The sequence below is a fragment of the Lysobacter alkalisoli genome, from assembly GCF_006547045.1.
Classification (GTDB): Bacteria; Pseudomonadota; Gammaproteobacteria; order Xanthomonadales; family Xanthomonadaceae; genus Marilutibacter; species Marilutibacter alkalisoli.
Genome location: NZ_CP041242.1, coordinates 2,629,634 through 2,741,274, shown reverse-complemented (window position 1 = coordinate 2,741,274; position 111,641 = coordinate 2,629,634). Strand labels below are relative to the sequence as shown.

Sequence of the window (111,641 nt, the reverse complement as noted above, 5' to 3'; positions counted from 1 at the left end):
TCCGAGACCATCAGTCATGTCGGAACGCCGGGGCGAAGGCCCTTGGATGCGAAATCAAGGCGGAGGCGCCGGCCCTGGCCGGTGCCGGGGACATTCGCATCCAAGGGCCTTCGCCTCCGGCGCCCGGTCATCCAACAGACCTGATGCTTTCCCCTTGATTGGGCGAAGAACCTTTTTTTGTTCTGTATCGCTTGTAGGTGTCGGCCGACACCCCGAGCGCTACGTGACGGTTGTCGCACATCTGAAAATTGCCCTATGCGTGGGTAGGGGGTGGTGCTTTGCTGACGTTGGCTTTTTTGATGGACCGCCTGCCTGCGGTCCGGCTCCGGGCGGTACCGGCTGTCTGGAGCCAGCAGTAGCGGCATCCGTTTCGTCATGCTGGCCGAGGGGCGCTGGCCGGGGTCGGGAGAGAACCCTGTGGATGCTGGCCTGTCGCGCAATGCGCGCGGTCCGGTGGCTGTACCCATCCGCCGCCCGGGTAGTCCGGCGGCGCGCACAACAACGCTACGTTTTGGGGGTTACACCAGCATGTCACGTAAAGAACGATCCATCCGCCTGAATGCACTCGCTGCGGCCACGGTGATCGCAATCTCCTCGACCTTCGCTACCGCCGCTGCTGCGGAGCGGGTCAACATCGCCACCGTGCAGTCGGATGGCCCGAACGACCGTTTCATCGTCAAGTACCGCGACGGCGCCACCCAGGCATCCGCCGTGCAGAACTCACTCAATCGCGCCGCCGCCTCCGCCGGCCTGCGTGGCAACGGAAAGGGCCTGGGCCTGCAGCGGTTGCGCCAGATCGCTGGCGGCGCCGACGTGGTCCGCGCCGACCGTCGGCTCGACGTGGCCGAGGCCGAGACCTTGATGCGCCAGATCGCCGCCGACCCGAACGTCGAGTACGTCGAGGTCGACCAGATCATGCGGGCGGCGATGACGCCCAATGACACCCATTACGCCACCTACCTGTGGGGTCTGCAGGACGGAGTCGGCGGCATCAAGGCCAACCAGGCCTGGGACATCACCGACGGCGCCGGTGTGGTGGTCGCGGTCATCGACACCGGCATCTCCGCCCACAGCGACCTCGATGCCAACATCCTGCCCGGTTACGACTTCATCAGCGACTCGGCGATGGCGCGCGACGGCAACGGCCGCGACAGCAATCCGAAGGACGAAGGTGACTGGTACGGCGCCAACGAATGCGGCGGCAGCCATCCGGCGGCCAACTCCAGCTGGCACGGCACCCATGTTGCGGGCACCGTCGCCGCGGTGGGCAACAACAACAAGGGCGTGATCGGCGCCGCTTACAACGCCAAGGTCGTGCCGGTGCGCGTGCTCGGCAAGTGCGGCGGCTATACCTCCGACATCGTCGACGGCCTGACCTGGGCCTCGGGCGGCAGCGTCTCCGGCGTGCCGGCGAACGCCAATCCGGCCGAGGTGATCAACATGAGCCTGGGCGGCAGCGGCTCCTGTTCGACCACCTACCAGAACGCGATCAATGCCGCGGTCGGCCGCGGCTCCACCGTGGTGGTGGCGGCCGGCAACAGCAACGCCAACGTGGCCAACTTCAGCCCGGCCAGCTGCGCCAACGTGATCTCCGTAGCCGCGACCAACAAGACCGGCGGCCGTGCCAGCTACTCCAACTACGGCAGCCTGATCGACGTGGCCGCACCGGGCGGCGACAGCCCCGACTGCACCACCCTGATCGTGTCCACCGGCAACGCCGGCACCACCACGCCGACCGACGAGAACTACAAGTGCAATGCAGGCACCTCGATGGCGGCCCCGCACGTCGCCGGCGTGGTCGCGCTGATGCAGTCGGTGGCACCGACGCCGCTGACGCCGGCCGAGGTCGAGTCGATCCTGAAGAGCACCCTGCGTCCGTTCCCGTCCACCACCGACCAGAACATTGGCAACGGCATCGTCGATGCCAAGGCCGCGGTCGATGCGGCCGCTGGCGGCAGCACCGAACCGCCCCCGGGCGACAACGTGCTGCAGAAGGGCGTGGCGGTGACCGGCCTGGCGGCCAGTTCCGGCAACTGGCTGCACTACACGATGCAGGTACCGGCTGGAGCGACCAACCTGAGCTTCACCAGCTCCGGTGGCACTGGCGACGCCGATATGTACGTCAAGTACGGTAGCGAGCCGACCACCTCGAGCTACGACTGCCGTCCGTACAAGAACGGCAACAACGAGACCTGCAGCTTCGCCAGCCCGCAGGCCGGCACCTGGCATGTGTCGCTGCGTGCGTACAGCACCTTCAGTGGCGTCAGCCTGGTCGGCGACTACACCGGCGGGGGAGACGGCGGCAACAGTCCGCAGGCGTATACCAACGGCACCGACTACGCCATCAACGACAACTCGACGGTGGAAAGCCCGATCAGCGTGTCCGGCCGCAGCGGCAACGCCCCGAGCGATACCAAGGTCGACGTCGACATCCGCCACACCTACATCGGCGACCTGAAGGTGGACCTGGTAGCGCCGGACGGCAGCGTCTACAACCTGCACAACCGCAGTGGCGGCAGTGCCGACAACATCATCAAGAGCTACACGGTGAACCTGTCGAGCGAAGCCCTGAACGGTACCTGGAAGCTGCGGGTGAACGACAACGCTACCCAGGACACCGGCTACATCAACAGCTGGACCGTCACGTTCTGAAGCGACAGCCCGGGCGAGGAGGATCTCGCCCGGGCATTTTCATGTTCCGGGTCCGCATGGCCCGGGACATGCCCACAACGGATTTCCGTGGCGTGCGCGACGTGCACGCCACGTCGTGGATGGAGACCGGAGCGCCTTGAAAACGGGAGCGACGTTGGCGGTATTCCTGCTGGCTTCGTCGATGCTGCCTGCAGCCGGCATGGCCGGAGCGGGTGGTGCGCCGCTTTGTCCTGCCGATTCCGTCACCTGCCTGGACCGCATCCAGGTCACCGCCACCAAACGCCCTGAATCGACGCTCGATGTACCCGCCGGCACCACCGTGATCGGTGCGAGGGAACTGCGCGAGTCTGCACCGCAAACCGTGATGGATGCGTTGCATGGCGCTGTCGGTACTTTCGTCCAGCAGACCACGCCCGGGCAGGGCGTGGTGATCGTGCGCGGCCTCAAGGGTTCGGAAGTGCTGCACGTGGTCGATGGCTTCCGCCTCAACAATGCGATATTCCGCAATTCGCCCAACCAGTACATCGCCCTGGTCGACTCGCAACTGGTGGAGCGGATCGAAGTGGTGCGCGGCCCGATGAGCACGCTGTACGGCAGCGATGCGATGGGTGGCGTGGTACACATGCTGACGCGGCAGCCGCGCTTCGAGGGTGATATCTGGCAGGCCAACGGTCGCCTGCGCACGATCCTCGGCAGCGCCGACCGCTCATCGTTGAGCCGGGTCGAAGCCGCGGTGGGCCGCGAGGGATTCGCGCTGTCCGGCGGCGCCACCTGGCAGGACGTGGGAGACCGGCGCATTGGTGGCGGCGAGCGTCTGCGTCCGACCGGCTTCACCGCACATGCCTACGACCTGAAACTGCGCACCGCTGTCGCCGAAGGCCACACGCTGTCGGCAAGCGTGCAGTACCTCTCGCAGCCGCGCACGCCGCGCTACGACGCTCTGGTGCCCGGCTTCGGCCAGGAGGCGCCGGAGAACACGCTGTTCCTGTTCGAACCGCAGCAGCGCCGCTTCGCCCAGCTGGTGTGGCAGATCGAACGCGACCATGGCTGGTTCGACAGCGCCGAGCTGCATCTGGGCCGGCAGGACATCATCGACGACCGCCGCCTGCGCGCCTTCGGCACCCCCGGCAATGAGGACCGCGAGCGCAATCGCGACACGCTGACCGGGCTGTTCGGCCAGTTCGGCAAGTCGCTGGGGGCGGCGCATTACCTCAGCTACGGTTTCGAGTGGTATCGCGACGAGGTGGCATCGAGCCGGACCCGCACCGACCTGGCCAATGACGCGACCGTTGCCCGCGCTCCCCGCTTCCCGAACGGCGCGCGCATGGACACGCAGATGCTGTATCTGGCCGACGACTGGCTGATCGGCGACCGCGTGGACCTGAATTTCGGCGTTCAGTACAGCCGTGCCGAAGTCCGGATACCGGCGACCGATGCCATGCCGGCGGTGACGCTGGCCCCGGATGCGCTCAGCGGCAGTGTCGGGATCAGCTTCAAGCTGCGCGACGACTGGCGCCTGATCGGCAATATCGGCCGTGGTTTTCGCGCCCCCAACATCTTCGACCTGGGCATGTTCGGCGAACGTCCGGGACAGCGTTTCAACATCGCCAATCCGCGATTGGAGCCGGAGACGGTGACGACCGTCGACGCCGGCTTCAAGTTCGGCGGCTCACGCGCCAGCGGCGAACTGATCGCGTTCCACTCACGCTATCGCGACAAGATCACCACGGTCGAGACCGGTGCGGTACGCACCGTCGACGGAACCGATTGTGTCGCCGATACCCGGGGGTGCCTGCAGGTGGTGCAGAACCGCAATGTCACCGCACTGGACCTGTGGGGTGTGGAGGCCGGCATGCGCTATCACCTCGATGCTCCGGCGCTGGAGCTCCATGCCAGCGCCACCTGGACCCATGGCGAGGAAACGTTCGAGGGACGCAGCTATTCCGCCGACCGGGTGCCGCCACTGTTCGGCAAGGCCGGCGCACTGTGGCGTCCGCGGGCCGACCTGGGCCTGGAGCTGTATGCCTACTACGCCGCACGCCAGGACCGCTTGAGCGAGCGTGACATGGGCGATCCGCGCATCAACCCAGACGGCACCGCCGGATGGGTCACCGGCAATGCGCGCATCGCGTGGCATGCCAGCGATCGCTTCGATCTCGCGCTCCGCATGGAGAACCTGGCCGACAAGCGTTATCGCGAGCACGGCACGGGGCTCGATGCCGCCGGGCGCAACTTCATTCTCAGTGCCGACTACCGCTTCTGATGGGAGACGCAGCCGTCCCCGCCGAATGTCCACCGATCCTGCCATGAGAGGTCCGCAGCCGATGCCAATACCGACCCCGTTCTCCCATGTCCCACGGGCGCCCACGTCCCGACAGAGAAGTCGCCACCGGGGCGCCGGGCCTCGCCTGCTGACCGCGCTGGTGGGCGTGTTGCTGGCGATGGGCGCATACGCCGGCGATGCCAAGCCGGTACAGACGGCAAGTACAGCGAACGAGCCGGCGACCTTGCCGGAACCGCTGCGCCAGGATCTCAGCGCCAAGCTTCCGGCTGGCCTGCCGATCGAGATCGACAACCCCTACGGCAGCGTGTTCCTGCGCTTCGGTGGCTACGAGCACGAGGTCGGCATCCATTCGACGCTTCAGCAGCCGCCGGGTGCGCCGACGATCGAGTTCCTGCCCGAGCAAGGCGATGGCCGTTACCGGATCGCCCCCGGCTGCCCGATGGCGCGACCCTGGCCGCGGCACAGCGTCTTGACCTGGTGGTCTACGTGCCGGAGAAGCACCCGGTCCGCGTCCGCACCCACCTCGGGGAGATCGAGTGCCGGGGTGTCATGAGCGACATGGACCTCGTCAGCACGGCCGGCAACATCGCCGCGCGCGGCACCGTGGGAACGATCCAGGCCGAGACCGGCGAAGGTTCGATCGAGATTTCCTTCGCCGACACCGCGCCGGCCGGTTCGCGCCAGCGCCTGGCCACCCGGACCGGTTCGATCGTGGTCGGTGTCACCGACCAGCTCGACGCACGCGTGCGCATGGCCACGTCGGCGATGTTCTCCAGCGACTACTCGATCCAGGTCGAGCGCCACGACGGCGAGGAGCCGAACAAGACCGCGCATGCCGTCATCGGCACGCCAAACGCCGACGTCTTGCTGGAAAGCCGGCGCGGGGAAATCCGTCTGCAGCGACGGGTGGTGTACCGCCCGACCCCGGAAGAGCCATCGCCGCAGACATCCGAATCGGAGAGTACGCCATGAGGGCACCGCCCCGGACGCGGACTCGCCATACCTGCTGGTTCGCCAGTGCACCTGCTGTATCCACTTCAACCTGTTCTTGGGAGTAAGAGTGATGAAGTTCAGCAAGGCCTTGACCCGGGTCGTGGCAGCATCGCTGCTGTTACCCTGCGTGGCATTCGCCGCGCCGCCGGTCGACAAACCCGGCAATCCCAACCCCGGCCGCCCGCAACTGGGCGAGCCGGTCACGCCACATGGCGTCAACGTCGATCTGCGCAACATGCCGGCCGCGCCGGCATGGGTGCCCGGCCAGGCGATCCGGGAAGCGCACAAGCGCCAGTACCACCCGCTCGACAAGATCATGCCGCACGCGCCGGCCAGCATGCCCGTGCTTGAGGACCAGTTGCCCGAGCTGCAGCAGATCTGGGACGAGTCGGCACCCGTCCGTGCCCGCAACCGCGCCAGTGGCGGCCGGGTCAACATCAACAACGGCAACACCGGCGTCAGCCCCGGCGATCCGGTGGTCGCGGTCGGCAGCAATCACGTGCTGTATGGCATCAACGGCAGTTCCAGCAACGGCGGCACGACCTTTACCGTCTACGACAAGAGCGGCAGCAAGCTGGCCGGACCGATCTCGATGTCGTCGCTGGCGCCGGCCGGGCATGCCTGCCGGACCTCGTGGAGCGATCCGATCATCATGTTCGACCGGATCGCCAATCGCTGGTTCATGCTGGAAATGGGCGGCGGCAGCTCCAACCCGCACCTGTGTACCTATGTCTCCAAGAGCGATGACCCGGTCTCGGGCGGCTGGTGGTTCTACGGTTTCTCCACGCCGAGCACCCCTGACTACCCGCACTGCGGCGTCTGGAACAACGCCTACGTCTGCGGCACCAACGAGGGCGGCAGCGGTGCCAAGGTCTATGCCTTCGATCGTGAGCGCATGTTGACCGGTGGGACTGCGCGTGCGGCCCAGCGTTTCACCAGCATTCCCAAGCTCGGCGGCTACGGCTTCCAGATCGTCACCCCGGTGACCTTCTTCGGCAGCACGGCTCCGCCAGCCGGCGCGCCGATGATCCTGGCCCGTCACAACGACGACGAGGCCCACGCCGGCAGCAATGCCGACGGCAGCAAGGACTTCATCGACCTGTTCGCGCTGAGCGTGGACTGGGACACGCCGTCCAACAGTTCGATCGCGACCCTGCCGAAGATCGATGTCACCGAGTTCAACAGCTGGTTCCGCGACTACTCGACCTTCGCCACGGTGCCGCAGCCGAACTCCAGCTCGCGCCTGGACCCGATCCGCGAGGTCATCCTCAACCAGCTCGTGTACCGCAACTTCGGTACCCACGAGGCGATCGTCGGCAACTACGCGACCAACCGGGATCCGGCCCGCAGCGGAACGGTTGTCCACGCCGGTATCCGCTGGTTCGAGCTGCGCAAGTCCGGCACGAGTGACTGGTCGCTGCACCAGGAAGGCACCTACGGTCCGGGCGACAGCAACACCCATCACCTGATGGGCGGTGTCGCCATGGACAAGAACGGCAACATCGGCCTGGGCTACAACGTCACCAAGACCAGCTCGCCGGTGATCTATCCCAGCCTGCGCTACACCGGCCGCAAGGCCAGCGACCCGCTGGGCGTGATGACGCTTGCCGAAACCGATATCGCCATCGGCAGTGCGGCGGAAACTTCGGGCCGCTGGGGCGACTACCACCAGATGACGGTCGATCCGGTCGATGACTGCACGTTCTGGTATGTCGGCATGTATCGCCCGAGTGGCGGCTGGCAGACCCGCATCACCGACTTCAAGTTCGACGATTGCGGCGGTGGCGGCACGCCGACCACGTTCTCGGTCAGCGGCACCGTGACCAACAGCAGCGGCGTCGGCATCGGCGGCGTCAGTGTCGGTGCCGGCTCGGTCAGCGCCGTTACCGGCAGCAACGGCAGCTACGCCTTGACCAATCTGGCCAATGGCAACTACACCATCACGCCCACGCTGAGCGGCTACAGCTTCTCGCCGACCAGCCGCAGCGTCGCCGTGGACGGCGCCAACGTCAGCGGTCAGAACTTCACCGGCACCGCCGACAGCGGCGGCGGCAACGAACTGCAGAAAGGCGTGGCGGTGACCGGCCTGGCGGCGAGCCAGGGCAATTGGCTGCACTACACCATGAACGTGCCGGCCGGAGCTTCGAACCTGAGCTTCACCATCTCCGGCGGTACCGGCGACGCCGACCTGTACGTGAAACATGGTAGCCAGCCGACCACGTCGAGCTACGACTGCCGCCCGTACAAGAACGGCAACGAGGAAACCTGCAGCTTCGCCAGCCCGCAGGCCGGCACCTGGCACGTGTCGCTGCGCGCGTACAGCACCTTCTCCGGCGTCAGCCTGATCGGCGACTACAGCGAAGGCGGCGGCAGCGATCCGCAGACCTACACCAACAACACCCGCTACGACATTCCGGACAACAACAACACCGGTGTGAGCAGCCCGATCACCGTGTCAGGCCGCAGCGGCAACGCACCGAGCAATACGCCGGTCGCGGTGGACATCGTGCACACCTACAAGGGCGACCTGATCGTCGACCTGATCGCGCCGGACGGCTCGGTGTACAACCTGCACAACCGCTCGGGCGGCAGTGCGGACAACATCAACACCACCTACACGGTGAACCTGTCCAGCGAGCCGTTGAACGGCACCTGGTTGCTGCGTGCCAGGGACCGCGCCAGCCAGGACATCGGCTACATCAACAGCTGGAGCATCACCTTCTGAAGTCTCTCTCCACCGTCATTGGTGGACCCGGACCCCGGCTTCGGCCGGGGTCATTTTTTGTGGTTCATCTCCCAAGTGAGGGGGAGTGCGTCTTCAGCGAAGGTGTGGATGCTGCCACTTGCGTTCGATCGCCGGTTCTCGCCGCTACTTCTCGCCGCTACCTGGCTGTCCCGACGCGACCTGCCGGCCTTGACGGCGAATGTCCCCCGGCCGCCGCCCGTGGCGGCGGCCTCCTCCTTGATTTCGCCGTCAAGGCCGGCAGGCCACGTCGGATCGCGCGGTCACGCTGGAACGCGAAGCCGGCCTTTCCTGGAAGTGTGCTTCCAGGACCACCAGTCATGTCCGAACGCCGGGGGCGAAGGCCCTTGGGTGCGAAATCAAGGAGGAGGCGCCGGCTTTGGCCGGTGCCGGGGGACATTCGCATCCAAGGGCCTTCGCCCCCGGCGCCACGGTCATCCAACAGACCCGGCGCTTCTCCTCGATTGGGCGAAGAAGCTTTTTTATGCGCGACCGTTGGTTCGCATCTGCCATCCCGGCCGTTCGGAAAAACGATCCGGTCTCAGACCGCCTCGAAGCGATTGGCCTCGACGTTCTTGCGGACCTTGGTGGGGTCCCATATCCGGCCGTTCATGGCGATGTAGACACCCGGCGGCAGCGACTGCACCGCGCCGACCGCACAGCCAACATTGAATTCGGCATCGGAACCACGGAAGCGGGCGGGGCTCAAGGCGCCGGTCAGCACGATGGTCTTGTCGGTCAACGAGGAAAGCACCTGCGCGGTGGCGACCATGGTGTCGGTACCGTGGGTGACCAGTACGTGTCGGGCGGGTTGCGCGGCGATGGTGGCGCGGATCAGCTCGCGGTCGTCGTCGCTGATGTGCAGCGAGTCCTTGCGCAGGATCGGGATCACATTGAAGCGGAAGGCGACACCCAGCTCATGCAGGATGCCGCCGATCTGCGGTTCGCCGATCTGGTAGTCCGACTTGTCGTCGAAGTAGATCTTGTCGATCGTGCCGCCGGTGGTGACGATGCAGAGCTGGTCCATCGGAATGCGTGTGTTGGGAGCGTGCGCGGATTATACGGGCTCAGCTCTTGCGGCCGCGGCCGAAGCGGGTGCGCAGGCCGGGCAGGTTGCCGGCAACGATGATCGCCACCGCCAGCACGATCACCATCCACGCCCACAGGGCCTGCTCGCGGTGCGCCCAGGCCATCATCACCCCATGGCAGAACCAGCCCAGACCGAACACACCGGACCAGAACACGGCATGGCGGTTGCCGCGCCAGGCGCCGATCGCGAGCAGCAGCGGCGGGAGTGGGAAGAACAGCATCGCAGCCACCAGGTGGGCATCGCCGCGGAACCAGGCGGCGTAGACCAGAGCCAGCGCCAGCAACAGGGCGAAGAGGCCGTGGCGGGGCGCGCGCGCGCTCATGACGCCAGCTTCCGCGCGACCTGCGCCAGCCGGCCGCCGAGCGCGCGGGCCAGTGTGGCTTCGTCCTCGGTCGGCTGCGGGTCGTCATTGCCGCCGGCAACATGGCTGGCGCCGTAGGGTGTGCCGCCGCCGCGGGTGCTGCTCAGCGCGGGCTCGGTGTAGGGGATGCCGACGATCACGCAGCCGTGGTGCAGCAGCGGTACGTGCATGCTGAGCAGGGTCGATTCCTGGCCGCCGTGCAGGGTCGCGGTGGAGGTGAACACTGCCGCCGGCTTGCCGACCAGGGTGCCGCTGGCCCACTGAGCGCCAAGACCATCGAACCAGTGCTTCATCGGCGCTGCCATGTTGCCGAAGCGGGTGGGGCTGCCGACCGCCAGGCCGATGCATTCCTCCAGATCCTGCGCTTCCACGTAGGGGGCGCCGTCCTCGGGCACCGGCGGCGCCGAGGTTCGGGTGACCGGAGCGACCGGTGGCACCGTGCGCAGTCGCGCCGACATGCCATCGACCTCGCCGATGCCACGGGCGATCTGGCGCGCGAGCCGGGCCACGGAGCCGCCGCGGCTGTAGTACAGGACCAGGATCTCGGGCATCGGGCTTCCTCGACGGGGTGGCGGCCAAGGATAGTGCATGAGGGTGGGGGCCCGCCGCGGCGCTGCAGTGCGTCGGGAGAATGACAGCAAGCTGCCCCTGCATCGGTTACGCTCGCGGCTCATGGCTGCCCTGGATTCCCTGAACCTGCTGCACGAACGCCTGCGCGACAAGGCACGCAACATCGCCTTCGCCCGCTTCGTCGGCCGCCGCATGCTCGAGGACAACCTGTTCCAGTCCGCCGGCGCACTGGCATACACCACCGTGTTCGCACTGGTGCCGTTGTCGATGGTGGTGTTCGGGGTGCTGTCGGCGTTCCCGGTGTTCTCGACCTGGAGCGAGCAGCTCACCGGGTACATCTTCACCAACTTCGTCCCCCACGCGGCCAGTTCGGTCGCCGACTACCTGCGCGACCTGTCGACCAATGTCGGCCATCTCACCGCTGCCGGCGTGATCGGCCTGGTGGTGTCGCTGCTGATCACCCTCAATGGGGTGGAGGCGACCTTCAACCGGATCTGGCGGGTCAAGTCGGCACGGCCGCAGCTGACCCGGTTCATGGTCTATTGGACCGTACTGACCCTCGGCGCGATCGTGGCCGCGGCCAGTTTCGCGTTGTCGGCGCGGTTGTTCGCGTTGTCGATCTTCAGCACAGGGACCGGCCACGCGCTGCAGGGACTGGCGTTGTGGCTGTCGCCGATGCTGCTCGAACTGCTCGCATTCACCGCGATCTACCGCGTCGTCCCTCATCGCACCGTGCACTGGCGGCACGCGCTGGCCGGCGCCTTCATCGCGATGGTGTTGTTCGAACTGATCAAGTGGGGCTTCAGCCTGTACCTGGGCAGTTTCAATGCCTATTCGAGGATCTATGGCGCGCTGGCCTTCCTGCCGATCTTCCTGGTCTGGATCTACCTGGCCTGGGTGTCGGTGCTGCTGGGCGCGTCGGTGGCCTCGGCGATCTCGGCCTTCCGCTACCAGCCGGTTCGCCTGCGCCTGCCGGAGGGGTACGAGGTCTACGGTCTGCTGCGCCTGCTCGGCCGTTTCGAGGATGCGCGCAGGGACGGTCGTGGCCTGCACAGTGACCAGATCCTGGCACTGGAACCGATCCTGACCGACGACCTGGTGCAGCAGATGCTCGGTCAACTGGATGCCATGGGCGTGGTGCGCAGGGCCGAGACTGGCGAGTGGCTGCTCTCGCGCGATCTCGACCGCCTGAGCCTGGCCGACCTGTATGAAGGCTGTCAGCTGCGCATTCCGGTGGCCGAGGCCCACCTGCCTTCATGCGACGATGCACTCGGCCGCGAGGTCATGGCCGCGATCGACGAATTGCGACTGCCCTTGCGTGAACTGCTGAAGCGCCGTGTGGGTTCGATCCATGGCGAGAAGGAGGACTGATCCGATGTTCGATCGCCCGTTACGAGGACCGCTCGGGACGGCCCTGCTGACAGCCCTGTTGCTGTGCGCACTGGCGGCCTGCAAGCGCGAACAGGTTGCGCCGGCCGATGTGGATGAGCCGACGGCGGCGGCGACCGTCGACGAGACCGCGGAGCGGACGGAGCCTGCCGGTGATCCGGAGCGACCCAGGCTCAGGGTCACCACGGTCGAAGGCCAGCCCTACGACCTGGCCGATCATCGCGGTCGTTGGGTAGTGGTGAATTTTTGGGCGACCTGGTGCAAGCCCTGCCTGAAGGAGATGCCGGAACTGTCCGCGCTCGACGCGATGCGCGAGCACATCGAGGTCATCGGCCTGGCCTACGAGGAGATCGAGGTCGGCGAGATGCGCAGCTTCCTCGAGAAGCACCCGGTCGTGTATCCGATCGCGATCATCGACACCTACGATCCTCCGGCGGATTTCGAGACTCCTCGGGGGCTGCCGATGACCTACCTGATCGCCCCGGACGGTCGTGTCGCCGAGCGTTTCCTTGGGCCCGTCACCGCACGCGACATCGAAGCGGCGATTGCCCGTGCCGGCGAGACCGCCGGGGTCGGGCCGCAGGGATAGACGTCATGGCAGCGGCGCGTTTCCGGGTCGAGGGCAAGGTACAGGGCGTCTGGTTCCGTGCCTCCACCCGCGAGCAGGCCGGGGCACTGGGCCTGAGCGGCCATGCACGCAATCTCGACGATGGCCGGGTCGAGGTGCTGGCGGTCGGTGAGGCCGATGCGATCGACGCCCTGGAGACGTGGCTGCGGCACGGCCCGCCGTTGGCCCGGGTGACGTCGGTCCAACGCGAGCCTGCCGATGAGCAGGGTGCAGGCCCGGGTTTCACCATCGGTTGAGCCTGGACCGTCTTCAGCGAGGCTCCAGCGCAGGCCTCCCGGCCTGAGTGCTAGGAGGTCTTCACCGCGATGCGTATCCGATCCATGCGAACAGCCGCCGCCCAAGCAGCAGGCTGAGCCCGCACAGCACCGCCACCATGCCGAAGTGGAACAGCAGCACCATCAGCATGGTCTCGCCTTCGTGGATCAGCCCGACCCCGGCCGAGGCCAGCGCGGCGGTGCTGAGCGTGGCCAGCAGCGCGGTCGTGACCGGTCGCACCGCGCCCGCATGGCGTACCAGCAGCAACATCACCAGCACCAGCGGAATGCTGACCATCGCAATCGCCCGTGCGCACTCGGCGCTGGTGGCGTGCATGACCAGGGCGGCGGGGCCCAGTTGCGCCGCTTCCTGCAGACAGCCCCAGCCGATCCCGGCCAGCCACAGTGCCAGCGCAGGCAGCGGCAGCCAGGCCCAGCGCGGTGAGCGGCCAGGCACGCTCACCTGGAAGGTCGCGTAGGCCGCGAGCACGCCGACCAGCAGGCTGGCCAGCCATTCCAGCCGCGCGAATGGAGCCTGCAGCGCGCTCGGATTCAGGCCGCTGATGGCGACGACGATGGCCAGCACCAGTCCGGCCAGCAGCAGCCACAACAGTGTCCGTCGCAGGGGCGGGGCCAGTGGGCGTACGCGGTTGCCACGCGAGGCAAGATGATCGATGAGACGGTGGGTGTCAGTCATGGCGGCTATCCGGTTGGCCCATCGCCCGTCGCAGCGATTTCAGCGCGCGGTGGTACGCGACCTTGAGCGCGCCGCGGCTCTGATGGCTGTCGGCGGCGGCCTCGGCAAGCGAAAGTTCCTTCAGCCGCAGCAGCCGCACCGCTTCACGCTGGCGCTCGGGCAGTGCGTCGACAGCCTCGCGTATGGTCTGGGCCGATTGTTCCCGCGCGGCTTCGTCGAGCGGATCGTCGATACCGATGTCGGCAGGTTCCGGCAGTGCGTCGGAAGCGTTGAATTCGTGCCGGGTACGGTACGAACGCTTGCGCAGCAGGTCGATGCAGCGACGGCTGGCGATGGTGCCCAGCCATGGCTTGAACGGCCGCCCGCGCTCATAGGTGTGGCGGATGCCGTGCACGACCAGCAGGATCTCCTGCACCGCATCCTCGGTATCCTCGCCGGGGCCGAGATGGCGCCGGGCGATCGCCCGCACGTATGGCGTGATCGATTGCAGCAACGAGTGGTACGCGACCCGGTCGCCATCCTGCGCGCGTGCCATCAGCCGCTCCCACGGCTCGGCGTCGGCATGGCTGCTGTCGCCGTCCCGCGCAGGCGGGTCGGCCGGAGGCGATTCAGGGGACATCGCGGGTGAAGATGTCCGGAAGGGAACGATGTTGCCCATGATGACGCCATTTCGGGCGGAGGGCTGGAAAAGTTACGCCGGGGCCCGCAACAGGCCATCCGGGTGTCCGCCACCCCCCCCGTGCGCGATGATGGCGGGGCATCATTCCGTGCCGTAATCCTCCAGCGGCTTCAATACACCGTACCGCTCCTTCAGCGGTTCACGCTCCAGTGGCGGGTACTCGATTTCCGACATGGGTACCTCGCGGTCGGGCAGGCGGTCGAGCAGGTCGCGGATCAGGGTCAGCCGACCGCGCTTCTGGTCGTTGAAGTCGACCAGGGCCCACGGCGCGTGTTTTGTGTGGGTGGCCTCGAGCATCGCCTCGCGTGCCTGCGTGTAGGCGTCGTAGCGCTCGCGTGCCTTGAGATCGATCGGCGACAGCTTCCAGCGCTTGAGCGGGTCGTCGAGCCGTTCACCGAAGCGTTCTTCCTGCTTCTCCTGATCGCAGCACAGCCAGTACTTGAACAGCAGAATGCCGTCATCGACCAGCATTTTCTCGAACACGGGTGCCTGCTTCAGGAACAGCCTGACCTGTTCATCGGTGGCGAAGCCCATCACCTTCTCCACCCCGGCACGGTTGTACCAGCTGCGGTCGAACAGCACGATCTCGCCTGCGGCCGGCAGGTGCGGTACGTAGCGCTGGAAGTACCACTGCGTGCTTTCGCGTTCGCTGGGTTTCGGCAAGGCGACGGTGTGGCACTGGCGCGGGTTGAGATGGTCGCTGATCGCGCCGATCACGCCCCCCTTGCCGGCGGTATCGCGGCCCTCCAGGATTACCAGCAGGCGCTTGCCGGTGTGCTGAAGCCAGCGCACGACCGAGGCCAGCTCCAGCTGCAGCGACTCGACCGCCTTCTCGTATTCCTTCTTCTTCAGCTTGCTTCTCCCGGGCTGGCCCATGCTGTCATTCCTTCAGTCGCGGACGCAGGTTGGCGAGATTGCACGGCCTGGTGCGCGCATCGAGCTGGGCGCGGATGATCTTTTCCCAGCCGGTGAGGCAAGCCGAGGTCGAGCCGGGCAGCGCGAACACGAAGGTGCCGTTGGCCAGCCCCGCGAACGCCCGCGACTGCAGGGTCGAGGTGCCGATTTCATCGAAGCTGATCGCGCGGAACAGTTCGCCGAAGCCGTCCATCTGCTTGTCCAGCAACGGCAGCAGCGCTTCCGGGGTCGAGTCGCGGCCGGTGAAGCCGGTACCGCCGGTGACCAGGATGCCGTCGACGCCATCGTCGGCGATCCACTGCGAGACCTGTGCGCGCAGTCGGTACTTGTCGTCCGGCAGCAGGGCGCGGCCGGCGAGGTGGTGGCCGGCTTCGGCCAATGCTCCGGCAAGGTAGTCGCCGGAAGTGTCGTTGTCGGGCGTGCGGCTGTCGGAAACCGTCAACACGCACAGGTTCAGAGGTTTGAAGTCGGTGGCGGCGGTCATGGTGGCGAGCCTAACCGATCCGGCGTGGCAGGGGGCTCACTGCTCCGCATCACCTTCGACCGCGATGGGCCGCACTGTCTCCAGCAGGCTGACCAGGGTCTTGCCCGGTTCTTCCCACGGCATCATGTGCGCCGAGCGCTCGAACCATATGCCGCGCTTGTACGGCGCCTTTACCCGGTCCAGCCAGTCAGCGGTCGGTTGCGACGGGGAGGTGTAGTCGTGGCGGCCCATCAACATCACCACCGGGATCGGGAACTCGGTCACGCCGGTGTAATCGACCTTCAGGAAGGCGTCGAGGATGCGGCCGAGGGTGAACATGTTGCCGCGGTTGATCGCGCAGACGTCGGCGGCCTCGTAGTCCGGCGACAGCCGGCCGGCGCGGTAGAAATAGAGGTTGGTCTCGTCGCGGAACGCACTCATGCCGCCGTAGTGCTGCGCCCATATCCGTGCGGTGACGATGCGGTCGCGGGTCAGCGGGGTGTCGCCGGGGTAGGGCGCAATCGCTTCCAGTGCCTCGATTGCCTTGGTGTTGCCGTGCTCGCGCGCCTGCTCCAGCGCGTAGTCGAAGCTGATCCGCTCATTCTCCTGCACGTTGATGACCTGGCCGATGCCGACGTAGGCATGGAACAGGTCCGGCCGCTTCAGTGCCGCGCCCATGCCGACGATGGTGCCCCAGCTGTGCCCCATCAGGATCAGCTTGCGCTGGCCGTACCGCTCGCGGATGTGCTCGGCGACCTCGATCGCGTCGTCGATGTAGCGCGGGATCTCGATCGTGTCGGCGATGCGGTCCGGCTCGATCAGGTTGAAGGTTTTTCCGGCGCCGCGCTGGTCCCAATTGACGATGGTGAAGTACTCCTCCAGTGGGCGCTGGAACTGCCACAGGCTCGGCGTGACCGGCGATGCCGGTCCGCCGTGCACGAACAGGATCACCGGGTTGTCGCGGTCCTGTCCGCGCACGTTGATGTATTGCGGGATGCCGCCGATGTCGGTTGTATAGGCCTCCTGCACCCCGTTCGGCGCGACGATGTGGTTGAGGTCCTCGATGATCTCGCGCGCTGGTGCGTACGGCGCGACATCCGGACAGTCCTGCGCACGGATGTTGGTGGTGAAAGCGAGGGTGGCAAGGATGAGGCTGAACACGGCGGTTTTCATGTGGCCATCCTACGTGTCGCGCGGCCGGCGAAACCCTGCGGAAGGTCACGGTGACCCGGGACGATGCGGGGGCAGCGCGTTGCGTGTCGGTGCCGGGCCGCAATGCCACCCGGCACGAATCGTCGCGCAGGCGTACGATCGCCCACACACGTCAACCACGGAGTGCCGCCATGCATTGGGCCAAAGCCTTCCTGCTCGTCGCCTGCCAGTCGCTGGCCTTCGGTGCCTTCGCGCAGGAACCCGCGGATGAAGTCGCGCCGCCCGGCTACGACGCCGAACTGGCCGAATCCCTCGGCGCCGACGACTACGGCATGCGCGGTTACGTGCTGGTGATCCTGAAGTCCGGCCCGACCCCGGTGCCGAAAGGCGAGGCGCGCGATGCGATGTTCAAGGGCCACTTCGCCAACATGGCACGGCTCGCCGCCGAGGGCAGGCTGGCCGTCGCCGGTCCGCTGGACGGCGTCGACGGCTGGCGCGGCCTGTTCGTCCTCGCCGTCGACGACATCGAGACCGCGAAAGAGCTGGTCGCCACCGATCCGGTCATCCAGAACGGCGAGATGATCGCCGAGTACCACAAGTACTATGGTTCGGCCGCCTTGATGCAGGTCAACGAGGTGCACGGGAAGATCGCGAGGAAAGGCATGTAGCTCCGCTTCACACCGGCTTCCCGGACGTGTGGCTCGAGAAGAAGGTGATGAGGTGTCCCGCCGGCTCGCGGACGGTGAAGACTTCGTGGTCGATGGCGGGGCGGGCTTCGATGGGCGACGGCTTCAGCCCCTCGGACGTGAACCGCGCATGGGTCGTGTGGAGGTCGTCGACCATCAGGTCGAAAGCGGCGTCGCCTGGCGCGACCGTGTCTTTCCGCATCAGGATCAGGTGGGTGCCACCGCGCAGTTCGTAAACCGACACCTCGGGCCCGTCGAAGATCGGGCGCATGCCGATGATGCGCATGAGCCGGGCCGTGGCTTCCATCCGGTCCGTCTCCATCACTACATGGGCCACGCCGACGGCGGGGCGCGATGCCGCGCACAGTGGCTTTTCGTACCGCCAGACCTCGAGCGGGAATGGCCCGTCCGGCGTCGGCAATTGGCTGGTCATTGTGCCCATCCGATGCCAGCCCTGCTTTTCGTAGAACCGGGCGGCCCGTGCGTTTCCGATCGCGCAGGCGAGCCAGGCCGTCGTCACACCACGCGCACCCAGGCGTTCCTCGGCATCGGCCAGCAGCGCCGCCGCGATGCCGGAGCCGCGCGCGTCCGCCGACACGTACAGCTGGTACAGCTCATCGCCCCGGGTGATGCAGAACCCGAGCGGTTGCCCGGGCGCACCCGCCACGCGCACCTCGTCCAGCGCCGCCTGCAAACGCTGCCGGAAGCTCTCGAGCGTCCGGTGGCGGGCCAGTTCCGCGGGCAGGATCCGTGCGTGGGCATCCTGCCAGCCGTCGTGCCAGAGCGCTGCCAGATGGTCGAGCTCGGCCTCCCGCGCGTTCCTGATTTCCATCGTATATCCCTGCATGCGTGGCGGCTGGCCGGATCGTGCCACGGACGGCATCGGAGAGCGTTAACTGCCTGCGCGGATCGGTTGAACACTATTGGCAGGCCGTGCCGATGTCAGGTGATAATCCGTCGCCATAACCCGCCACCGATTCCGCATGCCCCGTCGACGGAGAGGGCGGCATCGATACGAATGGACTCCGCATGACGAAACGATGGTCGGACCTGTTTTCCCACGTGACCGGCGTCGTCCGTTACCACGACCTGGCCTATATCGCCTCCGTATCCGACGAAATGCAGGCGCGGCGCCAGTCGCACACCTACGTCACCGAGTGGGATGCCGGTACCTGGCGGGTCGATGATGACGATGAGGATATCCAGCCATGGGCCGTCGTCGCCGCCACCCTGGTCCATGAGCCGCTCGAGCAAGCGCTGTTCGTCGGTGCCGGTGGTCAGGTCATCTGCATCGGTTCGGGCGACACCCACGAAGAGCAGTTACCCAATGGTGCGAAGGCGATCGGCGGCCGCGGCCCGATCCGCGGTGTCTGCGCGGTCGACGGCGTCGCCTATGCCTGTGGTGCCGACCGTCAGGTCTACCGCCGCCACGATGTCGACGACTGGCGGGCGATGGACACTGGCGCCAGGCCGGCGGTGGGCGATACGCATGTCGTCGGCTTCGAGGCCATCGCCGGTTTCGACCGCAAGGATCTCCATGCGGTCGGCCTGGACGGCGAGATCTGGCACTACGGCGGCAAACGCTGGGTCCAGGCCGACAGCCCCACCGACAAGGTGCTGACCGCGTTGTGTTGCGCGGGCGATGGCCATGTCTATGCCTGCGGGCAGGCCGGAACCCTGTTGCGCGGCCGGGGGACGCAGTGGGAGGCCATCGCGCATGACGGATCCGACGACGATTTCTGGAGCCTGGCCTGGTTCCAGGACGTCCTGTACGTCGCCAGCGCCGATGGCCTCCATACCCTGCGGCAGGGTCGGCTGCAGCCGGTCGACTTTGGCAAGGATCGCCCGGGGCGTTGTTTCCACCTCAGTGCCGCCGACGGCGTGCTGTGGAGCATCGCCGCCAAGGACGTGTTCGCCTGTGACGGCCGTCGCTGGCGGCGCATCGACTAGCCGTCAGGCCTGCCAGGGCGCAGCTTGCGTGTATCGAATATTTGACCTGAATCGATTGGAGAGCGTTGCCGATGGAAGGATTTCTCGAGGGCCACAGCATCATTGGCGGCGTGGTCCGCTACCACGATCTGGCCTACCTGCTGGCGACTGACGACGCGCTGATCGAGGAGGGGGTCGCGCATACCCGCGTGATCACGATCGACCAAGGCGACTGGGGCGGAGACGACCTCGACTGGCTGGCCGGCTCGGCGGCGGTCTGCCAGTTGCCGGAGGAGAAGTTCGTGCTGATGGAACGCAAGGGAAGCGGCAGCTGGATGTGCGGCGGCGGAGAGGTTTCGGAGGAGATGTTCGACCCGGCGTTGCCGCCGCCGTCGACGCGCGGTTACATCCGTGAGCTGAGGGCGATCGCCGACGACGCATCGGGCGGCATGCTGTACGCCGCCGGCACCTGTCGCCAGCTGTACCGCCGCGATGCTCCCTGCCGCTGGACGCGCCTGGACATCTGGGGCGACGACGATTCCGACGAGCTGCTCGAACGCAGCTTCGAGTCGGTCGACGGTTATTCGACCTGCGAGATCTACACCGTCGGCTGGGAAGGCGAGATCTGGACGTTCGACGGCACGCAGTGGCAACAGGCCGACAGCCCGACCGGGCTGGCGCTGTACAAGGTCGTGTGCGCGCCGGACGGAACCGTCTACGCCGCCGGCAGCGAGGGCGTCCTGGTCGCCGGGCGCGGAAACCAGTGGCGCCTGATCGACCATGGCGCGACCGAAGAGGATATCTGGGGGCTGGCCTGGTTCGACGGCAGCCTGTACCTGTCGACCATGGAGATGCTGTACCGGCTGGTCGACGGACGGCTGGTCCCGGTCGACTTCGGCGATTGCGACATCCCTTCGACCTGTCATCACCTCAGTGCCGCCGACGGCGTGCTGTGGTCGATAGGTGCCCAGGACGTGGTGCAGTTCGATGGCACCGAATGGACCCGCATCTACTGACGATCAGGCAGGCGGCCAGTTGCGGCTCGTCGGGCGCGAGCGCTGGCGCAGGACGGGGCGCGGGTCGCTCATGCTGTGGCGGTCGTCGCCAGCGGCAGGTGGTAGCGCAAGGTGCCGTCGTACTGCTGCCAGCCCTGGTCCTCGTAAAGCGTCTGTGCGGCGAGGTTGTCCGGCGTGGTTTCCAGCTCCAGCCGGATCGCACCGTCGGCACGGGCGAAATCCGCCGCGGCCCGCAACAGGGCACGGGCCACGCCATGCTGGCGCGCGGCGCTGTCGACGAACAGGTCGTTGAGCACCCACACCCGGGCCGCGCGTACCGAGGAGAACATCGGATAGAGCTGGGTGAAGCCGGCAGGTGCTCCATCGAGGCCGGCGAGGAACACCACCGACTCGCCGCGTTGCAGCCGCGCCTGCAGGAATCCGCGCGCCAGCGCCAGGTCCGGCGCCTGGCTGTAGAAGCAGCGGTAGGCGGCGAACAGTGGGGCCAGGGCATCCAGATCGTTGAGCGTGGCGCGGCGGATCGTGAGCGTCATATGCGGTGCGTGCTAAGTGCGGCGAGGCTCGATTCTGGCACTGTGGCGCCGATGTGGCCACGCCGTGCTTGCCGGCAGCCGCATCCCGGTTTTCGCCGGGACGACGGCGGAACACGCATGCTCACTCTCCCGCAGTCAGGCGGGCCAGCTCGTCGGCCTGGTGCTCGGCCTGCAGGCGCTCGACCAGCGCATCGAGGTCGCCTTCGACGATGTTGGGCAGGTCGTACAGGGTGAGGCCTTCGACGCGGTGGTCGGTGATCCGGCCCTGCGGGAAGTTGTAGGTGCGGATGCGCTGGCTGCGGTCGCCGCTGCCGACCTGCAGCTTGCGGGTCTCGGCCTGGGCGGCGGCGGCCTGCGCGGCTTGCGCCTCGGCCAGCATCGCCTGCAGGCGCTTCATCGCCTTGTCGCGGTTGGCATGCTGGCTGCGCTCGGTCTGGCTCTCGACCACGATGCCGCTGGGCAGATGGGTGATGCGGATCGCCGAGTCGGTCTTGTTGACGTGCTGGCCGCCCGCACCACTGGAGCGGAACGTGTCGACCCTGAGGTCGGCCGGGCTGATCACGATCGGCTCACCCTCGGGCTCGACCGGGATGATCGCCACGGTCGCAGCCGAAGTATGGATGCGGCCCTGCGACTCGGTTTCCGGCACGCGCTGCACACGATGGGTGCCGGATTCGAACTTCAGTTTCGAATACGCACCCTGGCCCTCGATGCGTGCGATGACCTCCTTGAAGCCACCGTGCTCCCCGGGGTTGGCCGATTCGACCTCGATCCGCCAGCCCTGCCGCTCGGCGTAGCGCGAGTACATGCGGAACAGGTCGCCGGCGAAGATCGCCGCCTCGTCGCCGCCGGTGCCGGCACGGACTTCGAGATAGAGGTCGCCGTCGTCGCGCGGGTCCTTCGGCACCAGGTGGGCGAGCAGTTCGCGGTCGAGTCGCTCCAGTCGCGCGGTCGCGGCCGCGATCTCCTCCTCGGCGAGGTCGCGCAGTTCGGCATCGCCACGCATCGCCTCGGCGGTGACGAGGTCGGCCCTGGCCTGCGTCTCGTCGGCGAGCGCGGTGGCGACCGGCTCGAGCTGGGCGAACTCGCGCGAGAGGTTGCGGAAGCGTTTCGCGTCGCCGATCACGTCGGGGTCGGAGAGCAGGCGCTCGAGCTCCTCGCGGCGTTCGACCAGGGCTTCGAGTTTGTAGCGCAGGGAAGGGAGCATGAGAGCAAGTAGAGAGTGGAGAGGAGTGAGGAAAGAGTGGAAGCGAAGACCGTGCTACTTCTCTCGTTTCTCACTCCTCTCCACTCTCCACTCGTCTTGCGGGAACAGCTTGTCGACCGCGCGGCCCAGTTCGGCATCGCCGCTGAGCGCGGCCTCGCGCAGCGCGACCGTCGGCGCGTGCAGCAACTTGTTGGTCAGGCCGTGGGCGAGGCGGTCGAGCACCTCCGCCGGGTCGTCGCCGCTGGCGAGCTGCTGACGGGCGCGGGCCAAGGCGTCTTCTTTCACCGCCTCGCCATGCGCTCGCAGGCGCTTGAGCGGTTCGGTGCGGGTGCTGGCGGTGATCGTCTCGACGAAACGCGCGACCTGCAGGTCGATGATCGCCTCGGCTTCGTCGGCGGCCTCGCGCCGGCTGCGGCGGTTGTCCTCGATGGTGCGCTCCAGGTCGTCGACCGTGTAGAGGTAGATGTCCTGCAGTTCGGCGACATCGGCGGCGATGTCGCGTGGCACCGCCAGGTCGAGCAGCAGCATCGGCCGATGCTTGCGGTGGGCCAGTGCGGCGATGGCCTGTGGTTTGTACAGGATCGGCTGCTGTGCCGCGGTGGCCGAGAACACGATGTCGGCCTCATGCAGGTGCTTGTCGAGTTCGGCCAGTGGCAGGGCGACGCCACCGTGGCGGCTGGCCAGGTCCTGCGCATGGGCGAGAGTGCGATTGGCGACCAGCAGACGACGGGCCCTGGCCTGGGTCAGGTGGCGCGCGGCCAGTTCGATCGTCTCGCCGGCACCGATCAGCAGCACCGTGGAATCTTCCAGCCGGGCGAAGGATTCCTGCGCCAGTCGAACCGCGGCCGAGGCCACCGAAACCGGGTTGGCGCCGATGCGGGTGTGGGTGCGGGCGCGCTTGGCGGTCGAGAATGTCTGCTGGAACAGCCGATCGAGCTGGTTGCCGAGGCTGCCGGCCGTGCGTGCGATGGACCAGGCCTCCTTCACCTGGCCGAGGATCTGCGGCTCGCCGAGGACCAGCGAATCGAGCCCGGTCGCGACCCGGAACAGGTGGCGCACGGCTTCGGCATCGGTGTGGCGGTACAGATAGCCATGCAGATCGGTGCCGTCGTCGGAATGAGTGGCCAGCCAGTCGGCCAGTATGTTGCCGTCTCCCTCGATGACCGCATACAGCTCGGTGCGATTGCAGGTCGAGAGGAGGGCCGCCTCGTGTACGCCCGGCAGTCTGCGCAGGGTGGTGAGCGCCTTCGGCACCGCATCACCGGCAAACGCCACCCGTTCGCGCAGCGACACGGGCGCGGTCTGGTGATTGATGCCGAGGACGTACAAACTCACGTGAGGTCTCACAGAGGGGGGCGAGCGGCACGATGGCGCCGTGCCGGCTTTCCCGTTCAGGTGCTTGCGATAAGCTGGCTGCCGGCCGACATTCTACCGGCCTCGCAGCGGCGAAGCGTCCTGCAGCCGATATCGGCCGTCACAGGGCGTTGAGCTTGCAGCCATGTCGCCTCTCACGTCGCAATCCATGGGACTCGCCACTTGACCCACCCGATCCGTTCCAGTCTGCTCATTCTTGCCCTGTCGGGGGTGTTCGTGCCTGCCGTGGCCGCGCCGCCCGAACCTTTGGTTGAGCGTGTCGCCCTGACTCCACCCGGCCGTAGCGACGACCCGGTGGTACAGGCGCTCGAGCCGCTGATGGCTGCCGAATTCGCTATCCAGAGCGGACGCCTGGAGGAGGCGGCCGGCTGGTACCTGCAGGCCGCCCGCGATACCCGCGATCCTGCGCTGGCCGAGCGCGCCACCCGCGTCGCGCTGTTGGCCAAGGACGACGAAAGTACCGCCGCGGCGCTGGACCTGTGGCGCCGGCTGGGAGGTGAGGGGAGCGGCGTGCTCTCCGCCCAGGCCGCGCTGTCGCTGCGCAAGGGCAACGAGCGTGCCGCCCGCCGCGAGCTGTCCGAGCTGCTGGCCCAGCCCGGCTCAGACGGCTGGCGTCAGGCCTTCGGCGTGCTCGCCACCGGCAGCCACGACCCGCGCCTGAGTGCGCGCGTGCTCGACTACCTGGTCCGCCGCAATCGCCTTCCGCAGGTGCTCGATGCCTGGATGGCTTTCGGCGGGCTGGCATTGCGGTTGGATTCGCCGGAACTGGTCGAGAACATCGTGGTCAGGCTGATCGATCGCTTCCCGGGCGAACCGCGGGTGGCGCTGCTGCGCGCCGGCCAACTGCGCGAGGCGGGCAAGGATGAAGAGGCCCGCATGATGCTTGATGGCATCGACCCCACCGCCCAGGGGCCATTGCTGCGGCAGAGTCTGGCCAATGAGTACGAACGCCTCGGTGACCTGTTACGGGCCGAACAGACCCTGGCGCAGGGCCCGCAGGATGAGCAGACCTATGCCATCCGCGCCTCGTTGCTGGCCCGGGCCGAAGACAAACAGGCGCTGGCCGGGCTTTACGATGAACTGAGTGAGGGTGCGGCCCGCCCCGATCCGCGCCGGCGCCTGCTGCTCGGCCAGATCGCCGAGTTCCTCGAACGCCACGACGAAGCTCTGGACTGGTATGCCGGCGTGCCCGGCGGGCCGCAACGCTGGCAGGCCCGTCTGCGCAGCGCCAACGTGCTGCATGAGCTGGAGCGTGGCGACGAAGCCTACGCGACCCTGCGCGACATGCAGGCCGATGCCGCGGTTCCCGACGATGCCCGCCGCGATGCCTACCTGTTCGAGGCCGTATTGCGCCAGCGCGACAAGGACGATGCCGGCGAGCTCGATACTTTCGCTCGCGGTCTTGCGGCATTCCCGGACGACCCGGAAATCCTCTACGCCCGCGCCCTGGCCTGGGAGCGCCGCGACGACATTCCCCGTGCCGAGGCCGACTTCCGCAAGATCCTGGTGATAGACCCCGAAAGCACCGCCGCACTCAATGCGCTCGGTTACACCCTGGCCGACCGCACCGACCGCTACCAGGAGGCGCTGGAGCTGATCAACCGCGCCCGCGCCGCCGAGCCGGACAACGCCGCCATCATCGACAGCTATGGCTGGGTGCTGTACCGGCTGGGCCGCAACAAGGAGGCAGTGATCGAGTTGCGCCGCGCACTGTCGATGATGGAGGACGCCGAGATCGCCGCCCATCTGGCCGAGGTGCTGTGGGTGATGGGCGAGCGTGATGAAGCGCGGCGGATCTTCGACAAGGCACGCACGATCGATCCTGAGAACCGCTCGCTGCGGCGCGCGCTGGAGGCCGTCGGGTTGCCGGCGGACGTGCCGGAGACCGGCGAGCCCGACGATGAGGCGCTGCCATGAGCCTGCGTTTTCTGGCGGTCGCGGCCTGCGCCGTGTTGCTGGTGGCGTGTACCTCCCGGCCGGTGCGCTCGCCGTTGCCGCCGGAGTTGCTGGCCGCCGCCGAAGCTCGCCAGCTGGCGCGCGAACAGGCGCTGCGCGCGCAGCCGGACTGGGGCCTGCAGGGCCGGATCGCGATGTCGGTCGACCGTAATGGCGGCAGTGGCCGGGTCGACTGGCGTCAGGACGGCCATGCTTTCACCGTCGAGCTCAGCGCCCCGGTCACCCGTCAGGGTTGGCGCCTGAGCGGCGGTCCGGGCTGGGCACAGCTGGATGGACTGGACGATGGTCCGCGTTCGGGCGCGGACGCCAGCGAACTGTTGTACGACGCGACCGGCTGGCTGATCCCGGTCGAGGCGCTCGGCGACTGGGTGCGCGGACTGCGCGCGCAGGCAGCTGGACCGGCCGAAGTCGAATACGGCGCCGATGGTCGCCTGCAGCGGCTCAGCCAGGGGGGCTGGCAGATCGACTATAGCTGGCCGCCAGTGGAGGCGGGTGGCGGGATGGAGGCCGATCGCGGGGCATCCGTGTTGCCGCGGCGGATCGACGCTCGTCGCGAGGCCGTATCCGGGCCGCAGGCACGGGTCAGGCTGGTGGTCGACCACTGGAACTTGTCGATGGAAGCATCCGCCGGAGCGGCGAGCCGGTGACCGCAGTCGCATCCTGCTTGACCGGAGGTTCAGTTTCACCGTCCTGGCCGGCCTCCGGCTGGGGCGTGCCGGAGGCCGATGGCTGGAGCGCCTGGCCGGCGCCGGCCAAGCTCAACCTGTTCCTGCACATCACCGGCCGTCGGGCCGATGGATACCACCTGCTGCAAACCGTGTTCCGTCTGCTCGACTGGGGCGACACCATCTATCTGCGTCCACGCGCCGACGGCCGCATCGTCCGCCATGGCGATTCCGTGCCGGGCGTGCCCGAAGCCGATGACCTGACGGTACGGGCGGCAAAATTGCTGCAAAAATCTGCTAAATGCAAGCAAGGTGCAGACATCCGCATCGAAAAGCGTATTCCTGCAGGCGGCGGGTTCGGCGGGGGCTCGACCGATGCCGCGACCGTGCTGATGGCCCTCGATGCGCTGTGGGGGACGGGCCTGGGTGGCGACATGCTGGAGCCGCTGGGCCTGCAACTGGGCGCCGATGTGCCGGTTTTCGTGCGTGGCCGCAATGCCTGGGCGGAGGGAGTGGGGGAGCAACTGACCCCTCTTGATCTGCCGGCAGCGGCCTACCTGCTTGTCGCTCCCGGTGTGCATGCGCCGACCGCCGAGCTTTACCGGTCCCCGGAATTGACGCGCGATGCGGCTCCCGCGACAATATCGGACTTCGTTTCGGGTGCTCCGCTCGGTAATGTGTTCGAGCCGGTGCTGCGCGCGCGCGAGGCGGCCGTGGAGGCCGTGTTCGGGGCGCTGTCGCAGGTCGGTCCGCCGCACTTGACCGGGTCGGGCAGCGGCTGCTTCGTCGAGTTCGACTCTCTCGGGTCGGCCGAGGCGGCAGCCGGGCGGGTCAGGTCGCTGCTGCCTGCGGGCATGCAGGTCTGGACCGCTGCTGGCGCGGCACGTTCGCCGTTGCTGGGCGCACTCGAGCGATGGGAGAGTGGAGAGGAGTGAGAAAGAGTGAAGCCTGCATTTCTCTCTTTTCTCACTCCTCTCCACTCTCCACTTGATCCCCAGGGGCGTCGCCAAGTGGCCTAAGGCACCGGGTTTTGATCCCGGCATTCGCAGGTTCGAATCCTGCCGCCCCTGCCAGTTCCACCCGCTACGGGCCGGTCTTGCCCGCATGCCTGGCCTTGTGGTCAAGCGTCCTGCAGTTCAACGCCCAACTGTTCAACGAACACCCAATCGCCGGAGTCCGATCGTGCAACCCGACCGCAACTTGCTGGTGTTCAGCGGCAACGCCAACCGCCCGCTTGCCGAGACCGTGTGCAAGGAGCTTGGCATTCGCCTCGGCAAGGCCCTGGTGGGTCGCTTCTCCGATGGCGAGGTGCAGGTCGAGATCGAGGAGAACGTTCGCCGCCAGGAAGTGTTCGTGATCCAACCGACCTGCGCGCCGAGCGCGGAGAATCTGGTCGAGTTGCTGGTGCTGATCGACGCGCTCAAGCGCGCGTCGGCGTCCACTGTCACCGCGGTGGTGCCGTACTTCGGCTATGCCCGCCAGGACCGCCGCCCGCGCTCCTCGCGCGTGCCGATCACGGCCAAGGTCGCGGCCAGCATGTTCAGCGCGGTAGGCACGGACCGGGTGCTGACCGTGGACCTGCACGCCGACCAGATCCAGGGCTTCTTCGACCTGCCGGTCGACAACGTATATGCCTCGCCGCTGCTGCTGGCCGACATCTGGCGCGCGCATGGTACCGACAACCTGATCGTGGTCAGTCCGGACGTCGGCGGTGTGGTCCGCGCCCGTGCGATCGCCAAGCGCCTCGACGACGCCGACCTGGCGATCATCGACAAGCGCCGTCCGCGCGCCAACGTCGCCACGGTGATGAACATCATCGGCGACGTCGAGGGCAAGACCTGCGTGCTGGTCGATGACATCGTCGACACCGCCGGCACCCTGTGCGCCGCGGCCAATGCGCTGAAGGCGCAGGGTGCGACCAAGGTGGTCGCCTATTGCACCCACCCGGTACTGTCGGGTGCGGCGATCGACAACGTGACCCGGTCGCAGCTCGACGAACTGGTGGTGACCGACACCATTCCGCTCACCGAGGCGGCGCGTGCTACCGGCCGGATCCGCCAGCTCAGCGTCGCCGAGCTGTTGGCCGAGACGATCCGTCGCATCGCGTTCGGCGAATCGGTCAGTTCGCTTTACGTGGATTGACGAACAGCAAGCGGCGAAGGGTGGAGTCAGCGACTTCACCCTTCGCCACAACGACTCTCCTGGTCGCGGGGGAGTTGCCAAACCGCCGCGAGGCGGTATCAACGTTGTAAATGTGAGTGAAGAAAATGTCCGAACACAGCCTCCAGGCCAGCAGCCGCAACGATGAAGGGAAGGGTGCGAGCCGCCGCCTTCGTCATGCGTCCGTGATCCCTGCCATCGTCTACGGCGGCAAGTCCGCGCCGAAGTCCATCCAGCTCGACCACGAGAAGATCTGGCTCGCCAGCCAGCACGAGTGGTTCTACTCCTCGATCATCGACCTCGAGATCGACGGCAAGTCCGAGCAGGTCCTGCTGCGTGACATGCAGCGCCACCCGTACAAGCAGTTGATCATGCACCTGGACTTCCAGCGCGTGACCGCTGGTCAGGCGCTGCGCACCCGCGTGCCGCTGCACTTCATCCACGAGGACAAGTCGCCGGCCGGCAAGGCAGCCGACGTGGTCGTCACCCACGAGATGAACGAGGTCGAGATCAGCTGCCTGCCGAAGAACCTGCCGGAGTTCATCGAGGTCGACCTGTCCGAGCTGGCCCTGGGCCAGACCATCCACCTGTCCGAGATCAAGCTGCCCAAGGGCGTCGAGATCCCCGAGCTGAAGCTCGGCAAGGAGCACGACGTCGCCGTGGTCGTGGCCCGCGCCGGTCGTGTCGAGGTCGAGGAAGCTTCGGACGAGGAGGCTTCGGCCGAGGTGCCGGCAGCCAAGGTCGAGAAGGACCAGGAGTAATCGCGTTCCGTCCGCGAGCCCGTGCATGCGGGCCCGCGGCTGGCGCGGACTGCTTCGATCCGAACCGATGGCCGGCGTACGCCTCATCGTCGGGCTGGGCAACCCCGGTCCCGAACACATCCGGACCCGGCACAACGCCGGGTTCTGGTTTGTTGACGCCTTGGCAGAGAGGTTTGGCGGGCGTTTCAATGTCGATTCCAAGCTGTTCGGCTCGACCTGCAGGGTCGAGATCGCCGGGCAGCCGGTCTGGCTGCTCAAGCCGGCCACGTTCATGAACCTGTCCGGCAAGTCGGTGGTTGCGGCGCTGAGGTTCTGGAAGCTGGAGCCGGAGCAGGCCCTGCTCGCGCACGACGAGCTCGACCTGCCGCCGGGTACCGTGCGGCTCAAGTTCGATGGTGGGCATGGTGGGCAGAACGGCCTGCGCGACACCATGCGCCTGATCGGGCACGGCGGTTTTCACCGGCTTCGCGTCGGCATCGGCCATCCCGGGCACAGGGACCGGGTGACCCCGTGGGTGCTCGGCCGCGCGAGTGGCGATGACGAAACCCTGATCCTGCGTGCGATCGACGATGCCATCGACGTGATGCCGCTGGCCGTGCAGGGCAACTTCATGGATGCGATGACGCGTCTGCACACTCCGAAGGGGGCTGGGGCTAGGGACTGGGGGCTGGCGACGTGTCAGCCCCCAGTCCCCAGATCCTAGACCCGAGGTTTCTCCATGGGCATCAAATGCGGCATCGTCGGGCTGCCGAACGTCGGCAAGTCGACCCTTTTCAATGCCTTGACCAAGGCCGGTATCGCGGCGGCCAACTTCCCGTTCTGCACCATCGAGCCGAACGTCGGCGTGGTGCCCGTGCCCGATTCGCGCCTGAACGCGCTGTCGGAGATCGTCAAGCCACAGAAGTGCATCCCGACCGCGATGGAGTTCGTCGACATCGCCGGCCTGGTGGCCGGTGCGGCCAAGGGTGAGGGGTTGGGCAACAAGTTCCTCGCCCACATCCGCGAGGTCGATGCGATCGCGCATGTGGTTCGCTGCTTCGAGCATGGCGACGTCGTCCACGTCGCCGGCAAGGTCGACCCGATCTCGGACATCGACACCATCGATACCGAGCTGGCCCTGGCCGACCTGGAGTCGGTCGAAAAGGCCTTGCAGCGCGCCGAGCGCAATGCCAAGTCCGGCGACAAGGATGCCAAGGCTCGCGTCGAGGTGCTGGGGCGGATCCGTGAAGGTCTGGACGCCGGCCGACCGGCCCGCGCGCTGGACCTGTCCGAGGACGATCTGGTCGCAGTGCGCGATCTGTTCCTGCTCACCCTCAAGCCGGTCATGTACGTGGCCAACGTGCTCGAGGACGGTTTCGAGAACAACCCGTATCTGGATGCCGTGCGCGCGCGCGCGACCGGTGAGGGTGCCGAGGTGGTGCCGGTTTCCGCGGCGATCGAGGAGGAGCTGAGCCAGCTCGACGACGAAGATCGCGATGCGTTTCTGACCGATCTGGGCCTCGACGAGCCCGGCCTGAACCGGGTGATCCGTGCTGCCTATACCCTGCTGGGCCTGCAGACCTATTTCACCGCCGGCGTCAAGGAAGTGCGTGCATGGACCGTGAAGAAGGGCGCTACCGCACCGCAGGCCGCTGCAGTGATCCATACCGATTTCGAGAAGGGCTTCATCCGTGCCGAGACCATCGCCTATGACGACTTCATCCGCTGCAGGGCGAGGCCGGTGCACGCGAGGCCGGCCGGATGCGGCTGGAAGGCAAGGAGTACAGGGTCCAGGAAGGCGATGTCCTGCACTTCCGTTTCAACGTCTGAGCGCCGTCTTTCGCCCTGGTGCGGGTCGCGTGGCGGCGGCGATCAAAAAAATCTCGTCCGGTCTGCAATTGTGCATTGACAACCGCAGCTGCCAGCGCCAGAATTGCGGGCTCTTTTGGAGGGATACCCAAGCGGCCAACGGGGGCAGACTGTAAATCTGCTGGCTTACGCCTTCGGTGGTTCGAATCCACCTCCCTCCACCAGATTCCATCCCCGTCCAGGCGATGGAAGGAGAAAGCAAGACCCCGTGGCCTTACCAGCCCCGGGTGCGGTACCCAAGCAGGGTCGTCCGGCGCGGGAGTAGTTCAATGGTAGAACCTCAGCCTTCCAAGCTGATGGTGCGGGTTCGATTCCCGTCTCCCGCTCCATTGCTGCAACGCGCCACCTGCTGGAACAACCTGCTCACGTAGCTCAGTCGGTAGAGCACCTCCTTGGTAAGGAGGAGGTCGCTGGTTCGATTCCAGTCGTGAGCACCATCATTCGTCGCGGGTCCATTCGCGAAGAACCCGGCCCTCCGTGGCCGGACTTTCCACGAAAAGCGGTAATCCACTGCACAACGTCAGCGAGATACACAGTCATGGCTAAAGAAAAGTTCGAGCGCACCAAGCCGCACGTGAACGTCGGCACGATCGGCCACGTGGACCACGGCAAGACCACGCTGACGGCGGCCCTGACGAAGGTGGGCGCGGAGCGTTTCGGCGGTGAGTTCAAGGCATACGACGCGATCGACGCGGCGCCGGAAGAGAAGGCGCGCGGGATCACGATCTCGACCGCGCACGTGGAGTACGAGTCCCCGACGCGCCACTACGCGCACGTGGACTGCCCGGGCCACGCCGACTACGTGAAGAACATGATCACGGGTGCGGCGCAGATGGACGGCGCGATCCTGGTGTGCTCGGCCGCGGACGGCCCGATGCCGCAGACCCGCGAGCACATCCTTCTGGCGCGTCAGGTCGGTGTGCCGTACATCGTGGTGTTCCTGAACAAGGCCGACATGGTGGACGACGCCGAGCTGCTGGAGCTGGTGGAGATGGAAGTCCGCGAGCTGCTGAGCAAGTACGACTTCCCGGGCGACGACACCCCGATCATCCACGGTTCGGCGCTCAAGGCGCTTGAAGGCGATCAGTCGGAGATTGGCGTGCCGGCGATCCTGAAGCTGGTGGAGGCGCTCGACAGCTACATTCCGGAGCCGGAGCGCGACATCGACAAGGCGTTCCTGATGCCGGTCGAGGACGTGTTCTCGATTTCGGGTCGCGGCACGGTGGTGACCGGTCGTATCGAGCGCGGCATCATCAAGGTGGGCGACGAGATCGAGATCGTCGGCATCCGTCCGACCACCAAGACCACGGTGACCGGCGTTGAGATGTTCCGCAAGCTGCTGGACCAGGGCCAGGCGGGCGACAACGCGGGCCTGCTGCTGCGCGGCACCAAGCGTGACGAGGTCGAGCGTGGCCAGGTGCTGTGCAAGCCCGGTTCGATCGCGCCGCACACCGACTTCGAGGCCGAGGTGTACGTGCTGTCGAAGGACGAGGGTGGCCGTCACACGCCGTTCTTCAAGGGTTACCGTCCGCAGTTCTACTTCCGCACCACGGACATCACCGGCGCGGTGACGCTGCCGGAGGGTGTGGAGATGGTGATGCCGGGCGACAACGTGAAGATGGCGGTGCAGCTGATCAACCCGGTGGCGATGGACGAGGGCCTGCGCTTCGCGATCCGCGAAGGCGGCCGTACCGTCGGCGCCGGCGTCGTTGCCAAGATCCTGAAGTAATCGGCAAGAAGGGTGAGGTCGCGCCTGGTGGGCGCTGCGAAGGAAAGGGGTAGACTCCTTGCAGGCGGCATGCCTGCCAATTCGCAGCCGCACAGCGGCGATTTCACCGCAGCGAGGCGGGCCGAAACTTCGGTCCGCCTTCGCCGTCTAAGAAAGTTCGATGGCCGCAAGGTCGAAAATCTACGCCAGTAGCTCAATTGGCAGAGCAGCGGTCTCCAAAACCGCAGGTTGGGGGTTCGAGTCCCTCCTGGCGTGCCACACAATGATGGGTCCGTGTACGGACCTGCGAAGAGCCGGATGAACAGCAAGCTCGAACAACACAACACCGCCAGTGCCGGTGACATCATGAAGTACGTGCTGGCCGTGGCGCTGGTGGCGGCAGGTGTGTTCGGTTACATCTGGTTCGAGCACTGGGCTGGCGCCCTGCGCGCTTTGCTGGTGGTGGCGGGCCTGGTGGCCGCGGTAGGCGTATTCTTCACCAGCGGCAAGGGTCACCAGACCCGTGAGTTCCTGGCGGAGTCGCGCTTCGAGTTGCGCAAGGTCGTCTGGCCGACCCGTCAGGAGGCATTGCGCACGACCTGGATCGTGATCATTGCGGTGATCGTGCTGAGCCTGATCCTGGCCGGCTTCGACGTCGTGATCCAGTTTGTGGTCAAGTCAATTTTGGGACGCTGAGCAGATGACGGAGAACAACAAGCGCTGGTATGTGGTCCACGCCTACTCGGGATTCGAGAAGTCGGTGGCCCAGGCGCTGCGTGACCGTATCGCGCGCGCCGAGATGGGCGACCGCTTCGGCGACGTGCTGGTGCCTACCGAGGAAGTGATCGAGATGCGCTCCGGCCAGAAACGCCGTTCCGAGCGCAAGTTCTTCCCGGGTTACGTGCTGGTGCAGATCGCCACCCACGACGAGAGCGGGATTCCGCGGATCGACAGCGAATGCTGGCATCTGATCAAGGAAACCCCAAAGGTCATGGGCTTCATTGGTGGTACCGCCGATCGTCCTTTGCCGATCGCCGATCACGAAGCCGACGCGATCCTGAATCGCGTTCAGGAAGGCGTGGCGAAACCGAAGCCGAAGGTGTTGTTCGAAGCTGGCGAGATGGTCCGCGTCATCGATGGGCCGTTCAACGACTTCAACGGTGTGGTCGAGGAGATCAACTACGAGAAGAGCCGCCTGCGCGTCTCGGTTCTGATCTTCGGCCGCTCGACCCCGGTCGAACTGGAATTCGGACAGGTCGAGAAGGCCTGATTCCAGCGAACTCCCCCAGCAGGGCGGGAATCTGTTACCATAGCCGGCTCGCTGCCCCTCAGGCGCGAGCCAAATTGAAAGTCCGGCCGCCCCATGGCGGCCGTCGGCGTGTCGGCGGAGCTTCGTTGCCCGCCTTCGTGGCCGGGGTGTGAAGGCCTGCCAGGGCCTTGGATTTTACGTGAAGCCGGGACACGCGACCCTCCCGGCCCGATGGGGAGCCTGAGACCCAGGCGCTGGTACCCGGAGAGCAAAGCAATGGCAAAGAAAGTAATCGGCTACATCAAGCTGCAGGTCAAGGCCGGCCAGGCCAATCCGTCGCCACCGGTGGGCCCGGCCCTCGGCCAGCGCGGCCTCAACATCATGGAGTTCTGCAAGGCCTTCAATGCCGCCACGCAGAAGCTGGAGCCGGGCCTCCCGATTCCGACCGTGATCACCGCCTATTCAGACCGCACCTTCACCTTCATCACCAAGACGCCGCCGGCGTCGATCCTGCTGAAGAAGGCCGTCGGCATCCAGTCCGGCTCCAAGCGCCCGAACACCGAGAAGGTGGGCAAGGTCACCCGTGCCCAGCTGGAAGAGATCGCCAAGGCCAAGGAGCCTGACCTGACTGCGGCCGACCTGGACGCCGCCGTCCGTACGATCGCGGGCTCGGCCCGTTCCATGGGCCTGGTGGTGGAGGGTTAAGACAATGACAATGACCAAGCGCGAAAAGGCCATCAAGGCTGCCGTCGTCCCGGGCAAGGCATACGCCTTCGACGACGCGATCAAGATCATCAAGACCGCCACCAAGGCCAAGTTCGTCGAGTCTGTCGACGTGGCCGTGCGTCTCGGCGTGGATGCGAAGAAGTCCGACCAGCAGGTCCGCGGCTCGACCGTACTGCCTGCCGGTACCGGCAAGTCGGTCCGTGTGGCCGTGTTCGCCCCGGCGGGTGCCAAGACCGAAGAAGCCCTGGCCGCCGGTGCCGACATCGTCGGCATGGACGATCTGGCCGAGAAGATGCAGGCCGGCGACCTGAACTATGACGTCGTGATCGCGACCCCGGATGCCATGCGTGTCGTCGGCAAGCTGGGCCAGCTGCTCGGTCCGCGCGGCCTGATGCCGAACCCGAAGGTCGGCACCGTGTCCCCGAACCCGGGCGAGGCGGTGAAGAACGCCAAGGGTGGACAGGTCCGCTACCGCACCGACAAGGCCGGCATCATCCACTGCACGATCGGCAAGGCCGACTTCGACGACGGCTCGCTGAAGGGCAACCTGGAGGCGCTGCTGGCCGACCTGATCAAGGCCAAGCCGGCGACCGCCAAGGGCCAGTACCTGCAGAAGGTGTCGATCAGCTCGACGATGGGTCCGGGCGTCACCGTCGACCAGTCGTCGCTGTCACTGAAATAACAGGAATGAGTGGAGAGAAGTGAGTAAAGAGCAAAGGCTGTTTCTGCTCACCACTCGCTCCTCGACACTCTTCACACGATTTTGAGGGCGTCGCAAAGGCTTTGGCCGGCGCGATGGCCGTCAAAGACCGCAGGCGCGGTCAGCGCACATCGAAGGCGGGCATGGAGTCGTACCGGCAAGGAGTCGCCAACGATGGAAGCGGGGTCGCTTAATCCAGTCCCGTAAGGGGCAGGGCCTGCGTAGATGGTTGCCGCCCTTCAGAGATTCTGGAAACGGCTGCCAACAGGAACGCCAACCCGGCGTTCCCGGCATCGGGCCAAACGATGCCGACAGGACCGCCACGCGCGATGTTGCGCGCGGCGGAATCGAAGTACGGAGGAGTGCAATGGCTCTCAATCTGACACAGAAGCAGGAAGTCGTTGCCGAACTGGCCGAAGTCGCCACCAAGGCGCATTCGCTGGTCGCTTCGGAGTACCTGGGTCTCACGGCAGGTCAGTTGACCGACCTGCGCAAGAAGGCTCGTGAATCGGGCGTGTTCCTGAAGGTTGCGAAGAACACGCTGGTTTCCCGCGCGGTGGAGAACACCGACTATGCGGTCGTCCAGGACGACCTGGTCGGTCCGCTGATGTATGCCTTCTCGCAGGAAGACCCCGGTGCGGCCGGACGTCTGATCAAGGAGTTCGCCAAGGCGAACGACAAGCTGAAGCCGCGCATCGTCGCGATCGGCGGACAGAAGTACCCGGGCACCCATGTGGATGTCCTGGCTTCGCTGCCGACCCGTGAGGAAGCGTTGTCGATGCTGCTCAGCGTCATGGTCCAGCCCGCCACCCAGCTGGTCCGCTTGCTCAGCGAACCGGCCTCGCAGGTCACCCGCGTCATCAACGCGGCCGGCCAGGCGAAGGCGGCCTAAGCCCAACAGTTCGGTTTCGAAATCCGAAACCCAAGTCGTTTCCAAACTATTTAACAGAGGTAAACACAATGTCCCTGTCCAACGAGCAGATCATCGAAGCGATCGCCGGCAAGACCCTCGTCGAGGTGATGGAGCTGGTGAAGGCGATGGAAGAGAAGTTCGGCGTTTCCGCCGCCGCTCCGGTTGCCGTGGCTGCCGCCCCGGCCGCCGGTGGCGCCGCCGCTGCCGAGGAGCAGACCGAGTTCACCGTCGTGCTGAAGGCCGCCGGCGAGAAGAAGGTCGAAGCCATCAAGGTCGTCCGCGCCATCACCGGCCTGGGCCTGAAGGAAGCCAAGGACCTGGTCGAAGGCGCCCCGAAGGACGTGAAGGAAGGCGTGTCGAAGGAAGAGGCCGAGAAGCTGAAGAAGGATCTCGAGGCCGCCGGCGCGACCGTCGAGCTGAAGTAAGCAGTATTGCGTCGCCGGCCACAACTGGCGACCACCCGAGGCTGGGGGCGAAAGCCCCCGGCCTTTGGCCGTTGTTAGGCGGTCCCGAACGAGTTGGCAGTTGGAAGTAGCGGGAGAGGGCGTGCTGGTGCCGGCAATACCAGCGACTTCCAACTGGCAGTTCCATCGGAACCCCGATGTACGGGGTTCCGGCCACATCATCCCCCAGGGTCGCGGACGCGCGGCCCGCAGAAAAGTCGAGGCGGTAGCTCACCATGACCACAGCTTCTACGTCGTATTCGTTCACCGAGAAGAAGCGCATCCGCAAGGATTTCGGCAAGCGCAAGTCGATCCTTGAGGTCCCGTTCCTGCTCGCGATCCAGGTCGATTCCTATCGCGGATTCCTGCAGGAGCACATCGCTTGGGACAAGCGCGAGGACAAGGGCCTGCACGCCGCGCTGAAGTCGGTGTTCCCGATCGCCAGCTATAGCGGCAATGCCGCGCTGGAGTACGTGGGCTACAAACTCGGCGACCCGCCGTTCGACGAGCGCGAGTGCCGCAACCGCGGCCTGAGCTACGGCGCCCCGCTGCGCGTGACCGTGCGCCTGGTCATCTACGACCGCGAGTCGTCGACCAAGGCGATCAAGTACGTGAAGGAGCAGGAGGTCTACATGGGCGAGATCCCGCTCATGACCGACAACGGCACCTTCATCGTCAACGGCACCGAGCGCGTCATCGTCTCGCAGCTGCACCGTTCGCCGGGCGTGTTCTTCGACCACGACCGTGGCAAGACCCACAGCTCGGGCAAGCTGCTGTACAGCGCCCGCATCATTCCCTACCGCGGCTCCTGGCTGGACTTCGAGTTCGACCCGAAGGATGGCCTGTTCACCCGTATCGACCGTCGCCGCAAGCTGCCGGTCACGATCCTGCTGCGCGCCCTGGGCTACAACAACGAGGAGATGCTGGCCGAGTTCTTCGAGGTCAACACCTTCCATATCGAGCCGGAAGAGGGCGTCCAGCTGGAACTGGTGCCCGAGCGCCTGCGTGGCGAGACCCTGGACTTCGACCTGGCCGACGGCGACAACGTGATCGTCGAAGCCGGGCGCCGCATCACCGCGCGGCATGTCAAGCAGCTCGAGGCTTCCGGCATCGAGGCGCTGGCCGTGCCCGACGCCTACCTGGTCGGTCGCATCCTCTCGCACGACGTCGTCGACACCTCTACCGGCGAGTTGATCGCCTCGGCCAACGACGAGATCACCGAGGAGCAGCTGGAGCTGTTCCGCAAGGCCGGCATCGAGACCGTCGGCACGATCTGGGTCAACGACCTCGACCGTGGCCCGTACATCTCCAACACCCTGCGCATCGACCCGTCCAAGACCCAGCTCGAGGCTCTGGTCGAGATCTATCGAATGATGCGCCCGGGCGAGCCGCCGACCAAGGATGCCGCCCAGAACCTGTTCCACAACCTGTTCTTCACGTTTGAGCGCTACGACCTGTCGGCCGTGGGCCGGATGAAGTTCAACCGTCGCATCGGTCGCAAGGAGACCGTGGGCGCCTCGGTGCTTTACGACGCCAAGTACTACGCCGACCGCAAGGACGAGGAGTCCAAGCGTCTGGTCAAGGAGTGCGGCGATTCGTCCGACATCCTCGACGTGATCAAGGTCCTGACCGAGATCCGCAACGGTCGTGGCGTGGTCGACGATATCGACCACCTGGGCAACCGTCGCGTGCGTTCGGTCGGCGAGATGGCCGAGAACGTGTTCCGCGTGGGCCTGGTCCGCGTCGAGCGGGCGGTCAAGGAACGCCTGTCGATGGCCGAGTCCGAGGGCCTGACCCCGCAGGAACTGATCAACGCCAAGCCGGTCGCGGCCGCGATCAAGGAGTTCTTCGGCTCCTCGCAGCTGTCGCAGTTCATGGACCAGAACAACCCGCTGTCGGAGGTCACCCACAAGCGCCGCGTCTCCGCGCTCGGCCCGGGCGGCCTGACCCGCGAGCGCGCCGGTTTCGAGGTGCGCGACGTGCATCCGACCCACTACGGTCGCGTCTGCACCATCGAAACGCCGGAAGGCCCGAACATCGGCCTGATCAACTCGCTGGCGGTGTTCGCCCGCACCAACCGATACGGCTTCCTGGAGACGCCGTACCGCAAGGTCGTGGACGGCAAGGTGACCGATGAGATCGAGTACCTGTCGGCGATCGAGGAGAACGAGTACGTCATTGCGCAGGCCAACGCCGAGCAGGACGAAAAGGGCCGCCTGACCGCCCAGTTCGTCGCCTGCCGCCACGCCGGCGAGTCGCTGCTCAAGCCGCCGGCCGAGATCCACTTCATGGACGTCTCGCCGATGCAGACCGTGTCGGTCGCTGCCGCGCTGGTGCCGTTCCTGGAGCACGACGACGCCAACCGTGCGTTGATGGGCGCGAACATGCAGCGTCAGGCCGTGCCGACGCTGCGCTCGCAGAAGCCGCTGGTCGGTACCGGCATCGAGCGCGCGGTCGCGCGCGACTCGGGCGTGACCGTGAATGCGCGTCGTGGTGGTGTGGTCGAGCAGATCGACGCCGGCCGCATCGTGGTCAAGGCCAACGAGGACGAGATTTCCGGCGAAACCGATGCCGGCGTCGACATCTATTCGCTGATCAAGTACACCCGCTCGAACCAGAACACCTGCATCAACCAGCGTCCGCTGGTGACCGTGGGCGACGTGATCGCGCGTGGCGACGTGCTGGCCGACGGTCCTTCGACCGACATCGGCGAGCTGGCCCTGGGCCAGAACATGCTGGTCGCGTTCATGCCGTGGAACGGCTACAACTTCGAGGACTCGATCCTGCTCTCCGAGCGCGTGGTCGAGGAGGACCGTTACACCACGATCCACATCGAGGAACTGACCGCCGTCGCCCGCGACACCAAGCTGGGGCCGGAGGAAATTTCCGCCGACATCCCGAACGTCTCCGAGAGCGCCCTCAACCGCCTCGACGAGTCTGGCGTGGTCTACATCGGCGCCGAGGTGCGTGCCGGCGACATCCTGGTCGGCAAGGTCACGCCGAAGGGCGAGAGTCAGCTGACCCCGGAAGAGAAGCTGCTGCGCGCGATCTTCGGCGAGAAGGCCAGCGACGTGAAGGACAGCTCGCTGCGCGTGCCGCCGGGCATGGACGGCACCGTCATCGACGTGCAGGTGTTCACCCGCGACGGCATCGAGAAAGACAAGCGCGCCAAGCTGATCGAGGAGTCCGAGATCCGCCGCGTCAAGAAGGACTTCGACGACCAGTTCCGCATCCTTGAAGCGGCCATCTACAGCCGCCTGCGCAACCAGCTGATCGGGAAGGTCGCCAACGGCGGCCCCGGCCTGAAGAAGGGCGACACCGTCACCAGCCTGGTGCTGGATGGTCTGTCCAGGAAGGACTGGTTCAGCCTGCGCATGAAGGACGAGGACGCGGTTGAGGCAATCGAGCGCGCCCAGAAGCAGATCGAGGTCCACGAACAGGAGTTCGAGAAGCGCTTCGCCGACAAGCGCGGCAAGATCACCCAGGGTGACGACCTTGCCCCGGGCGTGCTGAAGATGGTCAAGGTGTTCCTGGCGGTGAAGCGCCGGATCCAGCCGGGCGACAAGATGGCCGGCCGTCACGGCAATAAGGGCGTGATCTCCAATATCGTGCCGGTCGAGGACATGCCGTACATGGCCAACGGCGAGACGATCGACATCGTGCTCAATCCGCTGGGCGTGCCGAGCCGCATGAACATCGGCCAGATCCTCGAGGTGCACCTGGGCTGGGCTGCCAAGGGCCTGGGCCGGAAGATCCAGGCGATGATGGAGGCGCAGGCCAAGGTGGCCGAGTTGCGCAAGTTCCTCGACGAGATCTACAACCACGACAGCAAGCTGCGCGAACAGCGCGTCGACCTCAAGCAGTTCTCCGATGAGGAGCTGCTGAAGCTCGCGCGCAACCTCATCGACGGCGTGCCGATGGCGACCCCGGTGTTCGACGGTGCCGCCGAGTCCGAGATCAAGCGGATGCTTGAGCTCGCTGACCTGCCGAGCAGCGGCCAGACACAGCTGTACGACGGCCGCACCGGCGAGGCGTTCGACCGCCATACCACGGTCGGTTACATGCACGTGCTGAAGCTGAACCACCTTGTCGACGACAAGATGCATGCCCGTTCGACTGGCCCGTACTCGCTCGTCACCCAGCAGCCGCTGGGCGGCAAGGCGCAGTTCGGCGGCCAGCGCTTCGGTGAGATGGAAGTCTGGGCGCTGGAAGCCTACGGCGCGGCCTACACCCTGCAGGAAATGCTGACGGTGAAGTCCGACGACGTGCAGGGCCGCAACCAGATGTACAAGAACATCGTCGACGGCGAGTACGAGATGGTGGCCGGCATGCCGGAGTCCTTCAACGTACTGGTGAAGGAAATCCGCTCGCTCGCGATCAACATGGAGCTGGAAGAAGACTGATTGCCGATCGGGCCGGGGCAGGGCCAGCGCCCTGACCACCGGCCCCCGACACTCAGCCATCAGCCCTTCAACTGGATTCAGCTCCGACTGGAGAGATCAAAATGAAAGACCTGCTCAACCTCTTCAACCAGCAGCGGCCGGCGCTCGACTTCGACGCGATCAAGATCGCGCTGGCGTCGCCCGACCTGATCCGCTCGTGGTCGTTCGGCGAGGTCAAGAAGCCCGAGACCATCAACTACCGCACCTTCAAGCCCGAGCGCGACGGCCTGTTCTGCGCCGCCATCTTCGGGCCGGTGAAGGACTACGAGTGCCTGTGCGGCAAGTACAAGCGCATGAAGCACCGCGGCGTGGTCTGTGAAAAGTGCGGCACCGAGGTCACCCTGGCCAAGGTGCGCCGCGAGCGCATGGGTCACATCGACCTGGCCAGCCCGGTCGCGCACATCTGGTTCCTGAAGTCGCTGCCGTCGCGCATCGGCCTGATGCTCGACATGACCCTGCGCGACATCGAGCGCATCCTCTACTTCGAAGCCTTCGTGGTCACCGAGCCCGGACTGACTCCGATGGAGCGCGGCATGCTGCTGAACGAGGAGCAGTACATGCTGGCGCGTCAGGAGCACGGCGACGACTTCGAGGCCGCGATGGGCGCCGAGGCCGTTTACGACCTGCTGCGCACGATCGACCTGCAGGCCGAGATGGTGCAGCTGAGGGAAGACATCGCCGCCACCGGTTCCGAGACCAAGCTCAAGCGCCTGACCAAGCGCATCAAGCTGGTCGAGGCCTTCCTGGAATCCGGCAACCGCCCGGAATGGATGGTCATGACCGTGCTGCCGGTGCTGCCGCCGGACCTGCGTCCGCTGGTGCCGCTGGACGGCGGCCGCTTCGCGACCTCCGACCTCAACGACCTGTACCGCCGCGTCATCAACCGCAACAACCGCCTGCGTCGCCTGCTCGAGCTCAACGCGCCTGACATCATCGTGCGCAACGAGAAGCGCATGCTGCAGGAGTCGGTGGACGCGCTGATGGACAACGGCCGCCGCGGCCGTGCCATCACCGGCACCAACAAGCGCCCGCTCAAGTCGCTGGCCGACATGATCAAGGGCAAGCAGGGCCGGTTCCGCCAGAACCTGCTCGGCAAGCGCGTCGATTATTCCGGTCGTTCGGTCATCGTGGTCGGCCCGACCCTGCGCCTGCACGAGTGCGGCCTGCCGAAGAAGATGGCGCTGGAGCTGTTCAAGCCGTTCATCTTCGCCAAGCTGCAGCGCCGTGGCCTGGCCACGACGATCAAGGCCGCCAAGAAGCTGGTCGAGCGCGAAGAGGCCGAGGTGTGGGACATCCTCGAAGAGGTGATCCGCGAGCACCCGGTGCTGCTGAACCGTGCGCCGACCCTGCACCGTCTCGGCATCCAGGCGTTCGAGCCGGTGCTGATCGAGGGCAAGGCGATCCAGCTGCACCCGCTGGTCTGCACCGCGTTCAACGCCGACTTCGACGGTGACCAGATGGCCGTGCACGTGCCGCTGAGCCTGGAGGCCCAGCTGGAAGCGCGTGCGCTGATGATGTCGTCGAACAACATCCTGTCGCCGGCGAACGGCGAGCCGATCATCGTGCCGTCGCAGGACGTCGTGCTCGGCCTGTACTACATGACCCGCGCCCTGGAGAACAAGAAGGGCGAGGGCATGGTGTTCGCCAACGTCGCCGAGGTGAAGCGGGCCTACGACAACCGCGTGGTGGACATTCACGCCAAGGTCAAGGTCCGGATCATCGAGACCGTCATCGGCGAGGACGGCGAGCGGGTTCAGAAGAAGGCGATCGTCGACACCACGGTCGGCCGCGCGCTGCTGGTGGAGATCCTGCCGCAGGCACTGCCGTTCGAGCTGGCCAACGTCGAGCTGAACAAGAAGAACATCAGCCGGCTGATCAACTCCTGCTACCGCATGCTCGGTCTGAAGGACACGGTCGTGTTCGCCGACAAGCTGATGTACACCGGCTTCGCCTATTCGACCCGCTCGGGCGTCTCGATCGGCGCCGACGACATGGTCATCCCCGATGAGAAGAAGGGGATCCTGGCCGAGGCCGAGGCCGAGGTGAACGAGATCCAGGAGCAGTACCAGTCGGGTCTGGTTACCGCTGGCGAGCGTTACAACAAGGTCGTCGACATCTGGTCGCGCTGCAACGAGCGTGTGGCCAAGGCGATGATGGAGGTGATCGGCACCGACAGGGTGACCAACGCCAAGGGCGAGGTCGTCGAGCAGAAGTCGATGAACTCGATCTACATCATGGCCGACTCCGGCGCGCGAGGCTCGCAGGCGCAGATCCGCCAGCTGGCCGGCATGCGTGGTCTGATGGCCAAGCCGGATGGCTCGATCATCGAAACGCCGATCACCGCCAACTTCCGCGAGGGCCTGAACGTCCTGCAGTACTTCATCTCGACCCACGGCGCCCGCAAGGGCCTGGCCGATACCGCGCTGAAGACCGCCAACTCGGGTTACCTGACCCGTCGACTGGTCGACGTGGCGCAGGACGTGGTGATCACCGAGGATGACTGCGGCACGATGGGCGGCCTGACGATGACCCCGATCGTCGAAGGCGGCGACGTGGTCGAGCCGCTGCGCGAGCGCGTGCTTGGCCGCATCGTGGCCGAGGACGTGTTCCTGCCGGGCGACGACGAAGAGCCCATCGTCACCCGCAACACCCTGCTGGATGAGGCCTGGGTGCAGCAGCTGGAAGATGCCGGCGTGCAGTCGATCAAGGTCCGGTCGACCATCACCTGCGAATCGGCGTTCGGCGTCTGCGCACACTGCTACGGCCGTGACCTGGCCCGTGGCCACCTGGTCAACCATGGCGAGGCGGTCGGCGTCGTCGCCGCACAGTCGATCGGTGAGCCCGGTACCCAGCTGACCATGCGTACGTTCCACATCGGTGGCGCGGCTTCGCGTGCCGCCGCGATCGACAACGTCACCGTCAAGACCACCGGTACGATCAAGTTCAACAACCTCAAGCACGTCAAGCACGCCAACGGCCATCAGGTCGCGGTGTCGCGTTCGGGCGAACTGTCGATCCTCGACACCCATGGCCGCGAGCGCGAGCGCTACAAGCTGCCGTACGGTGCGACCGTCGCGGTCCAGGACGGCGGTGCGGTCAAGGCCGGCCAGCAGGTTGCGAACTGGGACCCGCATAACCACCCGATCGTCTCGGAAGTTGCCGGTTTCCTGCGTTTCATCGACTTTGTCGACGGCGTGACCGTGATCGAGAAGACCGATGACCTGACCGGCCTGGCTTCACGCGAGATCACCGATCCCAAGCGCCGTGGTTCGGCAGGCAAGGACCTGCGCCCGATCGTCCGCATCGTCGACAAGAAGGGCAACGACCTCAACATCCCGGGCACCGACCTGCCGGCGCAATACCTGCTGCCGCCGCGTTCGATCGTCAACCTGCAGGATGGCGCTGCCGTTGGCGTCGGCGACGTGGTCGCCAAGATCCCGCAGGAAGCCTCCAAGACCCGCGACATCACCGGTGGCCTGCCGCGCGTGGCCGACCTGTTCGAGGCCCGCAAGCCGAAAGACCCGGCGATCCTGGCCGAGAAGTCCGGCGTGATCAGCTTCGGCAAGGACACCAAGGGCAAGCAGCGCCTGATCATCAAGGGCCCTGATGGCGAGGAGCACGAGGAGCTGATCCCGAAGTACCGCCAGATCATCGTGTTCGAAGGCGAGCACGTGGAGAAGGGCGAGACCGTGGTGGACGGCGAGGCCAGCCCGCAGGATATCCTGCGCCTGAAGGGCGTCGAGGAACTGGCCGCCTACCTGACCCAGGAGATCCAGGACGTCTACCGCCTGCAGGGCGTGAAGATCAACGACAAGCACATCGAGGTGATCGTCCGCCAGATGCTGCGCAAGGTCGAGATCACCGATCAGGGCGACAGCAAGTTCCTCAACGGCGAGCAGGTCGAGCGTCAGCGCCTGGTCGAGGAAAACGCCCGCCTGGCCGCCAAGGACGAGATCCTGGCCCGGTTCGATCCGGTCCTGCTCGGCATCACCAAGGCCTCGCTGGCGACCGAGTCGTTCATCTCGGCGGCGTCGTTCCAGGAGACCACCCGGGTGTTGACCGAGGCGGCCGTCCGCGGCACCCGCGACAATCTGCGTGGCCTGAAGGAGAACGTCATCGTCGGTCGCCTGATTCCGGCCGGCACCGGCCTGGCGTACCATACCCAGCGCCGCCGCGGTGCCTCCGGGCTTACCGAGGCCGAGATGGAAGCCTTGGCAGGGCCAGTCACCGATGATGCGGATGAAGTTGTCGTCACCGAGGCGGGCGAGGAGTCGAGCGCTTCCTGACGGCCGGCCGACACCCGTAGTGTCAGCGCCCCCAAGGGGGCGCCCCAGATCACGAAATGAGGCGCAGGGAGCGCCTCGTGTTCGGCCCAGGGCAGGGCGGGATCGCAGTATCGCCAATCCGGGATCCGGAATGACCGGAACCCGGATTGGCACATGGCGTTGCGTTGACGTATTCGTCAAACGCAGGCTATACTTTTCCGTCTCGGTGAGCTGGGGGTCCCTGGCTTGCCGTTCGTTTTCACGTCCGGGGTGGTCGATCGCGCTTGAATCGATCGGGTCCGCCCTCCCACAAAAGAGCTCCAGATGGCAACGATCAATCAGCTGGTCCGCAAGCCGCGGCAGGCGGCTACTTACAAGAGTGCCTCGCCTGCATTGCAGAACTGCCCGCAACGCCGGGGTGTTTGCACCCGCGTCTACACCACCACCCCGAAGAAGCCGAACTCGGCGATGCGCAAGGTGGCCAAGGTGCGCCTGACCAACGGGTACGAGGTCATCTCGTACATCGGCGGCGAAGGCCACAACCTGCAGGAGCACTCGGTGGTCCTGATCCGCGGTGGCCGCGTGAAGGATCTGCCGGGTGTGCGTTACCACACCGTGCGTGGCTCGCTCGATGCCGCCGGCGTCGCCAAGCGTCGTCAGCGCCGTTCGAAGTACGGCGCCAAGCGTCCGAAGTCCTGAGGAAACTGACCCATGTCGCGTAAAGGTTCCGCCCCGCAGCGTTCCATCCTGCCAGACCCCAAGCATGGCAGCGAGACGATCGCGCGTTTCATCAACATGGTCATGAAGAGCGGCAAGAAGTCCGTTGCCGAGAAGATCGTCTATGGCGCCATGGACGTCATCGGCGAGAAGAATGAAGCCCCGCTGGATCTGGTCGAGAAGGCGCTGGGCAATGTCTCCCCGGCTGTCGAGGTCAAGTCCCGCCGCGTCGGCGGCGCGACCTACCAGGTGCCGGTCGAGGTGCGCACTTCCCGTCGCATGGCGCTGGCGATGCGCTGGCTGATCGAGTCGGCCCGCAAGCGTGGTGAGAACAGCATGCCGCGTAAGCTGGCGGCCGAGTTGATCGACGCCTCCGAGAACCGTGGTGGCGCGATCAAGAAGCGTGAAGAGACCCACCGTATGGCTGAAGCCAACAAGGCGTTCTCGCACTACCGCTGGTGATCCGGCAGCCCCCGCGCGATGCGGGGGCTCTGACGGCGGCCGCATCGGCCGCCATGGCGACGATAGCGCCGCCTCGCGTACCGGATGCCGCCGACAGGCGGCGTCCGGCCATCTGGAATTCGAAAACTTGTGAGAGGGTCCCGTGGCTCGCACCACTCCCATCGAGCGTTACCGCAACTTCGGCATCATGGCCCACATCGATGCCGGCAAGACCACCACGTCCGAGCGCATCCTGTTCTACACCGGCGTCAGCCACAAGATTGGTGAGGTGCATGACGGTGCCGCCACCATGGACTGGATGGAGCAGGAGCAGGAGCGTGGCATCACCATCACCTCCGCGGCCACCACGGCGTTCTGGAGCGGTATGGACAAGTCGATGCCGCAGCACCGGCTGAACATCATCGACACCCCCGGGCACGTCGACTTCACCATCGAGGTGGAGCGTTCGCTGCGCGTGCTCGACGGCGCGGTGTTCGTGCTGTGCGCGGTCGGCGGCGTCCAGCCGCAGTCCGAGACCGTGTGGCGCCAGGCCAACAAGTACCGCGTGCCGCGGATGGCGTTCGTCAACAAGATGGATCGCACCGGCGCCAACTTCGACAAGGTCGTCGAGCAGCTGAAGTCACGCCTGGGCGCCTACCCGGTGCCGATGCAGGTGCCGATCGGTGCCGAGGACAACTTCGAGGGCGTGGTCGATCTGGTCAAGATGAAGGCGATCCACTGGGATAACGCGTCCCAGGGCACCGTATTCGAGTACCGCGACATCCCCGCCGAGCTCGCCGACAAGTGCGCCGAGGCCCGCAGCTTCATGGTCGAGGCCGCCGCCGAGGCCAGCGAAGAGCTGATGGACAAGTACCTCAATGATGGCGACCTGTCCGAGGCGGAGATCCTGGCCGGCCTGCGCGAGCGCACCCTGAAGGTGGAGATCGTGCCGGTGTTCTGCGGTACCGCGTTCAAGAACAAGGGCGTACAGGCCATGCTCGATGGCGTCATCAACCTGCTGCCGTCGCCGGTCGACGTGCCGCCGGTGCAGGGCGTCGACGAGGACGAGAAGGAAGACACCCGCAGCGCCGACGACAAGGCACCGTTCTCGGCTCTGGCATTCAAGATCATGACCGACCCGTTCGTCGGCTCGCTGACCTTCTTCCGCGTCTATTCGGGCGTGCTCAACTCCGGCGACCAGGTCTACAACCCGGTCAAGTCGAAGAAGGAGCGCGTCGGCCGCATCCTGCAGATGCACTCCAACAACCGCGAGGAGATCAAGGAAGTCCGCGCTGGCGACATCGCTGCGGCTGTGGGCCTGAAGGACGTCACCACCGGCGATACTCTGTGCGCGCAGGATCACGTGATCACGCTCGAGCGGATGACCTTCCCGGAGCCGGTGATCTCGATGGCGGTCGAGCCGAAGACCAAGTCGGACCAGGAGAAGATGGGCATCGCCCTCGGCCGCCTGGCTCAGGAGGATCCGTCCTTCCGTGTTCGCACCGACGAAGAGTCCGGCCAGACCATCATCGCCGGCATGGGTGAGCTTCACCTGGACATCCTCGTCGACCGCATGAAGCGCGAGTTCAACGTCGAGGCCAATGTCGGCAAGCCGCAGGTGGCCTACCGCGAGACCATCCGCAAGTCGGTCAAGGCCGAAGGCAAGTTCGTGCGCCAGTCGGGCGGCAAGGGCCAGTTCGGCCACGTGTGGCTGGAGATCTCGCCGAACGAGCAGGGCGCCGGTTACTCGTTCGAGAACGCCATCGTCGGCGGTGTGGTGCCGAAGGAGTACATCCCGGCGGTCGACAAGGGCATCCAGGAAGCGGTGGCCAGCGGCATCATGGCCGGTTACCCGATCGTCGACGTCAAGGTCAAGCTGGTCGATGGCTCGTACCATGAGGTCGACTCGTCGGAAATGGCGTTCAAGATCGCCGGCTCGATGGGCTTCAAGGAAGGCTTCATGAAGGCCAGCCCGGTGCTGCTGGAGCCGATGATGAAGGTCGAGATCGTCAGCCCCGAGGATTACCTGGGCGACGTGATGGGCGATGTCAGCCGTCGTCGCGGCATCCTCTCCGGCCAGGACGACAGCCCGTCGGGCAAGATCATCAACGCGATGATCCCGCTTGGCGAGATGTTCGGCTACGCCACGTCGCTGCGTTCGATGTCGCAGGGCCGCGCGACCTTCACGATGGAATTCGACCATTACGCCGAGGCGCCGGCCAACATCGCCGAAGCCGCGAGCAAGAAGAACTGAGGCGCGCCGGCTTCGGCCGGCACCCTGTCCCCCAATACACTGGCATTCAAGAAAAAAAGGTAAACGACCATGGCTAAGGAAAAGTTCGAGCGCACCAAGCCGCACGTGAACGTCGGCACGATCGGCCACGTGGACCACGGCAAGACCACGCTGACGGCGGCCCTGACGAAGGTGGGCGCGGAGCGTTTCGGCGGTGAGTTCAAGGCATACGACGCGATCGACGCGGCGCCGGAAGAGAAGGCGCGCGGGATCACGATCTCGACCGCGCACGTGGAGTACGAGTCCCCGACGCGCCACTACGCGCACGTGGACTGCCCGGGCCACGCCGACTACGTGAAGAACATGATCACGGGTGCGGCGCAGATGGACGGCGCGATCCTGGTGTGCTCGGCCGCGGACGGCCCGATGCCGCAGACCCGCGAGCACATCCTTCTGGCGCGTCAGGTCGGTGTGCCGTACATCGTGGTGTTCCTGAACAAGGCCGACATGGTGGACGACGCCGAGCTGCTGGAGCTGGTGGAGATGGAAGTCCGCGAGCTGCTGAGCAAGTACGACTTCCCGGGCGACGACACCCCGATCATCCACGGTTCGGCGCTCAAGGCGCTTGAAGGCGATCAGTCGGAGATTGGCGTGCCGGCGATCCTGAAGCTGGTGGAGGCGCTCGACAGCTACATTCCGGAGCCGGAGCGCGACATCGACAAGGCGTTCCTGATGCCGGTCGAGGACGTGTTCTCGATTTCGGGTCGCGGCACGGTGGTGACCGGTCGTATCGAGCGCGGCATCATCAAGGTGGGCGACGAGATCGAGATCGTCGGCATCCGTCCGACCACCAAGACCACGGTGACCGGCGTTGAGATGTTCCGCAAGCTGCTGGACCAGGGCCAGGCGGGCGACAACGCGGGCCTGCTGCTGCGCGGCACCAAGCGTGACGAGGTCGAGCGTGGCCAGGTGCTGTGCAAGCCCGGTTCGATCGCGCCGCACACCGACTTCGAGGCCGAGGTGTACGTGCTGTCGAAGGACGAGGGTGGCCGTCACACGCCGTTCTTCAAGGGTTACCGTCCGCAGTTCTACTTCCGCACCACGGACATCACCGGCGCGGTGACGCTGCCGGAGGGTGTGGAGATGGTGATGCCGGGCGACAACGTGAAGATGGCGGTGCAGCTGATCAACCCGGTGGCGATGGACGAGGGCCTGCGCTTCGCGATCCGCGAAGGTGGCCGTACCGTCGGCGCCGGCGTCGTTGCCAAGATCATCAAGTGAAGCAATGGCGCGGTTGCGCTTAGCGCAACCGCCTTCGCCATTGGGTCCTCCCCGAGTGCTTTCATCGGGGATCCCGCTTGATGAAGCTCTTTCTTGCTCCCCGGCCTGAACGGCCAGGGACGGGCAACAACCGATGCTTGCATTGGTTGTGAATAACCCGCTAGAATGCGCGACCACTGCGGAGGCCTGCCAGTCAGGTGTCCGCGACCAGCGAAATGAGGCGCAGGAAGCTCCTCGTATTCGCCAGACAGGGACATGTCGCGCGGCAGTGCCGCTTCATCCGGGCCTCGGGTGCGGCTGTTGCGCGTTCAGGTATTCCGTCTGGGCGGGCCGGGTAACCGGCCTGCCTTGTTTTTCGAGGCAGGGAGGCTCCGGGGCGAGGGTGTAGCTCCGGGGCATTGTGTTTTTTCAGGGGCTCGGCACACCCAGAGGCCGCGCCCGTCGCTCTTTTAACCGAGGAATTCCGTCATGGCGGACCAAAAGATCCGGATCCGGCTGAAGGCGTACGATCATCGTCTGATCGACCGCTCGGCCAGCGAGATCGTCGAGACGGCCAAGCGGACCGGCGCGCAAGTGCGCGGCCCGATCCCGCTGCCGACCAAGATCGAGCGTTACACCATTCTCGTCTCCCCGCACGTCGACAAGGACGCGCGCGATCAGTACGAGACCCGCACGCACAAGCGCGTGCTCGACATCGTCGACCCCAACGACAAGACCGTGGACGCGCTGATGAAGCTCGAGCTCGCGGCTGGCGTCGACGTCCAGATCAAGCTGACCTGAGGCCGCAACCATGACCGCGAAGAAATATTCGTTGGGCATCGTCGGTCGCAAGGCCGGCATGAGCCGCGTGTTCACCACCGACGGCAAGTCGGTGCCGGTGACCCTGATCGAGGCCACCCCGAACCGCATCACCCAGATCAAGACCGTCGACGGCGACGGCTACAGCGCCGTGCAGGTCACCGCCGGCGTCAAGCGCGCCTCGCTGGTCAACAAGCCCGAGGCCGGGCACCTGGCCAAGGCCAAGGTCGAAGCCGGTCGTGGCCTGTGGGAGTTCCGCGTGGCCGACGACAAGATCGACGGCTTCGAGGTTGGCGGCGAGATCAAGGCCGACATTTTCGAGGCCGGCCAGATCGTCGATGTCCAGGGCGTGACCAAGGGCAAGGGCTTCCAGGGCACGATCAAGCGCCACAACTTCCGCATGGGCGACGCGACCCACGGTAACTCGCTGTCGCATCGTTCCCCGGGTTCGATCGGCCAGCGCCAGACCCCGGGCCGCGTGTTCCCGGGCAAGAAGATGTCCGGCCACATGGGCGCCGTGCAGCAGAGCACCCAGGGTCTCGAGGTGGTGAAGGTCGACGCCGAGCGCGGCCTGATCGCCATCAAGGGCGCCGTGCCGGGTGCGCCGGGCGGCGACGTCATCGTCCGTCCGACGAGCAAGGCATAAGGAGAGATGACGATGGAACTCGCCATCAACAACAGCAAGAAGACCTTGTCGGTCTCCGATGCGATCTTCGGCCGTGAGTTCAGCGAAGACCTGGTCCACCAGGTGGTCGTGGCTTACCGCAATGCCGGCCGCGCCGGCACCAAGGCCCAGAAGACCCGCTCCGAAGTCGCCGGCACCACCAAGAAGTCCAAGAAGCAGAAGGGCGGCGGTGCCCGTCACGGTGCGCTGACCGCGCCGATCTTCGTGGGCGGCGGCGTGACTTTCGCCGCCAAGCCGCGCAGCTTCGAGCAGAAGGTCAATCGCAAGATGTACCGCGCCGCGATTGCCGCGATCCTGTCCGAGCTGAACCGTCAGGGCCGGATCAAGGTTGTCGAGGGCTTCGATGTCGACGCCCCCAAGACCCAGGGTCTGGCCGCGAAGCTGAAGGAGCTGGAAGTCGGTCAGCGCCCGCTGATCGTCACCGAGGAAGCCACCGAGAATCTGTACCTCTCGGCGCGCAACCTCCCGTATGTCGAAGTCCGTGACGTGCAGGGCCTGGATCCGGTCGCGCTGGTTGGCGCCGACTCGGTCGTGGTCACCGCCGATGCGGTCAAGAAGATCGAGGAGTGGCTGGCATGAACGAGGCCAAGCTCTACACCATCATCCGTGCGCCGCGCGTGTCCGAAAAGACCGCGCGCCTGCAGGAAGTCTCCAACCAATACGTCTTCGAAGTGGCGACGGACGCGACCAAGGCCGACATCAAGGCGGCCGTGGAAAAGCTGTTCGACGTCAAGGTCGAAGCGGTCAACGTGGTCAACGTGAAGGGCAAGAGCAAGGCCTTCCGTTTCCGCATGGGCCGTCGCGCCGACTGGCGCAAGGCGTACGTGAAGCTGGCCGCCGGTCAGTCGATCGATGTGATGGCCACGGCCTGAGGATAGACCCATGGCATTGATGACATTCAAACCCACCTCGGCTGGCCGTCGCTCGGCCGTCCGCGTGGTAACGCCGGGCCTGCACAAGGGCAAGCCGCACGCCGCGCTGGTCGAGAAGAAGAGCAAGACCGGTGGCCGCAACAACAATGGCCGCATCACCACTCGTCACATCGGCGGTGGCCACAAGCAGCACTACCGCATCATCGACTTCAAGCGCAACAAGGAAGGCATCCCGGCGCGCGTGGAGCGGATCGAATACGATCCGAACCGCACTGCCCATATCGCCCTGCTGTGCTACGTCGATGGCGAGCGTCGCTACATCATCGCTCCCAAGGGGCTGAAGACTGGCGACCAGGTGATCGCGGGCCGTGACGCCCCGATCCGCGTCGGCAACGCCCTGCCGCTGGTCAATGTCCCGGTCGGTTCGACGGTGCATTGCATCGAGATGAAGCCGGGCAAGGGCGCCCAGCTCGCCCGCGCCGCCGGCGCCGGCGTCCAGCTGGTCGCTCGCGAGCACGGCTACGCCACCCTGCGCCTGCGCTCCGGCGAGATGCGCAAGGTGCCGGCCGAGTGTCGCGCCACCATCGGCGAGGTCGGCAACGAGGAGCACAGTCTCGAGAAGCTCGGCAAGGCCGGCGCCAAGCGTTGGCGCGGCGTTCGTCCGACCGTCCGCGGCGCGGCCATGAACCCGGTCGACCACCCACACGGTGGTGGTGAGGCCAAGGCCGGCCAGGGCAATCCGCACCCGGTCACCCCGTGGGGCGTCCCCACCAAGGGTTACAAGACCCGCAAGAACAAGCGCACCCAGCAGTTCATCGTGCGCGATCGCAGGAGCTAATCGGCCATGGCACGTTCACTGAAGAAAGGCCCGTTCGTCGACCATCATCTGATCAAGAAGGTGGAGAACGCGGGTAACAACAAGAAGCCGATCAAGACCTGGTCGCGTCGTTCGATGATTCTGCCGGAGATGGTGGGCTTCACCATCGCCGTGCACAACGGTCGCAACCATATCCCGGTGCTGGTCAACGAGAACATGGTTGGCCACAAGCTCGGCGAGTTCGCCCTGACGCGTACCTTCAAGGGTCACGTCGGCGACAAGAAGAGCCGTTAAGGAGATGAACATGGAAGCGAAAGCCATCCTGCGCACCGCGCGCATCTCCCCGCAGAAGGCCCGCCTGGTCGCCGACCAGGTCCGTGGCCTGTCGGCCGAACGCGCCGTCAACCTGCTGAAGTTCTCCGACAAGAAGGCCGCGGGCATGATCCGCAAGGTGGTCGAGTCGGCCATCGCCAACGCGGAGAACAACCAGGGCGCCGACATCGACGAGCTCAAGGTCAAGACCATCATGGTGGACGAGGGTCCGACGCTGAAGCGCTTCATGGCGCGGGCGAAGGGCCGCGGCACCCGCATCCTCAAGCGCACCAGCCACATTACTGTGGTTGTGGGCGCGGGCAAGTAAGGCGGAGTCAGACTAATGGGTCATAAAGTTCATCCGACCGGCATCCGCCTGGGCATTGCCAAGGACTGGAATTCCAAGTGGTTTGCCAACAAGAAGCAGTACGCCGAGTTCCTGGCGTCTGACCTCAAGGTCCGTGAGATGCTTCGCAAGAAGCTCGCGCAGGCCGGGATTTCCCGCATTTTCATCGAGCGTCCGGCCAACAACGCCCGCGTGACGATCCACACCGCCCGTCCGGGCGTGGTGATCGGCAAGCGTGGCGAGGACATCGAGAAGCTGCGCAAGGAGGTCAGCGCGATGATGGGCGTTCCGGCGCACATCAACGTGACCGAGGTCCGCAAGCCGGAGCTCGACGCGCAGCTGGTCGCCGAGTCGATCGCGCAACAGCTCGAGCGCCGCATCATGTTCCGTCGTGCGATGAAGCGCGCGGTGGGCAACGCGATGCGTCTGGGCGCGCTGGGCATCAAGGTCAACGTCGCGGGGCGCCTCAACGGTGCGGAAATCGCCCGTTCGGAGTGGTATCGCGAAGGCCGGGTGCCGCTGCACACCCTGCGTGCCGACATCGACTACGGCTTCGCCGAAGCCAAGACGACCTACGGCATCATCGGCATCAAGGTATGGGTCTACAAGGGCGAGATCTTCGATTTCTCCCAGGTCGGCCAGGAGAAGCCGGAAGAGAGCTCGCGCGGCGACCGCGGCGACCGTCCTTCACGTCCGCGTCCGGCCCGTCCGGCCCGCGAATCGAGGTAAACGACCATGTTGCAACCCAAGCGAACCAAATACCGCAAGGTGCACAAGGGCCGTAACGAGGGCCTGAGCTGGAACGCCAACGCGGTCAGCTTCGGCGAGTACGGCCTCAAGGCCACCGCGCACGGCCAGATCACCGCGCGCCAGATCGAGGCGGCCCGCCGTTCGATCAGCCGTTACGTCAAGCGTGGCGGCAAGATGTGGATCCGCGTGTTCCCGGACAAGCCGATCACCAAGAAGCCGATCGAAGTCCGAATGGGCTCCGGCAAGGGCAACGTCGAGTACTGGGTCGCCCAGATCCAGCCCGGCCGCATGATCTACGAGATCGAGGGCGTCAGCGAGGACGTGGCGCGCGAGGCATTCCGCCTGGCGTCCGCCAAGCTGTCGGTCACCACCACTTTCGTTACCCGGACGGTGCGCTGATGGAACTCAAGCAACTCCGCGAGAAATCCGCCGACGAGCTGCAGGCCCATCTGGTCGAGCTGCACAAGGAGAGCTTCGCCCTCCGCATGCAGCAGGCCACCGGCCAGCTCGCCAAGACCCATGAAGTCCGCCGGGTGCGCCGCGAGATCGCGCGCGTCAACACCCTGCTGGTACAGAAGAAGTAAGGACCCGCCATGACCGACAACAATACAGAGAAGGCAGTGCGCACGGTCGAGGGGCGCGTGGTCAGCAACAAGATGGACAAGACCGTCACCGTGCTGGTCGAACGCCAGGTCAAGCACGCGCTGTACGGCAAGTACATCCGCCGCTCGACCAAGCTCCACGCCCACGACGCCGACAACGCCTGCAACGAGGGCGACATCGTCCGTGTGAGCGAGATCGCGCCGATGTCCAAGACCAAGAACTGGCGCGTGGTGCAGATCGTCACCCGCGCGGCTGAATAACGAGGAGGCTGAACCATGATCCAGATGCAAAGCTACCTCGACGTGGCCGACAACTCCGGTGCCAAGGAAGTGATGTGCATCAAGGTGCTGGGCGGCTCCAAGCGCCGCTACGCCGGCATCGGCGACATCATCAAGGTCACCGTCAAGGATGCGATCCCGCGCGGCAAGGTCAAGAAGGGCGACGTCTACGACGCCGTCGTGGTGCGTACCCGCAAGGGTGTGCGTCGTCCGGACGGCTCGCTGATCCGCTTCGACGGCAACGCCGCCGTGCTGCTCAACAACAAGCATGAGCCGATCGGCACCCGCATCTTCGGGCCGGTGACCCGTGAACTTCGCTCCGAGAAGTTCATGAAGATCGTCTCGCTCGCGCCTGAAGTGCTCTGAGCGGAGGAATAGAGAAATGAACCGTATCCGCAAGGGTGACCAAGTCATCGTCACCGCCGGCAAGGACAAGGGCAAGAAGGGCGATGTCGTCCGCGTGCTCGGCGACAAGGTCGTCGTGTCCAACGTCAACATCGTCAAGCGTCACACCAAGCCGAACCCGCAGGCCGGTCAGCCCGGTGGCGTGATCGAGCGCGAGGCGCCGATCCATATTTCCAACGTGATGCTGTTCAACCCGGCCAGTGGCAAGGGTGAGCGCATTGGTTTCAAGGTGCTGGAGGATGGACGCAAACTGCGTGTGTTCCGCTCCAGCGGTGAGGCGGTCGACGCCTGAGGAATGCCCAAATGACCCGGCTTGAAAAGATTTACAAAGAAGAGGTGGTTCCGGTTCTGACCGAGAAGTTCGGTTACAAGAACCCGATGGAAGTGCCGCGCCTCGTCAAGATCACGCTGAACATGGGCGTGGGCGAAGCGGCCACCAACAAGAAGATCCTCGAGAACGCGGTGGCCGACATGGCCAAGATCACCGGCCAGCAGCCGCTGGTCACCAAGAGCCGCGTCTCGGTCGCCTCGTTCAAGATCCGCGACGGCTGGCCGATCGGCTGCAAGGTGACCCTGCGTCGCGCCAAGATGTACGAGTTCCTCGACCGTCTGGTGAACGTGGCCCTGCCGCGTGTGCGCGACTTCCGCGGCGTGTCCGCCAAGTCGTTCGACGGTCGCGGCAACTACAACATGGGCGTCAAGGAGCAGATCATCTTCCCGGAGATCGATTACGACCAGGTCGACGCGCTGCGCGGCATGGACATCGCGATCACCACCACCGCGAAGACCGACGCCGAGGCCAGGGCCCTGCTCGAGGCCTTCCGCTTCCCGTTCCGTAACTGATCCAAGGACACAGACAATGGCCAAGACCTCCATGGTCAACCGCGAGATCAAGCGGGCCAAGCTGGTTGCGAAGTACGCCGCCAAGCGTGAAGAGCTGAAGAAGATCATCTCCAGCGACACTTCTTCGTACGAGGAGAAGATGGAAGCTGCCGTCAAGCTGCAGAAGCTGCCGCGCGACTCCTCGCCGAGCCGCCAGCGCAACCGCTGCGCCCTGACCGGCCGGCCGCGTGGCGTCTACAGCAAGTTCGGCCTGGGCCGCAACAAGCTGCGCGAAGCCACCATGCGTGGCGACGTGCCGGGCCTGCGCAAGGCCAGCTGGTAACCCGCCAGTTGGTGCGACAAACTGCCGGCAGGTCTGCTAGACTTGCCGGCTCGCCCCGTTCGGGAGGCTTCCGGGCCCCTCGGACGGGGTGTCGCCGCTTCGGCGGCAATAGCTGAATTATTCGCAATCCCGCGGATATCGGTGCTACTCATAAGGTGACATTTCATGAGCATGACTGATCCCATCGCCGACATGCTGGTCCGCATCAAGAATGCGGCGGCGGTCCGCAAGCCGACGGTGAAGATGCCGTCGTCGAAGATCAAGATCGCGATCGCCAACGTCCTGAAGGACGAGGGCTACATCCTCGACTCGCGCGTGACCGAGATCGGCAGCGGCAAGGCCGAACTCGAGATCTCGTTGAAGTACTACGAAGGCAAGCCGGTCATCGAGCGCCTGGAGCGTTTTTCGCGTTCCGGTCTGCGTCAGTACCGTGGCAAAGCCGACCTGCCGAAGGTCCTGGACGGCCTTGGTATCGCCATCATTTCCACCTCGAAGGGCATCATGACCGATGCGCAGGCGCGCCAACAGGGCGTCGGCGGCGAGGTTTTGTGCTTCGTGGCCTAAGGGAGGAATAGACATGTCCCGAGTTGCCAAGAAGCCGATCGCCCTGCCAAAGGGCGTCGAGCTGAACATCCAGGCCGAAAGCGTCAGCGTCAAGGGCCCGAAGGGCACCCTGTCGGTCGCCAGGCCGGCCAGCGTCGAGATCAACATCGAAGACGGCGTCGCCACCCTGTCGCCGGCGACCCCGGCCGACATGGCCATCACCGGCACGATTCGCGCGATCCTGGCCAACATGGTCAAGGGCGTCTCCGAAGGCTTCGAGCGCAAGCTCGAGCTGGTCGGCGTCGGTTATCGCGCGTCGATGCAGGGCAAGGACCTGAACCTGTCGCTGGGCTTCTCCCATCCGGTCGTGTTCTCGGCTCCCGAAGGCATCACCATCGCCACCCCGACGCAGACCGAGGTCGTGGTGCAGGGTGCCGACAAGCAGCGCGTGGGTGAGGTTGCCGCCAAGATCCGCAGCTTCCGTCCGCCGGAGCCCTACAAGGGCAAGGGTGTGAAGTACGCCGACGAAACCATCATCCGCAAGGAAGCCAAGAAGGCGTAATCGATCGCGGGTCCGTCCGCAAGAGTCCGGTCATCCGTGGCCGGACTTCCCAAGGAAAAGCCCGCGGGATTGCCCATTCGGAGTTCAGATATGAAAAAGAACATTGCTCGCCTGCGCCGCGCCAAGTCGACCCGTGCGCACATTCGCGAACTCGGCGTGCCGCGCCTGTCGGTGCTGCGCACCGGTCAGCACCTGTACGCTCAGGTCTTCACCGCCGATGGCTCCAAGGTCCTGGCTGCGGCCTCGACCACCCAGGCCGTCGTCAAGGAAGGCCTGAAGAACGGTCACAACACCGAGGCTGCCGCCAAGGTTGGCCGCGCCATCGCCGAAAAGGCCAAGGCTGCCGGAATCGAAAAGGTCGCCTTCGACCGTTCGGGCTACCGGTACCACGGCCGCATCAAGGCCCTGGCCGACGCTGCCCGTGAGGGTGGCCTGCAGTTCTAAGGGCTTGAATCGGCGCGGGCGCCGCCCGCGTCGAGCCTGTACCCGCCGATACGGGCCGTATCGGACGCCGCGCGGAATTCTCCGCGTTGCGGAACACCCGAAGCAGAACACAACTCCAAGCGGCAAAGCCGCAAATTTCTTTCAAACACAGGAATCAATCCAATGGCAGAAGATCGGGCACCGCGGGGTCGTGATCGCGATCGCAACCGCGAAGAGATCGATGATGGGATGGTCGAGAAGCTGATCGCGGTCAATCGCGTCAGCAAGACCGTCAAGGGCGGCCGCCAGTTCACCTTTACTGCGCTGACCGTGGTGGGTGACGGCGAGGGCCGCGTTGGCTTCGGTTACGGCAAGGCACGCGAAGTGCCGGTCGCGATCCAGAAGTCGATGGAGTACGCACGCAAGAACATGGTCAACGTCGACCTGAACAATGGCACCTTGTGGCATCCGGTCAAATCGCACCACGGTGCGGCGAGCGTGTTCATGAAGCCGGCGTCTGAAGGTACCGGCGTGATCGCCGGCGGCGCGATGCGCGCCGTACTCGAAGCGGTCGGTGTGAAGAACGTGCTGGCCAAGGCGGTCGGCTCGCGCAACCCGATCAACCTGGTGCGCGCGACCGTGCGCGGCCTGGCCGAGATGCACTCGCCGGCCAAGATCGCGGCCAAGCGCGGCAAGAAGGTGGAGGATCTGGCTCATGGCTAAGAAGTCCGTCGAGACTGGCACCGTCAAGGTGCGCCTGGTCAAGGGCCTGCGCGGCACCCAGGCGCGGCACCGTCTGTCGGTGCGTGCGCTGGGTCTGAACAAGCTCAACGACGTCCGTGAATTGAAGGACAGCCCGCAGGTTCGTGGCCTGATCAACAAGGTCCACTATCTGGTCCGGGTGGAGGAGTAAACATCATGCGTCTGAATACACTCAAGCCGGCTCCCGGCGCCCGCGCCGAGCGCACCCGGGTCGGTCGTGGTATCGGTTCGGGCCTGGGCAAAACCGCAGGCCGTGGCCACAAGGGCTCGTTCGCGCGCTCGGGCAAGGGCAAGATCAAGGCCGGCTTCGAAGGCGGCCAGATGCCGATGCACATGCGCCTGCCGAAGGTCGGTTTCCGCTCGCGCATCGCCAAGGACACCGCAGAGGTGATGTTGTACCAGCTGGACAAGCTGGAGGCCGGCGAGATCGATTTCGCCGCCCTGCGCGCCGCAAAGCTGGTGCCGAGCACCGCCAAGAAGGCCAAGATCGTCAAGAAGGGCGAGCTGACCAAGGCATTCGTGCTCAAGGGCGTGCTGGCCACGGCCGGTGCCAAGGCCGCGGTCGAAGCGGCCGGCGGCAAGGTCGTCGACGGCGAGTAAGGACAGGTCCGGCGCGGGATGCCGCGCCGTCCCGGCGAGTGTCCGGTCAGGATGACCGGGCACCGAAATCGGTAATGTTGCGCCATGGATGACGACCCGCTGTCTTCCCGAAGAAGAGATTTGAAAAGTATGCGAATTGACCGGTACATGGGGGCGCTTGATGTCACGCAGCGGTAGTGCAATGGCCGGTGTCGGTGGTGGATTCGGCAAGTTCACCGAGCTCCGCCAGCGTCTCATGTTCGTCATTGGCGCACTGATCGTCTATCGGATCGGTTGCTACATCCCGGTGCCGGGCGTCAATCCGGAGGCCATGATCCAGTTGATGGAGAGCCAGGAAGGCACCATCGTCGACATGTTCAACATGTTCTCCGGCGGTGCCCTGGAGCGCTTCAGCCTGTTTGCGCTGAACGTGATGCCCTACATCACCTCCTCGATCATCATGCAGCTGCTGGTCAACATGGTGCCGAGCCTGAAGGCCATCCAGAAGGAAGGCGAATCGGGCCGACGCAAGATCAATCAGTGGTCGCGCATGGGCGCCATCCCGCTGTCGATCTTCCAGGCCTGGGGCATTGCCACTGCGCTGCAGGCCGGCGGTGCCAGCCAGGGTCTTGCGGTGGTCTACAATCCCGGCCCGGGCTTCATCCTGACGGCTGTGGTGGCGCTGACCGCAGGCACCATGTTCCTGATGTGGCTGGGTGAGCAGATCACCGAGCGCGGCATCGGCAACGGTATTTCGCTGATCATCTTCGCCGGCATCGTCGCTGGCCTGCCCTCGGGCGTGGTCAACATATTCGAGCAGGTCAACAACGGCGACATGAGCCCGATCACCGCGATTCTGATCAGCGCGATCGTGCTGGGCGTCACCTACTTCGTGGTGTTCGTCGAGCGTGGCCAGCGCCGGATCACGGTGAACTACGCCCGCCGGCAGGGCGGCCGCAGCGCCTACATGAACCAGTCGTCGTTCCTGCCGCTCAAGCTCAACATGGCGGGCGTGATTCCGGCGATCTTCGCCTCGAGCATCGTCATGTTCCCGGCGACCGCGGCCAACTGGTTCAGCCAGGGCAGCTCCTCCTCGTGGCTGCTCCAGGTCAGTCAGTGGCTCAGTCCGGGCGAGCCGCTGCACATGATCCTGTACGGCGGGATGATCGCTGGCTTCGCGTTCTTCTACACCGCTCTGGTGTTCAACTCGCAGGAAACCGCCGACAACCTCAAGAAGTCGGGCGCATTGATCCCCGGCATCCGTCCGGGCAAGGCGACTGCCGAATATGTCGATGGCGTGTTGACCCGCCTGACCGCGGCTGGCGCGACCTATCTGGTGCTGGTCTGCCTGCTGCCGGAGTTCATGCGCAAGGAGTTCAATACCCCGTTCTACTTCGGTGGCACTTCGCTGCTGATCGTGGTCATCGTGGTGATGGACTTCATCGCCCAGTTGCAGGCTCACCTGATGTCGCACCAATACGAAAGCCTGCTGAAGAAGGCCAATCTAAAGGGCTCCAGGCCCGGCCTGCCAGGCCGCTCCTGAAGCTGAACAGGGGTCGGGCAATCATGGCCTGACCCACCTCTCCGCTGGACTCTCCTGTAGTCTCGCGGGTCGGCAGGACCCCGGTCCTGCCAAAAGCCGGCACGTCAACGTGCCGCGCCGTCCCGGGTTCTCCGCCCGGGCGCATAAATGAGCGACTCGCGCGGCGGTTCCGGGCGCGAGTGGTTCCGGACCATACGCGCACCAGAGTAGTGCGCGGGCCGGGCAGGGCAGGCTGGAAACATCGGCCTGCCCCGCACGGTACAGTCCGGGTCCGTCGCTGGAGCATGGGCACACTCCCCATGCCGGGTTCTGCGTCGCCGTCTGGACGCGGGGCTTCCTGAAAAGCCGGAATCTTGTTATCATTTCCGATTCACTCCGCCGGACAGCCTCTGTCCGGCCGCCAAACTAGTTGGAGATCGCGTTATGGCGCGTATTGCGGGCGTCAATCTGCCTCCCCAGAAGCATGTCTGGGTAGGTGTCCAAAGCATTTATGGCATCGGTCGTACCCGTTCGGTCCAGGTCTGCGAAGCAGCTGGGGTCGAGAAGACGACCAAGATCCGGGACCTGTCCGAGCCGGAAGTCGAGCGCCTGCGCGCGGAGATCGGCAAGTACGTGGTCGAGGGCGACTTGCGCCGTGAGATCGGCATGTCCCTCAAGCGTCTGATGGACCTGGGCTGCTATCGCGGCCTGCGCCATCGTCGCGGCCTGCCCCTGCGCGGTCAGCGCACCAAGACCAATGCTCGTACCCGCAAGGGTCCGCGCAAGGCCATCAGGAAGTAAGGGGTAGATCATGGCCAAGCCAGCAGCAGCGAAAACGAAGAAGAAGATCAAGCGTGTCGTCACCGACGGCATTGCCCACGTCCACGCTTCGTTCAACAACACCATCATCACGATCACCGACCGCCAGGGCAACGCGCTGAGCTGGGCGACTTCGGGCGGCGCGGGCTTCCGCGGCAGCCGCAAGTCGACCCCGTTCGCCGCGCAGGTCGCCGCTGAGAAGGCCGGCCGTGCCGCGCTGGACTACGGCGTGAAGTCGCTGGAAGTCCGCATCAAGGGCCCGGGTCCGGGTCGTGAGTCCGCCGTTCGTTCGCTGAACAACGTCGGTTACAAGATCACCAACATCATCGACGTGACGCCAATCCCGCACAACGGGTGCCGTCCGCCGAAGAAGCGTCGCGTCTAAGGAGCTGAAGAATAATGGCTCGTTATATTGGTCCCAAGTGCAAGCTCTCGCGTCGTGAAGGCGCCGACCTCGGTCTGAAGTCGCCGGCTCGCGCACTCGACTCCAAGTGCAAGCTGGAGCAGAAGCCCGGCCAGCATGGCCCCATCGCCCGTCGCGGCAAGTTGTCCGACTACGCCAACCAGCTGCGCGAGAAGCAGAAGGTCAAGCGCATCTACGGCTTGCTGGAGCGCCAGTTCCGCAACTACTACAAGAAGGCCTCGACCAAGAAGGGCAACACCGGCGAGAACCTTCTGCAGTTGCTCGAAACCCGTCTCGACAACGTCGTCTATCGCATGGGCTTCGCGGTGACCCGCCCGGCTGCGCGTCAGCTGGTCAGCCACCGTGGCGTCACCGTCAACGGCAAGTCCGTCAACCTGCCCTCGTACCAGGTCAAGGCCGGCGACGCGATCGCGCTGTCCGAGCGTGCCCAGAAGCAGCTCCGTGTCCAGGAGTCGCTGACCGTCGCGCAGCAGATGGACCTTCTCCCGGCCTGGGTCGAGGTCGACAGCAAGAAGTTCAGTGGTGTGTTCAAGGCCGTCCCGGATCGGGCCGACCTGCCGTCCGACATCAACGAAGCGCTGATCGTCGAGCTGTACTCGAAGTAATCCATTTCACGTGCCTCCGGTTCCCCCACCGGAGGCTCGCAGGAGACCCCCAAACATGACGGTTACCGCCAATCAGGTACTGCGTCCTCGCGGTCCCCAGATCGAACGCCTCAACGGCAACCGCGCCAAGGTCGTGATCGAGCCGCTGGAGCGCGGTTACGGCCACACCCTCGGCAACGCGTTGCGCCGCGTGCTGTTGTCCTCGATCCCCGGCTTCGCCATCACCGAAGTCGAGATTGACGGCGTGCTGCACGAGTACACCACCGTGGAAGGCCTGCAGGAGGACGTGCTCGAGGTGCTGTTGAACCTCAAGGACGTCGCCATTCGCATGCATACCGGCGAGACTGCGACCCTGGTCCTGAGCAAGCAGGGTCCGGGCGTGGTCACGGCCGGCGACATCAAGGCCGACCACAACGTCGAGATCCTCAATACCGAGCACGTGATCGCGCACCTGACCAAGGACACCGCGATCAACATGCGCCTGAAGATCGAGCGCGGCTTTGGCTACCAGCCTGCTGCGGCCCGTCGCCGTCCCGACGAGGACACCCGTGCGATCGGCCGCCTGATGCTGGATGCCAGCTTCAGCCCGGTCCGTCGCGTGGCCTACGCGGTCGAAGCCGCCCGTGTCGAGCAGCGCACCGACCTTGACAAGCTGGTGCTGGACATCGAGACCAACGGCACCATCGACGCAGAGGAAGCCGTGCGCACCGCCGCCGACATCCTCACCGACCAGTTGTCGGTGTTCGGCGACTTCACCCAGCGCGATCGTGGTCAGGCCAAGCCGCAGACCGGTGGCGTCGACCCGATCCTGCTGCGTCCGATCGACGACCTGGAGCTGACCGTGCGTTCGGCCAACTGCCTGAAGGCCGAGAGCATCTACTACGTCGGCGATCTGATCCAGAAGACCGAGGTCGAGCTGCTCAAGACCCCGAATCTTGGCAAGAAGTCGTTGACCGAGATCAAGGAAGTCCTCGCCCAGCGCGGTCTTTCGCTTGGGATGAAGCTCGAGAACTGGCCGCCGGCGGGGATTGCCTCGCACGGGATGATGGGCTGATAGACCTGCGCGTGGTCTGCGGCCCGCTGCGGACCACGCCGATTGCAAGACCAGCGCCGACGGGCCAGAAGGCCCGCGGCACGCCGCCCACGGAGGGTCGGCAAGGGCCACCCGCAGCCCGATGTTCCAACGCCTGGATGGCGACAGCGAAATCCAACGGTCCAACATTCACCAGGAATCCAGATCATGCGCCACCAGAAATCCGGTCGCAAATTCAACCGCACCAGCGCGCATCGCGAAGCGATGTTCCGCAACATGGCTGCGTCCCTGTTCAAGCACGGCCTGATCCGCACCACCTTGCCCAAGGCGAAGGAGCTGCGTCGCGTTGCCGAGCCGCTGATCACCCTCGCCAAGGCCGACGGCGTGGCCAATCGCCGCCTTGCATTCGCGCGCCTGCGCGACAAGGAAGCGGTCGGCACCCTGTTCGTCGAGCTGGGGCCGCGTTACCGCGAGCGTCCGGGCGGCTACCTGCGCATCCTCAAGTGCGGCTTCCGCGCGGGTGACAATGCGCCGATGGCCTATGTCGAGCTGGTCGATCGCCCGCAGGTCGCCGAAGCCGTCGAGTAAGTCCTCAGCCCGGCGGTGATATTCCCGCCCCGGCTGCCATCGTGACGATGTGTTGCGAAGCCCCGGCCTGCCGGGGCTTTTGCATGTTCGTGGACCCGGCATCGTGCTCCACCGCTGCAGCGGGTCCGGATGGGCGGGCCTTCCGGACTATGGGCAGAGTCACGCCGAGCGCTTAAGCTGTGCGACATGAATCGAGCCAGCCGCCTCGCCGTCACTTCGTTCCGTACCCGTTTCCTGCTGGGGTTCCTGGCCTGCGCCGGCCTTATCGGCTTCGCGTTGTATACGCAGCTGCGCGAAGTGAATCCGCTTGAGCCCTGCCCGTTGTGCATTTTCCAGCGGGTAGCGTTCGCCGCGCTTGGCGTGGTGTTCCTGCTCGGTGGCCTGCATGCGCCGGCCGGCGCGCTTGGGCGGCGGATCTACGGGGTACTGGCTGCGCTGGCCGGCCTGGTTGGCATCCTGATCGCCGGCAATCATGTCCGCCTGCAGCACCTGCCGCCCGACCAGGTGCCGGCCTGCGGACCCGGCCTCGACTACATGCTTGAGGCGATGCCGATCACCGGCGTGATCCGCAAGGTGATGACCGGTTCGGGTGAGTGCGCCAACGTCGACTGGAGCTTCCTCGGTCTGTCGATGCCGGCCTGGAGCCTGGTCTGGTTCGTGCTGTTGACCGGCTGGGCGCTGGTCGCGGCATTCAGGCGCAGCTGAACACGGCGCTCTGTTGCCTACGTAACCGTTGCAGCAGGCCCACGAAGGACGGATGATGGCTTGCCGCAACGCAACAAGTCGTATTCGCCATGTCGAGTCCCGAACGCAACATCCGCGCCGTGAAACTTCCCAGCGACTGGGCGCCTGACAGCTGGCGCGGCCGCACCGCGCTGCAGTTGCCGCAGTATCCGGACGAAGCGGAGTTGGCCGGCGTGCTCGACGAGTTGCGTGCGCTGCCGCCGCTGGTGACCTCATGGGAAATCCTTGCGCTCAGGCAGCAGCTGGCCGAAGCGCAGGAGGGCAAGCGCTTCCTGCTGCAGGGAGGTGACTGCGCCGAGAGTTTTGCCGCCTGTAGCTCGGACGTGATCTCCAACCGGCTCAAGGTGCTGCTGCAGATGAGCCTGGTGCTCGTTCACGGCATGCGCAAGCCGGTGGTGCGTGTTGGCCGTTTCGCCGGTCAGTACGCCAAGCCGCGCTCGACTGATACCGAAACCGTCGACGGCGTGACCCTCCCCAGCTATCGCGGCGACATGGTCAACGCGTCCGAGTTCACGACCGCTGCGCGCACGCCCGACCCGCGTCGCATGGTCAAGGCGCATGCGCGCTCGGCGATGACGATGAACTTCGTCCGCGGTCTGATCGACGGCGGTTTCGCCGATCTGCACCATCCCGAGTACTGGAACCTGAGCTGGGTCGGCCATTCACCGTTGGCGGATGAGTACCGCCGCATGGTCAACGGGATCGGCGATGCGGTGCGCTTCATGGAAACGCTGTCCGGCAGCGAAGTGCACAACATCAACCGGGTCGATTTCTACACCTCGCACGAGGCGCTGCTGCTGCCGTACGAAGAGGCTATGACCCGGCAGGTGCCGCGCCACTGGGGCTGGTTCAACCTCAGCACCCATTACCCGTGGATCGGCATGCGCACCGCGGCGATCGACGGCGCCCATGCAGAATACTTCCGCGGCATCCGCAATCCGATCGCGCTCAAGGTTGGGCCGTCGGTGACACCGGACCAGCTGCTGCGCACGATCGATCTGCTCAACCCCGAGGACGAGCCGGGCCGCTTGACCTTCATCCATCGCATGGGAGCGGCCGGCATCGCCGACAAGCTGCCGCCGCTGCTGGACGCGGTCCGTCGCGATGGCCGTCGGGTGTTGTGGGTCTGCGATCCGATGCACGGCAACACCGAGAGCACCACCAACGGTTACAAGACCCGTCGTTTCCGCAATATCCGCAGCGAGCTGGAACAGGCGTTCGAACTGCATGCGGCCGCGGGCACCCGTCTGGGCGGTGTGCACCTGGAGTTGACCGGCGAGGACGTGACCGAGTGCCTGGGCGGCGCGCGCGAGCTGACCGAGAGCGACCTGGAGCGTGCCTACAAGTCGACCGTCGATCCACGCCTGAACTACGAACAGGCGCTGGAGATCGCGATGCTGATCGTGCGCAAGCAGGCGCAGCTCGCGGCGCCGGCCTGACTGGCGACGTCGCGACGGGCCCTTCCCGGCTTTGGCTGCGCGGAGCAGCATGAGCGATCCGCTCCGGGCAATCTCCCGGAGCGGATCGGATCGACGGCTCAGGCAGCGCGCGAGGCGCGCTTGCGGTCGCTTTCGGTCAGGAACTTCTTGCGCAGGCGGATCTCCTTCGGGGTGATCTCTACCAGCTCGTCGTCCTCGATGAAGTCCAGGGCCTGCTCGAGCGAGAACTTGATCGCCGGGCTCAGCGCGATGGCGTCGTCCTTGCCCGAGGCGCGCATGTTGGTCAGCGGCTTGGGCTTGATCGCATTGACGGTCAGGTCGTTGTCCTTGGAGTGGATGCCGACCAGCTGGCCTTCGTACACCGAGTCGCCTTCGGCCGCGAACAGCTTGCCGCGATCCTGCAGCGGCCCCAGCGAGTAGGCCGGGGTGGTGCCGGCGGCATTGGCGATCATCACGCCGTTGATGCGCTTGGCGATCGCACCCTGTTCCTTCGGGCCGTAATGGTCGAACACGTGGAACAGCAAGCCCGAGCCCTGGGTCAGGGTCTTGAACTCGTTCTGGAAGCCGATCAGTCCGCGCGCCGGGATCATGTACTCCAGGCGCACGCGGCCCTTGCCGTCGGGCTCCATGTTCTTCAGCTGGCCCTTGCGAACGCCCAGCTTCTCCATCACGCCACCTTGGTGGATCTCCTCGACGTCGACCACGAGCTGCTCGATCGGCTCCATCAGCTGGCCGTCGATCTCCTTGATGATGACCTCCGGACGCGATACTGCCAGCTCGAAGCCCTCGCGGCGCATGTTCTCGATCAGCACCGACAGATGCAGTTCGCCGCGGCCGGAGACGAGGAACTTGTCCGCGTCCTCGAGCTGCTCGACCTTGAGGGCCACGTTGTGGACGGTCTCGCGCTCCAGGCGGTCCTTGATCTGGCGGCTGGTCAGGAACTTGCCGCCCGACAGGTCGCGGTTGCCGGCAAACGGCGAGTTGTTGACCTGGAAGGTCATCGAGATCGTCGGCTCGTCGACGGTCAGCGGCGGCAGGGCTTCAGGGGCATCGATGGCACAGACGGTATCGGAGATGGTCAGTTCCTGAATGCCGGAGATGGCGACGATGTCGCCGGCCTGCGCGCTGTCCTGCTCGATCCGTTCCAGGCCCATGAAGCCCAGCACCTGCAACACCTTGCCTTGGCGCTTCTTGCCTTCGCGGTCGATGACGGCGACCGGCATGTTCTTCTTCAGGGTGCCGCGCTGGATCCGGCCGATGCCGATCACGCCGACAAAGTTGTTGTAGTCCAGCTGGCTGATGCGCATCTGGAACGGGCCGTCCGGGTCCACCTCGGGCTTGGGTGCATGCTGCATGATCGCTTCGTAAAGCGCGGTCATGTCGCCCGAACGGACGCTGTCGTCGAGGCTGGCGTAGCCGTTCAGCGCCGAGGTGTAGACGATCGGGAAGTCGAGCTGCTCGTTGGTCGCGCCGAGTTTGTCGAACAGGTCGAACACCTGGTCGATCACCCAGTCCGGGCGTGCACCCGGGCGGTCGATCTTGTTGACCACCACGATCGGCTTGAAGCCCATCGCGAAGGCCTTCTGGGTCACGAAGCGGGTCTGCGGCATCGGGCCGTCCATCGCGTCGACCAGGATCAGCACGGTGTCGACCATCGACAGCACGCGCTCGACCTCGCCGCCGAAATCGGCGTGGCCGGGGGTGTCGACGATGTTGATCCGGTTGCCCTGCCAGGTGATGGCGGTGTTCTTGGCCAGGATCGTGATGCCACGTTCCTTTTCCTGGTCGTTGCTGTCCATCACGCGCTCGGCCAGCACCGTGCGTTCGGACAGGGTGCCCGACTGCTTGAGCAGGCAGTCGACGAGGGTGGTCTTGCCATGGTCGACGTGGGCGACGATGGCGATATTGCGCAGGCGTTCGATGGAGTTGGATGCGGACATGCGGAAAGGACGCCGGCGAAGACGTCAGGGTCGCGGAGGGAAGCCGACAATTATAGCGTGCAAACCTGCCCGGCGCGTGCCGGGAGGGGAGGTTGCAGGCCCGGTTGCGGTATTCTTATCGGTCTGCATTCATTTGCCCGAATCAATTCCATTGCCGTTCATGTGCCGTCGCCCCAGATTGACGGACCCTGAGCCTCCCCTGACGTCGTTCGCGACGTGCAAGCCCTGACAGGAGCCACCTTCATGTCCCTGATTGCCACCTTCGACACCGACCGCGGCCCGATCCGCGTCGAACTCGCCGCCGACAAGGCGCCACTGACCGTCGCCAGCTTCGTCAACCTCGCTCGCCGCGGCTTCTACGACGGCCTGAATTTCCACCGTGTGATCGCCGATTTCATGGTCCAGGGCGGCTGTCCGCTGGGTACCGGGACCGGTGGTCCGGGCTACCGCTTCGAGGACGAAACCGGCAACGGTCTGAGCCACGAGCGTGGCGTGCTGTCGATGGCCAACGCCGGTCCCGGCACCAACGGCAGCCAGTTCTTCATCACCCACGTGCCGTGCCCGTGGCTGGACGGCAAGCACACCGTGTTCGGCAAGGTGGTCGAGGGCATCGAAGTGGTCGACAAGATCCAGCAGGGCGACGGCATCCGCACGGTGAGCATCGAAGGCGACACCGATGCCGTGCTGGCCGCCAAGGCCGACCGCGTGGCCGACTGGAACAAGACCCTGGACGCCAGCGCGCGCGCCTGAGATTGCGCTCCAGCCCGGTTTCCGGAACGGCGTCGGCTTCGGCCGGCGCCGACTTGCATGCCTGTTTTCATGCCTGCGGGGCATTCGCCGATAACCATTCCGACCGGTTTGCGCGCCTGGGGCAGGGGAGGGTGCGTGTTACCATCAGGGGGTTAAATCCGGCCGCCTGACGCGGTCGTCCCCACTCAACCCACCTACCCTGAGAGGTTCCCCGCGATGCCCCAGCTCGCCAGCCGTATCGGCCGCGCAAAGCCCAGTGCGATCATGCAGATTGCCGAGAAGGCCAAGCGCCTGAAAGCCGAAGGCCGCGACATCATCAGCTTCTCGATCGGCGTGCCGAACTTCCTGCCCGGCGAGCACGTCTACGAGGCCGCCCGCAACGCGCTGGCCCACGACAGCGGCCAGTACGGCAGCAACCGTGGCGCCGACGCGATGCTCGACGCCTTCATCGAGCACATGGGGAAACTGGGGCTGACCGGCTACGGCCGGGTCAATTGCGCGACCGGCGTTGGCGCCAAGCACATTCTCTACAACCTGGCCGAGGCGCTGCTCGACGAGGGCGACACCATCGCCTTCCCGACCCCGTACTGGACCAGCTACCTCGACATCGCCGAGATCGTCAACGCGAAGATCGAGCTGCTGCCGTGCCCGCCGGAGCAGGACTACAAGCTCACCCCGGCCCAGCTGGACGCTGCGCTGGCGAAGAAGCCGCGTGTATTCCTGTTCAACAACCCGTCGAATCCGACCGGCATGGTCTACACCCGCGCGGAGATCGATGCGCTGGCCGAAGTCATCGTCAAGTATCCGGATACCTGGATCATCACCGACGACATCTACAACAAGATGGTGTTCGACGGCGTCGGTTACCACAATTTCGTGCACTCGAAGCCGGAGCTGAAGGAGCGGGTGATCTTCGTCGACTCGCTGTCCAAGACCTACGGCATGCCGGGCTGGCGCGTCGGCTTCATGGCCGGCCCGGAATCGGTCGCCAAGGCGGTGGTGGTGCTGAACTCCAACCACATCACCAACATTCCGGAGATCACCACGGCGGCCGCCGTGGCCGCACTGTCCGGTCCGCAGGACGTGCCGGAAGGCAAGTGCGCCGAGTTCCAGTCCAAGCGCGATCAGGTGATGCAGGTAATGGATAGCATCCCCGGCGTGGTCTGCCCGCGTCCGCAGGGCGCGTTCTACGTGTTCCCGGACATCAGCTGCAGCTTCGGCAAGACCCACGGCCCGACCGGCAAGGCGATCGCCAACGACGTCGACTTCTGCAGCGTGCTGCTGGAAGCCAAGGGCGTGGCCTGCGTGCCGGGCTCGGCGTTCGGCGAGCCGCGTGCGATGCGCATCAGCTACACCTGTCCGACACCGCAGCTGGCACCGGGCATGGCGCGCATCAAGGAATTCTTCGGCGAACTCGCCTGATCCGCGCATGCGCATCGTCTGGTTGCTGCTGCTCGTGGCTGCCCTCGGCGGGGCCTGGAAGCTCTGGCCCCGCGAGCCGGCCGCGCTGCATCCGGACGATCCGCGCGTCGCCACCGGCGACAACCGGATCGTGATGCTGGCCGCCGACTGGTGCGGCTATTGTCGCAAACAGCAGAGGGCCTTCGAGCGGGCGGACGTGCGCTACCGCGTGCTCGATGTCGACACGCCCGAGGGCGACCGCGCGATGCGCGCATTGCGCGCGCGCGGCGTGCCGACCACGGTGATCGGCCAGGACGTCGTCCATGGCTATGACACCGCCGGGCTGCAACAGAAACTCGAACCGCTGGGTTACCGGGGTGTTTTCTGACGCTCCTTCCAGCCTGTCCACCCCACAGTTACCACGCAAGGAATTCCCGATGAAAACTCCCGTCCGCGTTGCCGTTACCGGTGCTGCCGGCCAGATCGGCTACTCGCTGCTGTTCCGCATTGCTTCCGGCGAGATGCTGGGCAAGGACCAGCCGGTCATCCTGCAACTGCTCGAGCTGCCGATGGAGAAAGCCCAGGCCGCGCTCAAGGGCGTGATGATGGAACTCGAGGACTGCGCGTTCCCGCTGCTGGCCGGCATGGTCGGTACCGATGACGCCGAGGTCGCGTTCAAGGACGCCGACATCGCCCTGCTGGTCGGCGCGCGTCCGCGCGGCCCGGGCATGGAGCGCAAGGACCTGCTGCTGGAGAACGCCAAGATCTTCACCGCCCAGGGCGCGGCACTGAACAAGGTCGCCAGCCGGGACGTCAAGGTGCTGGTGGTTGGCAACCCGGCCAACACCAATGCCTACATCGCGATGAAGTCGGCGCCGGACTTGCCGGCGAAGAACTTCACCGCGATGCTGCGCCTGGACCACAACCGTGCGCTGAGCCAGTTGGCCAACAAGGCCGGCGTGGCCGTCGGCGACATCGAAAAGATGGTCGTGTGGGGCAACCACAGCCCGACCATGTACCCGGACTACCGTTTCGCGACCGTGGGTGGCGAGTCGCTGAAGGACAAGATCAACGACGCCGACTGGAACGCCAACGATTTCATTCCGAAGGTCGGCAAGCGTGGCGCGGCGATCATCGAAGCGCGCGGCCTGTCGTCGGCTGCCTCGGCCGCCAATGCCGCGATCGACCACATCCGTGACTGGGTGCTCGGCACCGATGGCAAGTGGGTGACGATGGGCGTGCCGTCCGACGGCAGCTACGGCATCCCGGAAGGCGTGATCTACGGCGTGCCGGTGACCTGTGCGAACGGTGAATACACCCGCATCGATGGCTTGCCGGTTGACGATTTTAGCCGCGCGGCGATGGACAAGACCCTGGCCGAGCTGGAGGAGGAGCGCGCTGGGGTCGCCCACCTGCTGGGCTGAGCCGGGCGATCGATTGCGTGATGGCGCGCATGCAACAGGGCGGCTGCGGCCGCTCTGTTGCGTTTGGCCCTTCCATTCCGGCGCAGCCGTGTTTTTTGGTCCTTCTTCCACATGAGGGGGGAGCCCGTCTTCAGCGAAGGCGTGGGTGCCGCCGCTTGCGTTCGATCGCTAATTCTCGCCGCTACTTGGCTGTCCCGACGCGACCTGCCGGCCTTGACGGCGAATGTCCCCCGGCCGCCGCCCGTGGCGGCGGCCTCCTCCTTGATTTCGCCGTCAAGGCCGGCAGGCCACGTCGGATCGCGCGGCCACGCTGGAACGCGAAGCAGACCCTCCCTGGGAGTGCGCTTCTGGAACCACCGGTCATGTCGGAACGCCGGGGTCGAAGGCCCTTGGGTGCGAAATCAAGGCGGAGGCGCCGGCCCTGGCCGGTGCCGGGGGACATTCGCATCCAAGGGCCTTCGACCCCGGCGCCCCGGTCATCCAACAGACCCGGCGCTTTCCCCTCGATTAGGCGAAGAACCTGTTTTTTGCCTCCGGTCGTCCTGTATCCGGGGCAGGGTTCGATTCCGGTGGTGCCCAGCCTGAACGGCATATTCGCGGCGGCTATTGATGGAGGCGGGCGCCTCCTCCAGACTGCGCGCATGATCCGTCGCCTTGCTCCCATCATCCTCCTGCTGGCCTTGACGGCCTGTGGCTTCCATTTGCGGCATGCACTGGTGCTGCCGCCGGACGTGGGGCCGATCAAGGTGGTCTCGGCCAGCCGCTACAGCCCGCTGGCCGAGAGCCTGGCGCAGTCGCTGGAGCGCGCCGGAGCCGCCATTGCCCCCGCCAACGCGAGCAATGTCGCTGTGCTCGACCTGATCGCCGAGCGTTGGGGCGATACCCCGATCAGCGTGGATGCGCGTGGCCGTGCCCAGGAGTACAGCCTGCGCTATGCCGCGATTTTCGAAGTGCGCGATCGGGACGGCCATCCGGTGGTGCCACGGCAGGCGATCGAGCTTGCGCGCGACTACATCCGCGAGCCGACCAACTCGGTCGGTACCGAGGGCGAACGCGACGTGCTGGTCAAGGAATTGCGCCGCGAGATGGCGGCCTCGATCCTGCGCCGCATCGACGCAGTCGCGCGGCGCCAGTTCGAAGCGGGCGCTGCCGATGCCGGCGGTGAGCCTGAGACGCTCATCGAGCGCACGGACGACGCGCTGCCCGGGCCGGAGCCTGAGCCGGTCGAAATCCTCGACGACCAGGACTGAGTCGTGGAACTCAAGCCGGAGCAACTGGCCGCCCGGCTCGAATCAGAGCCCCTCAAGCCCGCCTACCTGATCGCCGGCGCGGAGCCGTTGCGGGTGTTGGAGGCTGCCGATGCCGTGCGTGCCGCCGCCCGCGCCCAAGGCGTCACCGAGCGCGAGGTGTTCGAAGCCGAAGGCAACCAGCGCGAACCGGACTGGTCGGCACTGGAGGCCAGCTTCAACGCGCCCAGCCTGTTCGCCAGCCGTCGATTGGTCGAACTGCGCCTGCCGACCGGCAAGCCGGGCAAGGACGGAGGCAAGCTCATCGTCGACTTCTGCGCAGCTCCGGCGCCCGACGTAACCCTGCTGGTGATCGCCGGCGAGTGGAGCAAGAAGCACGCCGGCAAGTGGAGCGAGGCGATCGGGCGCATCGGCCATGTCGCGGTGGCCTGGCCGGTCAAGCCGCACGAATTGCCGGAATGGATCGAGCGCCGCCTGCGCAGCCACGGCCTGTCCGCAGATCGCGATGCGGTGCAGCTGCTGGCCGACCGGGTCGAGGGCAATCTGCTGGCGGCCGCGCAGGAGATCGAGAAGCTGGCCCTGCTGGCCGGTGACGACAAGACTTCATTGGATGTCACCCGCATGCAGTCGCTGGTCGCCGATGCCGCACGCTACGACGTGTTCCGCCTCGTCGACGCGGCCCTGAACGGTGAGCCGCTGCAGGTCTCGCGGATGCTCGCCGGCCTGCGCGCGGAAGGCTCTGCGGTTCAGGCCCTGATGGGCATGGTGGTGATGGAACTGCAACGGGTCGCCGCGCTGGCCAGGACCAATGCCCGTGGCGGCAACCTGGGCGCCGAGTTCAGGGCGCAGCGGATCTGGGATTCGAAGCAGCCGGTCTACCGTCGTGCGCTGCAGCGCCATGCAGCGCCGCGCTGGGAGGCCTTCGTCGGTGTTGCCGGCAAGGTCGATCGCATGGTCAAGGGGCGCGAGGCCGGCGACCCCTGGATTGGCCTGGAGCGCCTGCTGCTGGCGGTGGCGGAGCCGAAGGCGGTTCGGCTGTTGAAGGCATGACCCCTGTTGCCATGTTCCTCCTCTATGGCGGCACCTTCGACCCGATTCACAACGGCCACCTGGCGATCGCGCGCTGTGCCCGCGATGCGCTGGGCGTCTGCGTGCGGCTGATGCCGGCCGCCGATCCACCGCACCGCTCGCCGCCCGGCGCCGATGCGATCCAGCGGGCACGGATGCTGGAGATTGCGGTTGCCGGCGAGCCCGGACTGGCCGTCGACCGCCGTGAACTCGAACGCGATGGACGCTCCTGGACCGCCGATACCCTGCGCGCCTTGCGGGCTGAAATCGGCCCCGAGCAGCCGGTGGCCCTGCTGGTCGGCGCCGACAGCTTCCTCGGCCTGACCGGCTGGAAGGAATGGCGCAGCCTGTTCGGCCTGACCCATTTCGTGATTGCGGAACGGCCGGGCAGCCCGCTCGACGGTCCCTTGGCGACCGAACTGGCCGAGGAGGTGGAGACTCGCTGGGTTTCCACCCCCGAGGCGCTGGGCGCGACGCCCTGCGGCCGGATCTGGCGGATGCGGCAGCCTTCGACCGACATATCGGCCAGCGGAATCCGGCGATCGATGGCCCGCGGCGGCGATTGGCAATCCCGGGTGCCTCCTGCGGTGGCCGCCTACATCGAGCGTCATGGCCTGTACGGACTGGCCTCGGTTCGGCAGGGCAGCTGAATGCGTTGCGCGGCGCTGTCCGGCGGGGCCATGGCCCCTCCGTTATAATCACCATCACGTGCCAATCCCCCGAGCAAGCCACTTGAGCAGCCAAGCCCACGTCATCAAGACCCGTATTCCCGATCCGCCCCCTGCCGTCGAGCACCTGCTCAAGGCCGTGCGCGATGCACTGGCGGAACTCAAGGCCCAGGATGTTGCCGAGATCGACGTGCGCGGCAAGAGCAGCGTCACCGACTTCATGGTGGTGGTTTCGGGCACCTCGACCCGACACGTGAAGTCGATCGCCGACGAGGTGGTCAAGCAGACCAAGCAGTTGGGCTTCGTGCCGCTGGGTGTGGAAGGCGAGCGCGAGGCCGAGTGGGTGCTGGTCGACCTGGCCGACGTGGTCGTCCACGTCATGTTGCCGCGGGTGCGCGAGTTCTACGCGCTCGAACGTCTGTGGACCGTCGGCGACCAGCCGCCGGAAGAAGCGGCTGGCGAAGCGGCGGATGCCTGATCCCGTGGCATGAAAGCCCGCCTGATCGCCACCGGCGAACGCGCGCCGTCGTGGGTGGCGGAGGGCTTCGCCGAGTACCGCAAGCGGCTGTCGCACTGGCTGCCGTTCGAGCTGGTCGAGGTCGAGCCCGGCCTGCGCGGCAAGGGCCGTGATCCGCAACGTGCGATCGAGGACGAGGGCCGCCGCGTGCTGGCGGCGCTGCCGAAGAATGCGCATGTCGTCGCGCTGGAAGTCACCGGCCGCCCGCTCGGCTCCGAACAGCTGGCGCAGCGGCTTGAGTTCTGGCGCGGGCAGGGTCGCGATCTCGCATTCCTGATCGGCGGCCCGGAGGGGCATGCCCCCGAGGTGCTGGCCGCCGCACACGAAACCTGGTCGCTGGGGCCGCTGACCCTGCCGCACATGCTGGCGCGGTTGGTGGTGGCCGAGCAGCTCTATCGCGCTGCGGCGATGCTGGCCAACCACCCATACCACCGTGCCTGACGGGCTCCCCCGCACAGCCCTCGCACTTGGGAGAAGAGTCGTTTTTAAAGTTTGAACTCGACCGGCACCAGCCCCACGGCGCGCACCGGATGGCCGTCGCGCATGGCCGGCTGGAAGCGCCAGCGTGACAGCACCTGGTCGCGTGCCGCGCGGTCGAGGTCGCGGTGGCCACTGCTGCGGGAGATGACGACGTCGACCGGCGAGCCGTCGATGTCGACGGTGATCTCCAGTAGCACGGTGCCGGTACGGCCCTCGCGGACCGCGCGCGACGGATAGGACGGGGGCGGGGCGATCGCATAGGCGAGACGGGCGCCGGCCATCGGCGACAGGTCGGGGATGGTGGCCGGACCGGAGTCGGCTGCGGGCATGTCAGGCTGGGCAGGCAGGTCGCCGGGTTCGGCCGTGGCCACGGGGACGACCGGGGGTTCCGTCACCGGTGCGCGCGAGGTGGGCGGGGCGGGTTGCGGCGGAAGCGGCTGGGGTGGCTGCACGACTTCGACTGGAATCGGCGGCACTTCTATCGGCCTGATCGGAATCACGACTTCCATGTCCTTCGGCGCCTCCCGCTCCGGCGGTAGCGAGGCGGGCATCAGCAGTGCCATGAAGACGGCTGCATGCAGCACGATGGCGGCACTGGTGGCGGCGATGCGGCCGGGGTCGAGGGGCTGTTCCCGAAGCTGATGACGGAAGGTCGCCGGGCCGATACCGGCATGGATTGCGTGGGCCATGTTCCACCTCCTGCTGTGTTGGATTGCAGGGGTGTGAACGGGCGGCGCAGTCGGGTGGGGTTGATAGAGGTCAAAAAAGGTTCTTCGCTCAATCGAGGGGAAAGCGCGGGGGTGTGTTGGATGACTGGGCGCCGGGGGACATTCGCCGTCAAGGCCGGCAGACCACGTCGGAACAGCCAGGTCGTGGCGATAACCGGCGATCGAACGCAAGCGGCGGCGCCCACGCCTTCGCTGAAGGCGAGCTCCCCCTCACTTGGGAGAAGAACCGAGAAAACCCTGTAATGCTCGCAGACATCCCCTCACCCCCGCTTTCGCGGGGATGAGGATCAGGGACAGCCTCTTCGGAGGCCCTCCCGGGAAGCTCAGTTGCCGAGCTCGAACACGATGTCGAGGTTGACCGACAACGTGCTCTCGCCCGGCGAGATCGAAGTGTCGGCGGCCTTCTCGGCGCGCGCCATCGCCATCATCGGCATCGGCCGCGGCGGTCCGAATCCGCCGCCGCCCTCGCTGATGCTGACGATCCGGCGCACCTTCATGCCCAGCGTCTTGGCATACATCTCAGCCCGGCCGCGGGCCTTCTCCACCGCCGCGCGGCGGGCCTCGTCAAAGGCAGATTCCTTGTCGTCGACATCGAAACTGGGGCCGTGCACCTGGTTGGCGCCGGCCGCGACCAGCGCATCCATCACCCGGCCCAGCTTGCCGATGTCGCGCACGGTGATGCTGACGGTGTTGCTGGCCTGGTAGCCGGTGATCGTTGGCGCGCGATCGTTGTCGTGGCGGTACTGCGGGTACAGATTGACTCCACTGGTCTGGATATCGCGCTCGGCGATGCCTGCCTTGCGGATCGCCGCCATCACCCGCTCCATCTGATCGGCGTTCGCGCGCATCGCCGCGTTGGCGTCGTCGGCCTGGGTGACCACGCCGGTCGAGAGGGTGGCGATGTCCGGCACCCGCTTCGCTTCGGCCTGGGCACTGACCGACAACAGGGTGCCGTCGCTGGCGACGGTAGCGGGCATGGACTGGGCGTGTGCGGTCATGGCGGGCAGGGCTCCCAGGGTCAGGGCGAAAGCGAGGGCCGTGGCCTGCAGGCTGCGGCGCAATGGCTGCGGACCGCGGGCGGCCGGGCGAAGGGCGGGGGTGTTTGACATGTTCGGCTCCATCGAAGAGGGGGACAAGGCCCGATTGTCCAAGGGTGTGGCGATACCGGCTGTCACAGTACCGACTTTCACCATGCATGTTCATTCGGGACGACGGGGTGAACGGAGCGTGAGCCCTGTCGGGGTTATCGAACAGGCATCGTCGGGTGCCCGGTCAGCGCGGGTTATGCTTTCACTTGTCGTCCGGGCGGTTCCGGCTCCAGACCGGTCAACCGGCCTGACAGGGGCCGGGAGCGGGCAGGCCGGAGCCATGTCGGGCCTGTTCAGTTTCCAGGGGCTGGCCGTATGAATCGCCATTCCCTCTTTCCGGGAGCCTTGATGCTCTACCTCGCTTCGAAATCTCCGCGCCGCCATGAACTGCTCGCCCGCCTGGGTGTCGATTTCGGCACCATCGATCTCGATATTCCCGAGCAGCGCCAGCCGGGCGAAGGGGCCGACGGCTACGTTCGCCGGGTCGCGCGCGAAAAAGCCGGTGCGGGCCTGTTGAAGGTGGTGGCCACGCCCGGCGCGGTGGTGCTGGGTTCGGACACGGAAGTGATCCTCGACGATGAAGTGTTCGGCAAGCCGGCCAACGCCGACGATGCGGCAGCCATGCTGCGCCGGTTGTCGGGCCGCACCCACCGGGTGGTGTCGGCGGTGTGGCTGGTCTCGGCCGCGCGCGAGCTGGAGGCGGTGTCGGTGTCCGAGGTCACTTTCGACACCCTCGATGAGGCCCGCATCGCCGCCTACATCGCCACCGGCGAGGCCTTCGGCAAGGCCGGGGCATACGGTATCCAGGGACTGGCCGAGACCTTCGTCAGCCGCCTCGACGGCAGCTTTTCCGGGGTGATGGGACTGCCGCTGTACGAGACTGCCAGCCTGCTGCGCCGGTTTGGTCTGCTGCGCGAATCCGGGGTGGCGGCATGAGCGAGGAGATCCTGATCAACGTCACCCCGCGCGAGACCCGCGTTGCGGTGGTCGAGAACGGCATGCTGCAGGAGCTGCACATCGAGCGCGGTTGGGCCCGTGGCGTGGTCGGCAACATCTACAAGGGCAAGGTGCAGCGGGTGATGCCTGGCATGCAGGCGGCCTTTGTCGAGATCGGGCTGGATCGCGCCGCGTTCCTGCATGCGGCCGACATCGCCAAGCCGCCACCGGTCAGCAACGGTGAGGGCGAGGAGACCCCGCTGCCGCCCGCCCCGACCAAGCCGATCACCGAACTGCTGCGCGAGGGTCAGGAGATCGTGGTGCAGGTGGTCAAGGACCCGATCGGCAGCAAGGGCGCGCGCCTGACCACCCAGCTCAGCATCCCGTCGCGCTATCTGGTGCTGCTGCCGCGCACCCGCGTGGTCGGGGTGTCGGCGCGGATCGAGGACGAGGGCGAGCGCCAGCGCCTGAAATCGTTCGTCGCCGGACAGGCGCCGGTGGTGAACGGCAGGTCCGAGCCCGAGCACGGCTACATCGTCCGCACCAATGCCGAGAGCCAGCCGGCCGAGGCGTTGGCCGAGGACATCGCCTATCTGGGGCGTGCCTGGGCGCTTATCGAGGAGCAGGTCGTCAATGCCCGTGTCGGCGCATGCGTCTACGAGGATCTGAGTTTGCCGATGCGTGCGGTGCGCGACCTGATGCGCAAGGACGTCGAGCGGGTCAAGGTCGATTCGCGCGAGACCTGCGAGCGCCTGAGCACCTTCGCCGCCCAGTTCATGCCCGGCCTGGACGAGAAGATCGAGCACTACAGTGGCGCGCGGCCGATCTTCGACCTGTACGGAGTCGAGGACGAAATCCAGCGCGCCCTCGACAAGCAGGTACCGCTGAAGTCCGGCGGCTACCTGGTCATCGACCAGACCGAGGCGATGACCACCATCGACGTGAACACCGGTTCGTTCCTCGGCCAGCGCAACCTCGAGGAAACCGTCTACAGGACCAATCTGGAAGCGGCGCAGGCGGTCGCGCGTCAGCTGCGGCTGCGCAACCTGGGCGGCATCATCATCATCGATTTCATCGACATGACCGACCCGGAGCACCGCCGCCAGGTACTGCGCCAGCTAGAAAAGTCGATGGCTCGCGACCACGCCAAGTCGACCGTCTACGAATTCTCGCCACTGGGCCTGGTCGAGATGACCCGCAAGCGCACCACCGACAGTCTTGAGCGTCTGCTCAGCGAGCCCTGCCACGAATGCGGCGGCCGCGGCACCCTGAAGACGCCGGAGACGGTGACCTACGAGATCTTCCGCGAGATCGTCCGCCAGGTGCGTCAGTTCGACGCCCAGAGATTGCTTGTCATCGCCTCGCCGAAGGTGGTGGTGCGGATCACCGAGGAGGAGTCCGCCGCGGTGGCCGAGCTGGAAGAGTTCCTGGGCAAATCGATCCGTTTCCAACCCGACGAGCAGTATTCGCAGGAGCAGTTCGATGTGGTGTTGCTCTGAGAGGAGCAGGCGATCGGGGGCAGGGAGCGGAAGGCTGCCAGCGCGACCTTTCTGCCCGCTGAAGCTGGACGATCGCGGCATGGCGGCAGATCGGGCCTTTCGTTCGCGCTCTTCAGCCGATGTTCCCCGCCCACGCGCGAACCTGTCACTCCCCGTCCCGCGTTTCCCATTGCCGCCCCGGCTTCCCTGACCCATGCCCACCCCCCTGCGCCGCCGCTTGCGCCTTGCCCGTCGTGGTGCCGTCTACACGGCCGCCATCGTACTGGTGCTGGTCGCGGTGCTGCTGGGCATCGCCAGCCGGCTGCTGCCGCTGGCCGAGCAGCACCCCGAGCGGATCCAGGCCTGGCTGAGCGAACGCACCGGGCGGCCGGTGGCGTTCGACCGGGTCGAGACTGACTGGACCCGTCGCGGACCGCTGCTGAAGCTCGACAATCTGCGCATTGGCGGCGATGGCGCTGATGGCGCTGGAGCGGTGACGGTTGGCGATGCCGAGATGCTGGTGTCGATCTATGCCGGTCTGTTGCCGGGCCGGGCCCTGTCCGAGCTTCGCCTGCGCGGGCTCGACCTGACCCTGGAGCGGGGCGACGACGGTCGCTGGCAGGTGCGTGGCCTGCCTGGACAGGAAAGGGACGATGGCGATGTTCTCGGTACGCTGGAGTCGTTGGGCGAACTGCAGGTGGTCGATGGCAAGTTGGCCGTCGTCGCGCCGGCGTTCGGCATCGATACCCATATCCCGCGCATCGACCTGCGCCTGCAGGTCAGCGGCGAGCTTGTACGTGCGGCGGCACGGGCCTGGCCCCGTCTCGGAGGCGACCCGCTCGATGCCGTGGTTTCGTTCGAACGCAAGAGCGGCGATGGCCAGGCCTATGCCGGCGCCCGCCAGGCCGACCTGGCCGAGTGGCAGTCGCTGTTGGAACTGGCCGGGGTGCAGGTGCGCTCTGGTCGTGGCCGTGCCGAGGCCTGGGCCGAGCTGCACGGGAATCGCATTACTGCGGTCACGGTAAATGCAGCATTGGACGGAGTGGCCCTGGCATCGGCCGACCCGGATGCGGCGGGTAGCGACGATTCAATGGTCGAATTCAACCGGGTCGAAGCACGCGCGCGCTGGCAGGCGACCGCTGGCGACTGGCGTCTCGATGCGCCGGTGCTGCGGATCGACAGTGATGATGCCCCACAGGTCCTCGATGGTCTGACCATGGTCGGCGGCCGCCGTTATGGCCTGTTCGCCGACCGCGTCGACATCGCGCCGCTGCTGGAGGCGGCAGCGCTCAGCGACCGCCTCGCGCCCGGCTTGCGCGAATGGATGCGCGAAGCGCGCCCGCAGGGCGTCGTGCACGAAATCCGCATCAGCGGCGAACGCGATGGGCCGGTGCAGGCCAACGCCCGCATCGAGGGAATCGGATTCCAGCCCGTCCGCAGCCGTCCGGGTCTGTCCGGCGTTGCCGGGATGTTCGAAGGCGATGCCTCGGGTTTCGTCCTGCGCCTGGATCGCGATTCGCCGATGCGTTTCGACTGGCCGACCGGGTTCGGCGTCGTCCATGAGGTGGTGCTCGACGGAGATGTCAGCGGCTGGCGTGAAGGAGACGGCTGGAAGGTCGCGACCGGCGGCCTGCGCGTGGACGGAGGCAGCTTTGCCACCGACGTACGCGGCGGACTGCACTGGCCGGGCGACGGCAGTCGGCCGCGGATCGACATGGCCGCCACCCTCGACGATGTCCAGGTGCCGGTGGCCAAGGGCTTCTGGGTGCGCGACCAGATGCCGGAGTCGGCGGTGGAGTGGCTGGACAAGGCGTTGGAGGGTGGCATCGTGCGCGACGGCCGCGCGGTCATCAGCGGCGATCTCGACGACTGGCCGTTTCGCGGCAATACCGGGTTGTTCGAGGCGACCGGCCGGATCGAACAGGGCGTGGTGCGGTTCCAGCCGGACTGGCCGGCAGTGGAGGACCTGCAGGCCGAGGTGAGCTTCGTTGCCGACGGTTTCGACGTTCGTGGTAGCGGAGCGATTGCCGGAGTCGGGATCGGCCGCATCGAGGCCGGAATCGATCACTACGACGGCGGCCGCCTGCAGGTCCGGGCCGACGGTCGCGGCGACGCCAGCCAGTTGCTGGAACTGCTGCGGCAGAGTCCGCTCAACGACAGTCTCGGCGATGACCTTGCCGCGATCGAGGCCGGCGGCCCGGCGCGGGTCGGCTTCGGACTGCACCTGCCGTTGCAGGAGGGCGACGGCCTCCGCATCGACGGTACCGTAGATCTCGCCGATGCACGGCTTGCCGATCCGCGCTGGGAGCTGGCCTTCGACCAGGTCAGCGGGCGGGCGCATTACTCTCGCAACGGGTTCGAGGCCGAGGCATTGTCGGTCCGCCACGAAGGGTTGCCGGGCACGTTGAGCCTGCGCGCAGGCGATGGCCATGTGCGCAATGCCGGAAATGCGTTCGAGGCCGGCCTGCAGTCCTCGGTGCCGGCCAGCGAACTGGTCAGGCGGGTACCGGATCTGGCCTGGCTCGGGCCGTACCTGTCCGGCCGTTCGGACTGGAACGTCGGCGTGAACGTGCCCGAAGCCCGCGACGGACAGGAGACGGTGTCGTGGCTGCGTCTGGATTCCGACCTGACGGGCACCGGACTCGACCTGCCGGCACCGATGACCAAGCCGCTCGACCTGGCACTGGCGACCACGGTCGAAACGCCGCTGCCGCTCGGCAGCGGCGACATCCGGGTCACGCTGGGAGAGCGCATGGCGGTACGCGCGCGCGCGGGCGACAACGCGACAGGCGTGCGTATCGTCCTCGGCGCGACTCGCGTGGACGAGCCGCCGCCGGTGAACGGGCTGGTGGTCAACGGCCATGCCGGGCAACTGGACGCGATGGACTGGATCGCGCTCAGCCGTGTCGGTACCGGCGAAGGCACCATGCCGCTGCGCCGCATCGACGTGACCGCCAGCGACCTGCGCCTGCTCGGCGGCAGTTTCCCGGACACCCGGGTGGTGGTGGCGCCCGCGGCCGCGGGCGTGCTCGAGGTCGATACCAGCGGCGAGAGCCTGCAGGGCCGCCTGTCGATCCCGGCGGCAGCCTCGGAAACCATCGCCGGTCGTTTCGAGCGCGTGCATTGGCGCCTGCCGGAGACTGCGGTAGCCGCAGTCCAGGACCCGGCTGCCCCGGTGGTCGGGCCAGGTCTCGAGGACACGCTGGATCCGGCGGCAATCCCACCACTGGCGATCGATGTCGACGAGTTCCGGCTCAACGATGCCGCGCTCGGGCAGGCGGTGTTCCGTTCGCAGCCGACCGCGGCCGGCATGCATATCGAGCGCCTGGAGACCCGAGCCCGCCGGCAGCAGATCGACGTCAGTGGCGACTGGACCGGTACCGGCGGGGCGGCCCGCACCCGACTGGCGCTGGAGCTGCGCAGCGAAGATTTCGGCCGCCTTGTCGATGGCCTGGGTCTCGGCCTGACAGGCCGCATCGGAGACGGCAAGGGCAAGCTGAATTTCGCTGGCACCTGGCCCGGCAACCCCGCCGCGTTCTCGGCCGCCGCGCTCGACGGCCGCCTGACAGTGGCTGTCCGCGACGGTCAGCTGCTGGAGGTCGAACCCGGCGCCGGCCGCGTACTCGGCCTGCTCAGTATCGCCCAGTTGCCGCGCCGCCTGATGCTGGACTTCGGCGACTTCTTCAACAAGGGTTTCGCCTTCAACCAGGCCGGCGGCAGCGTGATGTTCGATGACGGCCAGGCCCGCAGCGATGGGCTGCTGATCGACGGCCCCTCGGCGGCGATTGCGATCCGAGGTACCACCGACCTGCGCGGCGAACAGTTCGATCAGACCATCGAGGTCCGGCCCAAGGCCGGCAACCTGCTGACCGCGGTCGGTGCGCTTGCCGGCGGCCCGATGGGCGCGGCGATCGGCGCGGCCGCCAACGTGGTGCTGGAGAAGCCATTGGGGCAGGTGGCCGCGAAAACCTACCGGGTCACCGGCCCGTGGAAGGACCCCAAGGTCGAGGTGCAGACCCGCGAACAGGGCCGTGCATCGACCGTGGTCGAGGTGCCGGCGGGTTGATCGGGGACGTTGTGGCACCCATCCTATCTTCCCGGACCCAAGCCCCGAACCGATGACCCATCACCTGCAACTCGCCGAATCCCGCCTCCTGCTGCCGGCCGGACTCGATACCGGCGGCCTTGAACGCGCCTTCGGCACCCTGCTCGGGCCGGGCGTGGATTTCGGCGACCTGTACTTCCAGCACAGCCGACGCGAGAGCTGGTCGGTCGAGGACGGCATCGTCAAGGACGGTGCGCATTCGATCGAGCAGGGCGTCGGCGTGCGTGCGATCAGCGGCGAGAAGACCGGTTTCGCCTACTCGGACGAGATCAATGGGCAAGCCTTGATCGAGGCGGCGTCCTCGGCGCGTGCGATCGCGCGCGATGGCCGCGTGATAGGCGCGCAGGCGCTGTCGCGCGGCGGCGGCCGCAGCCTCTATGCACCGGAGGATCCGATCGACGGCTACGCCAACGAGGCCAAGGTCGAGGCGCTGCGCCGGGTCGACAAACTGCTGCGCGCGGCCGATCCGCGCGTGCAGCAGGTGATGGTCGACCTGTCCGGTGTGATCGACACCGTGCTGGTCGCGCGCAGCGACGGCGTGCTCGCTGCTGACGTGCGCCCGCTGGTGCGGCTCAACGTGCAGGTCATCGTCGAGCAGGACGGCCGCCGCGAGAGTGGCTACGCCGGCGGCGGCGGACGCTACGGTTATGCCGAACTGCTCGAATCCGGCAAACCCGAGCAGTTCGCGCGTGAGGCGCTGCGGCAGGCGCTGGTGAATCTGGAAGCGATCGACGCCCCGGCGGGCATGATGCCGGTGGTGCTCGGCCCGGGCTGGCCTGGCGTGCTGCTGCACGAGGCAGTCGGCCACGGCCTGGAGGGCGACTTCAACCGCAAGGGCACCAGCACCTATGCTGGCCGCATGGGCCAGCGCGTGGCATCGCCGGGCGTGACCATCGTCGACGACGGCACGCTGGAGGGCCGCCGAGGGTCGCTCAACATCGATGACGAGGGAACGCCGACGAACTGCACCACGCTGATCGAGGACGGCGTGCTGGTCGGTTACATGCAGGACGCCCTCAATGCGCGCCTGATGGGCATGGCGCCGACCGGCAACGGCCGCCGCGAATCGTTCGCGCATTTGCCGATGCCGCGCATGACCAACACCTACATGCTCGCCGGCAAGCACGATCCGGAAGAGATGATCCGCTCGGTGAAGAAAGGCCTGTACGCGGTCAGTTTCGGTGGCGGCCAGGTCGACATCACCAGCGGCAAGTACGTGTTCTCGGCGACAGAGGCCTACTTGATCGAGGACGGCAGGATTACCGCGCCGGTCAAGGGTGCGACCCTGATCGGCAACGGCCCGGAGACGATGCAGAAGGTGAAGATGGTCGGCCACGACCTGGCGCTCGACGAGGGCGTCGGCGTCTGCGGCAAGGACGGCCAGAGCGTCCCCGTCGGCGTCGGTCAGCCTTCGTTGCTGATCGATGGACTGACGGTGGGTGGCACGCAGGCGTGACCTTCGCGGACGTGATGAAGTACACGCGCCGTTCGTGCCCGTCATTCCCGCGAATGACGGCTTCAGGACTATTCGCTGTCGGCGAGCAGGTCGTCGGCGGAAGCATTGGGCGATTCGCTTTCGCCCGTAGTCAACAGCGTCTTGAGTTCCCGGAACAACTCCCGGAACGCCCGCGGCGGCTTGTTGCGCTTGCGCTCTTCCAGCGCGTTGCGGACCAGCTGACGCAGACGCTGACGGTCGGCAGCCGGATGCTCGTCGAGCAGTTGCGCCAGCGCGGGATCGCCTTCGGCAAGGAGGCGTTCGCGCCAGGTCTCGACGCGGTGCATCGCCGCGACCTCGCGCCGCGCCGCTTCGCCATCCTTGTCCAGCGCGTCGCGAAGTGCGTCCAGCGTCTCTTCGTCCTCGCGCCGCATCTGCTTGGCCAGGAAGGCCAGCTGGCGCTTGCGGGCGATGTGCGAGGTGATGCGACGGGTCTCGCGGATATGCGGCAGCAGCGACTCGGGCACCGGCAGGCGGTCGAGCTGGGCGTCGCTCAGTTCGGCCAGCTTTGCGCCCAGCTCCAACACGTCCAGCGCCTCGCGGCGTTTCTGGCTGCGACTGGGGCCGAGGTACTCACCGGATTCTTCGTCTATGCCGCGCATCGGTCACTTTCCAATGTCATTCCGGGCAGTCGCCACCCAGCGTCATTCCGAGCGTAGCGAGGAATCTGCTGTGAGCGATGCACGGGTAAAAACAAATCCCTCGGCCTGCGGTCTCGGGATGACGGTCACTAGGATAAGCCATTGAGCCAGATCACCACCTCTACCGACGATTCACAGGCCCGTCTCGACGCGCTCTCCGAGCTCTCGCAGCGCCTGCTCGACCGATGCCGCACCAGCGGTGCAAGCCAGGCCGAGGTTTCCTGCAACGAGGAAAGCGGGCTTACCGTCGGGGTGCGGATGGGCGAGGTGGAGACAGTCGAGGCTTCGCGTGACCGGAGCGTCGCGGTCACCGTCTATTTCGGCAAGCGCAAGGGCAGCGCCAGCACCGCCGACCTGCGCGAGGAGAGCTTGCAGGCGACCGTCGAGCAGGCCTGCGCGATCGCCCGTCATACCGAAGACGACGAGGCGGCCGGGCTTGCCGATCGGGAGCTGATGGCCAGCGACATTCGCGAGTTCGATGGCTGGCACCCGTGGGCGGTCGAGCACGAGCCGCAGCGCGCGATCGACCTGGCGCTGGCGGTCGAGCAGGCCGGCCGCGATTTCGATGCGCGGATCGACAACTCCGATGGCGCCTCGCTCGGTACCGGCACCAGCCTCGGCGTGTACGCCAATTCGCATGGCTTCATCGGCCGCGAGCGCAGCAGCCAGCACAGCCTCGGCTGCGCCTTCATCGCCGGCAAAGGCGATGCGATGCAGCGCGACGGCTGGTACAGCATCGCCCTGGCTGCCGAGGATCTGGAAGATCCCGCGGCGATCGGCAAGCGCGCGGCCGAGCGCGCGGTGTCGAGGCTGGCGCCGCGCCAGCTGGCGACCGGCAGCTATCCGGTGCTGTTTTCGGCCGAGATGGCGCGTTCACTGGTCGGCCACCTGCTCGGCGCGGTGTCCGGCGGCGCGCTTTACCGTCGCGCCAGCTTCCTGCTCGACAGCGCCGGCACGCAACTGTTCCCGGACTGGTTCGCGATCCAGGAACGCCCGTTCATGCCGCGCGGTTTCCGCTCGGCCAGCTTCGATGCCGAGGGTGTGGCCACGCGCGAGTCGGCGCTGGTCGAGGGGGGAGTGCTGCAACGCTACATTCTCGGCAGCTACTCCGCGCGCCGGCTCGGCCTGCGGACCACCGGCAATGCCGGTGGCGTGCACAATCTCGAAGTGGCCGCCAACGCCGGTGGTCTCGACGACGTGCTTCGCGGCATGGGCCGGGGGCTGCTGGTGACCGAGCTGATGGGGCAGGGCGTGAACAGCATCACCGGCGATTATTCACGGGGCGCGGCCGGGTTCTGGATCGAGGACGGCGAGGCTGCGTATCCGGTCGATGGCATCACCGTCGCCGGCAACCTCCGGGACATGTTTCATGCGATCGAGGCGGTTGGCAGCGATGTCGACGCACGCTCGCATGTGCGCACCGGCTCGATCCTGGTCGGCGCCATGACCGTGGCCGGCGAAGGCTGAGGGGGAGACCGGAGGTCACGGTGTCTTCCGATGGTTGACGCCGATGCCCGATGGACGGAGAGTGAGGGTTCACGCACGCAGGGAGAACGACAGATGAGCGGTATGCAAGATCCGAATGATCCGTCCCAGACACCGCCGCCATACAACGAGCCGCCGGCCGCCGGCCAGGCCTCGGACGCAGGCATTCCTGCCGATCAACGCCAATGGGCATTGTTCACGCACTTGTCGGCCCTGATCGGCTTCATCATCCCCTTCGGCAACATTCTCGGGCCGCTGGTCATGTGGCTGGTGAAGAGGGAAACCATGCCCTTTGCCGATGAGCAGGGCAAGGAAGCGCTGAATTTCAACATCACGGTAGGAATCATCGGTCTGGCACTGGTGGTGCTGACGTTCATCACCTTCGGCCTCGGTGTGATTCTGACCGCCCCGATCGGCGTCGCGGTTTTTGTTGCCTGGCTGGTGCTGACGATCATTGCCGCCATCAAGGCCAATGACGGGCTGGCTTACCGCTATCCGTTCACGATGAGGCTGGTGAAGTAACCTCACGCAGCTTTCGATCCCGACGCCACCGGTGCCGCCGGTGGCGTTTTTCGTTTGCGGTTTCAGCGATCGCGTTCGATCGCCAACCGGCCCAGCGCGGCCAGCATCGCGGCCTGTTCGCCGAAACCGGCCAGCGCGTCATCCATCGTCATGGCGAGGTCGGACAGCAGTTCGCGCGAGGCGCCCATGCCGAGCAGGGCGGGGAAGGTCGCCTTGGCCTGGGCCTGGTCCTTGCCGGCGGTCTTGCCGAGCGTGGCGCTGTCGCTTTCGATGTCGAGGATGTCGTCGCGGACCTGGAAGGCCAGGCCGAGGGCATTGCTGAAGAGGTCCAGCCGGGCCAGTGCATCGTCCGGAGCGCCGGCGCACAGCGCGCCCATGCGTACCGCAGCACGGATCAGGGCGCCGGTCTTGAGTGCGTGCAGACGTCGCAGTGCAGAAACGGAGACCCGGGGGAAAGGGTCAGAGTGAATTCTTGCTTTGCAAGATTCACTCTGACCCCTTTTTTTCTGTCCGGTGGCTTCCAGGTCCAACGCCTGGCCACCGCACATGCCGGCGGCGCCCGAGGCGCCGGCCAGGGTGCGGATCAGGGCGAGCCGGATGGCATCGGGCACCGGCGTATCGGACAACAGCTCGAAGGCGAGGGTCTGCAGCGCGTCGCCGGCCAGTACCGCGGTGGCCTCGTCGAAGGCGACATGCACGGTCGGCTGGCCACGGCGCAGGGCATCGTCGTCCATGCATGGCAGGTCGTCGTGGACCAGCGAGTAGGCGTGGATCAGTTCAACCGCGACTGCGGGCGTGTCCAGAGCTTGCGGGGCGGCATCGAACATCGTGCCGCTGGCGTAGACCAGCAGCGGTCGCATCCGCTTGCCGCCGAGCAGTGTGGCGTGACGCATCGCGGCATGCAGGCGATGGGGGGGGGTATCAGGATCGGGCAGGGCACGGTCCAGCGCGGCATCGACACGTGCCCGCCAGCCGGCAAGATCGTGGTCAGGCATCGCCGTTGCGGGCGCCGTCGGTATCGAAGGACTGGGCAGTGGCCGGATCCTGCGGGTCGGTGAGCAGGCGTACACGCAGTTCGGCCTGTTCCAGCGCGGCCTGGCACCTGCGATACAGACCGACGCCGCGTTCGTAGGCGGCAAGCGAGTCCTCGAGGCTCATCTCGCCCTGCTCCATCTTCTCGACCAGCGACTCCAGTGCGTCGAGCGACTGTTCGAAGTCGGCGACGGGCGAGGCTTCTTTGGCGGGTTTCTTGGCCATGCGCGGAGTTTACTGGAACGGAGGTGCGGGCGGGGGTTGAGAGGCTGTCATCCAGAGCGTAGCGAGGGATCTGCTTTGTTGGTTCGCAGGGGACGCAGCCGGGCATGGCTTTGCAGGACACGCCGCGAATCCGTCCCTGGAGGCTCATCCGAAACATCCATGTTTCGGAAGGTCCTGCAAAGCCATGCCCGGCTGCGTCTGGACAGTCGCCTGGTAAAGCAGATCGTACGGTCCCCGGCCCTCACGCATTGTGTTCGGGCGTTCGATCGGGCGCGAGCAATGGCTCGCAAGCGCCCGCGCTCACCCCTCGCTACGCTTGGGATGACACCTGCTACTCCGATACTCGCCACACTAGCCGTGCGGTATGCCCGCGCAGCCAATCATCGAAAGCCGCTGAATAGGTCAGATCCCCGGCCGCCATCAGATTGCCTTCCGCATCGCTGAGCAGTGGCAACCCCTCGCGTACCCACGGCGGCACTTCCAGCTCCTGCAACACCTGCTTGAGTGCATGGCTGTGGTCGCGGCCGGGCAAGGTGATGCGTTCGCCGCCCTGGCGGGCATGGACACGGACCGGAGTCGGCAAGGCATCCGCGCCTTCGAGTCGAAGTGTGCCGCCGTCGGGCAACTGCAACGGGTCGCGCCCATTCCACTCGACGCTCCAGTCCACCGGCAATGGCAGGCGTTCCCGGCCAGCGTGCAGCAGTCCACGCCAGCGGCGGATGCGGGCGCCGGCCCAGGCGAAGGTGGCTTCGGCATCGGGGCGGGCGTCGAGCAGGTCGGTTTCGATCCGGACGATGCCGCTGGCCGGCAGCGGTGGCAGCGACCGGGCCGCGATCCAGCGTCGCAGTACACGGGCGCGGCGTGCCGCCGGCAGGGCCAGCAGCGCATCGACCGACAGGCAATGCGGATCGGCGGTGGCGACCGTGGCCAGGGCGCGGGTGTCGTCCGTTTCCAGCAGGCCCACCGCATCCGCGCACAGCGCAGCGCTTGCGGCCAGCGCGGCATCGGCCCGCTGCCAGCGTTCTCGAAGCAATGGCATGACCCGTTGACGGATGAAGTTGCGGTCGAAAGCGGTGTCGTCGTTGCCTGGATCTTCGATCCACGCCAGTCCGTGGGCCCGGGCGTAGGCGAGCAGGTCCGTGCGCGGCGTGTCGAGCAGCGGGCGCCACAGCCAGCCCGCTCCGAACCGCCGCCATGGCCGCATCGCCGCCAGCCCGTCCGGGCCGGAAGCGCGGAGCGCACGCAGGAGGAAGGTTTCGGCCTGGTCGTCGCGGTGGTGGGCGGTGACCAGCACCTCGTCGTCTGCCAGCGCGGCAGCGAAGGCGGCATGGCGGGCCTGCCGTGCCGCACCCTCAAGCCCGAGCCCGCTGTCGCGCTGCACTTCGATTCGGACGACAGTCAGCGGGATTCCCAGTGCGTCGCATGACCGCTGGCAATGCCGCGCCCAATCGCTGGCGTCGGCGTGCAGGCCGTGGTGGACGTGGATGGCGCGCAAACCATCGGCGCGGCGTGCCGGGTCGTCGGCCAGGAGGCGCAGCAGCGCCGTCGAGTCCAGACCGCCGCTGTAGGCCACCAGCAGGGGCGCAGGTTGCGGTGCGTCGGGAGGAAGGTCGGACAGCATGGGGCAAGTCTAATGCGCGTCCCTGTCGTCCGCCCGGATGCGGTCGGGCAGGCAGTGCCGGCCTGCGATGTACCATCCGGCGAGGATTCCGTTGCGAAGGGAGGACGGCGATGGCGAAATGGCGGCAGCGGGTGGTCGTTGTGCTGGTGACGTTGGCGGTGCTGCTGCCGGTCACGGCGATCTGCGTGTACTTCATCAACCCGTTCGGGGCGAAGTCCTACGACCCGCGCCAACGCATCGTCGGTCACGCGCCCTATCGCATCCCTTCCAGGTCGATGTTGCCGACACTGGAGCCTGATTCGATCGTGATCGTGCGGGCCGGAGCTTACCGGAATCGCGGTCCCGAGCGCGGCGACATCGTCGTCTTCTCGAACTCCGGGGACGGCAGCCACTGGCTGCAGCGTGTGATCGGCTTGCCCGGCGAAACCGTGTCGATCGAGGACGGTGTGGTCATGGTCGATGGACGCGAACTGACTGAGGACTATGTCGACTCCGGCAACGCGATCATGGCCTACTCCCGCCAGATGGAGCCTCTGGAAATACCGCGGAAGAGTTACCTGCTGATGGGTGACAATCGCGACAACAGTCAGGACGGCCGCTTCATGGGCGCGATATCGGACGATGCGTTCATCGGGAAGATGGTGGCGATCCTGGAGGTGGAGTGAACCGGCGTGCCGCTCCCGCGCCGCGGCGTTGCGGTCAGACGTTCTCGTACGCGCCGTAGTCGCGCAGGCGCTTGTAGCGGCGCTCGACCAGCTCGTCCAGCGGCAATTCCGCCAGTGTGTCGATCTCGTTCATCAGCACCGCCTTGAGGCGGGTCGCCATCTGCCTGGGGTTGCGGTGGGCACCGCCGATCGGCTCGCGCACGACCTTGTCGACCAGGCCCAGGCCATGCAGGCGCTTGGCGGTCAGGCCGAGCTGTTCGGCGGCGTCCTTGGCCTTGGCCGCGTCCTTCCACAGGATCGAGGCGCAGCCTTCCGGCGAGATCACCGAATAGGTGCTGTACTCGAGCATCAAGGTGCGGTCGCCGACGCCGATCGCCAGCGCGCCGCCGGAGCCGCCCTCGCCGATCACGGTGCAGACGATCGGGGTGCGCAGTTCGCTCATCTCCAGCAGGTTGCGGGCGATCGCCTCGGACTGGCCGCGCTCCTCGGCGCCGATGCCGGGGTAGGCGCCGGGGGTGTCGATGAAGGTCACCAGCGGCAGGTTGAAGCGCTCGGCCAGTTTCATCAGCCGAAGCGCCTTGCGGTAGCCTTCCGGGCGAGGCATGCCGAAGTTGCGCCTGACCTTGCTCTTGGTGTCGCGGCCCTTCTCATGGCCGATGATGACCACGCTGCGGCCGCCGATCCGGCCGAGGCCGCCGACGATGGCCGAGTCGTCCTTGAACGCACGGTCGCCGGCCAGCTCCTGGAACTCGTCGCAGATCACCCGGATGTAGTCCAGCGTGTACGGCCGTGCCGGGTGGCGGGCCAGCTGTGAAACCTGCCACGGGCTGAGGTCGCGGAAGATCTGCGCGGTCCGCTGGCGCAGCTTCTCCTGCAGCGCATGGACTTCGGCATCCACATCCACTGCCGGCCCGTGGCTGGCGTGGCGCAGCTCCTGGATTTTTTCTTCCAGGTCGGCGATGGGTTGCTCGAAGTCCAGGTAATTGGGATTCATGCGTCAACAGGCTCAGGGCGGGATGGCCGCCGGGAAGGCGCACAGTCTAGCCGACCGCACGCGACCGTACCGAGCCGTCCGGTCGGGTATGGCAGGAGAGCCTGCCCCGGCGGACCTGTGTCGCCGGTATAGTCGGCGGCCACAAGCGTGCAGACAGGATGGTCCATGGGTATGACTCTGAAGGAACTGGCAACGGCCGCGCTCGTTGTCGGGCTTGCCGCCTGCAGTCACAAGCAGGCCGAGCAGTACGCCGGGACATCGGCTGCGGCCCAGGCGCCGCAAGGGGCGATGCTGGCCTACGAGCACGACGTCCGCGTCGCGCTCGGCGCCGATGCCATCGCAGACCGCATCCAGGCCCTGCAGGATGCCTGCATAGAAGGAACCCATGGCCAGTGCACGGTCCTGGACGTGAGCCGGCAGGGAGGCGACTACCCGAACGGGCGGCTGATCGTGCGGGTGGTGCCGGAGGGCGTCGAACCGTTGATCGGGATGGCGGGCGAGGGCGGCGAGGTCGGTACCCGCCGCACCCACGCCGAGGATCTGGCCGTGGTGGTGCGCGACAACCGGCAGCTGGTCGAGCGGCTGGAGGGCGAACGCAGCCAGTTGCAGGCCTTCCAGCAGCGACGCGACCTGTCGGTGGCCGACATGATCGCGCTGTCGCGGCAGATCGCCGAGGTCGAGGCGCAGTTGCAGGCGGCCGCGCAGCAGGCGGCCCAGCACGACCTGCGGATCAATACCCAGAAGCTGAGCATCCACCTCGAACCGCCACGCGGCCAGACCGGCCGCAGCGAGATCGCCGAGGCGGTCAGGGACTTCGGCACAACGCTCTCGCTCGGGACGGCATGGACCATCCGTGCGTCGGCTTTCCTGATCCCGGTGGCCCTGCTGGCGCTGGCGCTGGCCGCTGGTTTCCGGGCGTGGCGCCGGCGCCGGCGTGCGCGACGTGGCCGTGATGCGGGGCCCGGCTGACAAGGCGATGTGCCCACGATTGCCGGGCGGGTTGTCGGCGTACCCGGGTGTGGGCGGGCTGCTGACGGGTGTCAGCCCCAGGGCCGCGCCAGTGCCAGCTTGACCGCCTTGACGCCGGGCAGGGCGCGCAGGGTGCCGGTCAGTTCGGCGTCGACGCGGACCGCGTGTTCGCCATTGAGGTCGAGCATGCCGGCGGCACCGGGACGCAGCAGGTCGAGCCGGATCGGTGTCTTGCCGGGGCGATGGCTGGCAAGCAGCTCGTCGACGCGTTGCCAGATGCCCGGCACGCGCAGGTCCAGCCGCAGTGACAGTCGCCGGGCGTGGTTGGCGCAGACGCTGTCGTAGTCCCAGCAGCGCTGGGCCTTGAGCGCGAAACCGCCGCTGAAGCTGTCCTCGCGCAGGCCGCCCTGGACGATCAGCAGGCGGTCGCGGGTGAACAGGTGCGCGTACTCGGCGTAGGCCTCGGCGAAGAAGGCGCATTCGAGCCGGCCGCGGCCGTCCTCGATCTGCACGAACATCTGGCTGTCGCCCTTCTTGCGCATCGCCACCACCTGGCCGGCGACGACGGTTTCGATTTCCGGCCGCCAGCCACTGCGCGCTGATTCGGGGCGCGATTCCCAGATCTTCTCGAGGTCGCCGAGGTCATGGCCGAGCAGGCTGCGCAGCTCGTCGCGGCACGGATCGAACGGATGCCCGCTGAGGTAGTGGCCGAGGGTCTCGCGCTCGCCATTGAGCAGCCGCGCCAGCGACCATTCTTCGACCTCGGGCAGGTCGATGTGCAGTTCCGCCGCCTGCGATTCGCCACCGCCGAACAGCGATACCTGCCCGGCCGCGCGCTCGCGGGCGAGCTGTTCGGTGGCCTTGAGCACTTCCGGCAACTGCAGCATCAGGCTGGCGCGATTCTTCCCCAACGCATCGAGCGCTCCGGCCTGGGTCAACGCTTCGAGGGCGCGACGGTTGAGCTTGCCGCCGTCGACGCGCTTGCAGAAGTCGAGCAGGTCGTTGAACGGGCCGGCGCGGCGCGCCTCGACGATCGCCTCGCAGACGCCGCGGCCGACGCCCTTCACCGCGCCCAGGCCGTAGCGGATCGTATTGGGCGCCACGGCCTGGAACATGTACTCCGAATGCGCGACGTCCGGCGGCAGCACCTCCAGCTCCATCACCCTGCATTCGTCGAGGAAGCCGGTGACCTTGTCGGTGTTGTCCATGTCCGAGGACAGCACCGCGGCCATGAACTCGGCCGGGTAGTGCACCTTCAGCCACGCGGTCTGGTACGCGACCAGCGCGTAGGCGGCCGAGTGCGACTTGTTGAAGCCGTACTCGGCGAACTTCTCCATCAGGTCGAAGATCGGCGTCGCCACCTTGGCGTCGATCCCGCGCTCGGCGCAGCCGGCCTCGAACTTGGCGCGTTCCTTCGCCATCTCCTCGGCTTTCTTCTTGCCCATCGCGCGACGCAGCAGGTCGGCGCCGCCCAGCGAGTAGCCGGCCAGGACCTGGGCGATCTGCATCACCTGTTCCTGGTAGACGATGACGCCGTAGGTCGGCGCCAGCACCGGTTCCAGCAGCGGGTGCGGGTAGCTGACCTCGGTGCGGCCGTGCTTGCGGTCGACCCATTCCTTGTCCATCCCCGAGCCGAGCGGACCGGGGCGGAACAATGCCGCGAGCGCGATGATGTCCTCGAAGGTGTCGGGCATCGCGCGCTTGAGCAGCTCGCGCATGCCGCGCGATTCGAACTGGAACACCGCGACCGTGTCGCCGCGCGCGAACAGCTCGTAGCTGGCCTTGTCGTCCAGCGGCAGTGCGGTGATGTCGAGCGGGGCCTGGCCTTCCTTTGCCAGCCGCGCGTTGATCGCCTTCACCGCCCAATCGATGATCGTCAGCGTGCGCAGGCCGAGGAAGTCGAACTTGACCAGGCCGACCGCCTCGACGTCGTCCTTGTCGAATTGGGTGACCGGGTTCCTGCCGCGGCCCTCGCCGTCGTGTTCGGCGTACAGCGGGCAGAAGTCGGACAGCGGCGAAGGCGCGATCACCACGCCGCCGGCGTGCTTGCCGGCGTTGCGGGTCAGGTCCTCGAGGCTGCGCGCCAGATCGATCAGGTCGCGCACTTCCTCGTCGCTGTTGTAGCGCTCGATCAGGTCGGGCGATGCCAGCCCTTCGGCCGCGCGCGACTTCTCGGTCTCGCCCATCGCGTCGGAAAGCGAGATGCCCAGCGTGTTCGGGATCAGCTTGGCGATGCCGTCGACCAGGCCGTACGGGTGGCCGAGCACGCGGCCCGAATCGCGCACCACCGCCTTCGCCGCCATGGTGCCGTAGGTGATGATCTGGCTGACCCGGTCGCGGCCGTACTTGCGCGCGACGTATTCGATCACCTCGTCGCGGCGGTCCATGCAGAAGTCGATGTCGAAGTCGGGCATCGACACGCGTTCGGGGTTGAGGAAGCGCTCGAACAGCAGGTCGTACGGCAGCGGGTCGAGGTCGGTGATGCCCAGCGCCCACGCCACCAGCGAACCGGCGCCCGAACCGCGCCCCGGGCCGACCGGGATGTCGTGCTGTTTGCCCCAGTTGATGAAGTCCGCGACGATCAGGAAGTAGCCGGGGAACCCCATCGAGATGATGACGTCCAGTTCGGTCTCGAGCCGGTCTTCGTAGTCCTGGCGGGTCCTGCCTTCTGCGAGCGGGGCTTTCTCCAGCCGTTTTTTCAGGCCCTCGCGAGCTTCGTTGCGCAGCCACGATTCGATGGTGTGATCGGCTGGAACCGGAAACGCCGGCAGCGCGTATTCGCCGAGCTTCATCTCGACATTGCAGCGCATCGCCAGCGCGAGCGCGTTGTCGATCGCGTCCGGGACGTCGGCGAACAGCGCCGCCATTTCTTCCGTCGACTTCAGGTACTGCTCGGGCGTGTAGTCCTTGGGCCGCTTGGGGTCGTCGAGCACGCGGCCCGAGGCGATGCACACGCGCGCCTCGTGCGCCTCGAAGCCGTCGCGGTCGAGGAAGCGCACGTCGTTGCTGGCGACCACCGGCAATCCGCGCTTGGCCGAGGCGTGCAGCGCGAAGTTGTTGAACGCTTCTTCGCCGTCGCGTCCGGCGCGGGTCAGTTCGATATGCAGGCGGTCGTCGAACACGCCCTGCCAGTCGGCCAGCCAGGCCTCGGCATGCTCGTGCTTGTTGGCGACGGTCAGGCGCCCGGCCAGGCTGTGGCGGCCGGCCAGCACGAACAGGCCTGCGTTGTCCTCGCGCAGCCATTCCGGGCGCATCGCGACGCTGTCGGTGCGGTGGCCTTCCATCCACACTCGGGTCAACAGTCGGGACAGCGTGAGGTAGCCTTCGCGGTCGCGGCATAGCAGGGTCAGGCGCGAGGTCGGCTCGTTGCCGTCGGCCAGGCCGATGTCGGCGCCGATGATCGGCTTGATGCCGGCGCCCTCGGCCTTGCGATAGAACTTGACCGCGGCGAACACGTTGTCGATATCGGTGATCGCGACCGCCGGCTGGCCGTGCTCGACGCAGCGCTTGACCAGCTCGCCGATCCGGACGGTGGAGTCGGCCAGCGAGTATTCGCTATGCAGATGGAGGTGGATGAAGCGGGGTGCGGACATGCCTGGAACCTGTTGCAGGTTCGCAGGGTATCAGCCCCCCGGGCGGCGGCAAGACTTGACGACCGGAAATCGCCGCCGTTGCCGCGGAGGCCGTGTCCGTCGTTCCATGGTTTCGTCGTTCCGGCGAGACCGGCCGCCGATCAAAACACCCGCAGGGGGCCTTCCTTCTTGTTCTTGACGTAATGGCCGCTGCGGGCACGCGCATTCAGTCGCAGCTGTTCGATTTCGGCCAGACGATCGCGGAACCAGGCTTCGCGCTGGGCGGCTGCATCTCCGGTGGGGTGTTCCTGCTCGCGGTAGTCACGGAAGTCGCGGTACTGCTCGACTTCGTTCTCCACCATCGGCCAGGCCAGTTCCAGCATCAACGCATCGTCGAGCATTCCCAGACTGGGAGTGCCGTCCGGAATCAGGTCGTCTTCACGGTCGAAATAGGCGACCAGCCGGTTGACGCGGGCCCGGGTACCCTCATCGGTGTCCCAACCGGGGTCGGCGAGCATGGTACGGATCAACTCGATGCGTTCGAGGCGGGTGGCCAGCAATGGCCGGGCCTGCTCCTCGGGCAGTTCGACCAGCCATTCGGCCACGGCCTGCAGGCGCGGGATGTCGACGCGCGGCGCATCAGGGTTGATCTCGTGCAACAACGCGTCGAACTGCGCCACTGCGGCCGGTTGCCAGGACATCACGGCATCGCGGGCGGCGGGCGGCGGGGCATCCTTGCCGAACGGCATGGGGGGTTCCAGTGGATTGAGCTGGGTCCTGCGCATGGCGCACCTCCATTGCCGGCGAAGGTGGCGTTGGGGCGGGCGGGCCGGCATCGCGCCGCGTCCCTTGGACCGGGTCGCAAGAGCTGCGGCCCGATCGGTGCATCCTTGCTGCCCAAGTCTAGCGCTCGCTGGAGAAGGGCAGAGTGACGGCGGGCGTGGACTGTTCAGCGGGTCATGAACGGGGGAGGAACAGCCGGGTAGGGCCTTTGCGTCCGGTCGGTGTCACGCCAACCCGAGCGCGTTGCGTACCGGCGCGAAACTGCGTCGATGCGCGGGGCAGGGGCCGTGGCGGGCCAGTGCGCGCAGGTGGGCCGGAGTCGGGTAGCCCTTGTGGGCATCGAAGCCGTACTGCGGCCAGTCAGCGTGCAGGGCGACCATGATCTGGTCGCGAGCGACCTTGGCCAGGATCGAGGCGGCCATGATCGCCGGCTCGGTCGCATCGCCGCCGACGATGGCCTCGGCCGGGCAGGGTAGCCCGGGCGGGACCTTGTTGCCGTCGATCAGGGCCCGCCGGGCGGCGGGACTGAGTGCTTCCACGGCACGCCGCATGCCGGCCAGGGTGGCCTGGAAGATGTTCATCGAGTCGATCTCGTCCGCTTCGATGAAACAGACATGCCAGGCCAGTGCGTGTTCGCGGATCAGCGGGTAAAGCCGTTCGCGGCGCTTCTCCGTCAGCTTCTTGGAATCATTGAGTCCTTCGATCGGGCGCGCCGGGTCGAGGATCACCGCGGCCACGGCCACCGGGCCTGCCAGCGGTCCGCGTCCGGCCTCGTCGACCCCCGCGATCAGAATGTCCTCCATCACGGCTCCCGACCGTCGATCAGCCCGGCCACCGCGTCCGCGGCCATCACCGAGGCGTCGCGCCGCAGCTGCAGGTGGATGTCGCGGAAACGCGGTTGCAGCCGCGCCGTCGCCGTCGGGTCCTGCAGCCAGGCCAGGGTGGCGGCAGCGAGCGCCTCGGCGGTGCAGTCTTCCTGGATCAGTTCGGGCACGATCCGCTCGCCGGCAAGGACGTTGGGCAGCGAGTAAAGGTCGACCTTGAGCAGGCCCAGCATCCTGACGATGCGCGCGGTCAGCGGTGCGACCTTGTAGCCGACCACCATCGGGCGCTTGGTCAGCATCGCCTCCAGCGCGGCGGTGCCGGAGGCGAGCAGGATGGCATCGCTGGCGACCATCGCGGTGCGTGCGCGGCCGTCGAGCAGGTGGACGTCCATCCCGGTGTCCGCGAGCAGTGGTTCGAGGGCGCTTCGGCAGGCGGCGTTGGCGGCGGGTACCACGACCTGCAGTCCGGGAAGCGTGCGGGCAACCTGCGCGGCGGCCTCGATGAAAACCGAGCCCAGGCGCGCGATCTCGCCCAGCCGCGAACCGGGCAGCACCGCCAGTACAGGGCGCTGTGGATCAAGTCCGAGATCGGCGCGCGCGGCGCTGCGGTCGGGCTCCAGCGGCAATTCGTCCGCGAGCGGATGGCCAACGAAACGCGCGTCGACCCCGTGGCGGGCATAGATCGCCGGCTCCATCGGGAACAGGCATAGCACCCGCTCGGCACTGTGGCCGATCTTCTCCGCACGCTTCTCGCGCCAGGCCCAGACCGACGGGCTGACGTAGTGCACGGTGCGGATGCCTCGTCGGCGCAACCATTTCTCCACGCCGAGGTTGAAGTCGGGCGCGTCGATGCCGATGAAGACGTCCGGGCGCCAGTCGAGCAGGCGTCGCCGCAGATCGCGGCGCAACCGTAGCAACCGCGGCAGGTGGCGCAGCACCTCGGCCAGTCCCATCACCGCCAGTTCGTTGGCGTCGTGCCAGGCATCGAGCCCGCTCTCACGCATGCGGTCGCCGCCGATGCCTGCGAATTCCGCATCCGGAAAGCGCACGCGAAGCGCATCGATCAGCCCCGCACCGAGCAGGTCGCCGGAAGCCTCGCCGGCGACCAGGGCGATTTTCAGGGGCTGGAGCCTGGGGGTTGAAGGCTGGGACAAGAGCAGATTCGTCGATGCTTGAGGTGGGTCGATCATAGCGATCGGTACCCGTTCACATGGAGTGATGGAGGGCAGGATGGCGGGATGGATCCCCGGCCCCGGTTTCCAGCCCCTGCTTTATCGCAGCAACGGCCGTTCGCCGCTGTCGATGAAATCCAGCAACGCGCGCACGTCCTCGCTTTCGCCGGCCAGCTCGGCCAGCTTTCCCCGTGCCTCGTCCAGTGAACTGCCGGCGATGTACAGGGCACGGTAGGCGCGCTTGATCGCGCTGATCCGCGTGCTGTCGAAACCGCGGCGCTTGAGTCCTTCACTGTTGATACCGCGCGGGCGGCCATAGCCGTCCTGGGCCACCATCACGAACGGTGGCACGTCGCCGTTGACGAATGCGCCCATGCCGATGAATGCATGCGCGCCGATCCGGCAGAACTGATGGATGCCGGCAAAGCCGCTCAGGATCACGTGATCGCCGACGGTGACGTGGCCGGCCAGGGTGGCATTGTTGGAGAACACGCAATGGTTGCCGACCACGCAGTCATGGGCGACGTGGGTGTAGGCCAGCATCCAGTTGTCGTTGCCGATGCGGGTCACGCCGCCGCCACTGCCGGTGCCGCGGTTGATGGTGACGAACTCGCGGAACAGGTTGCGATCGCCAATCACCAGTTCCACATGCTCGCCGGCATACTTCTTGTCCTGCGGCTCGCCGCCGATCGCGCAGTGGCCGATGAAGCGGTTGTCGCGCCCGATCGTGGTTGGCCCCGCCACCGAGCAGTGCGGCCCGAATTCGCAGCCGTCGCCGATGATGACGTCTTCGCCGATATGGCAGAACGCACCGATGCGCACGTTCTCGCCGAGGCGCGCGCCCGGTTCGATGACGGCGGAAGGGTGGATGCCCGCGGCCATGATCAGGGATCGACCCCCGCGCAGAGGATGTCGGCACAGGCAGCCTGTTCGCCATCGACGCGGGCGACGCCGCTGTACAGCGCCATGTTGCGGATCAGCCGCTTCAGGGTCACTTCCAGTTCAAGCCGGTCGCCCGGCACCACCATGCGCGAGAACCTCGCGTTGTCGACCTTGACCAGATAGAACAGGCGTCCGTCCGGGCCGTCCTCGTTGGAGAACTGGGTCAGCAGGCCGCCGGCCTGGGCCATCGCCTCGACCACCAGCACGCCCGGCATCACCGGATGACCGGGGAAGTGGCCATTGAAGAACGGTTCGTTGATGGTGACGTTCTTGTACGCCAGCACGCGCTTGTTCGGTTCCAGCTCGACCACGCGGTCGACCAGCAGGAACGGGTACCGATGCGGCAGCCGGGTCTGGATGGCGGTGACGTCGATCGGCAATTTCAGGGTCGAACTCATCATGTTTCCTTGCAACTGCATCCCTGCCCGGCGTTGCGGAGCGGGATGGCGGAACGGGCTGGGCTTACTTGTCGGCGCGCGGAATGCGGCGGGCAAGTTCGTCCAGGTGCCTGAAGCGGGCGGCATTGCGGCGCCATGTGCGATTGTCCATCAATGGCAGGCCGGATGAATACTCGCCCGGTTCACGAATCGAACTGGTGACCATGCTCATGGCGGTGATCACGACCCGGTCGCAGATCTCGAGGTGACCGGCGATCCCGGCCATGCCGGCGATCATGCAGTAACGTCCGATGCGCGCGCTGCCGGCGACCGCCACACCACCGGCCATCGCCGTATGGGCGCCGATGAAGGCGTTGTGGCCGATCTGGATATGGTTGTCGAGGCGCACGTCCTCTTCCAACACCGTATCCTCGATCGCGCCGCGGTCGATGCAGGTGTTGGCACCGATGTCGCAGTCGTCGCCGATCACCACGCCGCCCACCTGGGGGACGTTGATCCAGTGGCCGTTGTCCATCGCGATCCCGAAACCTGCGGCACCGAGCACGGCGCCCGGGTGGATGCGCACGCGCTGGCCGAGCCTGACCCGGGTGACGAGGGTGACCCGGGCGACCAGTTCGCTGCCGGCACCGATCACGCAATCCTCGCCGATCACGCAGCCCGGGCCGACGACTGCGCCGGCCTCGATGCGGCTGCGTGCGCCGACAGCGACGAAGGCGCCGACATGGGCGTCGGCAGCCACTTCGGCGCTCGGGTCGATGGATGCGGAGGGATGGATGCCGGGCGCTCGCTCGGGGATTGGCGCGAACAGCGCTGAAATCCGGGCGAACGCGACGTACGGGTCGCGGGCGAGAAGCACCGTGCCTTCGTAGCCCTCGGCATCGGCCTCCTTCATGACCACTGCCCCGGCGCGGGTGCTGGCGAGCTGGTTGCGATACTTCGGATTGGCGAGGAAGGCGAGTTGGTCAGGCCCGGCTTCGGCCAGGGTGCCTACGCCGTGCAGGGCCACGTTGCCGTCGCCCCGCACAGTCAGCCCGAAACGCTCGGCCAGTGATGCGGCAGTGTGCGTCGTCATGTTCGCCAATAATGGTTCCAGGCGCTGAATCAGAACGCGCCGCCGAAGGTGAACTGCAGGCGTTCGAGTTCGTCGCCCTCTTCCTTCTTGAGCGGGTAGGCATAGCTGATCGAGATCGGGCCCATCGGCGAACGCCACATCAGCGCCACGCCGGTCGAGGCGCGGAACTCGCCGACGTCGAACGCGTCGAGGTCCTTGTACACGTTGCCGAAGTCCAGGAACGCCGAGATGCGCGCGGCCGGGCTGTCGAACAGGGTCGGGAAGATCGCCTCGACCGAGCCGACCGTCTTCACCGAGCCGCCGAGCGGCTGCCGGAAGGTGCTGTTCCCGGACGGCGCCTCGCGCGGGCCCAGGGTGTTGTCGCGGAAACCGCGCACCGAGCGCACGCCGCCGGCGTAGAAGTTCTCGAAGAACGGCAGGCCGTCGGCGGTGACGGTTTCCACGTAGTCGCCGGAGTCGGGCAGGCACGGATCGCTGGGGGGATTCGGCACGAAGGTGTCGCCCCGACCATCGTTGTTGGTGTCCTGGATCGAGCCGGAGAAACAGATGTTGCGCGACACCGCATCGCCGTAGCTGTCGCCGTAGCCGAGTTCGGCGCGGGTGTTGAGCACCAGGTGGCGCGACAGCGGCCAGTACTTGGAGATGTTGTAGTTGATCTTGTAGTACTCGACCGTCGAGCCTGGCAGAGTCGCCTCCAACCACAGTCGCTGCGAGGCACCCGCGGTCGGAGTCAGGCCGTGGTTGAGCGTGTTGCGCGACCAGCCTATCTCGCCGCGCCAGGCATGGAAGGTGCGCTGGCCGATCGCATTGATATAGTCGACGATCGAGTCCGGGGCGGAGCCTGGGAACGCGTTGATCTGGTTGCGGTCGATGCCGAACAGGCCGGTGATCGAGCCTGTCTCGGTGATCGGGATGCCCCACATGGTCTGGAAACCGGCGTTGGTGCTGTTGTACTGGGCGGTGTTGAAGTTGCCGTAGTCGTACTCGCGCCACCACACGTTGTAGCCCAGCGACACGCCGTTGTCGGTGAAGTACGGGTTGACGTAGGAGAAGTCGTAGCGCTGCAGGAAGTCGCTGCGCTGGGCCTGCACCGCGACCCGGTTGCCGGTGCCGAGGAAGTTGTTCTGCGACAACTGGGCCTGGATGGTCGCACCCGACACCTGCGAGTAGCCGAGGCCGAACATGAAGCTGCCGGAGGTGGTCTCCTTGAGGTTGTAGATCACGTCGACCTCGTCGCTGCTGCCGGGCACCGGCTCGCTGTCGACGTTGACCTCCTCGAAGAAGCCCAGTCCCTGCAGCCTGATCTTGGAACGGTCGATCGCCGCCTGCGAATACCACGAGCCTTCGAACTGGCGCATCTCGCGGCGCAGAACCTCGTCAGCGGTGCGGGTGTTGCCCCGGAACACGACGTTGCGGACGTTGACGCGCGGTCCTGGAACGACCTGCAGGGTGACGCCGACGGTGCGGTTCTCGCGATCGATGTCGGGAATCGTATTGACCTGGGCGAAGGCGTAGCCGACGTTGCTGAGGGTGGCGGTGATCGCGTCCGAGCTGATCTCCAGCAGGCGGCGCGAGAAGGTCTGGTCTGGCTTGACCAGCACCATTCGTTCGATGCGCTCCTTGGGCAGCACGGTGTCGCCGGTGATCTCGATGCTGGACACCGTGTATTTCTCGCCCTCGGTGAGGCCGGCGGTGATGTAGATGTCCTGGCGGTCGGGGCTGATCGCGACCTGCGGCGAGTCGATGCTCATGTCGACATAGCCGCGGTCCAGGTACCAGGAGTTGAGCTTTTCCAGGTCGCCGGCGAACTTCTCGCGCGAGTACTGGTCGTCGCGGCGGTACCAGCTCAGCCAGTTGCTTTCGCGCGATTCCCAGGCCGAGAGGATGTCCTTCTTCTCGAAGTTGTCGGCACCAATCAGGTTGACGTGGCGAATCTTGGCCGCCTTGCCTTCCTTGATGGCGATGGTCAGGTCGACTCGGTTGCGGTCGAGGGTGGCGACAGTCGGGCTGATCTCCACGTTGTACTTGCCGCGGTTGTTGTACTGGCGGGCCAGCTCCTGGGTGACGCGGTCCAGCGCCAGACGATCGAAGGTACCGCCTTCGGTCAGGCCGATATCGCCCAGGCCGCGGAGCAGGTCCTCGCTCTTGATGTCCTTGTTGCCGGTGAGGGTCAGCTTGTTGATCGCCGGGCGCTCGCGCACGGTGATGACGAGGATGTCGCCTTGGCGGGACAGGCTGATGTCCTCGAAGAAGCCGGTGCGGTACAGCGCGCGGACCGCCTCGCCGGCACGGGCCTGGTCGATCGTGTCGCCGCGCTCGATCGGCAGGTAAGTGAACACGGTGCCTGCAGCAATGCGCTGCAGGCCATCGACGCGGATGTCGCTGGCGACGAAGCCCTGGCCCGGGACGGACGTTGTGGCCGTGGGATCGAAGGACTCCGGCAGGGCCGGGGCGGCCACCTGTGCCAGTGCGGGAAGGACCGCCGCAGGGTACAGGGCGGTAGCCAGGGCAAGGGCAAGCAGGTGGCGAGTCGGGGTTCGCGTCATCATCACGTCCGGTTGGAAATTCGGTTACATGGCGTCAGGCACATGCATGCCTGATGCTATGCACGACGCCCGCAGCGCGGGCGTCGTTCGGTCAGGGGTGCCAGCATCCGCTCAACGGGCATCAGCGCACCAGGTTGTTCACAATGTCGTTGTAGAACGCCAGGCCCATCAGGCCGACGATCAGTGCGAGGCCGACGTATTGCCCGGCGGCCATGACGCGCTCGCTCACCGGGCTGCCCTTGACCAGCTCGATAAGGTAATACAGCAGGTGACCGCCGTCCAAGATCGGGATTGGCAGCAGGTTCAGGATACCGAGGCTCAACGAGAGCAGGGCCAGGATCGACAGGTACCAGGCCAGACCCTGGCCGGCGAAGGCGTTGGTGGCGCGGGCGATGGTGACAGGCCCTGCCACGGTGTTCTCGATTGCGATCCGGCCGGTAAAGGCGCGGCCGACCATGGCGAACAACTGGCGGGCCTGGTGTCCGGTTTCGGCGAAGGCGGCCGGGACCGCTCGCAGCGGGCCGTGACGGAGCACGGCGTCCTTCGGGATCTCGCGGCCTGAAGGCGAGTTCACTCCCAGCGCCCAGTACTCGTTGCCGTCCGGGCTGGTCGTCAGTCTCGGCTTGATCTCCAGCGCCAGCCGTTCGCCGTCGCGCTCGACCTCGATCATCGCGCTTTCGTTGCGTGCGCCAAGACTTTGCACCTCGCGGCCGATGTCGTTCCAGCCACGGATCGGGCTGCCATCGATGGCGGTGATGCGGTCGCCCTCGGCGAGCACCCCCCAGGCGGCGCTGTCGGGTTCCACCCGGCCGATCACCGCCGGCATCAGGGCGTGGCGCGGGGTCAGGCCGATCTCGCCGGTCGGGTTGCGCTGGTTGAAGTTCTCCGGCAGCCGGCCCAACGGCAGGATGCGGGTGCGGGCATGGCCTTCGGCATTCTCGACCTGCAGTGCCATGTCGTCGCGGTCCAGGGCCGCCGGCAGCAGCGCCATCTGCACCTCGCTCCAGGTCGGGGTGGCGCGGTCGCCGACGGCGAGGATGGTGTCGCCCGGTTGCAGGCCGGCTTCGGCGGCAATGCGATCGACCTGGCCGACGACCGGCGCATAGTCCGGGCGGCCGACCACGAACATGGCCCAGAACAAAGCCACGCACAGGCCGAGGTTGGCAGCCGGTCCGGCGGCCACGATCGCGATGCGCTGCCACACCGGCTTGCGGTTGAAGGCCTGGTCGAGCTCGGCGCTATCGACGTCGGCTTCCCGCTCGTCGAGCATGCGGACGTAGCCGCCCAGCGGAATCGCCGCGATCGCATACTCGGTGCCATCACGCCCGCGCCGCATCCACAGCGGCTTGCCGAAGCCGACCGAGAAGCGCAGGACCTTGACCCCGCACCAGCGGGCGACCCGGTAGTGGCCGTATTCGTGGATGGTGACCAGCACGCCGAGGCTGACGATCAGCCACCAGACTGAACCCAGCAGCTCAGCCATGGCGGCATCCGGCGGTCAGTGTGGGGAAGTGGGTGTTCATGGTCTCGGCGAAATGAGTGGTGGAGGTCAGGCGTGATGGGCGATGGCAGCTTCAGTATGGCAGCGGGCCCGGGCATCGGCTTCGGCAAGCGTGTCCAGGCAGTCGGCTGCGACCGGCGGCAGGGCCTCCAGCGCGTCCTCGACCAGGGCGGGTATCGACAGGAAACCGGTCCGGCGCTGAAGAAAGGCTGAAACCGCGACCTCGTTGGCGGCATTGAGCACCGCCGGAGCGGTGCCGCCGGCGGCCAGGGCCTCGAACGCCAGCCGCAGGCAGGGGAAGGCATCGGTATCCGGCGGTTCGAACTCGAGCCGGCCGCCTTCGGCCAGCAGGTCGAGGCCGGCCACGCCGGATTCGAGCCGCCGCGGCCAGCCCAGGCCGACCGCCAGGGCAGTGCGCATGTCCGGCAGGCCGAGCTGGGCCAGGGTCGAGCCGTCGATGAACTCGACCAGTGAGTGGACCAGGCTCTGCGGGTGCACCAGCACGCCGATGCGGTCGCCGGGCAGGCCGAACAAGTGGTGGGCCTCGATCACCTCCAGGCCCTTGTTCATCAGCGTCGCCGAATCGACCGAGATCTTCGGACCCATCGACCACTTGGGGTGGGCGACGGCCTGTTCGACGGTCACGTTGGCCAGCGAAGCGCGGTCGCGGCCGCGGAACGGGCCGCCGGAGGCGGTCAGGGTGATCCGGCTGACTTCTCCGCTGCCGTCGTCCTGCCGCCCCTGCAGGCATTGGAAAATCGCGTTGTGCTCGCTGTCGATCGGTACGATGGTCGCGCCGCCCTCGTGGGCGGCACGCATCAGCAGTTCGCCGGCCAGCACCAGCGATTCCTTGTTGGCCAGCAGCAGGCGCTTGCCGGCGCGGGCGGCGGCGAGGGTGGAGGGCAGGCCGGCGGCGCCGACGATCGCGGCGACCACTGTGTCGCAGGCATCGCCGGAAATCAGTGCGTCGAGTGCGTCGCCGGCATGGGCTTGGGTGTCCAGCGCGGCGGCTCGCAGGCCCTCGCGCAGCGCCGGCAGCGCTTTGCCGTCGGCGATCACCGCATGCCGCGGGCGGTGCCGGCGGCAGAGTTCGAGCAGGGCTTCGACGTTGCGGCCGGCGGCGAGCACGGTCGCGCGCAGGCGATCCGGGTGGCGGGCGATCACGTCCAGCGCCGAGCTGCCGATCGAGCCGGTCGCACCGAGCACGGCGACTTCGCGAAGGGAGGAGCTGGTGCTCATGTCCAGAACGCCCACGCCCTAGAACCCGAACAGCGCCTTGGCCACGGCAAACGCCGGCAGCGCGGCCAGCACGCCGTCGAGGCGGTCGAGCACGCCGCCATGGCCGGGGATCAGCTGGCTGGAGTCCTTCATTCCGGCGTGGCGCTTGAGCAGGCTCTCGAACAGGTCGCCGATCACCGAGAACAGCACCGCGATCACGCTGGCCAGCACGACCCACGGCAACTGCGCGACGCTGGCGCCCGCAAACAGGCCCAGTCCGATGCCGACCGCGACACCGGCGACCAGACCGCCGAGCAGGCCTTCGAAGGTCTTGTTGGGGCTGATCCGCGGTGCCAGCCTGCGGCCCTTGAACAATTTCCCTCCGAAGCGCCGGCCTGCGAAGTAGGCGCCGCTGTCGGCCGCCCACACGATCGCCAGTGCGGCCAGCAGCCAGCGGTGGCCGACGTCGCCATCCTCGCCGTGGATCCAGGCCAGTGCGCACCAGGCCGGCACCAGGCTCAGGGTGCCCGCGGCCAGCTTGATCGCGCGGGCGTGGCTGTCCGGGTCGCTGGCGAATTCGTAGCGGCCCAGCCACAACAGGCTCACCAGCCACCAGACCACGCCGATCAGGGAGACCAGTTGCAGCAGCACGAAACTGAAGCCCGCACTGGAACGCGAGGCCCAGACCAGGGCCACCATCAGCGCCAGATTGGCAGCCAGCAGCACCGAACGGGCAAGGCTGTCCCTGACATCGGCCAGGTCGAACCATTCCCACAGCCCGGCCATGAACACCACTGCCGTCAACGCCATCAGCCATGGAGTGGGCAGCAGCAGGATGGCGGCGATTGCGGCAGGTGCCATCACCAGCGCAGCAATCAGGCGGGTACGGGTCATTCGGTCGTCTCGTCGATGAAGGCGGCGGCCTGGGCGCCGGTCAGGCCGAAGCGTCGCTGGCGGCTGGCGAAGTCATCCAGGGCGGACTGCAGGGTAGCCGCATCCAGCTCCGGCCACAGGGTCTCGGTGAACCACAACTCGGTATAGGCGAGCTGCCAGAGCAGGAAATTGCTGATGCGCAGGTCGCCGCCGGTGCGGATGAACAGGTCTGGCGGCGGCAGGTCGGCGAGGGCCATGCGCGAGGCGATGGCGGCCTCGTCGATGTCATCCGGCATCAGCCGGCCCGCGGCCACGTCCGCGGCCAGCGAACGCGCCGCCTGGGCGATGTCCCAGCGGCCGCCATAGCTGGCTGCGATGCCCAGGTGCAGGCGGTCGTTGCTGGCGGTGACCGCCTCGGCGTGGTCCATGCGTTGGCGGATCGTGTCGCTGAAGCGTTCGCGCTCGCCGATGAAGCGGATTCGCACGCCACGCCGGTGCAGCTCCTCGACTTCGCGCTCGAGCGCGTTGAGGAAAAGCTTCATCAGCGCGCCGACTTCCTCCTCCGGTCGCCCCCAGTTCTCGCTGGAAAAGGCGAACAGGGTCAGCGCCTGGATCTCGCGCTCCAGGCAGAAGTCGATGCAGACATTGACCGCGCGCGCGCCGGCGCGGTGGCCGACCATGCGCGGCCGGCGCCGGCGCTCGGCCCAGCGCCCGTTGCCATCCATGATGATGGCCAGGTGGCGCGGGATGCCGGCAGCAGCCGGCCTGGCAATGGAGGAGTCGGATTCCATGAGGTGACGGAAAGACCCGTCAGACCGCCATGAGTTCCTGCTCCTTGGCCTTGACCACCTCGTCCACGTCCTTGATCGCGCTGTCGGTGAGCTTCTGGATGTCGTCCTCGGCGCGGCGCATGTCGTCCTCGGTGATCTGCTTCTCCTTCAGCAGTTCCTTGACCTGGTGGTTGGCGTCGCGACGGATGTTGCGGATCGCCACCTTGGTGTCCTCGCCTTCGCCGTGGACTACCTTGGACAGCTCGCGGCGGCGCTCCTCGGTCAGCGCAGGCAGGTTGATGCGGATGACGGTGCCGGCGGTGTTCGGGGTCAGGCCGAGGTCCGAGTTGATGATCGCCTTCTCGATCGGCGACACCATCTGTTTTTCCCACGGCGTGATGGTCAGCGAGCGCGAGTCGGTGACCGCGACGCTGGCGACCTGGGTCAGCGGCATCTCGGAGCCGTAGTACTCGATTTTCAGATGGTCCACCAGCGCGGTCGAAGCCCGGCCGGTGCGAACCTTGGTCAGGTCGTGACGGAGCGTGTCCACGCTCTTGGCCATGCGGGTCTTCGCGTCAGTCTTGATCTCGTTGAGCATCGCCGGCTCCGGTCCTGTGTCGGTAACCGCCGGATTATAGCCGGGTTGCCGGTTGTTGGTTGTCCGCTGTCAGTCGGGTCCCGCCTCGCCAGCGTGCAATCGGCAACCTGCTTCATCCTCCATGTGGTGCCCGGTCATGGCGGTCATGCTCGCAACTGCGGCCATGTTCGATCTGCAGGGTCGGATGGTTGATGCCGAAGTTCGCATCCAGGGCATGATTGAGGCGATCGATGAAGGCATCGTGGTCATCGCTGTCGGGGCGGACCAGGTGCGCGGTCATCGCGATTTCACCCGCGCCCAATGACCAGATATGCAGATGGTGGACCGCCGATACCTCGGGTTGCGCCTCAAGGAAAGCGCGCACCTGTGCCTGGTCGATACTGGCCGGCACGGCGTCCATCGCCGCGTTGAAGCTGTCGCGCAGCAGGCCGAACGCGGTGATCGCCACGACCGCACCGATCAGCAGCGCGATGGCCGGGTCCAGCCAGGCCCAGCCCAGCCAGGCCATGCCCAATCCAGCCAATACTGCGGCCAGCGATACCGCGGCATCCGCCATCAGGTGCAGGAAGGCGCCGCGACGGTTGAGGTCGTGGTCGTGACCGTCACGGACCATCCACGCGGCGCCGAGATTGACCGCGATCCCGATCGCGGCCACCACCACTACCGTCATCGCGGGAATTTCCGGCGGTTGGCTGA

The 111,641-nt window shown here is 66.5% G+C and carries 110 protein-coding genes, 5 tRNA genes and 2 pseudogenes (1 of these 117 cut by a window edge); 83 read left to right on the top strand and 34 right to left on the bottom strand.

Annotated elements, in window-relative coordinates:
- Nucleotides 1-528 precede the first annotated feature (528 nt).
- The 6 genes and pseudogenes from FKV23_RS12060 to FKV23_RS12045 all read left to right on the top strand — a co-directional run.
- Nucleotides 529-2,283 (top strand): annotated as a pseudogene (locus FKV23_RS12060) (S8 family peptidase); the annotation flags it as partial.
- Nucleotides 2,284-2,361: 78 nt separating this feature from the next.
- A complete protein-coding gene (locus FKV23_RS17540; protein ID WP_244244182.1) occupies nt 2,362-2,652 on the top strand; it encodes a proprotein convertase P-domain-containing protein in 291 nt (96 codons plus the stop codon).
- A 136-nt stretch (nt 2,653-2,788) separates the two neighbouring features.
- Complete coding sequence (locus FKV23_RS12055) at nt 2,789-4,915, top strand: TonB-dependent receptor plug domain-containing protein (RefSeq protein ID WP_141624064.1); 2,127 nt, start codon at nt 2,789-2,791, stop codon at nt 4,913-4,915.
- 61 nt (nt 4,916-4,976) lie between these two features.
- Complete coding sequence (locus FKV23_RS12050; protein ID WP_141624063.1) at nt 4,977-5,489, top strand: hypothetical protein; 513 nt, start codon at nt 4,977-4,979, stop codon at nt 5,487-5,489.
- Nucleotides 5,486-5,908: a DUF4097 family beta strand repeat-containing protein gene (locus tag FKV23_RS17255; protein ID WP_167285194.1), complete on the top strand. Its 423-nt coding sequence runs from the start codon at nt 5,486-5,488 to the stop codon at nt 5,906-5,908. The genes FKV23_RS12050 and FKV23_RS17255 overlap by 4 nt, the downstream gene beginning before the upstream one ends.
- 91 nt (nt 5,909-5,999) lie before the next feature.
- Nucleotides 6,000-8,654, top strand: a complete 2,655-nt coding sequence (locus FKV23_RS12045) for a pre-peptidase C-terminal domain-containing protein (protein ID WP_208543162.1) — start codon at nt 6,000-6,002, stop codon at nt 8,652-8,654.
- Between the two features lie 559 nt (nt 8,655-9,213).
- Here FKV23_RS12045 and FKV23_RS12040 read toward each other — a convergent pair.
- The 3 genes from FKV23_RS12040 to wrbA are packed head-to-tail and all read right to left on the bottom strand — an operon-like array spanning nt 9,214 to nt 10,674.
- Nucleotides 9,214-9,699: an asparaginase domain-containing protein gene (locus FKV23_RS12040; RefSeq protein ID WP_141624061.1), complete on the bottom strand. Its 486-nt coding sequence runs from the start codon at nt 9,697-9,699 to the stop codon at nt 9,214-9,216.
- Between the two features lie 40 nt (nt 9,700-9,739).
- Nucleotides 9,740-10,084 carry a DUF2069 domain-containing protein gene (locus FKV23_RS12035; protein ID WP_141624060.1) on the bottom strand — a complete coding sequence of 115 codons (345 nt, stop codon included), beginning with the start codon at nt 10,082-10,084 and terminating at the stop codon, nt 9,740-9,742.
- Nucleotides 10,081-10,674 carry an NAD(P)H:quinone oxidoreductase gene (wrbA, locus tag FKV23_RS12030; RefSeq protein WP_141624059.1) on the bottom strand — a complete coding sequence of 198 codons (594 nt, stop codon included), beginning with the start codon at nt 10,672-10,674 and terminating at the stop codon, nt 10,081-10,083. Before wrbA ends, FKV23_RS12035 begins: the two co-directional genes overlap by 4 nt.
- A 121-nt stretch (nt 10,675-10,795) precedes the next feature.
- On the opposite strand from wrbA, the gene FKV23_RS12025 reads away from it, so the two are divergent.
- Genes FKV23_RS12025 through FKV23_RS12015 form a run of 3 tightly spaced genes read left to right on the top strand, consistent with a single transcriptional unit; the run spans nt 10,796 to nt 12,946 of the window.
- Nucleotides 10,796-12,064 carry a YihY family inner membrane protein gene (locus FKV23_RS12025; RefSeq protein WP_141624058.1) on the top strand — a complete coding sequence of 423 codons (1,269 nt, stop codon included), beginning with the start codon at nt 10,796-10,798 and terminating at the stop codon, nt 12,062-12,064.
- A 4-nt stretch (nt 12,065-12,068) separates the two neighbouring features.
- Entirely contained in the window at nt 12,069-12,671 is a 603-nt protein-coding gene (locus FKV23_RS12020; protein WP_141624057.1) for a TlpA family protein disulfide reductase, read from the top strand.
- A gap of 5 nt (nt 12,672-12,676) precedes the next feature.
- Entirely contained in the window at nt 12,677-12,946 is a 270-nt protein-coding gene (locus tag FKV23_RS12015; protein WP_141624056.1) for an acylphosphatase, read from the top strand.
- Nucleotides 12,947-13,007: 61 nt separating this feature from the next.
- Here FKV23_RS12015 and FKV23_RS12010 read toward each other — a convergent pair whose 3' ends face one another.
- The 5 genes from FKV23_RS12010 to FKV23_RS11990 form a co-directional block, all read right to left on the bottom strand.
- A complete protein-coding gene (locus FKV23_RS12010) occupies nt 13,008-13,661 on the bottom strand; it encodes an NrsF family protein (RefSeq protein ID WP_141624055.1) in 654 nt (217 codons plus the stop codon).
- The gene (locus FKV23_RS12005; RefSeq protein WP_244243993.1) at nt 13,654-14,280 is read right to left on the bottom strand and encodes a sigma-70 family RNA polymerase sigma factor; all 627 of its coding nucleotides are present in this window, start codon (nt 14,278-14,280) and stop codon (nt 13,654-13,656) included. Before FKV23_RS12005 ends, FKV23_RS12010 begins: the two co-directional genes overlap by 8 nt.
- 141 nt (nt 14,281-14,421) lie before the next feature.
- A complete protein-coding gene (gene ppk2 / locus FKV23_RS12000) occupies nt 14,422-15,216 on the bottom strand; it encodes a polyphosphate kinase 2 (RefSeq protein ID WP_141624054.1) in 795 nt (264 codons plus the stop codon).
- Nucleotides 15,217-15,220: 4 nt separating this feature from the next.
- Entirely contained in the window at nt 15,221-15,739 is a 519-nt protein-coding gene (moaB, locus tag FKV23_RS11995; RefSeq protein ID WP_141624053.1) for a molybdenum cofactor biosynthesis protein B, read from the bottom strand.
- Nucleotides 15,740-15,775: 36 nt separating this feature from the next.
- Nucleotides 15,776-16,891, bottom strand: coding sequence for an alpha/beta fold hydrolase (locus FKV23_RS11990; protein ID WP_141624052.1), 1,116 nt, complete (start codon nt 16,889-16,891; stop codon nt 15,776-15,778).
- Nucleotides 16,892-17,061: 170 nt separating this feature from the next.
- Between FKV23_RS11990 and FKV23_RS11985 the strand changes: the two genes are divergently transcribed.
- Entirely contained in the window at nt 17,062-17,538 is a 477-nt protein-coding gene (locus FKV23_RS11985; protein ID WP_141624051.1) for a YciI family protein, read from the top strand.
- Nucleotides 17,539-17,545: 7 nt separating this feature from the next.
- On the opposite strand, the gene FKV23_RS11980 is transcribed toward FKV23_RS11985, so the two are convergent.
- Nucleotides 17,546-18,388, bottom strand: a complete 843-nt coding sequence (locus tag FKV23_RS11980) for a GNAT family N-acetyltransferase (protein WP_141624050.1) — start codon at nt 18,386-18,388, stop codon at nt 17,546-17,548.
- A 197-nt stretch (nt 18,389-18,585) separates the two neighbouring features.
- On the opposite strand from FKV23_RS11980, the gene FKV23_RS11975 reads away from it, so the two are divergent.
- A complete protein-coding gene (locus tag FKV23_RS11975; RefSeq protein WP_141624049.1) occupies nt 18,586-19,506 on the top strand; it encodes a hypothetical protein in 921 nt (306 codons plus the stop codon).
- 71 nt (nt 19,507-19,577) lie between these two features.
- Entirely contained in the window at nt 19,578-20,501 is a 924-nt protein-coding gene (locus FKV23_RS11970; RefSeq protein WP_141624048.1) for a beta propeller repeat protein, read from the top strand.
- A 68-nt stretch (nt 20,502-20,569) separates the two neighbouring features.
- Here the strand turns inward: FKV23_RS11970 and FKV23_RS11965 are convergent, their stop codons facing one another.
- The 3 genes from FKV23_RS11965 to hemA form a co-directional block, all read right to left on the bottom strand.
- On the bottom strand, nt 20,570-21,034 hold the full coding sequence (locus tag FKV23_RS11965; RefSeq protein ID WP_141624047.1) for a GNAT family N-acetyltransferase: 465 nt from the start codon (nt 21,032-21,034) through the stop codon (nt 20,570-20,572).
- A 121-nt stretch (nt 21,035-21,155) separates the two neighbouring features.
- Entirely contained in the window at nt 21,156-22,241 is a 1,086-nt protein-coding gene (gene prfA / locus FKV23_RS11960; protein WP_141624046.1) for a peptide chain release factor 1, read from the bottom strand.
- A 54-nt stretch (nt 22,242-22,295) separates the two neighbouring features.
- On the bottom strand, nt 22,296-23,576 hold the full coding sequence (gene hemA, locus FKV23_RS11955) for a glutamyl-tRNA reductase (RefSeq protein ID WP_141624045.1): 1,281 nt from the start codon (nt 23,574-23,576) through the stop codon (nt 22,296-22,298).
- 201 nt (nt 23,577-23,777) lie between these two features.
- On the opposite strand from hemA, the gene FKV23_RS11950 reads away from it, so the two are divergent.
- From FKV23_RS11950 to FKV23_RS11685, 54 genes and pseudogenes are all read left to right on the top strand, one after another.
- Nucleotides 23,778-25,532: a tetratricopeptide repeat protein gene (locus FKV23_RS11950; protein WP_141624044.1), complete on the top strand. Its 1,755-nt coding sequence runs from the start codon at nt 23,778-23,780 to the stop codon at nt 25,530-25,532.
- Entirely contained in the window at nt 25,529-26,218 is a 690-nt protein-coding gene (gene lolB / locus FKV23_RS11945; protein WP_141624043.1) for a lipoprotein insertase outer membrane protein LolB, read from the top strand. Before FKV23_RS11950 ends, lolB begins: the two co-directional genes overlap by 4 nt.
- Before the next feature lie 65 nt (nt 26,219-26,283).
- Nucleotides 26,284-27,171 carry a 4-(cytidine 5'-diphospho)-2-C-methyl-D-erythritol kinase gene (gene ispE / locus FKV23_RS11940; protein WP_141625179.1) on the top strand — a complete coding sequence of 296 codons (888 nt, stop codon included), beginning with the start codon at nt 26,284-26,286 and terminating at the stop codon, nt 27,169-27,171.
- Nucleotides 27,172-27,232: 61 nt separating this feature from the next.
- Nucleotides 27,233-27,309 (top strand) — tRNA-Gln (locus FKV23_RS11935).
- 109 nt (nt 27,310-27,418) lie between these two features.
- Nucleotides 27,419-28,378, top strand: coding sequence for a ribose-phosphate diphosphokinase (locus FKV23_RS11930; protein ID WP_167285191.1), 960 nt, complete (start codon nt 27,419-27,421; stop codon nt 28,376-28,378).
- Between the two features lie 125 nt (nt 28,379-28,503).
- A complete protein-coding gene (locus FKV23_RS11925) occupies nt 28,504-29,157 on the top strand; it encodes a 50S ribosomal protein L25/general stress protein Ctc (RefSeq protein WP_141624041.1) in 654 nt (217 codons plus the stop codon).
- Between the two features lie 67 nt (nt 29,158-29,224).
- Nucleotides 29,225-29,860, top strand: coding sequence for an aminoacyl-tRNA hydrolase (pth, locus tag FKV23_RS11920; RefSeq protein WP_141624040.1), 636 nt, complete (start codon nt 29,225-29,227; stop codon nt 29,858-29,860).
- Nucleotides 29,861-29,875: 15 nt separating this feature from the next.
- A pseudogene (gene ychF / locus FKV23_RS11915) lies at nt 29,876-30,966 on the top strand (redox-regulated ATPase YchF).
- 117 nt (nt 30,967-31,083) lie between these two features.
- A tRNA-Tyr gene (locus tag FKV23_RS11910) sits at nt 31,084-31,169 on the top strand.
- A 91-nt stretch (nt 31,170-31,260) separates the two neighbouring features.
- Nucleotides 31,261-31,334: transfer RNA gene (locus FKV23_RS11905), tRNA-Gly, on the top strand.
- Nucleotides 31,335-31,366: 32 nt separating this feature from the next.
- Nucleotides 31,367-31,442: transfer RNA gene (locus tag FKV23_RS11900), tRNA-Thr, on the top strand.
- 101 nt (nt 31,443-31,543) lie between these two features.
- Entirely contained in the window at nt 31,544-32,734 is a 1,191-nt protein-coding gene (tuf, locus tag FKV23_RS11895) for an elongation factor Tu (protein ID WP_141624039.1), read from the top strand.
- A gap of 182 nt (nt 32,735-32,916) precedes the next feature.
- Nucleotides 32,917-32,992 (top strand) — tRNA-Trp (locus FKV23_RS11890).
- A gap of 39 nt (nt 32,993-33,031) precedes the next feature.
- A complete protein-coding gene (gene secE / locus FKV23_RS11885) occupies nt 33,032-33,409 on the top strand; it encodes a preprotein translocase subunit SecE (RefSeq protein ID WP_141624038.1) in 378 nt (125 codons plus the stop codon).
- Nucleotides 33,410-33,413: 4 nt separating this feature from the next.
- Nucleotides 33,414-33,983 carry a transcription termination/antitermination protein NusG gene (gene nusG, locus FKV23_RS11880; protein WP_141624037.1) on the top strand — a complete coding sequence of 190 codons (570 nt, stop codon included), beginning with the start codon at nt 33,414-33,416 and terminating at the stop codon, nt 33,981-33,983.
- Nucleotides 33,984-34,238: 255 nt separating this feature from the next.
- Nucleotides 34,239-34,667 (top strand): 50S ribosomal protein L11, encoded by a 429-nt coding sequence (gene rplK / locus FKV23_RS11875; RefSeq protein ID WP_141624036.1) that lies wholly within the window; start codon nt 34,239-34,241, stop codon nt 34,665-34,667.
- A 4-nt stretch (nt 34,668-34,671) separates the two neighbouring features.
- Nucleotides 34,672-35,370, top strand: coding sequence for a 50S ribosomal protein L1 (rplA, locus tag FKV23_RS11870; RefSeq protein WP_141624035.1), 699 nt, complete (start codon nt 34,672-34,674; stop codon nt 35,368-35,370).
- Between the two features lie 385 nt (nt 35,371-35,755).
- Nucleotides 35,756-36,280: a 50S ribosomal protein L10 gene (gene rplJ, locus FKV23_RS11865; RefSeq protein WP_141624034.1), complete on the top strand. Its 525-nt coding sequence runs from the start codon at nt 35,756-35,758 to the stop codon at nt 36,278-36,280.
- A 68-nt stretch (nt 36,281-36,348) separates the two neighbouring features.
- Entirely contained in the window at nt 36,349-36,726 is a 378-nt protein-coding gene (gene rplL, locus FKV23_RS11860) for a 50S ribosomal protein L7/L12 (RefSeq protein WP_141624033.1), read from the top strand.
- 254 nt (nt 36,727-36,980) lie between these two features.
- Nucleotides 36,981-41,147 (top strand): DNA-directed RNA polymerase subunit beta, encoded by a 4,167-nt coding sequence (rpoB, locus tag FKV23_RS11855; protein WP_141624032.1) that lies wholly within the window; start codon nt 36,981-36,983, stop codon nt 41,145-41,147.
- A 101-nt stretch (nt 41,148-41,248) separates the two neighbouring features.
- On the top strand, nt 41,249-45,472 hold the full coding sequence (gene rpoC / locus FKV23_RS11850) for a DNA-directed RNA polymerase subunit beta' (protein WP_141624031.1): 4,224 nt from the start codon (nt 41,249-41,251) through the stop codon (nt 45,470-45,472).
- Between the two features lie 303 nt (nt 45,473-45,775).
- Complete coding sequence (gene rpsL, locus FKV23_RS11845) at nt 45,776-46,150, top strand: 30S ribosomal protein S12 (protein ID WP_141624030.1); 375 nt, start codon at nt 45,776-45,778, stop codon at nt 46,148-46,150.
- A gap of 12 nt (nt 46,151-46,162) precedes the next feature.
- Complete coding sequence (gene rpsG / locus FKV23_RS11840; RefSeq protein ID WP_141624029.1) at nt 46,163-46,630, top strand: 30S ribosomal protein S7; 468 nt, start codon at nt 46,163-46,165, stop codon at nt 46,628-46,630.
- A gap of 142 nt (nt 46,631-46,772) precedes the next feature.
- Nucleotides 46,773-48,863 (top strand): elongation factor G, encoded by a 2,091-nt coding sequence (fusA, locus tag FKV23_RS11835; protein ID WP_141624028.1) that lies wholly within the window; start codon nt 46,773-46,775, stop codon nt 48,861-48,863.
- A gap of 69 nt (nt 48,864-48,932) precedes the next feature.
- On the top strand, nt 48,933-50,123 hold the full coding sequence (gene tuf, locus FKV23_RS11830; protein ID WP_141624027.1) for an elongation factor Tu: 1,191 nt from the start codon (nt 48,933-48,935) through the stop codon (nt 50,121-50,123).
- Nucleotides 50,124-50,591: 468 nt separating this feature from the next.
- Nucleotides 50,592-50,903 (top strand): 30S ribosomal protein S10, encoded by a 312-nt coding sequence (gene rpsJ, locus FKV23_RS11825; RefSeq protein WP_027070119.1) that lies wholly within the window; start codon nt 50,592-50,594, stop codon nt 50,901-50,903.
- 10 nt (nt 50,904-50,913) lie between these two features.
- A complete protein-coding gene (gene rplC / locus FKV23_RS11820; protein WP_141624026.1) occupies nt 50,914-51,567 on the top strand; it encodes a 50S ribosomal protein L3 in 654 nt (217 codons plus the stop codon).
- Nucleotides 51,568-51,579: 12 nt separating this feature from the next.
- On the top strand, nt 51,580-52,185 hold the full coding sequence (rplD, locus tag FKV23_RS11815) for a 50S ribosomal protein L4 (RefSeq protein WP_141624025.1): 606 nt from the start codon (nt 51,580-51,582) through the stop codon (nt 52,183-52,185).
- Nucleotides 52,182-52,478, top strand: a complete 297-nt coding sequence (gene rplW, locus FKV23_RS11810; protein WP_141624024.1) for a 50S ribosomal protein L23 — start codon at nt 52,182-52,184, stop codon at nt 52,476-52,478. The genes rplD and rplW overlap by 4 nt, the downstream gene beginning before the upstream one ends.
- A gap of 10 nt (nt 52,479-52,488) precedes the next feature.
- Nucleotides 52,489-53,316, top strand: a complete 828-nt coding sequence (gene rplB, locus FKV23_RS11805; RefSeq protein WP_141624023.1) for a 50S ribosomal protein L2 — start codon at nt 52,489-52,491, stop codon at nt 53,314-53,316.
- Nucleotides 53,317-53,322: 6 nt separating this feature from the next.
- Complete coding sequence (gene rpsS / locus FKV23_RS11800; protein ID WP_141624022.1) at nt 53,323-53,589, top strand: 30S ribosomal protein S19; 267 nt, start codon at nt 53,323-53,325, stop codon at nt 53,587-53,589.
- Between the two features lie 10 nt (nt 53,590-53,599).
- Nucleotides 53,600-53,935, top strand: a complete 336-nt coding sequence (gene rplV / locus FKV23_RS11795) for a 50S ribosomal protein L22 (RefSeq protein WP_111267074.1) — start codon at nt 53,600-53,602, stop codon at nt 53,933-53,935.
- 15 nt (nt 53,936-53,950) lie between these two features.
- Nucleotides 53,951-54,682 carry a 30S ribosomal protein S3 gene (rpsC, locus tag FKV23_RS11790; RefSeq protein ID WP_141624021.1) on the top strand — a complete coding sequence of 244 codons (732 nt, stop codon included), beginning with the start codon at nt 53,951-53,953 and terminating at the stop codon, nt 54,680-54,682.
- Between the two features lie 6 nt (nt 54,683-54,688).
- On the top strand, nt 54,689-55,102 hold the full coding sequence (gene rplP / locus FKV23_RS11785; RefSeq protein ID WP_141624020.1) for a 50S ribosomal protein L16: 414 nt from the start codon (nt 54,689-54,691) through the stop codon (nt 55,100-55,102).
- Nucleotides 55,102-55,287, top strand: coding sequence for a 50S ribosomal protein L29 (rpmC, locus tag FKV23_RS11780; protein WP_141624019.1), 186 nt, complete (start codon nt 55,102-55,104; stop codon nt 55,285-55,287). The genes rplP and rpmC overlap by 1 nt, the downstream gene beginning before the upstream one ends.
- Before the next feature lie 9 nt (nt 55,288-55,296).
- A complete protein-coding gene (gene rpsQ / locus FKV23_RS11775) occupies nt 55,297-55,566 on the top strand; it encodes a 30S ribosomal protein S17 (protein ID WP_141624018.1) in 270 nt (89 codons plus the stop codon).
- Between the two features lie 15 nt (nt 55,567-55,581).
- Complete coding sequence (gene rplN, locus FKV23_RS11770; protein WP_141624017.1) at nt 55,582-55,950, top strand: 50S ribosomal protein L14; 369 nt, start codon at nt 55,582-55,584, stop codon at nt 55,948-55,950.
- Nucleotides 55,951-55,966: 16 nt separating this feature from the next.
- Nucleotides 55,967-56,281, top strand: coding sequence for a 50S ribosomal protein L24 (rplX, locus tag FKV23_RS11765; RefSeq protein WP_141624016.1), 315 nt, complete (start codon nt 55,967-55,969; stop codon nt 56,279-56,281).
- 11 nt (nt 56,282-56,292) lie between these two features.
- Complete coding sequence (gene rplE / locus FKV23_RS11760; protein ID WP_141624015.1) at nt 56,293-56,832, top strand: 50S ribosomal protein L5; 540 nt, start codon at nt 56,293-56,295, stop codon at nt 56,830-56,832.
- Between the two features lie 16 nt (nt 56,833-56,848).
- On the top strand, nt 56,849-57,154 hold the full coding sequence (gene rpsN, locus FKV23_RS11755) for a 30S ribosomal protein S14 (protein WP_141624014.1): 306 nt from the start codon (nt 56,849-56,851) through the stop codon (nt 57,152-57,154).
- A 165-nt stretch (nt 57,155-57,319) separates the two neighbouring features.
- The gene (gene rpsH / locus FKV23_RS11750; RefSeq protein ID WP_141624013.1) at nt 57,320-57,718 is read left to right on the top strand and encodes a 30S ribosomal protein S8; all 399 of its coding nucleotides are present in this window, start codon (nt 57,320-57,322) and stop codon (nt 57,716-57,718) included.
- A 13-nt stretch (nt 57,719-57,731) separates the two neighbouring features.
- Nucleotides 57,732-58,259, top strand: coding sequence for a 50S ribosomal protein L6 (gene rplF, locus FKV23_RS11745; protein WP_141624012.1), 528 nt, complete (start codon nt 57,732-57,734; stop codon nt 58,257-58,259).
- A gap of 90 nt (nt 58,260-58,349) precedes the next feature.
- Nucleotides 58,350-58,703 (top strand): 50S ribosomal protein L18, encoded by a 354-nt coding sequence (gene rplR / locus FKV23_RS11740; protein WP_141624011.1) that lies wholly within the window; start codon nt 58,350-58,352, stop codon nt 58,701-58,703.
- Nucleotides 58,704-58,865: 162 nt separating this feature from the next.
- Complete coding sequence (rpsE, locus tag FKV23_RS11735) at nt 58,866-59,405, top strand: 30S ribosomal protein S5 (RefSeq protein WP_141624010.1); 540 nt, start codon at nt 58,866-58,868, stop codon at nt 59,403-59,405.
- Nucleotides 59,398-59,595 carry a 50S ribosomal protein L30 gene (gene rpmD / locus FKV23_RS11730; RefSeq protein ID WP_141624009.1) on the top strand — a complete coding sequence of 66 codons (198 nt, stop codon included), beginning with the start codon at nt 59,398-59,400 and terminating at the stop codon, nt 59,593-59,595. The genes rpsE and rpmD overlap by 8 nt, the downstream gene beginning before the upstream one ends.
- A gap of 5 nt (nt 59,596-59,600) precedes the next feature.
- Nucleotides 59,601-60,044 (top strand): 50S ribosomal protein L15, encoded by a 444-nt coding sequence (rplO, locus tag FKV23_RS11725; RefSeq protein WP_141624008.1) that lies wholly within the window; start codon nt 59,601-59,603, stop codon nt 60,042-60,044.
- A 160-nt stretch (nt 60,045-60,204) separates the two neighbouring features.
- Complete coding sequence (secY, locus tag FKV23_RS11720) at nt 60,205-61,566, top strand: preprotein translocase subunit SecY (RefSeq protein ID WP_141624007.1); 1,362 nt, start codon at nt 60,205-60,207, stop codon at nt 61,564-61,566.
- Nucleotides 61,567-61,989: 423 nt separating this feature from the next.
- Complete coding sequence (rpsM, locus tag FKV23_RS11715; RefSeq protein ID WP_141624006.1) at nt 61,990-62,346, top strand: 30S ribosomal protein S13; 357 nt, start codon at nt 61,990-61,992, stop codon at nt 62,344-62,346.
- Between the two features lie 10 nt (nt 62,347-62,356).
- Nucleotides 62,357-62,749: a 30S ribosomal protein S11 gene (gene rpsK / locus FKV23_RS11710; protein WP_141624005.1), complete on the top strand. Its 393-nt coding sequence runs from the start codon at nt 62,357-62,359 to the stop codon at nt 62,747-62,749.
- 14 nt (nt 62,750-62,763) lie between these two features.
- Nucleotides 62,764-63,393 (top strand): 30S ribosomal protein S4, encoded by a 630-nt coding sequence (gene rpsD, locus FKV23_RS11705; protein ID WP_141624004.1) that lies wholly within the window; start codon nt 62,764-62,766, stop codon nt 63,391-63,393.
- Nucleotides 63,394-63,448: 55 nt separating this feature from the next.
- On the top strand, nt 63,449-64,447 hold the full coding sequence (locus FKV23_RS11700) for a DNA-directed RNA polymerase subunit alpha (protein WP_141624003.1): 999 nt from the start codon (nt 63,449-63,451) through the stop codon (nt 64,445-64,447).
- A 186-nt stretch (nt 64,448-64,633) separates the two neighbouring features.
- Nucleotides 64,634-65,014, top strand: coding sequence for a 50S ribosomal protein L17 (gene rplQ, locus FKV23_RS11695; protein ID WP_141624002.1), 381 nt, complete (start codon nt 64,634-64,636; stop codon nt 65,012-65,014).
- Nucleotides 65,015-65,200: 186 nt separating this feature from the next.
- On the top strand, nt 65,201-65,719 hold the full coding sequence (locus FKV23_RS11690) for a disulfide bond formation protein B (protein ID WP_141624001.1): 519 nt from the start codon (nt 65,201-65,203) through the stop codon (nt 65,717-65,719).
- 89 nt (nt 65,720-65,808) lie between these two features.
- A complete protein-coding gene (locus tag FKV23_RS11685; RefSeq protein WP_141624000.1) occupies nt 65,809-67,197 on the top strand; it encodes a class II 3-deoxy-7-phosphoheptulonate synthase in 1,389 nt (462 codons plus the stop codon).
- Between the two features lie 98 nt (nt 67,198-67,295).
- Here the strand turns inward: FKV23_RS11685 and typA are convergent, their stop codons facing one another.
- On the bottom strand, nt 67,296-69,137 hold the full coding sequence (gene typA, locus FKV23_RS11680; protein WP_141623999.1) for a translational GTPase TypA: 1,842 nt from the start codon (nt 69,135-69,137) through the stop codon (nt 67,296-67,298).
- Between the two features lie 243 nt (nt 69,138-69,380).
- Between typA and FKV23_RS11675 the strand changes: the two genes are divergently transcribed.
- The 9 genes from FKV23_RS11675 (at nt 69,381) to rlmH (ending at nt 76,653) form a co-directional block, all read left to right on the top strand.
- The gene (locus FKV23_RS11675; protein ID WP_141623998.1) at nt 69,381-69,887 is read left to right on the top strand and encodes a peptidylprolyl isomerase; all 507 of its coding nucleotides are present in this window, start codon (nt 69,381-69,383) and stop codon (nt 69,885-69,887) included.
- A 216-nt stretch (nt 69,888-70,103) separates the two neighbouring features.
- A complete protein-coding gene (locus FKV23_RS11670) occupies nt 70,104-71,309 on the top strand; it encodes a pyridoxal phosphate-dependent aminotransferase (protein ID WP_141623997.1) in 1,206 nt (401 codons plus the stop codon).
- A gap of 7 nt (nt 71,310-71,316) precedes the next feature.
- Entirely contained in the window at nt 71,317-71,676 is a 360-nt protein-coding gene (locus tag FKV23_RS11665) for a glutaredoxin family protein (protein WP_141623996.1), read from the top strand.
- Nucleotides 71,677-71,725: 49 nt separating this feature from the next.
- Nucleotides 71,726-72,712, top strand: a complete 987-nt coding sequence (locus tag FKV23_RS11660; RefSeq protein ID WP_141623995.1) for a malate dehydrogenase — start codon at nt 71,726-71,728, stop codon at nt 72,710-72,712.
- A 641-nt stretch (nt 72,713-73,353) separates the two neighbouring features.
- Nucleotides 73,354-73,962, top strand: coding sequence for an LPS-assembly lipoprotein LptE (locus tag FKV23_RS17250; protein WP_167285189.1), 609 nt, complete (start codon nt 73,354-73,356; stop codon nt 73,960-73,962).
- Nucleotides 73,963-73,965: 3 nt separating this feature from the next.
- Nucleotides 73,966-75,009, top strand: a complete 1,044-nt coding sequence (gene holA, locus FKV23_RS11650; RefSeq protein WP_141623993.1) for a DNA polymerase III subunit delta — start codon at nt 73,966-73,968, stop codon at nt 75,007-75,009.
- Nucleotides 75,006-75,677, top strand: coding sequence for a nicotinate-nucleotide adenylyltransferase (gene nadD, locus FKV23_RS11645; RefSeq protein ID WP_141623992.1), 672 nt, complete (start codon nt 75,006-75,008; stop codon nt 75,675-75,677). The genes holA and nadD overlap by 4 nt, the downstream gene beginning before the upstream one ends.
- An 82-nt stretch (nt 75,678-75,759) precedes the next feature.
- A complete protein-coding gene (gene rsfS / locus FKV23_RS11640; RefSeq protein ID WP_141623991.1) occupies nt 75,760-76,173 on the top strand; it encodes a ribosome silencing factor in 414 nt (137 codons plus the stop codon).
- 9 nt (nt 76,174-76,182) lie between these two features.
- The gene (gene rlmH, locus FKV23_RS11635) at nt 76,183-76,653 is read left to right on the top strand and encodes a 23S rRNA (pseudouridine(1915)-N(3))-methyltransferase RlmH (RefSeq protein ID WP_141623990.1); all 471 of its coding nucleotides are present in this window, start codon (nt 76,183-76,185) and stop codon (nt 76,651-76,653) included.
- A 44-nt stretch (nt 76,654-76,697) separates the two neighbouring features.
- On the opposite strand, the gene FKV23_RS11630 is transcribed toward rlmH, so the two are convergent.
- Nucleotides 76,698-77,381, bottom strand: coding sequence for an energy transducer TonB (locus FKV23_RS11630; RefSeq protein ID WP_141623989.1), 684 nt, complete (start codon nt 77,379-77,381; stop codon nt 76,698-76,700).
- A gap of 362 nt (nt 77,382-77,743) precedes the next feature.
- Nucleotides 77,744-78,418 (bottom strand): SIMPL domain-containing protein, encoded by a 675-nt coding sequence (locus FKV23_RS11625; RefSeq protein ID WP_141625178.1) that lies wholly within the window; start codon nt 78,416-78,418, stop codon nt 77,744-77,746.
- 438 nt (nt 78,419-78,856) lie between these two features.
- Here FKV23_RS11625 and FKV23_RS11620 point away from each other — a divergent pair, with 438 nt between their 5' ends.
- From FKV23_RS11620 to tldD, 4 genes are all read left to right on the top strand, one after another.
- Nucleotides 78,857-79,444: a Maf family protein gene (locus tag FKV23_RS11620; RefSeq protein ID WP_141623988.1), complete on the top strand. Its 588-nt coding sequence runs from the start codon at nt 78,857-78,859 to the stop codon at nt 79,442-79,444.
- On the top strand, nt 79,441-80,943 hold the full coding sequence (rng, locus tag FKV23_RS11615; RefSeq protein ID WP_141623987.1) for a ribonuclease G: 1,503 nt from the start codon (nt 79,441-79,443) through the stop codon (nt 80,941-80,943). Before FKV23_RS11620 ends, rng begins: the two co-directional genes overlap by 4 nt.
- 193 nt (nt 80,944-81,136) lie before the next feature.
- A complete protein-coding gene (locus FKV23_RS11610; RefSeq protein ID WP_141623986.1) occupies nt 81,137-84,988 on the top strand; it encodes a YhdP family protein in 3,852 nt (1,283 codons plus the stop codon).
- 52 nt (nt 84,989-85,040) lie between these two features.
- Nucleotides 85,041-86,483: a metalloprotease TldD gene (tldD, locus tag FKV23_RS11605; protein ID WP_141623985.1), complete on the top strand. Its 1,443-nt coding sequence runs from the start codon at nt 85,041-85,043 to the stop codon at nt 86,481-86,483.
- Between the two features lie 68 nt (nt 86,484-86,551).
- Here the strand turns inward: tldD and yjgA are convergent, their stop codons facing one another.
- Complete coding sequence (gene yjgA / locus FKV23_RS11600) at nt 86,552-87,124, bottom strand: ribosome biogenesis factor YjgA (RefSeq protein ID WP_141623984.1); 573 nt, start codon at nt 87,122-87,124, stop codon at nt 86,552-86,554.
- A 141-nt stretch (nt 87,125-87,265) separates the two neighbouring features.
- Between yjgA and pmbA the strand changes: the two genes are divergently transcribed.
- Both pmbA and FKV23_RS11590 read left to right on the top strand, forming a co-directional pair.
- On the top strand, nt 87,266-88,630 hold the full coding sequence (pmbA, locus tag FKV23_RS11595; RefSeq protein ID WP_141623983.1) for a metalloprotease PmbA: 1,365 nt from the start codon (nt 87,266-87,268) through the stop codon (nt 88,628-88,630).
- 93 nt (nt 88,631-88,723) lie between these two features.
- Entirely contained in the window at nt 88,724-89,170 is a 447-nt protein-coding gene (locus FKV23_RS11590; RefSeq protein ID WP_341867557.1) for a DUF4870 domain-containing protein, read from the top strand.
- 62 nt (nt 89,171-89,232) lie between these two features.
- Here the strand turns inward: FKV23_RS11590 and FKV23_RS11585 are convergent, their stop codons facing one another.
- The 3 genes from FKV23_RS11585 to tilS form a co-directional block, all read right to left on the bottom strand.
- Nucleotides 89,233-90,165, bottom strand: coding sequence for a polyprenyl synthetase family protein (locus FKV23_RS11585; protein WP_141623982.1), 933 nt, complete (start codon nt 90,163-90,165; stop codon nt 89,233-89,235).
- A complete protein-coding gene (locus FKV23_RS11580; RefSeq protein ID WP_141623981.1) occupies nt 90,158-90,427 on the bottom strand; it encodes an exodeoxyribonuclease VII small subunit in 270 nt (89 codons plus the stop codon). Before FKV23_RS11580 ends, FKV23_RS11585 begins: the two co-directional genes overlap by 8 nt.
- 331 nt (nt 90,428-90,758) lie before the next feature.
- Nucleotides 90,759-92,048 (bottom strand): tRNA lysidine(34) synthetase TilS, encoded by a 1,290-nt coding sequence (tilS, locus tag FKV23_RS11575; protein ID WP_141623980.1) that lies wholly within the window; start codon nt 92,046-92,048, stop codon nt 90,759-90,761.
- A gap of 110 nt (nt 92,049-92,158) precedes the next feature.
- Here tilS and lepB point away from each other — a divergent pair, with 110 nt between their 5' ends.
- Nucleotides 92,159-92,713, top strand: coding sequence for a signal peptidase I (lepB, locus tag FKV23_RS11570; protein WP_141623979.1), 555 nt, complete (start codon nt 92,159-92,161; stop codon nt 92,711-92,713).
- Between the two features lie 34 nt (nt 92,714-92,747).
- Here lepB and FKV23_RS11565 read toward each other — a convergent pair whose 3' ends face one another.
- On the bottom strand, nt 92,748-93,707 hold the full coding sequence (locus FKV23_RS11565) for an acetyl-CoA carboxylase carboxyltransferase subunit alpha (protein ID WP_141623978.1): 960 nt from the start codon (nt 93,705-93,707) through the stop codon (nt 92,748-92,750).
- A 165-nt stretch (nt 93,708-93,872) separates the two neighbouring features.
- Between FKV23_RS11565 and FKV23_RS11560 the strand changes: the two genes are divergently transcribed.
- Complete coding sequence (locus tag FKV23_RS11560; RefSeq protein WP_141623977.1) at nt 93,873-94,676, top strand: DUF4349 domain-containing protein; 804 nt, start codon at nt 93,873-93,875, stop codon at nt 94,674-94,676.
- A 71-nt stretch (nt 94,677-94,747) separates the two neighbouring features.
- Here FKV23_RS11560 and dnaE read toward each other — a convergent pair whose 3' ends face one another.
- The 14 genes from dnaE to FKV23_RS11490 form a co-directional block, all read right to left on the bottom strand.
- Entirely contained in the window at nt 94,748-98,269 is a 3,522-nt protein-coding gene (gene dnaE / locus FKV23_RS11555; protein WP_141623976.1) for a DNA polymerase III subunit alpha, read from the bottom strand.
- A 140-nt stretch (nt 98,270-98,409) separates the two neighbouring features.
- Nucleotides 98,410-99,033 carry a YkvA family protein gene (locus FKV23_RS11550; RefSeq protein WP_141623975.1) on the bottom strand — a complete coding sequence of 208 codons (624 nt, stop codon included), beginning with the start codon at nt 99,031-99,033 and terminating at the stop codon, nt 98,410-98,412.
- A 222-nt stretch (nt 99,034-99,255) separates the two neighbouring features.
- A complete protein-coding gene (gene rnhB, locus FKV23_RS11545) occupies nt 99,256-99,834 on the bottom strand; it encodes a ribonuclease HII (RefSeq protein WP_141623974.1) in 579 nt (192 codons plus the stop codon).
- Nucleotides 99,834-101,045, bottom strand: a complete 1,212-nt coding sequence (gene lpxB, locus FKV23_RS11540) for a lipid-A-disaccharide synthase (protein WP_141623973.1) — start codon at nt 101,043-101,045, stop codon at nt 99,834-99,836. Before lpxB ends, rnhB begins: the two co-directional genes overlap by 1 nt.
- An 81-nt stretch (nt 101,046-101,126) precedes the next feature.
- Complete coding sequence (gene lpxA, locus FKV23_RS11535) at nt 101,127-101,909, bottom strand: acyl-ACP--UDP-N-acetylglucosamine O-acyltransferase (RefSeq protein ID WP_141623972.1); 783 nt, start codon at nt 101,907-101,909, stop codon at nt 101,127-101,129.
- Between the two features lie 2 nt (nt 101,910-101,911).
- Nucleotides 101,912-102,367, bottom strand: a complete 456-nt coding sequence (gene fabZ, locus FKV23_RS11530) for a 3-hydroxyacyl-ACP dehydratase FabZ (RefSeq protein WP_141625176.1) — start codon at nt 102,365-102,367, stop codon at nt 101,912-101,914.
- Between the two features lie 64 nt (nt 102,368-102,431).
- On the bottom strand, nt 102,432-103,439 hold the full coding sequence (gene lpxD, locus FKV23_RS11525; RefSeq protein ID WP_141623971.1) for a UDP-3-O-(3-hydroxymyristoyl)glucosamine N-acyltransferase: 1,008 nt from the start codon (nt 103,437-103,439) through the stop codon (nt 102,432-102,434).
- 29 nt (nt 103,440-103,468) lie between these two features.
- The gene (gene bamA / locus FKV23_RS11520; protein WP_141625175.1) at nt 103,469-105,985 is read right to left on the bottom strand and encodes an outer membrane protein assembly factor BamA; all 2,517 of its coding nucleotides are present in this window, start codon (nt 105,983-105,985) and stop codon (nt 103,469-103,471) included.
- Nucleotides 105,986-106,106: 121 nt separating this feature from the next.
- Nucleotides 106,107-107,468 carry an RIP metalloprotease RseP gene (rseP, locus tag FKV23_RS11515; protein WP_141623970.1) on the bottom strand — a complete coding sequence of 454 codons (1,362 nt, stop codon included), beginning with the start codon at nt 107,466-107,468 and terminating at the stop codon, nt 106,107-106,109.
- A gap of 66 nt (nt 107,469-107,534) precedes the next feature.
- Nucleotides 107,535-108,725 (bottom strand): 1-deoxy-D-xylulose-5-phosphate reductoisomerase, encoded by a 1,191-nt coding sequence (locus tag FKV23_RS11510; RefSeq protein WP_141623969.1) that lies wholly within the window; start codon nt 108,723-108,725, stop codon nt 107,535-107,537.
- Between the two features lie 18 nt (nt 108,726-108,743).
- Nucleotides 108,744-109,598, bottom strand: coding sequence for a phosphatidate cytidylyltransferase (locus FKV23_RS11505; protein WP_141623968.1), 855 nt, complete (start codon nt 109,596-109,598; stop codon nt 108,744-108,746).
- Complete coding sequence (gene uppS / locus FKV23_RS11500; RefSeq protein WP_141623967.1) at nt 109,595-110,368, bottom strand: polyprenyl diphosphate synthase; 774 nt, start codon at nt 110,366-110,368, stop codon at nt 109,595-109,597. The genes FKV23_RS11505 and uppS overlap by 4 nt, the downstream gene beginning before the upstream one ends.
- A 19-nt stretch (nt 110,369-110,387) precedes the next feature.
- Complete coding sequence (gene frr, locus FKV23_RS11495) at nt 110,388-110,945, bottom strand: ribosome recycling factor (protein ID WP_141623966.1); 558 nt, start codon at nt 110,943-110,945, stop codon at nt 110,388-110,390.
- Nucleotides 110,946-111,057: 112 nt separating this feature from the next.
- Nucleotides 111,058-111,641 carry the 3' portion of a cation diffusion facilitator family transporter gene (locus FKV23_RS11490; RefSeq protein WP_141623965.1) on the bottom strand. 325 nt of this gene lie beyond the right edge of the window, so only the last 584 of its 909 coding nucleotides appear in the window; its start codon lies beyond the right edge, outside the window; its stop codon occupies nt 111,058-111,060.

Excerpts from the sequence above, each read along its gene's own strand:
- FKV23_RS11990 (WP_141624052.1), bottom strand. The coding sequence starts at position 16,891 with ATGAAAACCGCCGTGTTCAGCCTCATCCTTGCCACCCTCGCTTTCACC.
- FKV23_RS11580 (WP_141623981.1), bottom strand. The coding sequence starts at position 90,427 with ATGGCCAAGAAACCCGCCAAAGAAGCCTCGCCCGTCGCCGACTTCGAA.
- pth (WP_141624040.1), top strand. The coding sequence starts at position 29,225 with ATGGCCGGCGTACGCCTCATCGTCGGGCTGGGCAACCCCGGTCCCGAA.
- FKV23_RS12010 (WP_141624055.1), bottom strand. The coding sequence starts at position 13,661 with ATGACTGACACCCACCGTCTCATCGATCATCTTGCCTCGCGTGGCAAC.
- uppS (WP_141623967.1), bottom strand. The coding sequence starts at position 110,368 with ATGGAATCCGACTCCTCCATTGCCAGGCCGGCTGCTGCCGGCATCCCG.
- FKV23_RS11970 (WP_141624048.1), top strand. The coding sequence starts at position 19,578 with ATGGAAGGATTTCTCGAGGGCCACAGCATCATTGGCGGCGTGGTCCGC.
- rpmD (WP_141624009.1), top strand. The coding sequence starts at position 59,398 with ATGGCTAAGAAGTCCGTCGAGACTGGCACCGTCAAGGTGCGCCTGGTC.
- lpxD (WP_141623971.1), bottom strand. The coding sequence starts at position 103,439 with ATGACGACGCACACTGCCGCATCACTGGCCGAGCGTTTCGGGCTGACT.
- FKV23_RS11585 (WP_141623982.1), bottom strand. The coding sequence starts at position 90,165 with ATGCCTGACCACGATCTTGCCGGCTGGCGGGCACGTGTCGATGCCGCG.
- rpsN (WP_141624014.1), top strand. The coding sequence starts at position 56,849 with ATGGCCAAGACCTCCATGGTCAACCGCGAGATCAAGCGGGCCAAGCTG.
- FKV23_RS12035 (WP_141624060.1), bottom strand. The coding sequence starts at position 10,084 with ATGAGCGCGCGCGCGCCCCGCCACGGCCTCTTCGCCCTGTTGCTGGCG.
- moaB (WP_141624053.1), bottom strand. The coding sequence starts at position 15,739 with ATGACCGCCGCCACCGACTTCAAACCTCTGAACCTGTGCGTGTTGACG.
- FKV23_RS12005 (WP_244243993.1), bottom strand. The coding sequence starts at position 14,280 with ATGTCCCCTGAATCGCCTCCGGCCGACCCGCCTGCGCGGGACGGCGAC.
- FKV23_RS11980 (WP_141624050.1), bottom strand. The coding sequence starts at position 18,388 with ATGGAAATCAGGAACGCGCGGGAGGCCGAGCTCGACCATCTGGCAGCG.
- FKV23_RS11510 (WP_141623969.1), bottom strand. The coding sequence starts at position 108,725 with ATGAGCACCAGCTCCTCCCTTCGCGAAGTCGCCGTGCTCGGTGCGACC.
- rplB (WP_141624023.1), top strand. The coding sequence starts at position 52,489 with ATGGCATTGATGACATTCAAACCCACCTCGGCTGGCCGTCGCTCGGCC.
- FKV23_RS11660 (WP_141623995.1), top strand. The coding sequence starts at position 71,726 with ATGAAAACTCCCGTCCGCGTTGCCGTTACCGGTGCTGCCGGCCAGATC.
- rplF (WP_141624012.1), top strand. The coding sequence starts at position 57,732 with ATGTCCCGAGTTGCCAAGAAGCCGATCGCCCTGCCAAAGGGCGTCGAG.
- nadD (WP_141623992.1), top strand. The coding sequence starts at position 75,006 with ATGACCCCTGTTGCCATGTTCCTCCTCTATGGCGGCACCTTCGACCCG.
- FKV23_RS12045 (WP_208543162.1), top strand. The coding sequence starts at position 6,000 with ATGAAGTTCAGCAAGGCCTTGACCCGGGTCGTGGCAGCATCGCTGCTG.
- FKV23_RS11690 (WP_141624001.1), top strand. The coding sequence starts at position 65,201 with ATGAATCGAGCCAGCCGCCTCGCCGTCACTTCGTTCCGTACCCGTTTC.
- rplV (WP_111267074.1), top strand. The coding sequence starts at position 53,600 with ATGGAAGCGAAAGCCATCCTGCGCACCGCGCGCATCTCCCCGCAGAAG.
- rpsQ (WP_141624018.1), top strand. The coding sequence starts at position 55,297 with ATGACCGACAACAATACAGAGAAGGCAGTGCGCACGGTCGAGGGGCGC.
- FKV23_RS12040 (WP_141624061.1), bottom strand. The coding sequence starts at position 9,699 with ATGGACCAGCTCTGCATCGTCACCACCGGCGGCACGATCGACAAGATC.
- rpmC (WP_141624019.1), top strand. The coding sequence starts at position 55,102 with ATGGAACTCAAGCAACTCCGCGAGAAATCCGCCGACGAGCTGCAGGCC.
- rpsJ (WP_027070119.1), top strand. The coding sequence starts at position 50,592 with ATGGCGGACCAAAAGATCCGGATCCGGCTGAAGGCGTACGATCATCGT.
- lepB (WP_141623979.1), top strand. The coding sequence starts at position 92,159 with ATGGCGAAATGGCGGCAGCGGGTGGTCGTTGTGCTGGTGACGTTGGCG.
- FKV23_RS11620 (WP_141623988.1), top strand. The coding sequence starts at position 78,857 with ATGCTCTACCTCGCTTCGAAATCTCCGCGCCGCCATGAACTGCTCGCC.
- rplK (WP_141624036.1), top strand. The coding sequence starts at position 34,239 with ATGGCAAAGAAAGTAATCGGCTACATCAAGCTGCAGGTCAAGGCCGGC.
- FKV23_RS11565 (WP_141623978.1), bottom strand. The coding sequence starts at position 93,707 with ATGAATCCCAATTACCTGGACTTCGAGCAACCCATCGCCGACCTGGAA.
- rnhB (WP_141623974.1), bottom strand. The coding sequence starts at position 99,834 with ATGGAGGACATTCTGATCGCGGGGGTCGACGAGGCCGGACGCGGACCG.
- rpsG (WP_141624029.1), top strand. The coding sequence starts at position 46,163 with ATGTCGCGTAAAGGTTCCGCCCCGCAGCGTTCCATCCTGCCAGACCCC.
- tuf (WP_141624027.1), top strand. The coding sequence starts at position 48,933 with ATGGCTAAGGAAAAGTTCGAGCGCACCAAGCCGCACGTGAACGTCGGC.
- dnaE (WP_141623976.1), bottom strand. The coding sequence starts at position 98,269 with ATGTCCGCACCCCGCTTCATCCACCTCCATCTGCATAGCGAATACTCG.
- FKV23_RS11675 (WP_141623998.1), top strand. The coding sequence starts at position 69,381 with ATGTCCCTGATTGCCACCTTCGACACCGACCGCGGCCCGATCCGCGTC.
- FKV23_RS11700 (WP_141624003.1), top strand. The coding sequence starts at position 63,449 with ATGACGGTTACCGCCAATCAGGTACTGCGTCCTCGCGGTCCCCAGATC.
- rlmH (WP_141623990.1), top strand. The coding sequence starts at position 76,183 with ATGAAAGCCCGCCTGATCGCCACCGGCGAACGCGCGCCGTCGTGGGTG.
- FKV23_RS11925 (WP_141624041.1), top strand. The coding sequence starts at position 28,504 with ATGTCCGAACACAGCCTCCAGGCCAGCAGCCGCAACGATGAAGGGAAG.
- FKV23_RS11590 (WP_341867557.1), top strand. The coding sequence starts at position 88,724 with ATGAGCGGTATGCAAGATCCGAATGATCCGTCCCAGACACCGCCGCCA.
- rng (WP_141623987.1), top strand. The coding sequence starts at position 79,441 with ATGAGCGAGGAGATCCTGATCAACGTCACCCCGCGCGAGACCCGCGTT.
- lpxB (WP_141623973.1), bottom strand. The coding sequence starts at position 101,045 with ATGATCGACCCACCTCAAGCATCGACGAATCTGCTCTTGTCCCAGCCT.
- FKV23_RS11610 (WP_141623986.1), top strand. The coding sequence starts at position 81,137 with ATGCCCACCCCCCTGCGCCGCCGCTTGCGCCTTGCCCGTCGTGGTGCC.
- FKV23_RS12020 (WP_141624057.1), top strand. The coding sequence starts at position 12,069 with ATGTTCGATCGCCCGTTACGAGGACCGCTCGGGACGGCCCTGCTGACA.
- FKV23_RS12025 (WP_141624058.1), top strand. The coding sequence starts at position 10,796 with ATGGCTGCCCTGGATTCCCTGAACCTGCTGCACGAACGCCTGCGCGAC.
- rpsK (WP_141624005.1), top strand. The coding sequence starts at position 62,357 with ATGGCCAAGCCAGCAGCAGCGAAAACGAAGAAGAAGATCAAGCGTGTC.
- rpsD (WP_141624004.1), top strand. The coding sequence starts at position 62,764 with ATGGCTCGTTATATTGGTCCCAAGTGCAAGCTCTCGCGTCGTGAAGGC.
- nusG (WP_141624037.1), top strand. The coding sequence starts at position 33,414 with ATGACGGAGAACAACAAGCGCTGGTATGTGGTCCACGCCTACTCGGGA.
- rplA (WP_141624035.1), top strand. The coding sequence starts at position 34,672 with ATGACAATGACCAAGCGCGAAAAGGCCATCAAGGCTGCCGTCGTCCCG.
- rplW (WP_141624024.1), top strand. The coding sequence starts at position 52,182 with ATGAACGAGGCCAAGCTCTACACCATCATCCGTGCGCCGCGCGTGTCC.
- rplX (WP_141624016.1), top strand. The coding sequence starts at position 55,967 with ATGAACCGTATCCGCAAGGGTGACCAAGTCATCGTCACCGCCGGCAAG.
- FKV23_RS11985 (WP_141624051.1), top strand. The coding sequence starts at position 17,062 with ATGCATTGGGCCAAAGCCTTCCTGCTCGTCGCCTGCCAGTCGCTGGCC.
- FKV23_RS11560 (WP_141623977.1), top strand. The coding sequence starts at position 93,873 with ATGGGTATGACTCTGAAGGAACTGGCAACGGCCGCGCTCGTTGTCGGG.
- rpsC (WP_141624021.1), top strand. The coding sequence starts at position 53,951 with ATGGGTCATAAAGTTCATCCGACCGGCATCCGCCTGGGCATTGCCAAG.
- secE (WP_141624038.1), top strand. The coding sequence starts at position 33,032 with ATGAACAGCAAGCTCGAACAACACAACACCGCCAGTGCCGGTGACATC.
- FKV23_RS11965 (WP_141624047.1), bottom strand. The coding sequence starts at position 21,034 with ATGACGCTCACGATCCGCCGCGCCACGCTCAACGATCTGGATGCCCTG.
- fabZ (WP_141625176.1), bottom strand. The coding sequence starts at position 102,367 with ATGAGTTCGACCCTGAAATTGCCGATCGACGTCACCGCCATCCAGACC.
- FKV23_RS11550 (WP_141623975.1), bottom strand. The coding sequence starts at position 99,033 with ATGCGCAGGACCCAGCTCAATCCACTGGAACCCCCCATGCCGTTCGGC.
- tuf (WP_141624039.1), top strand. The coding sequence starts at position 31,544 with ATGGCTAAAGAAAAGTTCGAGCGCACCAAGCCGCACGTGAACGTCGGC.
- rplE (WP_141624015.1), top strand. The coding sequence starts at position 56,293 with ATGACCCGGCTTGAAAAGATTTACAAAGAAGAGGTGGTTCCGGTTCTG.
- rplP (WP_141624020.1), top strand. The coding sequence starts at position 54,689 with ATGTTGCAACCCAAGCGAACCAAATACCGCAAGGTGCACAAGGGCCGT.
- secY (WP_141624007.1), top strand. The coding sequence starts at position 60,205 with ATGTCACGCAGCGGTAGTGCAATGGCCGGTGTCGGTGGTGGATTCGGC.
- FKV23_RS17250 (WP_167285189.1), top strand. The coding sequence starts at position 73,354 with ATGATCCGTCGCCTTGCTCCCATCATCCTCCTGCTGGCCTTGACGGCC.
- rpsM (WP_141624006.1), top strand. The coding sequence starts at position 61,990 with ATGGCGCGTATTGCGGGCGTCAATCTGCCTCCCCAGAAGCATGTCTGG.
- FKV23_RS12050 (WP_141624063.1), top strand. The coding sequence starts at position 4,977 with ATGCCAATACCGACCCCGTTCTCCCATGTCCCACGGGCGCCCACGTCC.
- FKV23_RS11505 (WP_141623968.1), bottom strand. The coding sequence starts at position 109,598 with ATGACCCGTACCCGCCTGATTGCTGCGCTGGTGATGGCACCTGCCGCA.
- FKV23_RS11685 (WP_141624000.1), top strand. The coding sequence starts at position 65,809 with ATGTCGAGTCCCGAACGCAACATCCGCGCCGTGAAACTTCCCAGCGAC.
- bamA (WP_141625175.1), bottom strand. The coding sequence starts at position 105,985 with ATGACGCGAACCCCGACTCGCCACCTGCTTGCCCTTGCCCTGGCTACC.
- lpxA (WP_141623972.1), bottom strand. The coding sequence starts at position 101,909 with ATGGCCGCGGGCATCCACCCTTCCGCCGTCATCGAACCGGGCGCGCGC.
- rseP (WP_141623970.1), bottom strand. The coding sequence starts at position 107,468 with ATGGCTGAGCTGCTGGGTTCAGTCTGGTGGCTGATCGTCAGCCTCGGC.
- rplN (WP_141624017.1), top strand. The coding sequence starts at position 55,582 with ATGATCCAGATGCAAAGCTACCTCGACGTGGCCGACAACTCCGGTGCC.
- rplL (WP_141624033.1), top strand. The coding sequence starts at position 36,349 with ATGTCCCTGTCCAACGAGCAGATCATCGAAGCGATCGCCGGCAAGACC.
- tilS (WP_141623980.1), bottom strand. The coding sequence starts at position 92,048 with ATGCTGTCCGACCTTCCTCCCGACGCACCGCAACCTGCGCCCCTGCTG.
- FKV23_RS12015 (WP_141624056.1), top strand. The coding sequence starts at position 12,677 with ATGGCAGCGGCGCGTTTCCGGGTCGAGGGCAAGGTACAGGGCGTCTGG.
- FKV23_RS11665 (WP_141623996.1), top strand. The coding sequence starts at position 71,317 with ATGCGCATCGTCTGGTTGCTGCTGCTCGTGGCTGCCCTCGGCGGGGCC.
- rplO (WP_141624008.1), top strand. The coding sequence starts at position 59,601 with ATGCGTCTGAATACACTCAAGCCGGCTCCCGGCGCCCGCGCCGAGCGC.
- rplC (WP_141624026.1), top strand. The coding sequence starts at position 50,914 with ATGACCGCGAAGAAATATTCGTTGGGCATCGTCGGTCGCAAGGCCGGC.
- wrbA (WP_141624059.1), bottom strand. The coding sequence starts at position 10,674 with ATGCCCGAGATCCTGGTCCTGTACTACAGCCGCGGCGGCTCCGTGGCC.
- ppk2 (WP_141624054.1), bottom strand. The coding sequence starts at position 15,216 with ATGGGCCAGCCCGGGAGAAGCAAGCTGAAGAAGAAGGAATACGAGAAG.
- frr (WP_141623966.1), bottom strand. The coding sequence starts at position 110,945 with ATGCTCAACGAGATCAAGACTGACGCGAAGACCCGCATGGCCAAGAGC.
- rpoB (WP_141624032.1), top strand. The coding sequence starts at position 36,981 with ATGACCACAGCTTCTACGTCGTATTCGTTCACCGAGAAGAAGCGCATC.
- rpsL (WP_141624030.1), top strand. The coding sequence starts at position 45,776 with ATGGCAACGATCAATCAGCTGGTCCGCAAGCCGCGGCAGGCGGCTACT.
- rplQ (WP_141624002.1), top strand. The coding sequence starts at position 64,634 with ATGCGCCACCAGAAATCCGGTCGCAAATTCAACCGCACCAGCGCGCAT.
- FKV23_RS11630 (WP_141623989.1), bottom strand. The coding sequence starts at position 77,381 with ATGGCCCACGCAATCCATGCCGGTATCGGCCCGGCGACCTTCCGTCAT.
- rpsH (WP_141624013.1), top strand. The coding sequence starts at position 57,320 with ATGAGCATGACTGATCCCATCGCCGACATGCTGGTCCGCATCAAGAAT.
- rpoC (WP_141624031.1), top strand. The coding sequence starts at position 41,249 with ATGAAAGACCTGCTCAACCTCTTCAACCAGCAGCGGCCGGCGCTCGAC.
- tldD (WP_141623985.1), top strand. The coding sequence starts at position 85,041 with ATGACCCATCACCTGCAACTCGCCGAATCCCGCCTCCTGCTGCCGGCC.
- rplR (WP_141624011.1), top strand. The coding sequence starts at position 58,350 with ATGAAAAAGAACATTGCTCGCCTGCGCCGCGCCAAGTCGACCCGTGCG.
- FKV23_RS11670 (WP_141623997.1), top strand. The coding sequence starts at position 70,104 with ATGCCCCAGCTCGCCAGCCGTATCGGCCGCGCAAAGCCCAGTGCGATC.
- rplD (WP_141624025.1), top strand. The coding sequence starts at position 51,580 with ATGGAACTCGCCATCAACAACAGCAAGAAGACCTTGTCGGTCTCCGAT.
- FKV23_RS11625 (WP_141625178.1), bottom strand. The coding sequence starts at position 78,418 with ATGACCGCACACGCCCAGTCCATGCCCGCTACCGTCGCCAGCGACGGC.
- rpsS (WP_141624022.1), top strand. The coding sequence starts at position 53,323 with ATGGCACGTTCACTGAAGAAAGGCCCGTTCGTCGACCATCATCTGATC.
- yjgA (WP_141623984.1), bottom strand. The coding sequence starts at position 87,124 with ATGCGCGGCATAGACGAAGAATCCGGTGAGTACCTCGGCCCCAGTCGC.
- FKV23_RS11975 (WP_141624049.1), top strand. The coding sequence starts at position 18,586 with ATGACGAAACGATGGTCGGACCTGTTTTCCCACGTGACCGGCGTCGTC.
- typA (WP_141623999.1), bottom strand. The coding sequence starts at position 69,137 with ATGTCCGCATCCAACTCCATCGAACGCCTGCGCAATATCGCCATCGTC.
- prfA (WP_141624046.1), bottom strand. The coding sequence starts at position 22,241 with ATGCTCCCTTCCCTGCGCTACAAACTCGAAGCCCTGGTCGAACGCCGC.
- rpsE (WP_141624010.1), top strand. The coding sequence starts at position 58,866 with ATGGCAGAAGATCGGGCACCGCGGGGTCGTGATCGCGATCGCAACCGC.
- FKV23_RS17255 (WP_167285194.1), top strand. The coding sequence starts at position 5,486 with ATGAGCGACATGGACCTCGTCAGCACGGCCGGCAACATCGCCGCGCGC.
- rplJ (WP_141624034.1), top strand. The coding sequence starts at position 35,756 with ATGGCTCTCAATCTGACACAGAAGCAGGAAGTCGTTGCCGAACTGGCC.
- lolB (WP_141624043.1), top strand. The coding sequence starts at position 25,529 with ATGAGCCTGCGTTTTCTGGCGGTCGCGGCCTGCGCCGTGTTGCTGGTG.